Annotated in this window: 97 protein-coding genes and 1 tRNA gene (2 of these 98 only partly in view); 47 read left to right on the forward strand and 51 right to left on the reverse strand. The window is 71.6% G+C overall.

What is annotated here, in order from left to right; genetic code table 11:
• The 5 genes in view from EOT10_RS20535 to EOT10_RS20555 are tightly spaced (at most 56 nt apart) and all read right to left on the reverse strand, a layout consistent with a single transcriptional unit that may run on beyond the window.
• A protein-coding gene (locus EOT10_RS20535) for a response regulator transcription factor (RefSeq protein WP_127829713.1) crosses the window boundary here: on the reverse strand, positions 1-655 show its 5' portion. 71 nt of this gene lie to the left of the window's left edge; 655 of the gene's 726 nt are visible here — the first part of the coding sequence; it begins with the start codon at positions 653-655; its stop codon lies off the left edge, out of view.
• A gap of 56 nt (positions 656-711) precedes the next feature.
• A complete protein-coding gene (locus EOT10_RS20540) occupies positions 712-3,357 on the reverse strand; it encodes an ABC transporter permease (RefSeq protein WP_127829714.1) in 2,646 nt (881 codons plus the stop codon).
• Positions 3,354-4,016, reverse strand: coding sequence for an ABC transporter ATP-binding protein (locus EOT10_RS20545; RefSeq protein WP_127829715.1), 663 nt, complete (start codon positions 4,014-4,016; stop codon positions 3,354-3,356). Before EOT10_RS20545 ends, EOT10_RS20540 begins: the two co-directional genes overlap by 4 nt.
• Positions 4,003-4,719, reverse strand: a complete 717-nt coding sequence (locus tag EOT10_RS20550; protein ID WP_127829716.1) for an ABC transporter ATP-binding protein — start codon at positions 4,717-4,719, stop codon at positions 4,003-4,005. The genes EOT10_RS20545 and EOT10_RS20550 overlap by 14 nt, the downstream gene beginning before the upstream one ends.
• Positions 4,720-4,724: 5 nt before the next feature.
• Positions 4,725-5,378, reverse strand: coding sequence for a hypothetical protein (locus EOT10_RS20555; RefSeq protein ID WP_127829717.1), 654 nt, complete (start codon positions 5,376-5,378; stop codon positions 4,725-4,727).
• Positions 5,379-5,537: 159 nt separating this feature from the next.
• Between EOT10_RS20555 and EOT10_RS20560 the strand changes: the two genes are divergently transcribed.
• A complete protein-coding gene (locus EOT10_RS20560) occupies positions 5,538-6,869 on the forward strand; it encodes a sensor histidine kinase (protein WP_127829718.1) in 1,332 nt (443 codons plus the stop codon).
• A gap of 92 nt (positions 6,870-6,961) precedes the next feature.
• On the opposite strand, the gene EOT10_RS20565 is transcribed toward EOT10_RS20560, so the two are convergent.
• Together EOT10_RS20565 and EOT10_RS20570 are read right to left on the reverse strand one after the other, a co-directional pair.
• The gene (locus tag EOT10_RS20565; protein WP_127829719.1) at positions 6,962-8,566 is read right to left on the reverse strand and encodes an alpha/beta fold hydrolase; all 1,605 of its coding nucleotides are present in this window, start codon (positions 8,564-8,566) and stop codon (positions 6,962-6,964) included.
• A gap of 15 nt (positions 8,567-8,581) precedes the next feature.
• Positions 8,582-9,985: an alpha/beta fold hydrolase gene (locus EOT10_RS20570; RefSeq protein WP_189491850.1), complete on the reverse strand. Its 1,404-nt coding sequence runs from the start codon at positions 9,983-9,985 to the stop codon at positions 8,582-8,584.
• A 515-nt stretch (positions 9,986-10,500) separates the two neighbouring features.
• Here EOT10_RS20570 and EOT10_RS20575 point away from each other — a divergent pair.
• Entirely contained in the window at positions 10,501-10,797 is a 297-nt protein-coding gene (locus EOT10_RS20575) for a DUF1876 domain-containing protein (protein ID WP_127829720.1), read from the forward strand.
• Between the two features lie 154 nt (positions 10,798-10,951).
• On the opposite strand, the gene EOT10_RS20580 is transcribed toward EOT10_RS20575, so the two are convergent.
• The gene (locus EOT10_RS20580) at positions 10,952-11,815 is read right to left on the reverse strand and encodes an IclR family transcriptional regulator (RefSeq protein ID WP_127829721.1); all 864 of its coding nucleotides are present in this window, start codon (positions 11,813-11,815) and stop codon (positions 10,952-10,954) included.
• Positions 11,816-12,113: 298 nt separating this feature from the next.
• On the opposite strand from EOT10_RS20580, the gene EOT10_RS20585 reads away from it, so the two are divergent.
• From EOT10_RS20585 to argG, 6 genes are all read left to right on the forward strand, one after another.
• Positions 12,114-12,902: an ABC transporter substrate-binding protein gene (locus EOT10_RS20585; RefSeq protein WP_127829722.1), complete on the forward strand. Its 789-nt coding sequence runs from the start codon at positions 12,114-12,116 to the stop codon at positions 12,900-12,902.
• 48 nt (positions 12,903-12,950) lie between these two features.
• On the forward strand, positions 12,951-13,694 hold the full coding sequence (locus EOT10_RS20590; protein WP_127829723.1) for an amino acid ABC transporter permease: 744 nt from the start codon (positions 12,951-12,953) through the stop codon (positions 13,692-13,694).
• Positions 13,694-14,344, forward strand: a complete 651-nt coding sequence (locus tag EOT10_RS20595; RefSeq protein WP_127829724.1) for an amino acid ABC transporter permease — start codon at positions 13,694-13,696, stop codon at positions 14,342-14,344. The genes EOT10_RS20590 and EOT10_RS20595 overlap by 1 nt, the downstream gene beginning before the upstream one ends.
• Positions 14,344-15,114 carry an amino acid ABC transporter ATP-binding protein gene (locus EOT10_RS20600; RefSeq protein ID WP_127829826.1) on the forward strand — a complete coding sequence of 257 codons (771 nt, stop codon included), beginning with the start codon at positions 14,344-14,346 and terminating at the stop codon, positions 15,112-15,114. The genes EOT10_RS20595 and EOT10_RS20600 overlap by 1 nt, the downstream gene beginning before the upstream one ends.
• Before the next feature lie 253 nt (positions 15,115-15,367).
• On the forward strand, positions 15,368-16,162 hold the full coding sequence (locus EOT10_RS20605; RefSeq protein WP_127829725.1) for a COG4705 family protein: 795 nt from the start codon (positions 15,368-15,370) through the stop codon (positions 16,160-16,162).
• Between the two features lie 128 nt (positions 16,163-16,290).
• Entirely contained in the window at positions 16,291-17,739 is a 1,449-nt protein-coding gene (gene argG, locus EOT10_RS20610) for an argininosuccinate synthase (protein ID WP_127829726.1), read from the forward strand.
• Positions 17,740-17,810: 71 nt separating this feature from the next.
• On the opposite strand, the gene EOT10_RS20615 is transcribed toward argG, so the two are convergent.
• Complete coding sequence (locus EOT10_RS20615) at positions 17,811-19,697, reverse strand: ABC transporter ATP-binding protein (protein ID WP_127829727.1); 1,887 nt, start codon at positions 19,695-19,697, stop codon at positions 17,811-17,813.
• A 155-nt stretch (positions 19,698-19,852) separates the two neighbouring features.
• Between EOT10_RS20615 and EOT10_RS20620 the strand changes: the two genes are divergently transcribed.
• Positions 19,853-20,617: a crotonase/enoyl-CoA hydratase family protein gene (locus EOT10_RS20620; protein ID WP_127829728.1), complete on the forward strand. Its 765-nt coding sequence runs from the start codon at positions 19,853-19,855 to the stop codon at positions 20,615-20,617.
• Positions 20,618-20,647: 30 nt separating this feature from the next.
• Here the strand turns inward: EOT10_RS20620 and EOT10_RS20625 are convergent, their stop codons facing one another.
• Both EOT10_RS20625 and EOT10_RS20630 read right to left on the reverse strand, forming a co-directional pair.
• On the reverse strand, positions 20,648-21,706 hold the full coding sequence (locus EOT10_RS20625; RefSeq protein WP_127829729.1) for a metallophosphoesterase family protein: 1,059 nt from the start codon (positions 21,704-21,706) through the stop codon (positions 20,648-20,650).
• A 199-nt stretch (positions 21,707-21,905) separates the two neighbouring features.
• Positions 21,906-22,823 carry a GNAT family N-acetyltransferase gene (locus tag EOT10_RS20630; protein ID WP_189491853.1) on the reverse strand — a complete coding sequence of 306 codons (918 nt, stop codon included), beginning with the start codon at positions 22,821-22,823 and terminating at the stop codon, positions 21,906-21,908.
• A 165-nt stretch (positions 22,824-22,988) separates the two neighbouring features.
• Here EOT10_RS20630 and EOT10_RS20635 point away from each other — a divergent pair, with 165 nt between their 5' ends.
• Positions 22,989-23,999, forward strand: coding sequence for an SPFH domain-containing protein (locus EOT10_RS20635; RefSeq protein ID WP_127829730.1), 1,011 nt, complete (start codon positions 22,989-22,991; stop codon positions 23,997-23,999).
• Positions 23,996-24,895: an NAD(+)/NADH kinase gene (locus EOT10_RS20640; RefSeq protein ID WP_127829731.1), complete on the forward strand. Its 900-nt coding sequence runs from the start codon at positions 23,996-23,998 to the stop codon at positions 24,893-24,895. Before EOT10_RS20635 ends, EOT10_RS20640 begins: the two co-directional genes overlap by 4 nt.
• Before the next feature lie 20 nt (positions 24,896-24,915).
• Here the strand turns inward: EOT10_RS20640 and EOT10_RS20645 are convergent, their stop codons facing one another.
• The gene (locus tag EOT10_RS20645) at positions 24,916-25,827 is read right to left on the reverse strand and encodes a YceI family protein (protein ID WP_127829732.1); all 912 of its coding nucleotides are present in this window, start codon (positions 25,825-25,827) and stop codon (positions 24,916-24,918) included.
• A 359-nt stretch (positions 25,828-26,186) separates the two neighbouring features.
• Between EOT10_RS20645 and EOT10_RS20650 the strand changes: the two genes are divergently transcribed.
• A complete protein-coding gene (locus EOT10_RS20650) occupies positions 26,187-27,374 on the forward strand; it encodes a hypothetical protein (RefSeq protein WP_127829733.1) in 1,188 nt (395 codons plus the stop codon).
• Positions 27,371-28,699: a cupin domain-containing protein gene (locus EOT10_RS20655; RefSeq protein WP_127829734.1), complete on the forward strand. Its 1,329-nt coding sequence runs from the start codon at positions 27,371-27,373 to the stop codon at positions 28,697-28,699. The genes EOT10_RS20650 and EOT10_RS20655 overlap by 4 nt, the downstream gene beginning before the upstream one ends.
• Before the next feature lie 13 nt (positions 28,700-28,712).
• Here the strand turns inward: EOT10_RS20655 and EOT10_RS20660 are convergent, their stop codons facing one another.
• On the reverse strand, positions 28,713-30,188 hold the full coding sequence (locus tag EOT10_RS20660; protein WP_127829735.1) for an NAD-dependent succinate-semialdehyde dehydrogenase: 1,476 nt from the start codon (positions 30,186-30,188) through the stop codon (positions 28,713-28,715).
• Between the two features lie 21 nt (positions 30,189-30,209).
• On the reverse strand, positions 30,210-31,469 hold the full coding sequence (locus tag EOT10_RS20665; protein ID WP_127829736.1) for an aspartate aminotransferase family protein: 1,260 nt from the start codon (positions 31,467-31,469) through the stop codon (positions 30,210-30,212).
• 151 nt (positions 31,470-31,620) lie between these two features.
• On the opposite strand from EOT10_RS20665, the gene EOT10_RS20670 reads away from it, so the two are divergent.
• Together EOT10_RS20670 and EOT10_RS20675 are read left to right on the forward strand one after the other, a co-directional pair.
• On the forward strand, positions 31,621-32,133 hold the full coding sequence (locus tag EOT10_RS20670; RefSeq protein ID WP_127829737.1) for an NUDIX hydrolase: 513 nt from the start codon (positions 31,621-31,623) through the stop codon (positions 32,131-32,133).
• A 201-nt stretch (positions 32,134-32,334) separates the two neighbouring features.
• The gene (locus tag EOT10_RS20675) at positions 32,335-33,408 is read left to right on the forward strand and encodes a mechanosensitive ion channel family protein (protein WP_127829738.1); all 1,074 of its coding nucleotides are present in this window, start codon (positions 32,335-32,337) and stop codon (positions 33,406-33,408) included.
• Between the two features lie 69 nt (positions 33,409-33,477).
• Here EOT10_RS20675 and EOT10_RS20680 read toward each other — a convergent pair whose 3' ends face one another.
• Positions 33,478-35,601 carry a PQQ-dependent sugar dehydrogenase gene (locus EOT10_RS20680; protein ID WP_127829739.1) on the reverse strand — a complete coding sequence of 708 codons (2,124 nt, stop codon included), beginning with the start codon at positions 35,599-35,601 and terminating at the stop codon, positions 33,478-33,480.
• Between the two features lie 68 nt (positions 35,602-35,669).
• Positions 35,670-36,683, reverse strand: a complete 1,014-nt coding sequence (locus EOT10_RS20685) for a LamG-like jellyroll fold domain-containing protein (protein WP_127829740.1) — start codon at positions 36,681-36,683, stop codon at positions 35,670-35,672.
• Between the two features lie 239 nt (positions 36,684-36,922).
• Here EOT10_RS20685 and EOT10_RS20690 point away from each other — a divergent pair, with 239 nt between their 5' ends.
• The 3 genes from EOT10_RS20690 to EOT10_RS20700 all read left to right on the forward strand — a co-directional run bounded on the left by EOT10_RS20690 (position 36,923) and on the right by EOT10_RS20700 (position 41,297).
• Positions 36,923-38,020, forward strand: coding sequence for a baeRF2 domain-containing protein (locus tag EOT10_RS20690; protein ID WP_127829741.1), 1,098 nt, complete (start codon positions 36,923-36,925; stop codon positions 38,018-38,020).
• A 650-nt stretch (positions 38,021-38,670) separates the two neighbouring features.
• A complete protein-coding gene (locus tag EOT10_RS20695) occupies positions 38,671-40,020 on the forward strand; it encodes a cytochrome P450 (protein ID WP_223281113.1) in 1,350 nt (449 codons plus the stop codon).
• A gap of 134 nt (positions 40,021-40,154) precedes the next feature.
• Positions 40,155-41,297, forward strand: coding sequence for a site-2 protease family protein (locus tag EOT10_RS20700; protein WP_127829742.1), 1,143 nt, complete (start codon positions 40,155-40,157; stop codon positions 41,295-41,297).
• 189 nt (positions 41,298-41,486) lie between these two features.
• Here the strand turns inward: EOT10_RS20700 and EOT10_RS20705 are convergent.
• Positions 41,487-41,560: transfer RNA gene (locus tag EOT10_RS20705), tRNA-Pro, on the reverse strand.
• Positions 41,561-41,681: 121 nt separating this feature from the next.
• On the opposite strand from EOT10_RS20705, the gene EOT10_RS20710 reads away from it, so the two are divergent.
• Together EOT10_RS20710 and EOT10_RS20715 are read left to right on the forward strand one after the other, a co-directional pair.
• The gene (locus EOT10_RS20710) at positions 41,682-42,212 is read left to right on the forward strand and encodes a DUF309 domain-containing protein (protein ID WP_127829743.1); all 531 of its coding nucleotides are present in this window, start codon (positions 41,682-41,684) and stop codon (positions 42,210-42,212) included.
• Positions 42,213-42,348: 136 nt separating this feature from the next.
• Positions 42,349-44,418 carry an MDR family MFS transporter gene (locus EOT10_RS20715; RefSeq protein ID WP_431313307.1) on the forward strand — a complete coding sequence of 690 codons (2,070 nt, stop codon included), beginning with the start codon at positions 42,349-42,351 and terminating at the stop codon, positions 44,416-44,418.
• A gap of 40 nt (positions 44,419-44,458) precedes the next feature.
• On the opposite strand, the gene EOT10_RS20720 is transcribed toward EOT10_RS20715, so the two are convergent.
• The 10 genes from EOT10_RS20720 to EOT10_RS20765 form a co-directional block, all read right to left on the reverse strand.
• Positions 44,459-45,214 carry a sulfite exporter TauE/SafE family protein gene (locus tag EOT10_RS20720; protein WP_127829744.1) on the reverse strand — a complete coding sequence of 252 codons (756 nt, stop codon included), beginning with the start codon at positions 45,212-45,214 and terminating at the stop codon, positions 44,459-44,461.
• 92 nt (positions 45,215-45,306) lie between these two features.
• Positions 45,307-46,827 carry a glycoside hydrolase family 32 protein gene (locus tag EOT10_RS20725; RefSeq protein WP_127829745.1) on the reverse strand — a complete coding sequence of 507 codons (1,521 nt, stop codon included), beginning with the start codon at positions 46,825-46,827 and terminating at the stop codon, positions 45,307-45,309.
• Entirely contained in the window at positions 46,824-47,879 is a 1,056-nt protein-coding gene (locus tag EOT10_RS20730) for an ABC transporter ATP-binding protein (protein WP_127829746.1), read from the reverse strand. Before EOT10_RS20730 ends, EOT10_RS20725 begins: the two co-directional genes overlap by 4 nt.
• Entirely contained in the window at positions 47,876-48,826 is a 951-nt protein-coding gene (locus EOT10_RS20735; RefSeq protein ID WP_127829747.1) for an ABC transporter ATP-binding protein, read from the reverse strand. The genes EOT10_RS20730 and EOT10_RS20735 overlap by 4 nt, the downstream gene beginning before the upstream one ends.
• Positions 48,827-48,829: 3 nt before the next feature.
• Complete coding sequence (locus EOT10_RS20740; RefSeq protein WP_127829748.1) at positions 48,830-49,753, reverse strand: ABC transporter permease; 924 nt, start codon at positions 49,751-49,753, stop codon at positions 48,830-48,832.
• A gap of 11 nt (positions 49,754-49,764) precedes the next feature.
• Positions 49,765-50,742, reverse strand: a complete 978-nt coding sequence (locus EOT10_RS20745) for an ABC transporter permease (protein ID WP_127829749.1) — start codon at positions 50,740-50,742, stop codon at positions 49,765-49,767.
• Positions 50,743-50,884: 142 nt separating this feature from the next.
• Complete coding sequence (locus EOT10_RS20750; RefSeq protein ID WP_127829750.1) at positions 50,885-52,564, reverse strand: ABC transporter substrate-binding protein; 1,680 nt, start codon at positions 52,562-52,564, stop codon at positions 50,885-50,887.
• Between the two features lie 84 nt (positions 52,565-52,648).
• Positions 52,649-53,665, reverse strand: a complete 1,017-nt coding sequence (locus EOT10_RS20755; protein ID WP_223281114.1) for a LacI family DNA-binding transcriptional regulator — start codon at positions 53,663-53,665, stop codon at positions 52,649-52,651.
• Positions 53,666-53,831: 166 nt separating this feature from the next.
• A complete protein-coding gene (locus tag EOT10_RS20760) occupies positions 53,832-55,343 on the reverse strand; it encodes a long-chain-fatty-acid--CoA ligase (protein WP_127829751.1) in 1,512 nt (503 codons plus the stop codon).
• Positions 55,344-55,426: 83 nt separating this feature from the next.
• Positions 55,427-56,614, reverse strand: a complete 1,188-nt coding sequence (locus EOT10_RS20765) for a thiolase family protein (protein ID WP_127829752.1) — start codon at positions 56,612-56,614, stop codon at positions 55,427-55,429.
• 116 nt (positions 56,615-56,730) lie between these two features.
• Here EOT10_RS20765 and EOT10_RS20770 point away from each other — a divergent pair, with 116 nt between their 5' ends.
• The gene (locus EOT10_RS20770) at positions 56,731-57,372 is read left to right on the forward strand and encodes a precorrin-8X methylmutase (RefSeq protein WP_127829753.1); all 642 of its coding nucleotides are present in this window, start codon (positions 56,731-56,733) and stop codon (positions 57,370-57,372) included.
• A gap of 178 nt (positions 57,373-57,550) precedes the next feature.
• Here EOT10_RS20770 and EOT10_RS20775 read toward each other — a convergent pair whose 3' ends face one another.
• On the reverse strand, positions 57,551-58,294 hold the full coding sequence (locus EOT10_RS20775) for a cobalt-precorrin-6A reductase (protein WP_127829754.1): 744 nt from the start codon (positions 58,292-58,294) through the stop codon (positions 57,551-57,553).
• Between the two features lie 17 nt (positions 58,295-58,311).
• Between EOT10_RS20775 and EOT10_RS20780 the strand changes: the two genes are divergently transcribed.
• Complete coding sequence (locus EOT10_RS20780) at positions 58,312-59,454, forward strand: cobalt-precorrin-5B (C(1))-methyltransferase (RefSeq protein ID WP_127829755.1); 1,143 nt, start codon at positions 58,312-58,314, stop codon at positions 59,452-59,454.
• Between the two features lie 216 nt (positions 59,455-59,670).
• Here the strand turns inward: EOT10_RS20780 and EOT10_RS20785 are convergent, their stop codons facing one another.
• On the reverse strand, positions 59,671-60,309 hold the full coding sequence (locus EOT10_RS20785; RefSeq protein ID WP_127829831.1) for a LuxR C-terminal-related transcriptional regulator: 639 nt from the start codon (positions 60,307-60,309) through the stop codon (positions 59,671-59,673).
• Positions 60,306-62,060, reverse strand: coding sequence for a sensor histidine kinase (locus EOT10_RS20790; RefSeq protein ID WP_127829756.1), 1,755 nt, complete (start codon positions 62,058-62,060; stop codon positions 60,306-60,308). The genes EOT10_RS20785 and EOT10_RS20790 overlap by 4 nt, the downstream gene beginning before the upstream one ends.
• Before the next feature lie 169 nt (positions 62,061-62,229).
• Here EOT10_RS20790 and EOT10_RS20795 point away from each other — a divergent pair, with 169 nt between their 5' ends.
• Complete coding sequence (locus EOT10_RS20795) at positions 62,230-65,214, forward strand: NACHT domain-containing protein (RefSeq protein ID WP_127829757.1); 2,985 nt, start codon at positions 62,230-62,232, stop codon at positions 65,212-65,214.
• A 4-nt stretch (positions 65,215-65,218) separates the two neighbouring features.
• On the opposite strand, the gene EOT10_RS20800 is transcribed toward EOT10_RS20795, so the two are convergent.
• From EOT10_RS20800 to EOT10_RS20835, 8 genes are all read right to left on the reverse strand, one after another.
• On the reverse strand, positions 65,219-67,600 hold the full coding sequence (locus tag EOT10_RS20800) for a beta-N-acetylglucosaminidase domain-containing protein (RefSeq protein WP_127829758.1): 2,382 nt from the start codon (positions 67,598-67,600) through the stop codon (positions 65,219-65,221).
• A gap of 98 nt (positions 67,601-67,698) precedes the next feature.
• Positions 67,699-68,958, reverse strand: a complete 1,260-nt coding sequence (locus EOT10_RS20805; RefSeq protein WP_127829832.1) for an alpha-L-fucosidase — start codon at positions 68,956-68,958, stop codon at positions 67,699-67,701.
• Complete coding sequence (locus EOT10_RS20810) at positions 68,958-70,001, reverse strand: ABC transporter ATP-binding protein (RefSeq protein ID WP_127829759.1); 1,044 nt, start codon at positions 69,999-70,001, stop codon at positions 68,958-68,960. Before EOT10_RS20810 ends, EOT10_RS20805 begins: the two co-directional genes overlap by 1 nt.
• Positions 69,985-71,010: an ABC transporter ATP-binding protein gene (locus tag EOT10_RS20815; RefSeq protein WP_127829760.1), complete on the reverse strand. Its 1,026-nt coding sequence runs from the start codon at positions 71,008-71,010 to the stop codon at positions 69,985-69,987. The genes EOT10_RS20810 and EOT10_RS20815 overlap by 17 nt, the downstream gene beginning before the upstream one ends.
• Positions 71,007-71,951, reverse strand: coding sequence for an ABC transporter permease (locus EOT10_RS20820; protein WP_127829761.1), 945 nt, complete (start codon positions 71,949-71,951; stop codon positions 71,007-71,009). The genes EOT10_RS20815 and EOT10_RS20820 overlap by 4 nt, the downstream gene beginning before the upstream one ends.
• On the reverse strand, positions 71,948-73,030 hold the full coding sequence (locus EOT10_RS20825; protein WP_127829762.1) for an ABC transporter permease: 1,083 nt from the start codon (positions 73,028-73,030) through the stop codon (positions 71,948-71,950). The genes EOT10_RS20820 and EOT10_RS20825 overlap by 4 nt, the downstream gene beginning before the upstream one ends.
• Positions 73,031-73,035: 5 nt before the next feature.
• Complete coding sequence (locus tag EOT10_RS20830) at positions 73,036-74,688, reverse strand: ABC transporter substrate-binding protein (RefSeq protein ID WP_189491856.1); 1,653 nt, start codon at positions 74,686-74,688, stop codon at positions 73,036-73,038.
• Between the two features lie 87 nt (positions 74,689-74,775).
• Positions 74,776-75,822, reverse strand: a complete 1,047-nt coding sequence (locus EOT10_RS20835; protein WP_127829764.1) for a LacI family DNA-binding transcriptional regulator — start codon at positions 75,820-75,822, stop codon at positions 74,776-74,778.
• A 199-nt stretch (positions 75,823-76,021) separates the two neighbouring features.
• Between EOT10_RS20835 and EOT10_RS20840 the strand changes: the two genes are divergently transcribed.
• The 11 genes from EOT10_RS20840 (at position 76,022) to EOT10_RS20890 (ending at position 90,311) form a co-directional block, all read left to right on the forward strand.
• Complete coding sequence (locus EOT10_RS20840; protein ID WP_127829765.1) at positions 76,022-77,263, forward strand: glycoside hydrolase 5 family protein; 1,242 nt, start codon at positions 76,022-76,024, stop codon at positions 77,261-77,263.
• A gap of 51 nt (positions 77,264-77,314) precedes the next feature.
• Positions 77,315-79,279: an endo-beta-N-acetylglucosaminidase gene (locus EOT10_RS20845; RefSeq protein ID WP_127829766.1), complete on the forward strand. Its 1,965-nt coding sequence runs from the start codon at positions 77,315-77,317 to the stop codon at positions 79,277-79,279.
• Positions 79,280-79,397: 118 nt separating this feature from the next.
• Positions 79,398-80,261: a TetR/AcrR family transcriptional regulator gene (locus EOT10_RS20850; protein WP_127829767.1), complete on the forward strand. Its 864-nt coding sequence runs from the start codon at positions 79,398-79,400 to the stop codon at positions 80,259-80,261.
• A 66-nt stretch (positions 80,262-80,327) separates the two neighbouring features.
• A complete protein-coding gene (locus tag EOT10_RS20855; protein WP_127829768.1) occupies positions 80,328-81,239 on the forward strand; it encodes a beta-keto acid cleavage family enzyme in 912 nt (303 codons plus the stop codon).
• A gap of 2 nt (positions 81,240-81,241) precedes the next feature.
• Positions 81,242-82,240, forward strand: coding sequence for a 3-hydroxyacyl-CoA dehydrogenase NAD-binding domain-containing protein (locus tag EOT10_RS20860; protein WP_127829769.1), 999 nt, complete (start codon positions 81,242-81,244; stop codon positions 82,238-82,240).
• Complete coding sequence (locus EOT10_RS20865; protein ID WP_223281115.1) at positions 82,237-82,743, forward strand: thioesterase family protein; 507 nt, start codon at positions 82,237-82,239, stop codon at positions 82,741-82,743. The genes EOT10_RS20860 and EOT10_RS20865 overlap by 4 nt, the downstream gene beginning before the upstream one ends.
• 173 nt (positions 82,744-82,916) lie before the next feature.
• Positions 82,917-84,902 (forward strand): hypothetical protein, encoded by a 1,986-nt coding sequence (locus EOT10_RS20870; RefSeq protein ID WP_127829770.1) that lies wholly within the window; start codon positions 82,917-82,919, stop codon positions 84,900-84,902.
• The gene (locus tag EOT10_RS20875) at positions 84,899-86,398 is read left to right on the forward strand and encodes a type 1 periplasmic-binding domain-containing protein (RefSeq protein WP_127829771.1); all 1,500 of its coding nucleotides are present in this window, start codon (positions 84,899-84,901) and stop codon (positions 86,396-86,398) included. Before EOT10_RS20870 ends, EOT10_RS20875 begins: the two co-directional genes overlap by 4 nt.
• A 102-nt stretch (positions 86,399-86,500) precedes the next feature.
• Positions 86,501-87,601: a TIR domain-containing protein gene (locus EOT10_RS20880; protein WP_127829772.1), complete on the forward strand. Its 1,101-nt coding sequence runs from the start codon at positions 86,501-86,503 to the stop codon at positions 87,599-87,601.
• Positions 87,598-89,814 carry a toll/interleukin-1 receptor domain-containing protein gene (locus EOT10_RS20885; RefSeq protein ID WP_127829773.1) on the forward strand — a complete coding sequence of 739 codons (2,217 nt, stop codon included), beginning with the start codon at positions 87,598-87,600 and terminating at the stop codon, positions 89,812-89,814. Before EOT10_RS20880 ends, EOT10_RS20885 begins: the two co-directional genes overlap by 4 nt.
• Positions 89,796-90,311 carry an HIT family protein gene (locus EOT10_RS20890; RefSeq protein WP_127829774.1) on the forward strand — a complete coding sequence of 172 codons (516 nt, stop codon included), beginning with the start codon at positions 89,796-89,798 and terminating at the stop codon, positions 90,309-90,311. The genes EOT10_RS20885 and EOT10_RS20890 overlap by 19 nt, the downstream gene beginning before the upstream one ends.
• Here EOT10_RS20890 and EOT10_RS20895 read toward each other — a convergent pair.
• A complete protein-coding gene (locus EOT10_RS20895) occupies positions 90,240-90,668 on the reverse strand; it encodes a hypothetical protein (RefSeq protein ID WP_127829775.1) in 429 nt (142 codons plus the stop codon). The genes EOT10_RS20890 and EOT10_RS20895 overlap by 72 nt on opposite strands.
• A 190-nt stretch (positions 90,669-90,858) precedes the next feature.
• Between EOT10_RS20895 and EOT10_RS20900 the strand changes: the two genes are divergently transcribed.
• Positions 90,859-92,655: an acyl-CoA dehydrogenase gene (locus EOT10_RS20900; protein ID WP_127829776.1), complete on the forward strand. Its 1,797-nt coding sequence runs from the start codon at positions 90,859-90,861 to the stop codon at positions 92,653-92,655.
• A gap of 108 nt (positions 92,656-92,763) precedes the next feature.
• Here EOT10_RS20900 and EOT10_RS20905 read toward each other — a convergent pair whose 3' ends face one another.
• Positions 92,764-94,209, reverse strand: a complete 1,446-nt coding sequence (locus EOT10_RS20905) for a glyceraldehyde-3-phosphate dehydrogenase (RefSeq protein ID WP_127829777.1) — start codon at positions 94,207-94,209, stop codon at positions 92,764-92,766.
• Between the two features lie 271 nt (positions 94,210-94,480).
• Between EOT10_RS20905 and EOT10_RS20910 the strand changes: the two genes are divergently transcribed.
• Positions 94,481-95,140, forward strand: a complete 660-nt coding sequence (locus tag EOT10_RS20910) for a YceI family protein (RefSeq protein ID WP_127829778.1) — start codon at positions 94,481-94,483, stop codon at positions 95,138-95,140.
• On the opposite strand, the gene EOT10_RS20915 is transcribed toward EOT10_RS20910, so the two are convergent.
• Positions 95,137-97,296 (reverse strand): MMPL family transporter, encoded by a 2,160-nt coding sequence (locus EOT10_RS20915; RefSeq protein ID WP_127829779.1) that lies wholly within the window; start codon positions 97,294-97,296, stop codon positions 95,137-95,139. The two genes, EOT10_RS20910 and EOT10_RS20915, sit on opposite strands and share 4 nt — an antisense overlap.
• A gap of 178 nt (positions 97,297-97,474) precedes the next feature.
• Here EOT10_RS20915 and EOT10_RS20920 point away from each other — a divergent pair, with 178 nt between their 5' ends.
• Positions 97,475-98,143 (forward strand): histidine phosphatase family protein, encoded by a 669-nt coding sequence (locus EOT10_RS20920; protein WP_127829780.1) that lies wholly within the window; start codon positions 97,475-97,477, stop codon positions 98,141-98,143.
• 25 nt (positions 98,144-98,168) lie between these two features.
• Here the strand turns inward: EOT10_RS20920 and EOT10_RS20925 are convergent, their stop codons facing one another.
• From EOT10_RS20925 to EOT10_RS20935, 3 genes are all read right to left on the reverse strand, one after another.
• Positions 98,169-99,254 (reverse strand): MASE1 domain-containing protein, encoded by a 1,086-nt coding sequence (locus EOT10_RS20925; RefSeq protein ID WP_127829781.1) that lies wholly within the window; start codon positions 99,252-99,254, stop codon positions 98,169-98,171.
• 101 nt (positions 99,255-99,355) lie between these two features.
• A complete protein-coding gene (locus tag EOT10_RS20930) occupies positions 99,356-100,690 on the reverse strand; it encodes a PP2C family protein-serine/threonine phosphatase (RefSeq protein ID WP_127829782.1) in 1,335 nt (444 codons plus the stop codon).
• 207 nt (positions 100,691-100,897) lie between these two features.
• Positions 100,898-101,383, reverse strand: coding sequence for an SRPBCC family protein (locus EOT10_RS20935; protein WP_189491859.1), 486 nt, complete (start codon positions 101,381-101,383; stop codon positions 100,898-100,900).
• Between the two features lie 178 nt (positions 101,384-101,561).
• On the opposite strand from EOT10_RS20935, the gene EOT10_RS20940 reads away from it, so the two are divergent.
• Entirely contained in the window at positions 101,562-101,918 is a 357-nt protein-coding gene (locus EOT10_RS20940) for an ArsR/SmtB family transcription factor (protein ID WP_127829784.1), read from the forward strand.
• Positions 101,919-101,974: 56 nt separating this feature from the next.
• On the opposite strand, the gene arsB is transcribed toward EOT10_RS20940, so the two are convergent.
• The gene (arsB, locus tag EOT10_RS20945) at positions 101,975-103,096 is read right to left on the reverse strand and encodes an ACR3 family arsenite efflux transporter (RefSeq protein WP_223281116.1); all 1,122 of its coding nucleotides are present in this window, start codon (positions 103,094-103,096) and stop codon (positions 101,975-101,977) included.
• Entirely contained in the window at positions 103,096-103,401 is a 306-nt protein-coding gene (locus tag EOT10_RS20950) for an ArsR/SmtB family transcription factor (protein WP_127829785.1), read from the reverse strand. The genes arsB and EOT10_RS20950 overlap by 1 nt, the downstream gene beginning before the upstream one ends.
• Positions 103,402-103,512: 111 nt before the next feature.
• Between EOT10_RS20950 and EOT10_RS20955 the strand changes: the two genes are divergently transcribed.
• Entirely contained in the window at positions 103,513-103,941 is a 429-nt protein-coding gene (locus EOT10_RS20955) for an arsenate reductase ArsC (protein WP_127829786.1), read from the forward strand.
• Positions 103,942-104,162: 221 nt separating this feature from the next.
• Positions 104,163-105,809: a hydroxysqualene dehydroxylase gene (locus tag EOT10_RS20960; RefSeq protein WP_189491863.1), complete on the forward strand. Its 1,647-nt coding sequence runs from the start codon at positions 104,163-104,165 to the stop codon at positions 105,807-105,809.
• Positions 105,810-105,880: 71 nt separating this feature from the next.
• On the opposite strand, the gene EOT10_RS20965 is transcribed toward EOT10_RS20960, so the two are convergent.
• The 5 genes from EOT10_RS20965 to paaI all read right to left on the reverse strand — a co-directional run bounded on the left by EOT10_RS20965 (position 105,881) and on the right by paaI (position 109,386).
• Entirely contained in the window at positions 105,881-106,330 is a 450-nt protein-coding gene (locus EOT10_RS20965) for a hypothetical protein (RefSeq protein WP_127829788.1), read from the reverse strand.
• Between the two features lie 113 nt (positions 106,331-106,443).
• On the reverse strand, positions 106,444-106,653 hold the full coding sequence (locus tag EOT10_RS20970) for a hypothetical protein (RefSeq protein WP_127829789.1): 210 nt from the start codon (positions 106,651-106,653) through the stop codon (positions 106,444-106,446).
• Between the two features lie 474 nt (positions 106,654-107,127).
• On the reverse strand, positions 107,128-107,568 hold the full coding sequence (locus EOT10_RS20975) for a glutaredoxin domain-containing protein (protein WP_127829790.1): 441 nt from the start codon (positions 107,566-107,568) through the stop codon (positions 107,128-107,130).
• Between the two features lie 88 nt (positions 107,569-107,656).
• The gene (gene paaK, locus EOT10_RS20980; protein ID WP_127829791.1) at positions 107,657-109,006 is read right to left on the reverse strand and encodes a phenylacetate--CoA ligase PaaK; all 1,350 of its coding nucleotides are present in this window, start codon (positions 109,004-109,006) and stop codon (positions 107,657-107,659) included.
• 2 nt (positions 109,007-109,008) lie between these two features.
• On the reverse strand, positions 109,009-109,386 hold the full coding sequence (gene paaI / locus EOT10_RS20985; RefSeq protein ID WP_127829835.1) for a hydroxyphenylacetyl-CoA thioesterase PaaI: 378 nt from the start codon (positions 109,384-109,386) through the stop codon (positions 109,009-109,011).
• Between the two features lie 256 nt (positions 109,387-109,642).
• On the opposite strand from paaI, the gene EOT10_RS20990 reads away from it, so the two are divergent.
• The 7 genes in view from EOT10_RS20990 to paaE are tightly spaced (at most 17 nt apart) and all read left to right on the forward strand, a layout consistent with a single transcriptional unit that may run on beyond the window.
• On the forward strand, positions 109,643-110,368 hold the full coding sequence (locus EOT10_RS20990) for an enoyl-CoA hydratase/isomerase family protein (protein WP_223281122.1): 726 nt from the start codon (positions 109,643-109,645) through the stop codon (positions 110,366-110,368).
• Positions 110,365-110,520 carry a hypothetical protein gene (locus tag EOT10_RS41360; protein ID WP_189491866.1) on the forward strand — a complete coding sequence of 52 codons (156 nt, stop codon included), beginning with the start codon at positions 110,365-110,367 and terminating at the stop codon, positions 110,518-110,520. The genes EOT10_RS20990 and EOT10_RS41360 overlap by 4 nt, the downstream gene beginning before the upstream one ends.
• An 8-nt stretch (positions 110,521-110,528) precedes the next feature.
• Positions 110,529-111,515 carry a 1,2-phenylacetyl-CoA epoxidase subunit PaaA gene (paaA, locus tag EOT10_RS20995; protein WP_189491869.1) on the forward strand — a complete coding sequence of 329 codons (987 nt, stop codon included), beginning with the start codon at positions 110,529-110,531 and terminating at the stop codon, positions 111,513-111,515.
• Positions 111,512-111,805 carry a 1,2-phenylacetyl-CoA epoxidase subunit PaaB gene (gene paaB, locus EOT10_RS21000; RefSeq protein ID WP_127829793.1) on the forward strand — a complete coding sequence of 98 codons (294 nt, stop codon included), beginning with the start codon at positions 111,512-111,514 and terminating at the stop codon, positions 111,803-111,805. Before paaA ends, paaB begins: the two co-directional genes overlap by 4 nt.
• 17 nt (positions 111,806-111,822) lie before the next feature.
• Positions 111,823-112,716, forward strand: a complete 894-nt coding sequence (gene paaC / locus EOT10_RS21005; protein WP_127829794.1) for a 1,2-phenylacetyl-CoA epoxidase subunit PaaC — start codon at positions 111,823-111,825, stop codon at positions 112,714-112,716.
• 2 nt (positions 112,717-112,718) lie between these two features.
• Complete coding sequence (gene paaD / locus EOT10_RS21010) at positions 112,719-113,243, forward strand: 1,2-phenylacetyl-CoA epoxidase subunit PaaD (protein WP_127829795.1); 525 nt, start codon at positions 112,719-112,721, stop codon at positions 113,241-113,243.
• Positions 113,243-113,336, forward strand: the 5' portion of a protein-coding gene (gene paaE, locus EOT10_RS21015) for a 1,2-phenylacetyl-CoA epoxidase subunit PaaE (RefSeq protein WP_127829796.1). The gene runs 1,028 nt beyond the window's last position; 94 of the gene's 1,122 nt are visible here — the first part of the coding sequence; the start codon lies at positions 113,243-113,245; its stop codon lies beyond the right edge, outside the window. The genes paaD and paaE overlap by 1 nt, the downstream gene beginning before the upstream one ends.

The following is a 113,336-nucleotide window of genomic DNA, read 5'->3' on the forward strand; positions in this document are numbered from 1 at the left end:
CGGCTGCTGCCTCGGCGAGGCGGCGGCGCAGGGCCGCCATGGTGACGTCGAGGGTCTTGGTGGATCCGAACCAGTTCTCGTCCCAGACCTCGGACATCAGGGTTTCGCGCGCAACGGCCTCGCCGGTGCGCTGGGCGAGGACGGCGAGCAGGTCGAACTCCTTGGGGCGGAGACGGAGTTCCTCGTTGTTCAGGAGGCAGCGGCGGGCCGTGGTGTCGAGGACGAGGTCGCCGAGGTGGATGGGGTCCTGCGGCGGGGAGGTGACGGTCCGGCGGCGCAGGTGTGCGCGGAGGCGGGCGAGGAGAACGCTGAGGCTGAAGGGTTTGACGAGGTAGTCGTCGGCTCCGGCGTCGAGGCCGGCGATGACGTCGATGTCGTCGGTGCGGGCGGTGAGGATGATGATCAGCAGGTCGGGGTGGCGGGCTCGCAGGGTGCGGGCGATGTCCAGGCCGTCCATGTCGGGCAGGCCCAGATCGAGGAGCAGCACGTCGTAGCGGGACCGCGCGGCCTCGGTGAGAGCGCCCGCTCCGGTGCGGCTCCAGGTGGCGGCGTAGTCGTTGCTGAGCAGGCCGGTCCGGAGATGACGGCCGATGGTGTCGTCGTCCTCGACGACGAGGACCCGGTGGTGGCCGCGGTCGACGGTGGGTGCACGCATGCTCTCCAGCCTAGGAGCCGTCGGGGCGGGCGGCGCCGCGGCCGCGTCCGCGCTCGTCACAGGTCGCGGAGCTCTTCCACGGCCGGCCGGCCCGCGCCGCGGATGCCGTTGAGGGCGGCGGCCAGGATGGCGGCGACCGCGGCGACCGCGGTCAGGGCCAGGTAGGTGCCGGGCACCGCGAGGCTCGCGGGTGGTGGGTCGAAGACGCCGGTGAGGACCTTGACCAGCATCTCCGACAGCGCCCAGCCGATGAGCGCGCCGCCGGCGAGGCCGCCCGTGGCGAGCAGCAGGGCCTCGGTGAGGACCATGCCGCGCAGTTGGCGGCTCCTGGCACCCAGCACGGTGGCGATGGCGAAGGTGCGGCGGCGTTCCGCGAGTCCGAGGGCGAGGACGAGTCCACCGGCCCCGGCGGCGAGCAGCACGGCGAAGGCGAGTTCGATGCGGGTGAGTCCGGCCAGGTCGACGGAGGTGAGGCTGGTGCCGACGGTGCCGCGCGTCTGGGTGAGGTCGGTGACGGTGGCGCTGGTGCCGAGCCGGGTGCGCAGTTGTGTGGCGACCTGCTTCTGGTGGGTGCCGCCGGTGTCGAGGAGGAACGCTCCGACGGCGTCGCTGCCGGTCGCCTTCGCCACGTAGTCGGCGTTGGTGACGAAGAAGCTGTCCTTCGGCGCGGTCGGGAATTCCTTGACGATGCCGGCGTAGTGGAACGGCACCGTGCGCAGGGACTTCGTGCGGGCGTCCTGGACACGGAGGTTGACGGTGTCGCCGGGAGAGAGCTGGAAGTCCTTGACGGTCTCTTCGCTGACCAGCAGGTTGTCGGGGCGCTGGGTGAGCCGCCGCATGAGCTGTCCGGTGGTGCCGCCGGCGAAGTAGGCGTCCTGGAGGGAGGTGGCTCGTGCGATGGTGCCGGGCCGGACGCCGTAGAGGTCCTGCAGGTCGGAGCCGACGTAGGCGAAGCGGTGCTGCACGGGCTCGACGTGGCGCACTCCGGGGACCCGCAGCTGGCCTGCCGCGCCCGGAGGGACGTGGGCGCCGGGCGGCTCGGTGACCGTGACGTCGGCGCCGTTGGTGAGCCGGGCGTCCGCCTCGGCCTGCTGCCGGTAGGTGGAGTTGAAGACGGCGGTGGAGATGGCGAAGGACACCGCGAGGGCGAGCAGCACGACGGAGCGGGCCAGCGGGCGCCGCCGCCGGGACATCACGGCGGCCGTGGTCCCCGCGAGGGTCGCCGTGAGCGGGCGGGCGAGGCGGGCCAGCGCCGGGCGGCCGTGCGCCAGGGCCAGCAGGGTCACCCGCCACACCAGCAGTGCGGCGCCGATCCACAGCAGGGCCGGGCCGAGGAAGGCCCAGTACGACACGGAGAGGGCGGGTACGCCTTCGGGGGCGAGCACGAGGGCGTACTGGTTGCCGGAGGAGGCCCGGAAGACCAGCCAGGAGCCGATCAGCAGCGCGAAGTCGACGCCGTAGCGCATCCACCAGGGCGAACGGCGCCGCACACCGGCCTCCTTGCGCGTGTCGGCGACGGTGACGGAGTGCAGGTCGCGCAGGGCGGGGACGAGGACGGCGCCGGCGGCCACGGCAGCGCCGAGCACGAAGGCGAGGCCGTACCAGAGGGCCCAGCTCCCGGCGCTCGCGCCGAAGGACGCGGTGCCGAAGGCGAGCCGTCCGGTCAGCGCGGCGATGGCGAGACCGGCGAATCCGCCCACGCCGGCGACCACGGCGGCCTCGAGGCCGGCGAGACCGGTGATCTGACGGGGGCTCAGGCCGCGCAGCCGCAGCAGGCCCTGTTCCTGACGGCGCCGCTCTCCGCCGGCCGAGGCGACGGCTGCGGTCAGGGCCGCGGCCAGGAGGGCGCCGGGGACGCCGAGGAAGAGGAAGAGGATCTGGGCGTAGAGGGCGTCCTGGCGGGCGGAGTCGAGGGCGGCGCCGAGGTTGTCACCGACCAGGGCCCCGCCCGCCGACTTGGCCTCCAGGTTGTGCGCCGCGCCGGTCGTGCTGGTGAAGGCGGCGGCCGGGTCGGAGGGCAGGCCGGCGTCGCGGGCGGCGTGGATCTGGGTGGTGACGTCCGGGGCGCCGTGGGTGAGGGAGGCGAAGCGGCCGGCGGGCACCAGGACTACGTTGTCGGGAGGTGCGGTCGGCTGGGTCTGGGCGGGGGCGCCGACCTTCTGGAACAGGGAGTCCGCCTGGGGCAGGTCGACCACGCCGTCGACCCGGACCTGCCGCACCCCGACGTTCGGCAGATGGATACCGACGGTGTCACCGGGGGCCGCATGCAGGTTGGACGCGGTCTGCTGGGCCAGCAGGACGCCGGTGGGGGCCCCTGTGAGAGTGCGGATCTCGTCGGGGAACCGGGCGCGGTATCCGGCGGGCAGGCCCAGCACCATACCGGGGCCGGTGGTCTGTGTGCTGCCTTGCACGCGCGCGGTGAAGCCGGTGGTGCGGGCGAATCCGACCGGGAGGGCGGCCCGGGTGCCGGGCGCCTTCTGTACCAGGGACAGGACGGCGTTCGGGTCGGCGCCGGGCTGCACCTCGACCTGCCAGGCGACGGCGACCGAGCGCACGGCGCGCTGCGTCATCGTGGCCTTGGAGGCGGTGAGGAAGGACCCGAGCGCGGCGACGAGGGCGACGGCGAGCGCGATCCCGGCCACGGCGGCCGCGAGGCGTCCGGTGCGGTGACGGGCCAGGCCGCTCGTCCACGAGGTGATCATGGCGCTTCCTCCGGTGCGAGCAGCCGCCCGTCGCGCATGGTCCGCCGGATGGTGAGGCGGGCGGCGACGGCCGGATCGTGGGTGGTGACGACGAGAGCCGCTCCCGTGCGGTCGGCGGCGGCCAGCAGGACGTCGAGGACGTGGGCGCCGGTGGCGTGGTCCAGTTGCCCGGTGGGCTCGTCGGCGAGTATCAGTCGCGGTGCCTGCGCCAGGACGCGGGCCACCGCGACGCGCTGGGCCTGGCCGCCCGAGATCTCCTCGGGCAGCCGGTCGGCGAGGTCGGCCGCGTCGACCAGGCCGAGGGCCTCGATGACCGGCAGGCGGGTCTCCGCCTCCGTGCGGCCGGCGAGCACCAGCGGCAGTGCGGTGTTCTCGGCGACGTCGAGTGCCGGAATGAGGCTGTCGGCCTGGAAGACGAGGCCGATGGCGGACGGCCCGTCGAGGCCGGGCCGGCTGACGGAGCCGCTGGTGGGGCGTTCGAGCCCGGCCAGCAGGTGCAGCAGCGACGACTTTCCCGACCCGGACGGGCCGACGACGGCCAGCCGGTCCCCCGCGCGGACATCCACGTCGGCGCCGTGCACCGCGACCACGGCCGTCGCGCCCCGCCCGAAGGTCAGGGCAGCGTCCTGACAGGTGACGAGCACCTCACCGGAAGGCATGACCGGTCTCCCTCCCGCCCTTCTCCCGGGCCCGGCCGTCGTCCAGTGCGACCACCCGGTCGGCGATGCGGACGGCCTCCGCGCTGTGCGTCACGATCAGCACCGCGCTGCCGTCGGCGGCCCGGTCCCGCAGCATGCGCAGCACCAACTGCTCGGTGTCTCCGTCGAGTTCACCGGTCGGTTCGTCGGCCAGCAGGACGGCGGGCGAGTTGGCGAGCGCCACGGCGAGCCCGGCGCGCGCCAGTTCGCCGCCGGACAGTTGCCGGGGCAGCGCGCGTCCCCGCCGCTCGATCCCCACCTGTTCCAGGAGCGCCTCGGCGGTCATGGCGGGACGGCCGCGCACGGCGTGCTGGGCCATGCGGATGTTGTCGCGCACGCTCAGGTGGGGCAGCAGGTTGCGGGTCTGCAGGAGGACGCCGACGTGCCGGGCACGCAGCCGGGCCCGTTCGGTCTCCGGCCGGTGGCTGATCCGTACGCCGTCCACCCGGACCTCGCCGCCGGACGGCTCGTCCAGACCGGCCAGGCACGCCAGCAGCGTGGACTTGCCCGCCCCGGAGGGCCCGACGACGGCGACGGTCTCGCCCCGCCCCACGCGCAGCGACACGCCGCGCAGTGCGAGGGTCTCCTCCTCACCGGCCCGGTAGAAGCGGTACAGCTCACGAGCGGTGAGGACATCGTCGTCGGTCGACGGCACGGCGGTCATCGCGCTCACCGCCACGTGAAGGAGTCGCTGACGATGCGCCACGGGTCGACGTTGTCGGCGTTGACCGGACCGGACAGCGTCAGATCGACCTCGTGCCCCTGCCGGTAGAACGCGTAGCGCTCGAAGGCGTCCCGTACCACCTTGCCCGTGACCGGGTCCTTGGCGGAGTCGCCCTGGTAGGTGAGCCGGACGACACGACCGCTGTGCCGCTGCACCTCCGAGACCTTCGGCTGGGCGAACTTCGCCACCTGCGACCTGAGCTGCGGTACGACCGTGCTGGTGACCGAACCGGCCGTGGGCGCGGCCGTGGCGGTGGCCGTGGTGACGCGGACGGTGTTCAGTTTGTCCGTGAACACGGTCGCGGCCCCCTTGTCGGTGCGTGCCCAGCCCTCGGGCACCTTCACCGTGAAGCCGCTGAACCCGCCGGCCGGCCGGAACGCCACGTACACCTGGTTGTCGGGAATGTCGCCGGGCGGATTGGACTCCGTGGGCGCCGGGCTCGGCTGCGCACCGCCACCGCCGCCGCTGCTGCTGCCGGACGAGACGGGGGAGCCCTTAGAGGCCGCGCCGGCGTGCGACCCGCCGCCAGAACATCCGGCGACGGTCACCGCCGCGACCAGCGCCAGACCGGCCGCCGCCGCCGTGCGTGCATGTGCCATGGCCACTGCCCTCCTGGGAGGCCTGAGACCGACGGAGGCCGGTCATGGCACCGACGCTAGGAGGCGGCCGGTTAACGCCCCGCACACCGACGGTTAGACGACGGCAAAAGTGCGTGGCGCACCCGGCCCGCGCGGGCCGGGTGCACGCAGGATGAAGGCATGAGACAGCGCGTGGTGCGAGTCGCCCTCACCGCCGCCCTGGTCGCCGTGGTCCTCCTCGCCGTGCCCCTGGCCCTGGCCATCAGGTCCTCCCTGTACGCCGACCAGCGCGACTCCCTGGAACGGGCGGCACTGTCCGGTGCCGTCCGGATCAGCCCCGACTACGCGACCGGCGACCCGGTGGAGCTCCCGGCAGGCCCGGCCGGCGGACACCTCGGCCTGTACGACCCGCAGTTGCGGCTCCGGGCGGGCAACGGCCCCCGCACCGGTGACGCGGCCGTGCGAAGGGCGCTCAGGGCCGAGGTGGTGCGCGGCCACTCCGGCGACGACCTGATCGTCACGGTGCCCGTCTCCCACGCCGAGCGGGTGATCGGGGTCGTGCGCGCCTCCTCGCCGGCCGCCGCCGTTCGTGGCCGTGTCCTCGCCGTGTGGGCGGTCCTCGCGGGCGCGTGCGCCCTCGCGCTGACCGTGGCGGTCCTGATCGCCCGCCGCCAGGCGCGACGGCTGGCCGCCCCGCTGGAGGACCTCTCCCGCCACAGCCGGGCGGTCACTGCCGGCGACCTCGGAGCCCGGGCCGCCCCCAGCGACATCGCCGAGATCGACCAGGTCGCGCGCGCCCACAACGAGATGCTGCAGAGCCTGACCGAACTCCTGCGTCACGAGCGCGACTTCACCGCCAACGCCTCCCACCAGCTGCGCACCCCGCTGACCGGACTGCAGCTCACCCTCGAGGCGGGCCTTGAGCAGACGGACGAGGGCCACCTTCGGGACACCCTCCGGGCGGCGCTGGCCACCACTCGCCGTCTGCACAGCACCGTCGAGGAGGTGCTGCGGCTGTCCCGCTCCCGCGGCCTGCCCCGCTCCGCCGCCCCGCACACGCCCGTGCTGCGGCTCCTGCGCGAGACCGGGGAACGCTGGCACGGGACGCTCGCGCGCGACGGCCGACGCCTGGAGTGCGAATTCCATGACGTACCGGACGACGTCCTCGTCCCCGGCACCCCGGTCGCCGAGATCCTCGGCATCCTGCTGGACAACGCGCATGTCCACGGGCGCGGCACCATCCGCCTCGGAGTGCGGGACCTCGACAACGCGCTCGCCTTCGACGTCAGTGACGAAGGCACCGTGCACGACGAGGCGGCCAGGCTGTTCGACCGCGGCCACAGCGGCAACGGGGAGGGAACGGGGATCGGTCTCGCCCTCGCCGACGACCTGGCCGTCTCCCTCGGCGGCAGGCTCTCCCTGTCCCACCGTCACCCCACCACCTTCACCCTGCTCATCCCGGTCCGTCAGGACGGGACCACCCAGGACGGAATCACTGAGGGCGAGGGCTGAAGCTCCACGGAGGAGCGGTCAAAGGGGCCCGGCGTCCCGCGGCCGGGGCCCGAGAAAGGGCCCCGGCCCGGTGAAGCGAGCGGCCGGTCGGTTTACGGCGCGATCTCGAACGCGGGTGGCCGGAGACCCGCGAGGCATGAACGGTCGGGCGCGGTCGGGTGGTTGAAGAACGAGCGGGTGATCTTCTGTGCGCACTTCGAGTCGGCGAAGACCACATGGGCGACATAGGGGACCGTGACGGCGGTCGACCGGCTCAGGGTCCGGGCGGCGTACGCCCCGCTGCTCGGCGCGGTCTGGGAGTCGAACCCGCCGGACAGGGCGAGGGTCGGGATGTCGCTGCGCGTCACGCTCCGGATCGAGCGCGGTGCCGGGGGGACGTCCCAGGCGCGGCAGTCCGCGTGGAGCCAGCTGAGAAGCGGGGCGTTGACCAGCACCGAGCGCGGGAACGTCGGGAACAGGTGCCGCCCCGCCCGGAGCACGTCGGCCGCACTCTCGAACGGGGTCCACTCCCTGCAGAAGACGCCGAAGGAGAGCCCGTGGGAGACCCTTCCGACGGCCTGCGGGCTGAGCTTGCCGCCCGCCCACTGCTGGGCGATCCGCTGCGGGTTGCCGTGGGCCAGCTCGTCGATGGAGCGGGGCACTCCGGCCGCGAGATGGCTGGCGAAGGTCAGCCAGTTCACCAGGAGTCCGCCGTCCAGGACGACCTGCACCGGCTTCGGCCGGCCCGGGACAGTGACGGTGGTGGTGACCGGTTGGGCCTCGAGCGCGCTGACGAGGCGCTCGAAGGTGGTCTTGAGGTGCGGATAGCGGGTGTTGCACGCGGTCTGCCGCGCGCAGGCCTTGAAGATGCCGTCGAAGCCCTCGCGTGCGGCCTTCCAGGTCACGGCCCCGCCGGCCAGGGACGGCGGCAGGACGCCGTCGATGCCGACCGACCGGATGCCCTTGGGGTGCAGGCGCATGTACTGGAGCGCCAGGTCGGTGCCGTAGGAGATGCCGAACACGTTCCAGTGCTTGATGCCAAGGGCTCTGCGCAGGCCGTCGTAGTCGGCGGAGCTCTCGATGCCGTTGTACGCGCTGAGGTCGGCTCCGCGGCGTACGAGGCTGTCGCGGCACTTCCGCGTCGCCTGGACGTGCAGGCGTCCGGTGGACGGGGCGCCGAAGACGAGGCCGAGGGCGCGTGCGTTGAACTTGTCGACGTTCGGGCAGGTGAGCTGCGGGTCGGCCGAGTAGGTCCCCCGCTGGGACATGAAGATGACGTCGCGGTCGCGGTTCAGGCCGCCGGCGACCGCCATCGGGATCTCGGAGACCGAGTCGTCGCCGGGCCCGCCGGCGAGCCAGACGATCGGGTCGGACGCGTGTCTGTGCTTGACCGCGGGAATGACGGCGACACCGAGGGTGATCTTGCGGGTCTTGTGGTGGTGGTGCCGGGAGCGCTTCTCGGGCACGGTCAGCGTTCCGCAGTGGGCGCGCTTCAGATCGGGGATCGGGTCCGCCGTCCTCGGGCAGGGGCCGGGCTTGAAGTGGGCGTCGCCCGCCGTCCGGGCGGTCGTGCCGAGCGGCGCGCCCGCGCCGGACTCGGCCAGGGCGGGCATCGGGGCCAGGCCGACGACGAGGGCACCGGCCGTGGCTCCGGCCAGTGTGGCCGGGAACCGGCGCGAGGCGCGCCGATGTCGTGGTGGTCTGGGTCTCAGGGACATCGTGTTGCCTCCGGGTCAGGGAACGATCGTGAACGGTTTCGGCGCGAGTCCGGCCACGCACCGGGTGTCGGGTCCGGTCGGACGTGCGAGGAAGGAAGCCAGCACGCTTTGCGCGCAGGGCGACTGGGGCAGCACGAAGTGGCCGATCCCGGGAATGCGCACGGCGGTCGAGCGGGGCAGCGTGCGGCCCGCGTACGGTCCCCAGCTCGCCCCTGTCTTCGCGTCGAACGTTCCGTTGAGGATCAGCGTCGGCACGTCGCTGGAGGTGGTCACCCGCTGGATCGCGGTGCGGTCCGGGACGCGCCAGGCGCGGCACAGGTCGTTCTCGAAGGGAAGCTGCGGCGCCTGGGCCAGGACCGTGTCCGGCCATCCGGGGAAGGCACGGCGCCCCTCTTTCAGGAGGTCGGACCTGGAGTGGCCCGGCACCCACTCGCTGCACGCGATCGAGTGCGTCAGGCCGTGGGCGGACTCGCCGATGGCGGGCGTCGCGCCGGCGGCTTGTGCCTGCGCGAAGCGCCGCGGGTTTCCGTGGGCGAGTTCGTCGATCGCCGCGGGGACGTCGACGGACGGCAGGGCGCCGCCGTCGGCGACCAGCAGGTTCACGATCGCGCCGCCGTCGAGGACGACCTTCACGGGCTTCTCTCCCCCGGGCGGCACCACGTCGAGCGTCAGGGGTTGCGCCTCCAGCCGCCGCACCTGCTGCGTCAGGGTGCGCGCGAGGTGCGGGTAGCGCGCCTCGCAGCGGGGCTGGGCCTCGCACGCCGCGAAGATCGCGTCGATCCCTTGCCGGGCGCTGTCCCAGGTCCACGGCAGGCTCACGATCTGCGGCGGCGTGACGCCGTCGATCGTCACGGAGCGGATCCCCCGGGGGTGCCGCCGCAGGTAGGTGAGGGCCAGGTCGGTGCCGTAGGAAGCGCCGTAGACGTTCCATTTCTTGATGCCGAGGGCCGTGCGCAGGGCGGCGAAGTCCGTGGCGTTCTCAGTGGTGTTGTAGGCGCTCAGCCGGATTCCGTCGGCCGCCAGGCGGTCGCGGCACGCCTTCGCGGCGCGCACGAGGCCCCGGCCGGTCGAGGGCGCGTCGTAGACCAGTCCGACGGCACGCGCGTTGAAGCGGTCGATCTCCGGGCAGGCGAGGTTCGGCTGCGAGTAGCGCCCGCCGCGCTGCGTCATGACGATCAGGTCGCGGTGCCGGTTCACTCCGGAGGCGACCAGGTACTGGATGGCGTCGATCGCGTCGCCGCCGGGACCGCCCTCCATGTACACCACCGGGTCCTTGGCCGGTTTCTTCGAGGTGGCCGCGATGATGGCGACGGTGAGCCTGATGGTCCGTCCGTCGCGGTGGGCACGGCTCTCGGGCACCTCCAGGACCCCGCATCGCCCGTGGATCGGCTCGGGGGTCTTCGGGCAGGGTCCGGGCACGAACCGCGCCCCATCTCCCGGGTGGGGCCCGGTGGTTAAGGGTGAAACGGCACTGCTCGGTGTCGGACCGAGCGCGCCCACGAATGCCAGACCGGCCGCGACGAGTGCCACCCCGGTGGGGGGCCGCCAGGAGCTTCGCGGTGCGTGCCGGCGCTGCGCCCGCCTTCGTACGGACCTGGCGTTCGCGCGCGCGAACGGCAGGCGGCGTGTTCCGATGCCTTGTTCCGCCATGTGATCCCGTCCCTCTGACGGCCTCGGCCGGGTCGAGACTGACGACGATGCTGTGCGGCGCCGCCCGTCACATATGCCTCGGGTACCGGGCTCCGCGCAGACCACACGCTGGCCGGGACAGGCGCCCACCAGCGGCGGGATCCACTCGCCAGGCCCCGGTGATCACGGACGCCGCCCGCGCCCACGTCACGTTCCAGCGGGAGTTCGTCGGGTACCCGATCCACGGGCCGCACGTGCCCGGAGGCATGTGCGGGGCCCCGGCCCGCGCATACCGGAGGTGCGTCATGTCGCACGCCGCAGAGTGGAAGGTTCGTCTCTACCTCACCGAGGAGGACCGGACGACGAAGGCCCGCGTGGAGGTGGACACCGGCAAGAACAAGCTCACGGGCCACGGCAGCGCCCGCTGCGCACCGCAGGACAGAGACGTGCCGGCGATCGGGGACGAACTCGCGGCCGGACGGGCCATGGAGAATCTGGCGGAACAGCTGAAGCGGACTGCCTTCGGCGATATGCAGGCGATGGGCTCGTCGCCGTCGCACGAGGAATCCCTGAAGCCCTATGCCGGCTGGCTGGAACCCTGAGGACGACCGGCGGGACGGGGGCCCGAGCGCGGCGCCCCAGGAACGGCATCCGTGAGGGCCGTCGCTCCGGCGGGCCGGGCGGTCACCCGGGACCGGGCCCCAACCACAGAGCAGGCCGTCACCCGGGACCGGGCCCCAACCACAGAGCAGGCCGTCACCGCGGAGCGGGGGCGACTCCGCCCAGGCGGTCGGTGAGAGCCCGGGCCGTCTCGGTGACACGCTCCGCGATCTCGGCGAGGCGGTCGTGCGTCACGCGGGAGGCCGGGCCGGAGATGCTCACCGACGTGACGACGGCGCCGCTGTGGTCGAAGGCCGGCGCGGCCACGCAGCGGATGTCGAATTCGTTCTCGACGTCGTCGATGGCGTAACCGCGTTCACGGATGCGGGCGAGTTCGGCGCGGAGCTCCTCGGGGGACGTGATGGTGGCCGGTGTGCGTGCGGGCATGCCCGCGGCCATCACCTTGTCGAGGACCTCGTCCGTCGCGTGGGCGAGGAAGGCCCTGCCGGTGGCCGTGCAGTAGGCGGGCTGGCGGCCGCCGATCCGGGAGTGCATGCGTACGGCCTGGGGGCTCTCGACCTTGTCGATGTAGACGATCTCGGGTGGGTCGAAGCTGACCAGGTGCACCGCCTCGCGTACGTCCTGGGCGAGTTGGCGCAGCAGCGGCGACGCCGTGCGCCGGATGTCGAGCCGTTCCAGGTAGAGCTGCCCGAGCAGGGCGTTCTGCGGACCCAGCCGGTAGTGACCGCTCTCCGGGTCCTGATCGACCAGCCGCTCCTCCCGCAGCGGGGCGACGAGCCGCAGCACGGTGCTCTTGCTCATCTCGAGGCCGGTGGCGAGATCGGTGAGCGAGGTGCCGAGCGGATGGCCGTCGTGCTCCGCCAGGTACATGAGAATGCTCAGGGCGCGCCGCAGGGAGGACGATGCGTTGCGCCGCGCGGCGGGCGCGTCCGGGGTTCGATCCGTACCACTGCCCGTACTGCTGCCCGTACCGCTGTCCGCACTGCCGAGCGAAGCCATGCCGGTTCCTCCAAGGGATGCGACACGGGGTGGTGCCCCCGAACCGAACTCCACCGTACTGCATAGCAAAACGGAATGTCACATATTGAAGTCGGCCGTTGACGCCCCTGGGGCACCGGGCTAATTTCTCTCCAGCGATATGTGAAACATGATTTTGCATAGCACAACATCGCTGGCGATCGATGGTAATCACCCCCTTCCCCGGCCGCCCAGGCTCACCCTCACCCCCTCCCGGAAGGGAACTCTTGTGATGAAGTTTCGTCACGGCACGCGCACTTTGACGGCGATTTGTATAGGTATGGCTGCCGTCGGATCGCTCTCCGCCTGTACCTCCGCCGCCGGCGCCGGCGCGGCGAACCAGCAGTCCTCGACGCTCCAGGACATCACCAGGCGCGGCACCCTCAACGTCGCCAGCTGCCTGACGTTCCCACCGTTCGGCTCGATGGACAAGCACAACAAGCCGCAGGGCTTTGACGTGGACGTCGCCGGTGCGATGGCCAAGGCGCTCGGAGTCAAGGTCAACGTCGTCGACACGACGTCCGCCAACCGCATCCCCAACCTGCAGACCAAGAAGGTCGACGCGGTGGTCTGCAACTTCACGGCCACCGCCGAGCGGGCGAAGCAGGTCGCGTTCACCGACCCCTACATCGTCGCGGGCGAGGTGATGCTGGTGAAGAAGTCCAGCGGCATCAACGGCCTCAAGGACGTCAGCGGCAAGACCGTCGCCGTGACCAAGGGCTCCACCAACGGCGACGCGATCAAGGCCGGCAACCCGAAGGCGAAGGTCCAGGAGTACGACACCTCCGCCGCCGCCGTGCTCGCCGTCAAGCAGGGCCAGGCCGACGCCATGGTCGAGGACTCCAACTTCCTCAACTTCCAGGCCAAGTCGGACCCGTCGCTCAAGGTCACCAAGGACTCCGTCGTACCGCTGGAGTACAACTCCATCGGCGTCCCGGCGGGCGACCCCGCCTGGCTGCAGTGGGTCAACACCTGGCTGCGGGAGTTCAACACCTCCGGACAGGCCGAGGCCGTCTACAAGAAGTGGTTCGGCGTGCACCGCGTCTACCCGCTCAACCCGTCCTACTGAGCCCCGGCCGGGCGGCGGCCCCCCGCCGCCGCCCCAGGGAGGAGTCCCATGTTTGTCGACTGGAGCTACGCCCTCCGGGACTGGCCCACCTATCTGGACGCGGCCTGGCTGTCCCTGAAACTCTCGCTGGAGGCTTTCGCCCTCGCGTTCGTCCTCGGCCTGCTGGGCGCCCTGGCCCGTAAGTCCCGCCACCGGGCGCTGCGCGCGCCCGCCGCCGTCTACGTCGAGGTCGTCCGCAACACCCCGGTGCTGCTGCAGATGTTCGTCGCCTACTTCGCGCTGCCGTCGGCCGGCCTCCGGCTGAGCCCGGTGCAGGCGGGTGTGCTCGCCCTCGGCGTGAACGTCGGCGCGTATCTCACCGAGATCTTCCGCGCCGGTATCCAGGCCGTCCCTCGTGGCCAGCGCGAGGCCGCCCGGGTCCTCGCCCTGAGCCCGCTGCGCACCTTCGCGCACGTGGTGCTCCCGCAGGCGCTGCGCAACGTCTATCCCGCGGTGGTGAACCAGCTGGTCCAGATCATCCTGGGCTCGTCGCTGCTGTCCGCCATCTCCGTGCCCGAACTCACCGGCTCGGCGATGGTCATCAACTCCCGCACGCTGCTGACCGTCCAGGTCTTCGGGATCGCCGCGGTGATCTACCTGATCCTGACCAACGCGGTCGTCCTCGCGGCGGGCCTGATCGGGCGCGTCGCGTTCAAGCCTCCGCTGCGACCCGCCGCGCGCCCCCGTCCCCTGAGCGCCGTACGCCGTCTGCTGACGGCGCGTCCCGTGCGCCCCGTCCAGAAGGAGGCCTGATGGACTGGTCGGTCATCTGGTCCAACCATGACCTGTACCTCTCCGGACTGTGGTCCACCGTGCTGATGTCGCTCGCCGCGATCGCCACCGCGACCCTGCTCGGGCTCGTCGTCGCGGCGATCCGCACCAGCCGCATCCCGGTGCTCTCCCAGGTCGCGCGGGCCTATCTGGAGGTCTTCCGCGGCACCCCGCTGCTGATCCAGATGCTCTTCATCTACTTCGGCGCCGCCTATCTGAGCGGGTTCGGCATCACCGTCTTCGGTGCCGCCCTCCTCGCCCTCACCCTCTACCAGGGCGCGTACATCGCGGAGATCTTCCGGGCCGGCATCGAGGCGGTGCCGCGCGGCCAGTGGGAGGCGGCCCGTGTACTCGGCCTGCCCCGCACCCAGACGTTCGTGGGCGTCATCCTTCCCCAGACCCGGGCGATCGTCCTTCCCCCGCTCGTCGGCCAGTACCTCTCCCTGATCAAGGACACCTCCATCGCCGTGGTCATCGGCTACGTCGAACTGGTCCGCCAGGGGCAGGCCGTCATCGACCGGGTGGGCTCCCCCGCCACGTCGTACGTCGCCGTGGCCGTCCTGTACTTCGTCATCTGCTACCCGCTGTCGCTGCTCGTGCGGCACATGGAGCGAAAGGCTGTCACCGCATGATGATCACCGACCCCGCCGCCCAGCAGACGGCGGTGACCACCTCACGGATCTCGCTGTCCGGCGTGCACAAGCGCTTCGGCGACCTGGAGGTCCTCAAGGGCGTCGACGTCGACGTCGAGTCGGGCGAGGTCGTCGTCCTGATCGGCGCCAGCGGCTCCGGAAAGAGCACCCTGCTGCGGATCATGTGCGACCTGGAGCGCGCCGACAGCGGGGAGGTGTGGGTGGGCGGTGTCCCGCTGCACGACCGCAAGCGCGCCCCCGAGATCTTCGGGCACGTCGGGATGGTCTTCCAGCAGTTCAACCTCTTCCCGCACAAGACCGCCCTCGGCAACGTCATGCTCGCCCTCCTCAAGGTCAGGAAGCTCGGCCGCGCGGAGGCGGAGGAGCGGGGCCGGGCCGCCCTGAAGCGCGTCGGGCTCGACACCAAGGCCGATTCCTACCCGGCCCAGCTGTCCGGCGGCCAGCAGCAGCGCGTCGCCATCGCCCGCGCCCTGGCCATGGATCCCGCGATCATGTTCTTCGACGAGCCGACCTCGGCCCTCGACCCGGAGCTCGTCGGAGAGGTCACCGGCGTCATGCGTTCCCTCGCCGAGGAGGGCATGACGATGGTCGTCGTCACCCACGAGATGCGCTTCGCCAAGGACACCGCCGACCGCGTCATCTTCATGGACGGCGGCGTCGTCCTTGAACAGGGGCCGCCCGAGCGGGTATTCGGCAGCCCCGCCGAAGCGCGCACCCAGCAGTTCCTGCACCGCGTTCTCGACACCTGAGGGCGCCCGCGGGGGCGTCCGTACGGAAACGCCCTGGCATTCACCTCTCGCATTCACCTCTCGGATTCGCTTCCCGGATTCGGGTCCGATTCGTCAATATCAGTCACTCAATGCCCTTGACCAGGGGTTCCGTTCATACGTTCAGGTTGCATTCAGGTTCCGCGCCCGTTGTGGAAATTCCCTCCCCAGAAGCCCAAAAACAATGGCAAAGGGGCCTGATGCAAAGACAGTTCGCCATGTCAAGGTGCTCACCATGACTGCAGAGCACCTCCTCGATGAACGCCCCCTCACCTCACACCGCCGGATGGCGAACAAGGTGCCGGAAGTAACCGCCTACTTCTGGGTCATCAAGGTGCTCACCACAGGAATGGGAGAAACGGCGTCGGACTTCCTGGCCCACCTGCTCGGCCCGATCCCCGCGGTCGCGCTCGGCGGTCTCGCCTTCGTGGCCGCCCTCGCCCTCCAGTTCGCCGTACGGCGCTACGTGGCGTGGGTGTACTGGACGGCCGTCGTCATGGTCAGCGTCTTCGGCACGATGGCCGCCGACATCCTGCACGTGGGCCTCGGCGTGCCCTACACCCTGTCGACGCCCGCCTTCATGCTCGCCCTCGCCGCCGTCTTCGCTCTCTGGTACGCGAGCGAGAGGACGCTGTCGATCCACAGCGTCCGCACCCGCCGCCGCGAGACGTTCTACTGGGCCGCTGTCCTCGCGACGTTCGCGCTCGGCACCGCCGCCGGGGACCTCACGGCGACGATCGGCCTCGGGTACCTGGGGTCGGCCGTCCTTTTCGCCGCCGCCATCTGCGTACCCGCCGTGGCGCACCGGGCGGGCGCCCTCGGCGCGGTGACGGCCTTCTGGGCCGCGTACGTCATCACGCGCCCGCTGGGCGCCTCCCTCGCCGACTGGATGGCGCTCGGGCACGCGCGGGGCGGGCTCGGGTTCGGCCTCGGGCCGGTCACCCTCGCCTGGACGGTCGCGATCCTCGGCCTCGTGGCCTACATGGCGACGACGCAGCGCGAGGCCCGGGGCGCCGACGTGGCGGTCTGAGCCACCGGGGCACCAAAGCGTGCGCCATGCCCCCTCCGCCTTCACGATGGAGGGGGCGCCTTCGTGTCCAGACACATCACCCCACCCCCGCCTTTGCATAATCATTCTTCCGGATGCATACTCTTCCTATGTCTAAGGTTCTCACCTCCCTGCCCGCCGGCGAGCGCGTCGGCATCGCCTTCTCCGGCGGCCTCGACACCTCCGTCGCGGTCGCGTGGATGCGCGACAAGGGTGCCGTCCCCTGCACCTACACCGCCGACATCGGCCAGTACGACGAGCCCGACATCGCGTCGGTGCCCGGCCGGGCGAAGTCCTACGGTGCCGAGATCGCGCGCCTGGTCGACTGCCGTGCGGCGCTGGTGGAGGAAGGCCTGGCCGCGCTCGCCTGCGGCGCGTTCCACATCCGCTCGGGCGGCCGCGCGTACTTCAACACGACGCCGCTCGGCCGCGCCGTCACCGGCACGCTGCTGGTCCGGGCGATGCTCGAGGACGACGTCCAGATCTGGGGCGACGGCTCGACGTTCAAGGGCAACGACATCGAGCGGTTCTACCGCTACGGGCTGCTCGCCAACCCGCACCTGCGCATCTACAAGCCGTGGCTCGACGCCGACTTCGTGACCGAGCTCGGCGGCCGCAAGGAGATGTCGGAGTGGCTGGTCGCCCATGACCTGCCGTACCGCGACAGCACCGAGAAGGCGTACTCGACCGACGCCAACATCTGGGGCGCCACCCACGAGGCCAAGACGCTTGAGCACCTCGACACCGGCGTCGAGACCGTCGAGCCGATCATGGGCGTGCGGTTCTGGGACCCGTCGGTGGAGATCGCCACCGAGGACGTGACGATCGGCTTCGAGCAGGGCCGCCCGGTGACGATCAACGGTGAGGCGTTCGCGTCCGCCGTCGACCTGGTCATGGCGGCGAACGCGATCGGCGGCCGGCACGGCATGGGCATGTCGGACCAGATCGAGAACCGGATCATCGAGGCGAAGAGCCGCGGCATCTACGAGGCGCCCGGCATGGCGCTGCTGCACGCCGCGTACGAGCGCCTCGTGAACGCGATCCACAACGAGGACACCCTCGCCCAGTACCACAACGAGGGCCGGCGCCTGGGACGCCTCATGTACGAGGGCCGCTGGCTCGACCCGCAGGCGCTGATGGTCCGCGAGTCGATTCAGCGGTGGGTCGGCTCGGCCGTCACCGGCGAGGTGACGCTGCGGCTGCGGCGCGGTGAGGACTACTCGATCCTCAACACCACGGGCCCGGCGTTCAGCTACCACCCGGACAAGCTCTCCATGGAGCGCACCGAGGACTCCGCGTTCGGCCCGGTGGACCGGATCGGCCAGCTCACCATGCGCAACCTCGACATCGCCGACTCGCGCGCCCGCCTGGAGCAGTACGCGGGCCTCGGCATCGTCGGCACGACCCACCCCGAGCTGATCGGCGCCGCCCAGGCGGCGGCGACGGGCCTCATCGGCACCATGCCGGAGGGCGGCGCCGAGGCGATCGCCTCGCGCGGCGAGGTCTCGGGCGACGACGAGCTCCTGGACCGCGCGGCCATGGAGTTCGGCACGGACTGACGTTCGTCAGACGCACGAAGGGTGGAGGGGGTGGCCTGCGGGCCGCCCCCTCCACCCTTCGCTTTCCCGCGTCAGGCCGCTTCGACCACGTCGTCCGTCGGCGCGGCGAACTGCGTGCGGTACAGCTCCGCGTAGCGTCCCTCCTCGGCGAGGAGCGTGTCGTGCGTGCCGCGTTCCACGATGTGCCCGTCCTCGACCACGAGGATCTGGTCGGCGGACCTGATGGTGGACAGGCGGTGGGCGATCACGACGGCGGTGCGGCCTTCCAGGGCCTCCGCGAGCGCTTCCTGCACGGCCGCCTCGGACGTGTTGTCCAGGTGGGCGGTGGCCTCGTCGAGGATCACCACGCGCTGGCGCGCGAGCAGGAGGCGGGCGATCGTCATGCGCTGGCGTTCGCCGCCGGAGAGGCGGTAGCCGCGCTCGCCGACGACGGTTTCCAGGCCGTCGGGCAGGGAGTGCACCAGCTCTTCGAGACGGGAGCGCCGCAGGACGTCCCACAGCTCCTCCTCGCTCGCTCCGGGCCTGGCGAGGAGCAGGTTGGCGCGCACCGAGTCGTGGAAGAGGTGGCCGTCCTGGGTCACCATGCCGAGCGTCTCGCGCAGGGAGACGGCGGTCAGGTCGCGCACGTCGACCCCGCCGATGCGTACGGCGCCCTCGTCGGTGTCGTAGAGGCGGGGCATGAGCTGGGCGACGGTCGACTTGCCCGCGCCCGAGGAGCCGACGAGGGCGACGGTCTGGCCGGGTTCGGCGCGGAACGAGATGCCGTGCAGGACCTCGGCGCCGCACCGGGTGTCCAGGGACGCGACCTCTTCGAGGGAGGCGAGGGAGACCTTGTCGGCGGCCGGGTAGCCGAAGCGGACGTCGTCGAACTCCACGGCGACCGGGCCCTCGGGCACCTCGCGGGCGTCCGGCTTCTCGTCGATCAGCGGCTTCAGGTCGAGGACCTCGAAGACGCGCTCGAAGCTGACGAGTGCGCTCATGACCTCGACGCGGGCGCCTGCCAGGGAGGTCAGCGGGGCGTAGAGGCGGGTGAGGAGCAGGGCGAGGGTGACGACGGTGCCCGCTTCGAGGGTGCCCTCGATGGCGAAGTAGCCGCCGAGGCCGTAGACGAGCGCGAGAGCGAGGGCCGAGACGAGGGTGAGCGCGGTGATGAACGCGGACTGCGCCATGGCCGTCTTCACGCCGATGTCCCGTACGCGGCGTGCCCGGGCGGCGAACTCGGCGGACTCGTCGCCGGGGCGGCCGAACAGCTTGATCAGGGTGGCGCCGGGCGCCGAGAACCGCTCGGTCATCCGGGTGCCCATGGCGGCGTTGTGCGCGGCCGCCTCACGCTGGAGCCTGGCCATACGGGTGCCCATGCGCCGGGCGGGCACGACGAACACGGGCAGGAGCACGAGCGCCAGGAGCGTGATCTGCCAGGACAGCGTGAGCATGACGGCGAGGGTGAGGAGCAGCGTCACGATGTTGCCGACCACTCCGGAGAGCGTGTTGCTGAACGCCCGCTGCGCGCCGATCACGTCGTTGTTGAGCCGGCTGACGAGGGCGCCGGTGCGGGTCCGCGTGAAGAAGGCGACCGGCATGCGCTGCACATGGTCGAAGACGGCCGTGCGCAGGTCCAGGATCAGGCCCTCGCCCAGGTTGGCCGAGAGCCAGCGGGCCAGGATCCCGAGGCCGGCCTCGGCGAGCGCGATCACGGCGATGAGCAGGGCGAGCCGGACGACGGTGCCCTGGTGCCTGCCGGCCACGATGGCGTCGACGACGTGCCCCGCGAGGACGGGCGTCGCGACGGCGGTCAGGGCGGTCACCACGCTGAGGACGACGAACTGGACGATGCGGCGCCGGTGCGGGCGGGCGAAGGCCGCGATGCGGCGCAGGGTGGCGGGGGCGAAGGGTCTGGTGTCCTGCTGGGCGTTCATGACGCTGTGCAGCTGCGTCCACGCCGTGGTCTCCATGCTCATGACGTAGACGGTAAGACCTCAAGCAAGCTTGAGGTCAACGCGGTGGGGATACCGAAGGGAATTCGTTGCAGAGCGGGGGTGCCGGCGGGGGGTGCCGGAAGGGGGTCGGCGCCATACTGACCGTCTCCCCGCGACGATCCCCAGGAGGGTCAAGGATGCCGGTCCGCGTCGAGCGCCGAGGGCACGTCACCACGGTCGTACTGTCCCGCCCCGAGGTCCGCAACGCGGTCGACGGGCCGACGGCCGCCGAACTGGCCGCCGCCTTCAAGGAGTTCGACGCGGACGACTCCGCCCGGGTCGCGGTGCTGTGGGGCGAGGGCGGCACGTTCTGCGCGGGAGCCGACCTCAAGGCGATCGGGACGGAGCGCGGCAACCGGGTCGCCGAGGACGGGGACGGGCCGATGGGCCCGACCCGGCTGCGCCTTTCCAAGCCGGTGATCGCCGCGGTGTCGGGGCACGCGGTGGCGGGCGGCCTGGAGCTGGCGCTCTGGTGCGATCTGCGGGTCGCCGAGGAGGACGCCGTGTTCGGGGTGTTCTGCCGGCGCTGGGGCGTGCCCCTGATCGACGGCGGCACGGTGCGCCTGCCGCGCCTCATCGGCGAGAGCCGCGCTATGGACCTGATCCTCACGGGCCGCCCGGTGCCCGCCGGGGAGGCGTACGCGATGGGGCTCGCGAACCGGGTCGTGCCGCCGGGCCGGGCGCGCGCCGAGGCGGAGGAGCTGGCGGAGCGCATCGCCGCCTTCCCGCAGGCCTGCCTGCGTGGCGACCGGGCCTCCGTGCTCGACCAGGGCGGGCGGAGCGAGGCGGCGGCCATGGCGGGTGAACTCGCTTACGGGACAGCCGTGTTGGAGGAGAGCCTGAAGGGGGCGGCCCGCTTCGCGTCGGGGGCGGGGCGGCACGGGTCGTTCGGCGACCTGTGACCCGGGCGCGGCCCCGCCCCCGACGACCGGTCAGGCCTGGTTGTGCAGCGGGACCGTCAGCTGCTTGAGCCAGGTGTTGGTGGTGAAGTCGCGGGCCTTGATGACGACCTTCTGCGGGTCGACCTCCACCTGGAGGCCCTGGTTGAAGGCGCCGCCCAGCGAGACCTCGCCGCCCTTGCCGTCGTCCATCCAGCCGACCTGCACCGCGGCCGTGTTGACGACGGTGAACCCTTCGAGGTTGCCGGTGCCGGGGACGACGCGGCGGACCACCCAGTCGGACAGGTTGAGGTCCCAGTGCGTGTGCCCGGAGAACAGGAACACGTCCTTGTGGCGGCCGAGGATCGACAGGAGCCGGTCGGGCTGGAGGTAGTCGCTCATGTAGAGCTTGTTGTGCGTGCCCGACACGGTGTTGGGCAGCGGGTGGTGGGTCAGGACCATGACGGGCTTGCGGCGGCGCTCCCAGTACGCGAGCCGGTCCTCGAGCCAGGTGAACTGCTCGTCGCTGATCCACACCTCGTCCCACAGCTTGGCGTCGTGGTAGTGCGAGTAGCGCTCGGTGCCGAGGCTGAGGACCGGCACGCCGCCGAACGAGGTCTCCGAGTAGACCTTGCCGCGCTCCGCGAAGTTGTAGAAGCTCTTGAAGAGGGAGTCCTCGGTGGTGCCGTTCGGCCAGGTGGCCTGGGCGAGGGTGTTGGGGTCGCTGTACTTCGGTACGTAGAACTCGTGGTTGCCGATCGCCCAGGCGACGGCCTTGGGGTGCGGGTGCTTGTCGATGGTCTGGCGGACGGCCGCGTACTCGAAGTCGTAGCCGCGCGGGGTGATGTCGCCGGCTATGCCGAGGCCCACGCTGCCGGGGTTGATCGCGTGCAGGTCGTCGAGGGCCTTGCCGAAGTCGGTCAGGTCGCCCTGGATGTCGCTGATGATGTTGAACCGCACGGTCCCGTTGTCGTCGCCCTGCGACGCGGCGACGGGCTCGGTGGCGGGTGCGGCGCCGGCCGCGGGTGCGGACACCAGGGAGCCGGTCGCGGCGAGCACGCCGCCCGCGAGCGTCGCGCGCCCCGTCGTGGCCATGAACGATCTGCGATCCATCGGTGTTTCCTCCAAAGCGACTGCCCCCGTGTGCGGGTGGTGGGTCGGGCTCGATCGTGACCGGTCGCGATGTCCCGCCGGAGTACCGGAGGTGACCGCTCCCTTAAATGTGGTCTAGCCCAGTTACCTTCCCGAGACCTTCCTGTCGCCAACCTCCCCGGAGCGCCTATCGGCCACGTTCTCGCCGCCCCCGTTCTCGCTAGCCGAGTTCGAGCGTGGTGACCCCGAAGACGCGCTCCTCCGCGAACGGCCGCACGGGCCCTGTGTACATGCGGGCCGTGGCGAACCCGGCGGTGAGCCCGTACGACTCGGCCAGCGCGACGGCCGCCGGGTTCGACCCGGGTACGTCCACGGCGACCGCCACGCGGCCGACCGCGGCGAGCAGCGCGCCGAACAGGGCGTGGGCGTCCAGCGGGGTGTCCGCGAACAGCGGGCCGACGCGGAAGGTCTCACGGGCCGGGCGGATGACGCCGTATCCGGTGACGCGGCCGTCGACGACGCGGGCGAGCGCGCGGTGCCCGTCCCCGGAGAGCCAGGAGGCGAGGAAGCGGGGCCGATCGGCGGGGTAGCAGGCGCTGTCGTACCTCGCGACGGCCTTCAGGCCGCCCGCCTCGCCGACGGGGATGACGGAACCGCGCGCCGGGGCGGCGACGGGCGGCCGGGGCTGCGCGATGCCGCTGTGGCGGACGGTGGTGTGGGCGAGTTCGAAGCCGGACTTGCGGTAGTTGTCCTGCTGGTCGGGGACCCCGTCCAGGCCGACGGTCCTGGCGCCCGCGTGCGCGAGTCCCGCGTTCCAGGTGGCGATGCCGTAGCCGCGGCCACGCAGGTCGGGGCGTACGAGGTAGCAGCCGAGGAAGGCGTAGTCGTCGCCGTAGTTGACGACGGACACGGCGGAGACGGGTTCGCCGTCGATCCGGCCGAGGAAGAAGCCGTCGGGGTCCTGGGCGAAGAAGCTGCGGCCGTCGGAGAGGCCCGGGTTCCAGCCCTCGTCGGCCGCCCAGCCGCTGATGACGGGCCAGTCGTCGAGCGTGGCCCGGGTGATGTCGAGCCGCGCGGGCGGCTCGGGGGTACCGGAACTCCGGTGGACGCCGGAGGTGTGGGGGTCCGGTCGCGTCATCGTCGCCTCTCCTCAGTCCGTGACGGAGGACCCAAACTACGCGACGCGACAAGGGAGTTGGGTGCACGCAACACCGCACCCCCTCATTCCATTAATAGTCATCTTGACTATATTCTTGAGCCGCCATATCGTCGTCATGACGAAAACGACCGGGAGGTTCCCGTCATGGCCGACATCAAGCGACGGTTCGGGCTGCACCACTTGCGTTCGGCGCCCACCATCCACATCCGTCACCACCGGCGCGGGGCACTCGTCCACGACGGGACGGGCCTCAGCTTCTGGTTCCGGGCGCTGAGCGCCGCACTGTCCGAAGTCCCGGTGGACGACCGGGAGTTGGCGGTCACGTTCCACGCGCGGACGGCGGACTTCCAGGACGTCGCCGTGCAGGCCTCCGTGACGTACCGGATCAGCGACCCGGCGCTCGCCGCCGCCCGGCTCGACTTCTCGCTCGACCCGGACACCGGCGCCTGGCGCGGCACACCCCTGGAGCAGCTGTCCGCGCTCCTCACCGAGACGGCGCAGCAGCACGCGCTCGACGTCCTGGCGCGCACGCCCCTCGCGGAAGCGCTCGCCGACGGGGTGAGCGCGGTGCGCGAGCGCGTCGCGGCGGGCCTCACCGCGGAGCCCCGGCTGCCCGCGACCGGTGTGGAGGTCGTCACCGTGCGCGTCGTGGCACTGCGCCCCGAGCCCGAGGTGGAGCGGGCGCTGCGCACGCCGGCCCGGGAGCGGATCCAGCAGGAGGCGGACCGGGCGACATACGAGCGGCGCGCGGTGGCGGTCGAGCGGGAGCGCGCCATCGCCGAGAACGAGCTGGGCAGCCGGATCGAACTCGCCCGCCAGGAGGAGCAGTTGGTGGAGCAGCGCGGCACGAACGCGCGCCGCGAGGCCGAGGAGAACGCGGCGGCGGACGCCGTGCGCGCCGAGGCGGAGGCCGCGCGGGCGGTGCGGCTCGCGGGCGGCGAGGCGGAGGCGGCGCGCGCGGTCGGCGAGGCGCGGGCGCACGCGCAGGAGGCGTGGCTGCGGGTCCACGCCCAGGTGGACGCCGCCACCCTGCACGCCCTCGCCGCCACCCAGCTGGCCCAGAACGTGCCACGGATCGAGAACCTGACCCTGTCCCCCGACGTCCTGACGGGTCTGCTCGCGCGGCTCGGCCACGACGGGGGTGGGCGCTCGTGACCCTCGCGCCGCGCGCGGTACTGGTCCACCGCACCACGGAGTACGAGGAGTTGCTGGCCCGGCACGGCACGCACGGCCAGGCGGCCTTCTTCCTCTCCTCGCGCGGACGCTCTGTGGACGAGGTGGCCGAGCGCCATCACCGTACGAAACGGGCGCTCGCGGAGGTCGAGGCGGCCGTGCCGCTCGCGTGGCGCCGGACGCGTCTGGAGCGGGCGGACCTGGACCGGTTCCTGTTCGGCCCGGAGGACGTGGTCGTGGTCGTGGGGCAGGACGGCCTGGTGGCGAACGCGGCCAAGTACCTGTCGGGTCAGCCGGTGGTCGGCATCGACACGGATCCGGGGCGCAATCCGGGGGTCCTGGTGCGGCACCGGGCGCCGGACGCGGCGAAGCTCCTGCCGGCGGCCGCCTCGGGACGCGCGGCCGCCGACGAACTCACCATGGTGGAGGCGGTCGCCGACGACACGCAGCGGCTGCTCGCGCTCAACGAGATCTATCTGGGCCCACCGTCGCACCAGACGGCGCGCTACCGGATCGGGCCCGACGACGACGCGTGCCCGCCCGAGGCCCAGGCCTCCTCGGGTGTGCTGGTGGGCACGGGGACCGGAGCCACGGGCTGGCTGCGCTCGGTGTGGCGGCAGCACGCGAGCACGCTCCCGCTGCCGGGCCCGGCCGAGCCCCGGCTGCTCTGGTTCGTCCGGGAGGCCTGGCCATCCCCCGCCACCGGCACATCCCTGGTGGAGGGCTCCCTCGGCCCCGCCGACCGGCTGCGCGTCACGGTCGAGTCCGACCGCCTGGTCGTCTTCGGCGACGGAGTGGAGAGCGACGCCCTGGACCTGTCGTGGGGCCAGACGGTCCGGGTGGGGCGGGCTGGGGAGCGGTTGCGGCTCGTCACCTGACGGGTCTCAAGGCCCGGCTGCTACTCCGGCGGCGTGGGGGTGTCGTGGCTGCGGTACATCGCCTGGATGTCGAGCTCCAGCTTCACCGTGGGGCCGACCACCGCGATACCTCGGGCCAGCATGCTGCGCCAGTCCAACGTGTAGTCCTCGCGGTGGAGTTCGGCCGTGGCGAGGGCCGCGCAGCGCAGCTCCTCCGCGTAACCGCCGTTGACCATGCCGAGATAGCCGGTGTCCAGGTCCACGGTGCGGCTGACACCGTGCATCGTGAGGGCGCCCTGGAGCGTCCACTTGGTACCGCCGCGGTAGATGAAGCGGTCGGAGGAGAACTCGATGTACGGGTACCGCTCGACATCGAGGAAGTCCGCCGAACGCAGGTGGTTGTCCCGGGTGTTGTTGCCCGTCGTGATGCTCGACGCGTCGATCCGCACCTCGACGCGCGAGTCCGCCATGTCCTGCGCGACCTGGATGCCGCCCTCGAAGCGGGTGAACCGGCCGTGGACATGGGCCATGCCGACGTGCTTGGCGATGAACCGGATCGCGGTGTGCGGCGGGTCGAAGAGCCAGGTGCCGGGCTGCGGCAGCTCCGGGGGCCGCCCGACGTGCAGCTGCACGGAGGTCAGCGGAAGCGTCTCACCGGCGACGACGTCGACGGTCTGCTGGTGGGGCTGGAGGCCGTCGGCCGCGATCAGAACGCCGTACCGGCCGGGCGGGAGCGTGAGGAAGACGAGTCCGTACGGGTCACTCGTCAGCTTCGCGGCGACGCGGCCGCTGCCGCTCGCCGTCACGGTGACCTCGGCACCCGACATCGGCTGCCCCATCGGGTCGGCCACCTCGCAGTGAAAGGCGCCGGCACCGTGCGGAACGGGGTGCACCAGGCCCGCCCCACGCGGGTCACGTCCGGACCGCCTCCTCCTGAACAGCGCGAGGGGCATGCAGATCACCTTCCGATTCGGCCGCCGTACCTCCGCAGCGGGCTCGCACATACGATCCCATGCCTATGATCTGCACAGGTCAAGGACGTAAAGGGTTACCGCCGGAAACTACATGGCGAATACACGGGAATCCGGCATTCCCGCCACGCGAACACTCCAGGCTCCACACTCCCCTCACCTTTCGACCACCTGTCAGCCATGCGGATTTCCCGCGGATTTCCCCGAATTGCACTGCCGGACGAGCCGGGGCGGGCCAGGACGGGCCACGGGGGACACAACACCGCTTCCGCGCCATATGTCTGCCGATTACGGGTCAACCGTTGACTGCCTCGATCTCGCTCTGACAGATTCTCGACGCCATGGATGCGACTGAGCCCGACCTCTCCGCCCGGTGGAAGCGGTTCACCGAAGCACACTGGGGCAGGGAGCCGGCGGCGGTTCCGTTCCCCCCGGGCCTGCGGCCGGAGCAGGTGTACCGGGCCGTCGCCGCCGCGTGCGCGCCGCCCGGCGACACCACCCCCTCCGTCCGCTTCGCCACCCCACAGGGCCGATTACGCACCCCCGGCACTCTGCTTCCGGGCCCGGACGACCCGACACTCGACGCCTACCGGGGCCGCTTGAACCATCAACTCGACGGCCATAGCTGGCTGTTGAGTGTCCATCAGCCCCTGTGGCGCGACTTCGCACTCTGGGCGCGGGTACGTGACCTCGTCTCGGGACTGTGGCAGGCGGTGGGCCGGCCCGCCCTGCCGGTGACGGCCGAGCTCGCCGTCGGAGAACACTGCACCGGCCCCGACGCCCCCGCTCCACGCCCCGGCTCGTTCGTTCTCACCTGGGTCCTCGACGGCACGATGACGGTCAGACTCTGGCCCGAACACACGGGCACCGAGTTCCAACTGGCCGCCGGATCAGGCGATTTGCTGTACTGGCCCGCCGGCTGCCGCCACCTCGACCACTATGCCGACCGCTGCACCACCCTGCGGATCACCGTCCCCGCCCGCCGCCCCGCCGCCCTCACCCACGTACGGGAACTGATCGCGGACCGGATGCAGCAGGACCCCGCCTACGCGGGTACCCCCGGCACCCTGCCGTTCCCTCCCCCGGCCGGGCCGGACGGCCAAATCGGCGCGGCGGAACCGGTCGCCGACACCGCGCGCCTGTTCGCCCGCACGGCCGCCGGCCCTGAACTGGCCCGGGAACTACGCACAGCGTGGGTGGCCCGCCGGTCGGCCGCGGGGCTCGAACCCGTGCCGCCGCCCCGCCCGGCCGTACCGCCGGCCCCCGGCACGCGGCTCCGGGCCTCCGCCGAGATCTTCCGGCTTCCCGACGGCCGTGGCCGCGCGGTGTGGGCCGCGAACGGGCACACGCTCGGCGTCGATGGGCCGGCTGCCGAACGCGTCAGGGCCCGGCTGCGATCCGGCGCGCCCTTCACCGTGCGCGACCTGGGCCGCAGCACAGGCATGCGCGACGACGTGCTGCTCCCGCTCCTGTCCCACCTCCACCGCATACGCGCCGTAGAGCCGGTGAACGGAGACGGGGCCGAATGAGGGAGAACCCCCGCGCCCCCGAGCCCGAGCCCGAGACACCCGAGCCCGAGATACCGGCCCCCGCGCCGAGCGCACCCGAGGCCACCCCGCCGAACCCCCTCGACGAACTCGACCACTCCAACCGGCTCGACCGGCTCGACCAACTCCCCGGACTCGACTGGCAGGTCTTCGCCGACCGGTACTGGGACCGGCGGCCCGTGCTCTTCAAGGCGGTCGCGCCCGCCCCCTTCGACGCGCACGAGGTGTTCGAGACGGCCGTGGCCGCGGCCCACCGCGGCGGCCCGTTCGCCGTACCGTCCTACGCGGAGTTCGCCGTCGGCGGTGAACCCCAGGCCGAGCCCGCCGACTTCCTGCCGCAGCCGCGCGACGGCTCGTTCGCCGGCTACCACCAGCGGCTCGTACGGCAGCTGTCCGGTGAGCCGTACTCCCTGTCCCTGCGGGCCTTTCACGCGTTCCACCATCCCCTGTGGGCACGCGAACGCGACTTCTACGCCGCCCTGTGGGCACGGGTCGGGCAGCCCACGCCGAGCGCCTTCACCACGCTGGTCCACGGCACGTATGAGCAGCCGCTCACCGAGGCCCTGCCCGGGCAGCGCCTCGCGACGTTCCTGTTCACCCTGTCCGGGCGGCAGCGGATGCGGTTCGGCGCCGCCGGGCAGGACACGTCCTTCACGGTCGAGGCGGGACCCGGCGACCTGTTGTACTGGCCGTCGCACCACTCCCCCGTCGCCGAGCCCTACGCCGGATGGGCGTCGACGGGCGTGCGCGTGAGCGTCGTACGCGAGGGGCGGCGGGCGGACGCCGAGCTGTACGACCTGCTGCACGACGTGACGCCCGAGACGCTGCTCGCGCCGGACCCGGATCCCGCGGGGCCCTGCCCGCCGGGCGAGGAGAGCCTGCTCGTGCCCGATGCGGAGACCCGTGCCGTTCCGGGCGAGGCGCTGCCGCCTCCGCTGGCGCGGGCCCTCGCGCACTTCCGGACGGCCGGCGCGCACGGTCCCTTGGCGGAGCGCGTCGCCCGGCAGTCCCTGCGGCAGTGGACGGCCGGGGGGTTCCGGCCCGTGCCGCCGCCCGCGCCGCGTGGCCGGTTCGGTGACGACGACGTCGTGCGCGCCACGGAGCGCGTGCTGTGGACCGAGGCCGCCGGGCGCCGTCTGTTCTCGGCGTGCGGCCATGTCGCGGCCACGGAACTGCCGGCCGCTGACCTGGCCGCCGTGCTGCGGTTCCTGAACTCGGGGCGGCCGCTGGCCGTGCGTGAACTGGCGCCCCCGGCACGGGGGTTGCTGGCCGACCTCATGGCGTTCCGCGCGCTTGAACGCCTCTGAGGGCGGCCGCTCGTCACCGCCCGGGCGCCGGGATCGCCAGGTACTTGTACTCCAGGAACTCGTCGATGCCGACCCGGCCGCCCTCCCGTCCGATCCCGGACTGCTTGACGCCGCCGAAGGGGGCGGCCGGGTTGGACACGAGTCCGGTGTTGAGGCCGACCATGCCGGTCTCCAGGCGTTCCCCGACGCGCAGCGCCCGGTCGAGGTCGCGGGTGAAGAGGTAGCTGACGAGGCCCCATTCGGTGTCGTTGGCGGCGCGCACCACCTCGTCCTCCTCGTCGAAGGTGAAGAGCGCCGCGACGGGCCCGAAGATCTCCGTGCCGGTGAGGCCGGCGTCGCGCGGCACCCTGACGAGGACGGTCGGCGGGTAGAAGTAGCCTTCCCCGTCGGGGAGTTCGCCTCCGGTGAGGACCTTCGCGCCGCGTTCGACGGCGTCCCGCACGAGCCGGTCGACCTTGTCCCGTCCGGCCGCGTCGATGAGCGGGCCGACGTCCGTACCCGGCTCGGTGCCGGGGCCGACGGTGAGGGCGCTCATGCGGGCGGCGAGGCGGGTGGCGAACTCGTCGGCGACGGAACTGTGCACGAAGATGCGGTTGGCGGCCGTGCACGCCTCGCCCATGTTGCGCATCTTCGCCACCATGGCGCCCTCGACGGCCGTGTCGAGGTCCGCGTCCCCGAAGACGATGAGGGGCGCGTTCCCGCCGAGCTCCATCGAGGTGCGGACGACGGTGTCGGCGCACTGGGCGAGGAGGATCCGGCCGACCTGGGTGGAGCCGGTGAAGGACAGTTTGCGGATGAGCCCGCCGCGCAGCAGCGGTTCCACCAGAGCCGCCGCGTCCGTGGTGGTGACGACGTTCAGGACGCCGTCGGGCAGGCCCGCCTCGGTGAGGATCCCGGCCAGGGCCAACGTGCACAGGGGTGTCTGGGGCGCGGGTTTGAGGACCATGGTGCAGCCCGCGGCGACGGCGGGGCCGATCTTGCGGGTGCCCATGGCGAGCGGGAAGTTCCACGGCGTGATCAGCAGACAGGGTCCGACGGGCCTGCGCATGACCAGATGGCGGGCGCGCCCGTCGGGCGAGGGCGCGAACCCGCCCTCGATCCGCACGGCCTCCTCGGAGAACCAGCGGAAGAACTCGGCGGCGTACGCGACCTCGCCGCGCGCCTCCGCGAGGGGCTTGCCCATCTCCAGGGTCATGAGGAGGGCGAGTTCGTCGGTGCGGGCGATGATGATCTCGTAGGCGCGGCGCAGGATCTCGCTGCGGGCGCGGGGCGCGGTGGCGGCCCAGGACTCCTGTGCGGCGGCGGCCGCTTCGGCGGCGCTCCGGCCGTCGTCGGGTCCGGCGTCGGCGACCTGGCAGAGGCTCCGGCCGGTGGCCGGGTCGTCGACGGTGAAGGTGCGGCCCCCGGTCGCGTCCTGGCGGCGGCCGCCGATGAGGAGCTGCTTGGCCACGTCCTCGACGACTCGGGGGGTGGGGTGGGTCGTTGTCATGCGGGATCCGTCCGTCGGTGGTCAGCGGGTCGTGGTGGCGGTCTCCACGGCGGCGGCCCAGGCGCGCAGGCCGTCGTCGATCTGTCCCTCGTCGACGACGAGCGCGGGGATCATGCGGACGACGTTGCCCCAGGGTCCGCAGAGCAGGAGCAGCAGCCCCTCGTCGGCGGCGGCCTGCTGGGCGCGTAGGGCGGTGGCCGCGTCGGGTTCGCCTTCGGGGGTGGTGAACTCGCTGGCGAGCATCAGGCCGAGTCCCCGTACGTCGCCGATGGCCTCGGTCTTCGCGGCGACGTCGTCGAGGCCTGAACGCAGCCGGGCGCCCATGGCGGCCGCGTTGGCGACGAGCCCTTCCTCCTCGACGACCTCCAGGGTGGCGACGGCGGCGGCGCACGCGACGGCGTTGCCACCGTAGGTGCCGCCCTGCGAGCCGGGCCGCGCCTTGTGCATCAGCGCCTCCGGGGCGGCGATCCCGGAGAGCGGGAAGCCGCTCGCGAGACCCTTCGCGGTGATGAGGATGTCGGGGCGTACGCCGAAGTGGTCGTGGCCCCAGAAGCGGCCGGTGCGGCCGACGCCGGTCTGTACCTCGTCGAGGACGAGCAGGATGCCGTGACGGTCGGCGCGCTCCCTGAGGCCTTGCAGGAAGGCGGAGTTGGCGGGGACGTAGCCGCCTTCTCCGAGGACGGGTTCGACCAGGACGGCCGCGGTGTCGTCGGGGTCGGAGACGGTCTGGAGGAGGTGGTCGAACTCGCGCAGCGCGAACCTCGTCGCCGTCTCCTCGTCCCAGCCGTAGTGGTAGGCGTTCGGGAACGGGGTGATGGCGACGCCCGCCATCAGGGGGCCGAAACCGGTGCGGATCTTGGTGCCGGACGTGGTGAGGGAGGCGGCGGCGACGGTGCGGCCGTGGAAGCCGCCGTGCGCGACGACGATGTTGGGCCGGCCCGTGGCCTGCCGGGCGAGCCGCATGGCCGCTTCGACGGCCTCGCTGCCGCAGTTGGCGAAGAAGAGGCTGTCGAGCCCTTCGGGCAGCACCTGCCCCAGTTTCTCGACGAGGCGTTGGAGGGGGCGGTGCAGGACGGTCGTGTACTGGCCGTGGATGAGGGTCGCGACCTGCTCCTGGGCGGCGGCGACCACGCGGGGATGGCAGTGGCCGGTGCTGGTGACGCCGATCCCGGCGGTGAAGTCCAGATAGCGGCGGCCGTCGGTGCCGTAGAGATGGACGCCTTCCCCGCGTTCGGCGACGACGGGGGTGGCCTGGCGCAGATGCTCGGAGAGTCGAGTCATGCCTCCACCCTCACCGCTGGGCCGAAACGACGTCAATGGGCCATCTGTGGTGATCCGCCCCGAAGCGGCCGGCCGGTCGGTCACCGTGCCGCGGGCGCGGGATGACGCAACCCGTGCGACGGCGGCGGCCGGGTCTGCCATGGTGTCCCGCATGAGTGAACTGGTGGACCACGTGGACGAACAGGACCGCGTCCTCGGCACGGTGGACCGGAGCACGGCCGTTCGTGACGGCCGGCTGCACCGGGTGGCGACGGTGGTGTGCCGCGACCCGGCGGGGCGGATCCTGGTGCATCGCAGGCCGTCGCACGCTTCCCGGTTTCCCGGGCGGTACAACTGGCTGATCGGCGGGGCGGTGGGGGCGGGCGAGTCGTACGAGGCCGCGGCGGCCCGCGAGCTCGCGGAGGAGCTCGGCGTCAGAGCCCCGGTCCGCTTCGTCTTCAAGTACCTGTGCCAGGGCGAGATCGGCCCGTACTGGCTGGCGGTGCACGAGGCCACCGTGGACGGGCCGGTCGCGCCGCTGCCCTCCGAGGTCTCCTGGCACGACTGGCTCACCGAGACCGGCCTGACCAACGCGATGCGCCAGTACCCGTTCGTGACGGACAGCCTGGAGGCGTACGCGCGGTACGCCGCGCTGCGCCGCGAGGACGGGCCCGGCGTCAACTGAGTCGTTGTGGCGGCCGTGTGAGTGAGATGTGGCCATCCCCCTCGTTCGTGTGATGGGCACGTGCGGCAGGATGACCCGGCCGCGTCGGTACCGGCGCGGCGGCTCCACACACGGACAAGCAGGTTGGTAAGTGACGACTCATCACATATGGCCGCTCCCGGCGGTATCCGACGGCCTCGGTCGCTACGCGGGAGGGCGCCGGTGAACCGGGGTGTGACGCCGGACGATCTGGTCGTGGCCGGGATCGCGGTCGCCGCGGGGCTCGCGGCGGCGGTGCTCCTGCGCATGATGCTGCGCTGGCTCGCGGTGCGCGCCGACCGGACGCGCTGGGGCGGCGACGACGTCATCGTGGACGCGCTGCGCTCGCTGGTGCCGTGGGCGGCGGTCGCCGCCGGCGTGGCCGTGGCCGCTTCCGCGCTGCCGCTCACCACCCGGACCCGGCACAACGTCACCGTGTCGCTGACGGCGCTGCTGATCCTCGTGGCGTCCTTCACGGCGGCCCGGGTGGTGTCGGGGCTCGTCCGGTCGGTGGCGCAGTCCCGGTCCGCGGTCGCGGGCTCCGCCACCATCTTCGTGAACATCACGCGGGTCGTGGTCCTCGCGGTGGGCTTCCTCGTGGTCCTGCAGACCCTGGGCATCTCCATCGCCCCGCTCCTGACCGCCCTCGGCGTGGGCGGACTCGCGGTCGCGCTCGCCCTCCAGGACACCCTCGCGAACCTGTTCGCGGGCGTGCACATCCTGGCCTCCAAGACCGTGCAGCCCGGCGACTACATCCGGCTCAGCAGCGCGGAGGAGGGCTACGTCGTCGACATCAACTGGCGCAACACCGTGGTCCGTCAGCTCTCCAACAACCTCGTCATCATCCCGAACGCCAAGCTCGCCTCCACGAACATGACCAACTTCAGCCGCCCGGAGCAGCAGATGACGCTCCTCGTGCAGGTGGGTGTGGGGTATGACAGCGATCTGGAGCACGTCGAGCGGGTCACGGCCGAGGTCGTCGGGAGCGTCATGACCGACATCACCGGCGCCCTCCCCGACCATGAACCGGCCATCCGCTTCCACACGTTCGGCGACTCCCGGATCAGCTTCACGGTGATCCTCGGCGTCGGCGAGTTCAGCGACCAGTACCGGATCAAGCACGAGTTCATCAAGCGCCTGCACGCCAGGTACCGGGCGGAGGGCATCCGCATCCCGGCGCCGACGCGCACCGTCGCGCTCCAGCAGGGCGCGGTGACGATCCCGCACCAGCGCGAGGCCGCCCAGCCGATCGTGTGACCGCCGCGAGGTGGCCGGTCCGTGAGCGCCACGGACCGGCCACCTCGCGTGCTTCCTCCCTTTACCGGGTCAGTCCCCGGCCGGCGTCCCCGTCACCTTGAGGTTCCGGATGCGGCCGTTGTTGTCGAACGAGCCGAAGCCGACGCGGCCCGAGGAGAACACCGGGTCCGTGCCCGTGATGAGCGGCGTCTTGCTGCCGTCCATGTAGACGGCCGTCTCGCCGGTGTCCGCGCAGTGCGTGAGGCGGACCTGGTGCCAGGCGGTGTCCTTGATGGCCGGGGGCGCGCCGAACGTGCCGTTCCACTGGTGGTCGAAGCGGAGCCGGTCCGCGTCGTTGACCGTGAAAAGCCCGTTGTGCGGATAGATGGAGTTGTCGCTGGACAGGTGCGCGTACTGGAACCGCGTGTCGGAGTTGTAGTCCCAGACGACGATGACGTCCCGGTTGGTGATGTCGACCGGGGTGTCGATGCGCACCTCGGCCTCGACCGTGACGTCCGAGTAGCGCGGGCCCGCGGTCAGGACGGCGTACTCGAAGGGGCGGCGCGGGCCGGGGCGCGAGACGCCCGGCTCGGTGAGGACCGTCTCGCGTTCGGTGTATGCCCACTTGGTGGGGGTGACCGGGGCCCAGTTGTCCGCGCCGGTGGTGTGTGTGGTGGGGGTGTTGCCCACCTCGCAGTCGGCGAAGGTGCGGGTGCCGGTGACCTTCCAGACCTTGCCGTTCGCCTTGGAGACGATGTACAGGTCACCGGCGCGGTCGGTGCCGAAGCGCAGGTCGACGCGCTGGTCACCGGCGAGGTCGCGCATGGTGACCTTCTTGCCGGTGGAACCGTCGTACAGCATCAGGGACTTGAGCGGGGCGAGGCCCGCGCCACGGCGCATGTCCTGGGTGTCGGCGGCGAGGATCCGCCCGTCGACGAGGTCCCCGAAGATGTACGTGCCGCGCAGTTCGGGCGCGTCCTTGCCGCGGTAGACGAAGCCTCCGGCGATCGCGCGGCCCACGTCGGAGCGGCAGTCCCAGTTGGCGCCGGGATCGTGGTCGTAGGCGGCGACGGGGTAGGTGTAGCCGTATCGGTCGTCGTCGGCGGGCAGCGGCTTGATGCGGGCGCAGGGGTCGGTGGTCTTCTTGTCGAAGAGGAACGGGCCCTCGCGTTCGCTCCAGCCGAAGTTGTCGCCGGCCTTCACCTCGTAGACCGACTCGATCGCGTGCTCACCGATGTGGCCGAGGTACATGCGGTGGCTGCCGCCGGTGTCCCAGCTGAAGCGGTGCGGGTCGCGCATGCCGACGGCGTAGATCTCGCCGAGGGCGCCAGGCTCGGACACGAACGGGTTGTCGGCCGGGATGCCGTACTTGCCGTTGGCGCTGTCGCGGCCCGCCGGGTCGATGCGCAGGAGCTTGCCGTGCGGGAGCGCCATGTTCTGCGGTTCACCGTTTCCGACGCCCTGGCCTCCGTCGCCGACGGCGAGGTAGAGGAGGCCGTAGTCCTTGTCGTGCGGTTTGGCCGTCGGGTTGAAGTCGATCTGCTGGATGCCGTGCACCTGGCCGCTGAAGCCGATGCGCAGGACCTCGCGGTGGGTGCCGTGGAAGACGGCGGCCTTCGGGTCGTCGGCCGTCCACTCGGTGATCACGCCGTGATAAGTGGTGGTGCCGGCCTGCTTGAAGTCGGGGGCCTGGGGGACCTGCGAGGCGAGTTCGGTATGGATGGTGTAGAAACGGCCGTTGCTCGCGAACTCCGGGTGGAACGCGGCGTATCCGAAGCCCTGGCCGAGGCCGCGGCCCGAGAAGAAGTGCGGGAAGGCGGCCTTGACGTCGAGGTAGGGGTGCGGGGTGCCGCCGGTGGACCTGTCGGCGGTGCCCGGGTCGGTGAGATAGAGCGTGCCGTTGAGATCGGGCGTCGCCATCCGGCCCGATCCGTCGGGGAGTTCGTTGATGGTGTTGATCCTGGCGTGGCGCATCAGGCGCGGGTCCGTCGGCGCGGGGACGGGCTCCGACTTCGGGAACTGGGCGTACTCCGTGAGCACGAGCCCCGTCCTGGACTGGGCCGGCTTGTCGGGGATCGGGTCGGTGAGGCCCGCCGTCGCGGCGGCGGGCGCGGGCTCGTCGGCGTGCGAGGGCGCGGCGAGGGCGCCCATCGCCAGGGTGGCGGTGACGGCGAGGGCCGCCCAGAGTCTCGGATTCCTGCGTCGTGCTGCCATGCGGGTCCCTTCGGAGGGCAGGAACGGCTACGGGAAGTGGTGAGGGAGGGGAAGGTCAGGAAAGGGCGTCAGTCGCCCTCGGTCATGCGCTGGTACTCGGCCGCCACTTGACCTGCGGGCACGGCACGGTCGAGGAAGAGCAGGTCGTCCATGCGGCAGTCGCACGCGTTGTTCTCCCGCGTGTTCTGCGGGAAGCTGCCGCCGATCTTGATGCCTCGGGGGGCGGTCGGCGAGGCGCGGTGCGGCGCGGGGGTGGTGGCGAGTTCCCAGGGGTCGCCGGGGGTGACGTAGGAGCCGTCGAGGGGCTTGCCGTCGCGGTACAGGGCCATCGTGCCGTCGCGGAAGTCGAAGGTGGCGGCCAGGTGGACCCACTCGCCGCGCGGAAGGAGTTTCTGCCAGTCGGCGGAGGCGGCGAAGGTCTGCGAGGCTCCGCCGTCGAGGCGGCGGCCGAGCGCGACGAGCTTCAACTCGCCGTTGACCTGGATGAGTTCGAGCAGCGCGCGTACGGCGTGCCCGTCGCTGGTGCCGGACAGGACCCCGGCGAGCCCGATCGCTCCGTAGCGGTCGGTGGGGTTGGCGGTGTTGGAGTTGAGGGCCGGGTTGTCGCCCGTCATCTTGAACCAGCCCATGACGGTGGCGGCTCTCGCGCTGCTGAAGGCGCCGAGGGAGTCGACTCCGCCGGCGTCCCAGGTCCCCGCCTTCCAGTCGTCGTTGCCCGCCGTGGCGGGGTTCTGCTGACGCACCTGGAGCGCGGGTGAGCTGCCCGGATACGCCTCGTCGGCCACGCGCATGGCGGCGCCGCCGTTGATGAGGGTGAGCGGGGTCCCGGACCGCCCGATGTCCCGTTCGGTGGCCGGATCGGCGGGGTCGGGGTGCCCGAAGTCGTACGCGGCGACGGCGCCGGCCCGCAACGGGCTCCGCGTCGGCGTGACGTCGGACCCGCTCGCCTGCGCCGGGAGCGCGGCGGCGGCCAGGACGGCGACCGAGGCGAGGGCCAGGGCGGGGAGGCGGGTGCGGCGGGTGCGCGGGGTGCGCCCGGTGAACAGGGGATGGCTGGTACGTCTCGTGCGGGGCGGTCTCATGCGGCCTCCGGCGGCAACGAAGGGGCTGCCGCCCGGGATCCCCCGACCGACAGAAAGCGCTTTCGTCACGTGCGGGGACCATGTAACTCCCTTACCGGCAACGCTGACAATGGGCGTGAACGCGCCACTTTCCTCGGCCGCACGGCGCCGAACTGAGGCAATCCGAATAATTGTTCGAGAAAATGCCGAGCCGGAGCGCGCATCATCGAACGTAGGGGGACCGGCCAAGAGGAGTGGCGATGAGGCTGTCGTTCCTGGAGCCCCTGTACGCGGAGCCCGGCCCGTTCGCCTCCGTGTACCTGGACACCTCGCGTGACATCGAGCATCCGGAACGGGCGATCGCGCTGCGCTGGCGGCGGCTGCGCGACAACCTGACCCGTCAGGGCGCGGACCGGTCGCTGCTCGAGGCACTGGAGGAGGTGGTCGGCGCCGACACGGAGGTACCGGGGGCCCACGGGCAGGCCGTCTTCGCCGCGCACGGAGCGCTCGTGCTGGACGGGGAGCTGCCCAGGCCGCCCGCACACGACTCCGCGCGCTACGGCACGCTGCCGGATGCGATGCCCCTGGTCACCCAGCACGCCCCGGAGATCCCCTACCTGGCCGTGACCGTGCACTACGGCGGGCTGCCGACCGCCGAGACCCACGGCTGGGTGACGCTGGACGCGGAGACCGGGACCTGGCCGGCATCCAATGTCACCCCCGGTGAGCGGCTGCACCGCAGGATCGCGGTGGCGGCCTGGCACCACACCGCGGTCCGCCTCGGCCACCGGCTGCACGAGTGGGCGCGGCGCGCCCATGCCGACGCCGTCGTCATCGGCGGGAACGAATGGGCGACCAACGTGCTGGTCCGCCGTCTCCCGCACACCCTCCGGGACAGGGTCGTACGCGTCGGGGGTCCCACGCCGACACACACCCGGCGCGCCCTTCTGGAGCCACAGCTGAACAGTGTCCTCGGCGGCCGCATGGCCGCGCACGACCGGGAGCTCGTGGACATCTTCATCGGCCGGCGGGCACTGCACCTGGCCGCGACGGAGGGACTGTCCCCCACCGTCGCCGCCCTTCAGCGCGGTCAGGTCGCGGCGCTGCTCCTCAACCGCCCGCCCGCGCCCTCCCTGCGGCTCTGGGCGGGCCCGCAGCCCACCCAGCTCGCCCTGACCGAGGCGGAGCTGACCTGCTTCGGCGTGCGGGCACCCCACGAGGAGCGCGCCGAAGAGGCCCTGATGCGGACCCTCGTCGGCACCGGCGCCGAACTGGTCGTCGTACCGGAGAGCGAGCTGACGCTGCGGGAGGGCGTGGGCGCACTACTGCGGTACACCGACCCGGGGACGCCGTCCTGACCCGCACGCGCGCGTGCCGCCACCCACCGACCGGCCTCGCCCCGTGAGGGCAACCGCGAAGGGACCGGACGCAGGGCCGGACTGTCTCCGTGCGCACCGGAGCCCAGGAACGCCGTCCTGACCCGCACGCGCGCGTGCCGCCACCCACCGACCGGCCTCGCCCCGTGAGGACAGCCGCGGAGGGACCGGACGCAGGGCCGGGCTGTCTCCGTGCGCACCGGAGCCCAGGAACGCCGTCCTGACCCGCACGCGCGCGTGCCGCCACCCACCGGACGGCCTCGCCCCGTGAGGGCAGCCGCGAAGGGACCGGACGCAGGGCCGGGCTGTCTCCGTGCGCACCGGAGCCCAGGAACGCCGCCCTGACCCGCACGCGCGCGTGCCGCCACCCACCGACCGGCCTCGCCCCGTGAGGACAGCCGCGAAGGGACCGGACGCGGGGCGGGCTGTCTCCGTGCGCACCGGAGCCCAGGAACGCCGCCCTGACCCGCACGCGCGTGCCGCCACCCACCGACCGGCCTCGCCCCGTGAGGACAGCCGCGAAGGGACCGGACGCGGAGGCGGGCTGTCTCCGTGTGTACCCGAGCCCGTACAGTCCGTGCTGCCTGCGCTCCCTCGCGGGACGGATCCGGCAGACGGACGGGAGGAGACCCGTGGACCCCGACGCCATCGACGAACCGCTCGCCCCACAGCTGTCCGGAACGGGCCGACCGGTCCCCGAACTGGACTCCGCGTACGTGGACCGGTGGCGCACCGAGGGAGGCGAACTGGTCAGCCTGCTGACCCGGGCGCGAGAGCGGCTCGGCGGTGTCGCCGCGGTGCGCCTCGGCCCGCGCCCCACCGTCCTGGTCACCGACCCCGGGGCCGTCCAGCAGGTGCTCGCCCTGCGCCCGGACCGGTACGTCAAACGCTCCCACCGTGCCCGGCTGCTGATCGGCGACGGCGTCCTCGCCGCCACCGGCGAGGCATGGAAGCGCCAACGGCGCCTGTTGCAGTCCCAGTTCACCGGGACCGGTATGCGCCGCTACGAGCAGCGGATCACCGAGGCGGCCCGGACGACCGCCGAGCGCTGGGCCGGCTACGCACGTACGGGGCGGACCTTCGATGTCGGTGAGGAGATGCGCCGCTTCGCCCTGGACACCATCTGGCGCTCGCTCACCGGACACCCCCTCGACGCCGCCACCGCACACGAACTGACCGCCGTCGAGGCCGTGGTGGCCGCGCTGCCGACCTTGCCGGCCGACGCGTCCGACGCCCGGAACGCCGTCGCCGCCGACCTGGCCAGGATCGACGCGGTCGCCCGGCAGGCCGTGACGGCCGCCCGCAGCGGAGCCGTCGGCCCTGACGGGCCGGGGCTGCTGCAGGTTCTGGTAGACGCCTCCGCCGAGCACCCCGAGTACACCGACCGGCTGCTGCGCGACGAGCTGGTCACCCTGCTGGTCGCCGGCCACGAGACCACTGCCACCACCCTGACCTGGCTGTACCTGCTCCTCCACCGGCACCCCGCAGCCCGTGAGGAAGCGCTCGGCGCCGGCAGCGAAGGCTCGCCGCAGCGGCGGGCCGCCATCCAGGCACTGATCAGCGAGACGCTGCGGCTCTACCCGTCCGCCTGGATCCTTCCCCGGCACGCCACACAGGACGACGTCCTGGCCGGCTACGCCGTGGAAGCGGGGACGGACGTGCTGGTCTGCCCGTACTTGACACACCGCACACCCGAACTGTGGCCGAATCCCGAGCACTTCGACCCACGGCGTTTCACCGACCCGGACGGCCGCCGCACCCGTCCGGGTGCCTACCTGCCCTTCGGCATCGGCCCCCGTGCCTGCCTCGGCCTGCAGTTCGCCCTCCGCGAGTCGACCGTCCTGCTCGAACACCTGCTGCCCGCCCACGTCCCGGCCTTCCGCTCCACCCCCGCCGAAACCGCCTTCGGCCTCACCGTCCGCCCCGACGGCCCGACCCCCGCCACCCTCGCCCCCGGAGACCTAAGAAGCTCTGTTCGCTGATCCGGGGCACCGGCCGACCGCCGGGGATTCCGAGAGCGACAATGGTGAGTGAGTGCCGTGCCGGTCGGTTCACTGCGCGCAGGTCGCGGGGTCCTGCTCGGATGGACCGGCTGCCGAGCCGGCAGGAGACGACGATGAACAGCTCCGTCCGTGTCGGACGTGTTGTCGGGGTACCGCTGCGGATGCACTGGAGCGTTCCGCTGCTGGCGGTGCTGCTCGCCTACGGTCTCGGCCGCCAGGCCCTCCCCGCACTGGCTCCAGGACGCTCGGTTGCCGTGTACGCCGTCGCCAGTGTCATCGGGGCCGTGCTGCTCATGGGCAGCCTGCTGCTCCACGAGACGGCACACGCCGCGACGGCCCGCCGGAAGAAGATCCCGGTACAGGACGTCACCCTGTGGGCCCTGGGCGGGGTGACCAGGATGGGGCGCCCCCGAACCGCCACGGCGGCCTTGGCGGTGGCGGTCAGCGGGCCACTCACCAGCGTGGCCGTCGGTGGCCTGGCGTTCGGAGCCGGAATCGGGCTGTACAGGCTGACCGGCTGGACGGTGCCCGCGGCCGTCCTGGTGTGGCTCGGCTGGGCGAACCTGTTCCTGGGCGTGTTCAACCTGCTGCCCGCGACGCCGCTCGACGGCGGACGGGTCCTGCAGGCGCTGCTGTGGTGGCGCACCGGAGACCGCCAGCGTGCGGACCGGGTCTCGGCCCGCAGCGGTCAGGTCGTGGGAGTGCTCCTGGCGGCCGTCGGATGGATCTCCTTCCTGCGCGGGGCGCCGAGCGGGCTGTGGCTCGTCCTCGTCGGCTGCTTCATCACGGTCGTCGCCGGCGCGGAACGGCAGCGCGCCGTTCTCCACACGGCCGTCCAGGGGGTGCGGGTGGCCGATGCCATGTCCAGCCCGGTGACCGCCGGTCCCGACTGGCTGACCGTCCAGCGTTTCATCGACGAGGTGGCGGTGAACTCCCGGCATTCCATCCTGCCGCTGCTCGACTTCGAAGGCCGTCCCAGCGGAATCGTGCAGGTGCGCCGGCTGGCCGCGATCCCGGGCGCACACCGGGAAGGGCTGCGCGTACGCGAGGTGGCGACGCCGTCGGCGCAGTGTGCGGCCGCCGCTCCGAACGATCTTCTGAACGAGGTCCTCGACAGGCTCGGCCCAGGTACCGGCATGCCCATCCTCGTGGTGGACGCGGGCCGCCTGGCAGGGATCGTCACCGCGACGGACCTGTCCCGGCTGATGCGACGACACGCTCTCGGCGGCCAGGGGCCCGGCCTTGCCGCCGGGTGACGGTTCTTCAGGAAGCCGCCGTCGCCGTACCGCAGGACGCGCCGTTGCACCTGGCGCTCATCGACCACGAGTCAACTCACTAGGCACGGTGGGCGACTTGTCCCCGAGAACCGGTCAAGGGGCCGTAAACGATCAAGGGGCCGTTTCAGATTGCTCTGAAACGGCCCCTTGATCTGCGACTCTTTCGAGTCGGGACGACAGGATTTGAACCTGCGACCCCTTGACCCCCAGTCAAGTGCGCTACCAAGCTGCGCCACGTCCCGTTCGCGCCGTTCTCGCGGTGTCCCGCGTGGTGGCGCAGAAAGAACAATACCCCAAGCTCAGGGGTGGTCCGTAGCCGGTGCGGGGGCGGGGGCGGGGGCGGGGGCGCGCGACAATCGCGGCATGAGTGACGTGAGCAGGGGAAGTGGCACCGGCCGTGGCTTCGACCGCGACCGCGACGAGGAGGGACGGGCCAGGAGCGCCCGGCCGCGCGACGGCCTCGGCCGGCCGCTGCCCTACGGAGCGGAAGGCGTCGAGCGGCAGCCTGAGGGGGTGGTGCGGAGCCCCGGGGAGACGATCGTGGAGGCGCAGGCGCTGCTGGACGCGGGCCGCCCGTTCCACGCGCACGAGGTGTTCGAGGACGCGTGGAAGTCGGGCCCGGACGAGGAGAGCGGCCTGTGGCGGGCGCTGGCCCAGCTGGCGGTGGGCCTCACCCACGCGGCCCGCGGCAACGCGACGGGCGGCGCCCGCCTGCTGCGCCGGGGCGCGACCGGACTCACGGCATGGCGCGAGGCGTCCGGCCGCCACCGCCCGTACGGGCTCGCGGCGCAGGAACTGGAGACGTGGGCGGCGACGCTGGCGGCGGAGGTCGAACGATCCGGCAAGCCGGTGGACGCGGCAACCCGGGCACCACGCCTGACGGGGCCGGCCTAAGCGCCCCTCAAGGGGCGCGGGGAACTGCGCGCCCCGCCCCCACGACCGGTACCGCCTCACGAACCCCACGCGCCCCGGCCCACCCATCCATACCGCCCCGCATGCGCACCCCCGTTCGCGATGTGACGCTGTCCGAGTGACGACCACAACAGAACCCGTGCTGCCCGCGGCGCAGCCCCCCGTGCTCGACCGGCGCCGCCGCAACGTCGTCTTCGTGACGATCATGCTGGGCATGCTGCTGGCCGCCCTCGACCAGACCATCGTCGGCACGGCTCTGCCCACGATCGTCTCGGACCTCGGCGGCGCCGCGCACATGTCGTGGGTGGTGACGGCCTATCTCCTCGCGGAGACCGTCGCCACGGTGCTGGTCGGCAAGTTCGGTGACCTGTTCGGGCGCAAGGTGGTCTTCCAGGTCTCGGCGATCGTCTTCATCACGGGGTCGTTCCTGTGCGGACTCGCCACGAACATGTCGATGCTCATCGCCTGGCGCGCGGTGCAGGGGGTCGGCGCGGGCGGCCTGATGGTGACGGCGATGGCGCTGATCGCCGACGTCATCCCCCTGCGGGAGCGCGGCAAGTACCAGGGCGCCATCGGCGCGGTCTTCGGGGTCGCCACCGTCATCGGCCCGCTCCTCGGCGGCTTCTTCACGGACCACCTGACCTGGCGCTGGGCGTTCTACGTCAACGTACCGATCGCGATCGTCGTGGTGATCGCCGCGGCCCGCACGATCCCCGTGGTGAAGTCGGCGGTCCGGCCCGTCATCGACTATCTCGGCATCGCGCTCGTCGCGGTCGGGGCGAGCGCGCTCATCCTGGCGACGAGCTGGGGCGGCAACGAGTACGCGTGGGGTTCCGGCACCATCATCGGCCTGTTCGCGGGCGGCCTCGTCGCGCTCGCCGGGTTCTGCTGGGTGGAGACCCGGGCCGCGCAACCGATGCTGCCGATGCGCCTGTTCCGCAACCCCGTGTTCGCGGTGTGCTCCGTGCTCAGCTTCATCGTCGGCTTCGCGATGCTCGGCGCGTTGACGTTCCTGCCGACGTATCTCCAGTACGTGGACGGCGACTCGGCCACGATCTCCGGGGTCCGCACCCTGCCGATGGTGATCGGTCTGCTGATCGCGTCCGTGTTCAGCGGCAACGTCGTCAGCAAGACCGGTCAGTACCGGCTCTTCCCGATCGTGGGCGCCCTGATCATGGCGCTCGGCCTGTATCTGCTCTCCCTGATGGACAGCTCGACCAGCACCTGGCTCGCGTCGCTCTACATGTTCGTGCTCGGCGCCGGGATCGGCCTGTGCATGCAGGTCCTGACGATCGCCGTGCAGAACACCGTCGAGTACGCGGACCTGGGCACGGCCACCTCGGGCGTGACCTTCTTCCGTACGCTCGGCAGCTCCTTCGGCACCGCCGTGTTCGGGACGATCTACGCCAACACGCTCAAGACGAACCTCGCCGACGGGGTCGCCGCGGCGGCGCGGACCGGGGTGGCGCGGCCGGCCGTCATCGTGAAGGCCGCGCAGAGCCCGGAGGGGCTGCACCGGCTGCCCGCGCCCGCGCGTGAGCCGCTCGTGCAGGCGTACGCCGACACGCTGCACACGGTGTTCCTCTGGACGGTCCCGGTCGCGCTGCTCGGCTTCGTCGTGGCGCTCTTCCTGAAGCAGGTGGAGCTGCGCGACAGTGCGCGGATGGGATCCTCCGACATGGGCGAGGGGTTCGCGTCGCCGCAGGGCGGTGACACGGTGCTCCTTGAACGGGCCGTCGGCAACATCGTGAAGTCGACCGACATGGACACCGCCCGCCGCATCCTGGAGGAGTCGGACACGCGGCTCGACATCGCGGGCGCGTGGGCCGTGATGCAGGTCGACTTCTTCACGCGGATGGTCGGGCACGCGAGCCTCGGCCTGATCGCGGGGAGCCGCCGGATGCCCGCGGAGGTGCTGCTGCCGGTCTTCGACCGCATGGTCGAGGAGGGCTATCTGTCCCGTACCGGGTCCTACTTCTCGCACACGGCGGCGGGCCGCCGCGAGGCGGACGCGATCGGTCACGCCTGGGGCGTCTGGCTGAGCGGCCGGGTCGAGGCCGACCTCGGCAGGCCCGCGGGCGAGGACCTGCGGGCCGCGGTGGACGCGATCGCGAAGAAGCTGCTCGTCGAGGATCTGGAGCACGGCATGCCGGCCGGCCACCGGAACAAGGTCCTGGCCACGTCCTGACCACGTCGTGAGCGCATCCTGACCACGTCGTGAGCGCGCCTCAGCGCAGCAGGAGCTGTGCGCCGCCCACGACGGTCGCCGCGATCACGAGCCGCTCGAACAGCCGCTGGTCGATGCGGTGCACGCAGACCTTGCCGATGAACGCGCCGGGCACGACGAACAGGACGAGCGCGGCGTCGAGGAGCAGCGAGCGCCCGTTGATCAGGCCGAGGCCCGCGCTGAAGGGGACCTTGGCCGAGTTGACGATGAGGAAGAACCACGCGGACGTGCCCAGGAAGCCGAGTTTCCGGAAGCCCGCGGACAGCAGGTACATCGACATGACGGGGCCGCCGGCGTTGGCGACCATGGTGGTGAAGCCGCCGAGCACCCCGTAGGAGCGGGCCTTCACGCGACCGGCGCGGCTCGCCGTCTCCTCGACCTCCGGCGCGTCGAGCCGGCGTCTGCGCCACACCGTGACGGCGGCCATCAGGAGCAGGATCGCCCCGATCGACGTGCGGACGGCTGCGTCGTCGGCCCACATCATGAAGACGGTGCCGAGGACCACTCCCGCGGCGACGGCCGGGAACAGGCGCCACAGGGTGGGCCAGTGGGCGTGTCTGCGGTAGGTCAGCACGGCGAGGACGTCGCCCGCGATGAGGACCGGCAGCAGGACGCCGGTGGACTCCCGGGCCGGCAGGACGGCCGCGAAGATGGCGAGGCTGACCGTGTTGGCTCCGCTGACGGCCGTCTTCGAGAATCCGACGAGCACGGCGGCGGCGGCGAGGGCGGCGAATTCCCAGAGGGTTATGGAGTACATACGGGAACAGATGCTAGACCCACGTATCGGGCCGCGTCAGGGGCGCCGCCTGCCGGGACGGCGCCCCTCCTGCCCAGCGAGGTGATGTCTCCTCAGGGCCAGAGCGGGCGTGGGCCCTCGGAAATGGATTCCATGCGCCACGCGTCGAAGCGGTCGACCGTGACGGCTCCCGTCGCGCCGATGCCGACGCCGACCGCCTCCGTCGGGCGGGACGGGTACACGCGGGCCGTGAGCGCCCGGCCGTTCGCGAAGATCTCCAGCGCCGAGTGGTCGACGAGGACGCGCAGGGCGACGCCTCCGTCGGGCCCGAACGGCAGCTCGCCGTAACGGGGTTCGGTGTCGACGTCCGGGTCGAGGCTGCTGCGCTCGCGGCGCAGGCGCAGCGTGCCGCGTGCGGGGTCGGCCGCGTCCCGGGTCAGCTCGACGACCGTCCGCTCGGCGCCGTCCGGGGTTTCACGGACGACGAGGCGTGCGGTGGCGCCCGGGGCGAGCCGCAGGTCGGCCTCCAGGTCGAGCTGGTCGCCGCTGACCGCGTCGAGGCGGGCGTACGTGCCGTCGGTGAGGGTCGGCGAGCCGAGCGCGACGTGGTCGCGGCGCAGGCCGGCGAGCTCGGGCACGGGCGCCTGCGCGAGGGATCCGTCGGGCGCCTCGGTCAGGACGCGGGCCACGGACATCACGCCCGACCAGCCCGCCACCGCCGTGGCCTCGTCGTCCCTGCCTTCCTGGAGCCAGCCGAACATGACGCGCCGGCCGTGGGCGTCGAGCGTGGACTGGGGCACGTAGAAGTAGCGCCGGCCGTAGTCGAGCCGGTGCAGGGCCTCGGGTGTGAACGTGTCGCCCTCGTAGCGGCCGGTCCAGTAGAGGGGGTGGTGGGTGGTGCCCTCGTCCCAGGCGGAGAAGACGAGCACGTCGCTCGCGCCGACGCGGAACAGGTCGACGCACTCCCACATCGTGCCCGTCCAGTCGAGGTCGTCGGGGCCGCCGCCGGCCGCGTCGCCGGTGAGGAGCGGGCCGACGTAGCGCCAGGTGCGCAGGTCGGGGGACTCGTAGAGCAAGGCGGTGCCGCCGGTGCCGCGGATGCCCGAGCCGATCAGCTGGCGCCAGACCGCTCCCTCACGCCATACGCAGTGGTCGCGGAACGCGGTGATGTCGGCGCCGGCGGGCGGGGCGGCGATGACGGGGTTGGCGGGGTCCTTCGTCCAGTGGCGAAGGTCGGCGGATCCCGTTGCCACGCACGGGAGTTCGCGGTCGCCGTGGCGGCCGGAGTAGACGAGGGTGGGCACTCCCCCGTCGTCGACGAGGACGCCGGACCAGCAGCCGTCGCGGTCGGGCCCTTCGGTGCCGGGCACGAGGGCGACGGGCTCGTCGGTCCAGGTGACGAGGTCCTGGCTGGTGGCGTGGCCCCAGTGGATGCGGTGGTGGGCCGGGGCGAGCGGGTTGTACTGGTAGAAGAGGTGGTAGACGCCGTTCCAGTGGGTGAGGCCGTTCGGGTCGTTGAGCCAGCCGCCGGGCGAGGTGAAGTGGAAGCGGGGCCGGTGCGGGTCGCGGTGGGCGCGCTCGGCCAGGCCCTCGGCGGCGGTCGGCGTCGGGAGGGCGGTGAGGTCGTGGGTCATACGGGGGTGTTCTCGGCTTCCGGATCCGGCGTGTCCGCAGTCTTCAGGACACGGTGGGCGATGTCGGGGGCGGGCGCGTACAGGTGGCAGCGCACCCAGTGCGGCTGCCCGGCGTCCTCGCCGACGACGTGGCGTACGGGGGTTTCGGCGCTGCAACTGCCGTCGTCGTAGGGGCAGTCGGTGGGGTGGAGGACCGCTTCGCGCAGGCGTGCGCGTTCCACGGGGTCGTAGCCGCCCGCCCGCTCGGGGTCGGGGACGGCGGAGAGCAGCAGTCTGGTGTAGGGGTGGGCGGGTGCGTCCATGACGGCCAGCGAGTCGCCGCCCTCGACGAGTTCACCGGCGAACATCACGAGGGTGGTGTCGGCGAGGTAGCGCGCCGAGCCCAGATCGTGGGTGATGTACAGCATGGAGATGCCGCGTTCGTCGCGCAGCCTGCGCATCAGGTTGAGTATGCCGACGCGGACGGACACGTCGAGCATGGACGTGGGTTCGTCGGCGAGGATCAGCTCGGGTTCGACGGCGAGGGCGCGGGCGATGGCGACGCGCTGGCGCTGGCCGCCGGAGAGTTCGTGCGGGTAGGAGTCGAGCATGTCCTCGGTGAGGCCGACGGTCTCCATCAGCTCGCGCAGCGTCTCGCGGGTCGCGGGTCGGCCGTGCAGGACGAGGGCGCGGGTGAGGAAGTGCTCGATGCGGTGCACGGGGTTGAGCGAGCCGAAGGGGTCCTGGAAGACCATCTGGACCTTGCGGCGGTACGCGCGTGAGGCGCGGCGCCGCTCGGTGCGCAGGATGTCCTCGCCGTCGAGGAGGACGCTGCCCGCGGTGGGCTGTTCGAGACGGATCAGACAGCGGGCGATGGTGGACTTGCCGCTGCCGGACTCGCCGACGAGGGCGGTGATGCGCCCCTTGGGAAGGTCGAAGTCGACGGCGCCGACGGCACGTACGCGCCGCCGCGAGAAGACGCTGCCGACCTGGAACTCCTTGGTGAGGCCGCGCACTTGGAGGAGTGGCTTGTCGCCGTGAACCGACTCGTCGAGGTGAACTGGCTCGCTCATCGGGCGCCGCCTCCTGTCAGGGCTGCCCAGCGGCCGGGGGCCACCTCGCGCAGGTCGGGGATGTTCGCGGAGCAGTCGGCGCGGTCGGCGGGACAGCGCACATGGAAGCCGCAGCTGTCGGCGGTGCGGGGTGCGTCGAAGAGGCCGGTGAGTTCGGCGCGCGGTCCCGTCAGCGGCGGGAAGGCGTTCATCAGGGCCTCGGTGTAGGGGTGCAGGGGCTGGGCGAACAGCTCGCGCGCGGGGGCGAGTTCGACGAGCCGGCCGCCGTACATGACGCCCATGCGGTCGGACAGCTCGACCATGAGGGACATGTCGTGCGTGATGAACAGGACGGAGAAGCCCAGGTCGCGCTGGAGGTCGCGGATCTGCGCCATGATCTCCTGCTGGACGACGACGTCGAGGGCCGTGGTCGGCTCGTCCATGATGAGCATGCGCGGCTCGAGGGCGACGGCCATGGCGATGACGACGCGCTGGCGCATGCCGCCGGACAGCTGGTGCGGGTACGCCTTGAGGCGGCCGGGGTCGATCCCGACCAACTCCAGTAGCGCACCCGCGCGTTCGCGTGCCGCGCGTCTCTTCAGCTTCTCGTGCGTGGTGAAGATGTCGCCGAGCTGCTCACCGATGGTGAGGACCGGGTTGAGCGAGTTCATCGCGGACTGGAAGACCATGGCGATCTCGCGCCAGCGGAAGGAGCGCAGCTCCTTGGCGCCCATGGCGAGGACGTCACGGCCCTGGAAGCGGACGCTTCCGGCGGTGATCTCGGCCGGCGGCTTGAGTAGCCGCATCACGGCGTTGGCGATGGTCGACTTGCCGCAGCCCGACTCGCCCGCGAGCCCGAAGATCTCGCCGGGTCCGACGGAGAAGGACACGTCGTCGGCGCCGACGACGCTGCGGCCGTCACCGCGGTATTCGACGCGCAGATGACGTACATCCAGTACGGGTTCCATGGCTCACGCCTCCTTGTGCTTGCGTGAACGGCGGTCCCGCAGGCGCGGGTTGGTGATCTCGTCGACCGCGTAGTTGACCATCGCGAGGGCGAACGCGACGAGCGCGATGCACAGGCCGGACGGCACGAACGCCCACCAGGCGCCGGTCATCAGGGCGCCGTCGTTGCCCGCCCAGTACAGGTTGGTGCCCCAGCTGACGACGCTCGCGTCGCCGAGTCCGAGGAACTCCAGGCCCGCCTGGGCGCCGATCCCGAAGATCACGCAGCCGAGCAGCGTCGTCATCACGACGGACGCCATGTTGGGCAGGATCTCCCGGAACATGATGCGCAGCGGCCGCTCGCCGGTGACGACGGACGCGGCGACGAAGTCCTTGCCGCGGATCGACTTGGCCTGGGCGCGCAGGACGCGCGCGGAACCCGCCCAGCCGGTGATGACGAGGACGACGACGACCGTGGTCGTCCCCGGCGGCAGGAACGCGGCGAGGATGACGAGCAGGGGAAGTCCCGGGATCAGCAGGAAGATGTTGGTGACGAGGGACAGCACGTCGTCGACGATCCGGCCGAAGTACGCGGACGCGAGGCCGATGAGGAGGGCGACGGCGGTGGCCGCGAGGCCGACGGTGGCGCCGACGAGGAGTGAGCTGCGGGCGCCCCACAGGGTGAGGGCGAGGACGTCCTGGCCCTTGGCGGTGGTGCCGAGCCAGTGCGCGCCCGAAGGGGCCGCGCCGCCGGTGGAGTTGATGAGGGACGGGTCGCCGGGTTCGAGGACGGGCGCGAGGAGTGCGAGCGCCGCGAACACGGCCAGCAGGACGGCTCCGGACAGCGCCTTCTTGTTCCGCAGAAGCCGGCGTCCGAGCCCCGGCCTGCCGGAGCGCTTCTTCCCGGCGGGCGGGGCGAGCGGGCGTACGGCCGCGTCGGTGACGGTCATGACATGCCCCTTCAGCGGACGCGGACGCGCGGGTCGAGGCGGACGTGGACGAGGTCGACGATGAAGTTCGCCAGGAGGACGGCCGCGGTGATGGTGAGGAAGATGCCCTGCATCAGCGGGTAGTCGAGGCCCTGTACGGCGTTGAGGAGCTGGTAGCCGATGCCGGGGTAGGCGAACACGACCTCGGTGAGGAGGGCGCCGCCGACCATGAAGCCGAGTGCCATGCCGAAGTTGGTGACGGACGGGAGCATCGCGTTGCGGGCCGCGTACCGGAACATGATCCGCGAGGGGCTGAGGCCCTTCGCCTCGGCCATCGTGATGTAGTCCTCGGCGTTCGTGGCGATCATCGAGTTGCGCATGCCGAGCATCCAGCCGCCGACCGACACGAGGACGATCGTCAGCGCCGGCAGGAAGAGGTGCGAGACGACGTTCGACAGGAACTCGCCGTTGAGGCCGGGGGTGAGGCCGACGTCGTAGGCGTGCCGCAGCGGGAACCAGCCGAGGGTGACGCCGAACAGGTACAGGGCGCCCATCGCCAGCCAGAAGTAGGGGAAGGAGCCGACGAAGACGAGCAGGGGCGGGAACGCGGAGTCGAGGAACCCGCCGCGGCGCCAGGCGGCGACGATGCCGAGCAGGTTGCCGAGGACGGCCGCGGTGATCAGCGCGGTGATCCCGAGGAGCAGCGTCCAGCCGATCTGGGAGCCGATGACGTCCGAGACGGGTGTCGGGAAACGGGAGATGGAGATGCCGAGGTCGCCGGTGAAGACGCTTTTGACGTAGCCGAGGTACTGCTCCCAGAGGGGGCGGTGGTCGAGGCCGAAGAGTTTCTGCAGCTGGGCTATCTGGTCGGGCCTCATCGAACCCTGGGCCTGCGCGAACATCCGGGAGACCGGGTCGCCCGGCATGAAGCGGGGCAGCAGGAAGTTCAGGGTGAGGGAGGCCCAGAAGGCGAGCAGATAGAAGCCCAGGTTTCGCAGGACGAGGCGCATGGTGGCGCTCCCTGTGAGGTGGGTTTATGGAGGAGGGGGGTGGGGGCGCAGGTGGTTGTCTGCGGGTCCGTTGTGGCTGGTCGCGCCCACGCGGCGGAGCCGCAGATCGATACAGTCCCGCGCCCCTGGAGGGGCGCTTACCTCAGCCCCGTACCGGCTTCAGCGTCGTCAGGATCAGGACCGTGCTCACCGAGCGGTTCGACAGGGTCGCGTACGGGTTCTGGGCCGTCGGCCAGCCCGTGAAGCGGGTGTCGGTGTACGCGCCCCACTCGGGGCCGGTGAACAGCGGCACGACCGGCGCGTCCTCGGCGAACAGCTTCTGCAGGCCGTCGGCCTTCGCGTGCTGCGTCTTCTCGTCCGTCGCCGCCGCGAACGCGTCGATGAGCTGGTCGGCCTTCTTGTCGCCGAAGCGGTGGTAGTTCTCGGTGGCCTTCTTGTTCACCGGCTGGACCACCTTGGTGGACATGACGCCCCGGTAGAACTCGTACGGCGTCGCGCCGTTGCCGCTCCACACGATGCCGGAGTCGAAGGTGCCCATGTCGTACGTGGTCTGCACCGCTGCCCAGTCGGGGGACTTGACGTTCGCGGTGATGCCGACCTCGGCGAGGTTCTGCTTGATGATGTTCGCGACCGAGATCCAGTCGGAGGACGCCGAGCCGACGGAGATGTCGAGGGTGAACGGCTTGCCGTTCTTCAGCGTGCGCTTGCCGCCCTTCTCCTTGTAGCCGGCCGCGTCGAGGGCCTTGGCGGCGGCCTTGACGTCGTGCTTCGTCCAGTCGCAGGACGGGGAGTTGACGACGGAGGCGTCGCGCCAGCTGTCGTAGGTGCCGGCGAGTCCGGTGCAGTCGGCCGGGTTCGCGTAGCCGTTCATCGCGACCTTGGTGATCTTGTCGCGGTCGACGGCCATGCTGAGCGCCTTGCGGACGGCCGGGTCGTCGAAGGGCGCCTTCGTCGTGTTCAGCTGCCAGTTGATCATCGCCCCGGTGGCCGGGAACCAGTAGTGGTTGTGCTTCTTGTCCTTGGCGACGAAGGACTTCTCGATGTCCGGGACGAACGACTGCGTCCAGTCGACCTCACCGTTGGTGAAGGCGAGGTTGGCGCTGTCGTTGCCGGAGAAGGCGAGCAGCCGGAGCCCTGCGATGTGCTGCTTCTCGGGCTGCCAGTACGAGGGGTTCTTGCGCAGCTCGAACGACTGGCTCTCGAACTTCTCGACCTTCGTGTACGGGCCCGTGCCGACGGGGTCCGGGTTGGTGAACTTCGCCGGGTCCTTGATCTTCGCCCAGATGTGCTCGGGCAGGATGAAGTGTCCCGCTATCTCGTAGACGGACGGCGAGAACGGCTTGTTGAAGGCGAACGTGACCGTGTGCGCGTCGGGAGCGGTGACCTTGTCCAGGTAGTCGAAGCCGCCGAGCAGCTTCTTCTGGAGGCCGAAGGTGTACACGACGTCGGCGGCGGTGAGCGGCTTGCCGTCGGACCACTTGACGCCGTCGCGCAGCGTGAAGGTGATCGAGCGGCCGTCCTTCGCCTGCTCCCACTTGGTGGCGAGCCAGGGCGTGTCCTTGCCGTCGGCCGGGCTGTGGACCATCAGCGGCTCGTAGATCGCCTCCTTGGTCATCGGGCCGACCTTCGGCGAGAACGGGTTGAAGTTCCGCGTGAAGGTGCCCATGTCCTCGCGCGGAACGGTCAGGAGCTGGTCGCGGGAGGTGTCGCCTGCGGCTCCGGCCGCGCCGTTGCCGCTGCAGCCGGTCAGCAGCAGGGCCGCCGCGGCCGCCACCGCCACCGCGGCGGTCAGCGACCGCCGCGCGGATCGGGACGATGTCATAATGGGGACTCTTTCTCTCTTCGACACACCTGATGAGACGGGTCTGGTGGAGATGGACGGAGATCCGTCGGAGCTGATTCGCGGTCAGACCGACGAGCGTTCGAGCAGCGGGCAGTCGACCGTCACCTGAGTGGTGTCGAGCGGCTGTCCCGCTGCGAGAGCGGCGAGCATGTCGACGCCCTTGGCCCCCATCGCCTCGAAGGGAAGCGCGAGGGTGGTGAGCTTGGGCCGCAGGTACGCGGCGATGAGCTCCTGGTTGTCGTAGCCGACCACGGCCACGTCCTGCGGGATGCGCAGGCCCCTTTCCTTGATCGCGTCGTAGGCGCCCATGGCCATGCGGTCGTTGCCGCAGAACAGGGCCGTGGGGCGGTCGGCGCGGTCGAGGAGTTCACATGCGGCGGTGTAGCCGCCGTCGGCGGTCGCGTGGCCGGACACCACGAGGCCTTCGTCGAAGGTGATCCCGGCCTCGCGCAGCGCGCGCTCGTAGCCTTCGCGGCGGCCCACGGCGGCCGGGATCCCGGGGTCGAGGTTGATGAAGCCGATGCGTTCGTGTCCGGCCGCCACGAGGTGGGCGGCGGCGCGGTGGCCGCCGGTCACCTCGTCCGGCACGACGGAGGGCAGTTCCCCGTCCGCGTCGTAGCAGTTGACGAGCACGGTGGGCACCTCGCGGGCGGCCTTGGGGAGCGTGACGGCCCGGTGCCAGGTGGTGGCGTACAGCAGGCCCTCGACGCGCTGTTCGAGGAGCTTGTCGAGGGCGGCCGCCTCCTGGGCCGCCTCGCCCTCGCTGGCGGCGATGAGCAGGAACTTGCGGTCGAGCCAGGCGCGGTCCTGGGCGCCCTTGATGACGTCGACGGCGAAGGGCGCGGTGACGATCTCGGTGATCAGGCCGTACCACTCGCTGCGCTTGGCGGCGAGGGCGCGGGCGCCCGCGTTCGGGCGGTAGCCGAGCTCCTCGATGGACGCCAGGATCCGGTGACGGGTCTCGTCGGGGATGGCGGCGCCGGGGCGGTCGTTCAGCACGAAGGAGACGGTGGTGCGCGATACGCCCGCGTGGCGTGCCACGTCGCTCATGGTCACGCGGCGGGGGGCGTTGGCGGCCACTTCGACTCCTTGGTTACGCGCTTTAATAACGCGCGTTAGTGCGATGTTGCACGCAAGTTACGGCGGGCTTGCCGGGCATGTCAATGGGCCCGGCGCCGACTCCTCGAGAAAGGGGCCGGCGCCGGGCCGTACGGCGGCGTGCGGAGGTGTGGAGGGATCAGTCCGTTTACTGGTACTGGGTGCGCAGCTCGCGCTTGAGGACCTTCATGCTGGGGCCGAGCGGCAGTTCGTCGGCGAACTCGACGCGGCGCGGGTACTTGTGGCGGCCCAGGTGCTCCTTGGACCACTCGGTGACCGCTTCGGCGTCGGCCGTCGCGCCCGGCCCGCGGATGATCACGGCGCAGACCTCCTCGCCGTGCACGGGGTCGGGCAGGCCGATCACGGCGACCTGGGCGACATCGGGGTGGCGCATCAGGACCTCCTCGACCTCGCGCGGGTACACGTTGTAGCCGCCGCGGATGATGATGTCCTTCTTGCGGTCGACGATCCGCAGATAGCCGTCCTCGTCCTTGGTGCCGAGGTCACCGGTGCGGAACCAGCCGTCGACGAGGGCCTCGGCCGTGGCCTCCGGGCGCCCCAGATACCCGCTGAAGACGCAGTGGCCGCGCACGACGAGCTCGCCGAGCTCGCCCTCGGGCAGCAGCTCCACGCGGTCCTCGACCTCGGCTCGGGCGATCTCCACGTCGACGCCCCACATCGGGTGCCCGACGGTGCCGGGCCGCGCCCCGAAGACCGGCTGGTTGGTGGCGGCGGCTGGGGACGTCTCGGAGAGCCCGTAGCCCTCGAAGACCGTCGCGCCGAACGCGTCCTGGAACCGCTCCAGGACGGCCACGGGCAGGGAGGCGCCTCCCGAGACGCAGACCTTGAGGGTGGGCAGCTTCCCGGCCGCCGCGGCGGCGGCCACCAGGTTCACGTACATCGTGGGCACGCCGTGGAAGGTGTTCACGCCCTCGGCGACCATCAGGTCGATGGCCTTCGCCGCGTCGAAGCGCGGGAGCAGGACGAGCGTGGCGCCCGCGCGCCAGGTCGCGTTCATGGAGACCGTCTGCCCGAAGGCGTGGAACAGCGGCAGCGCGCCGAGCGCGATGTCGTCGGAGCGTACGTCGTGGCCGTCGAAGGCGCTGACCGTCGCGTTCATCACCAGGTTGAAGTGGCTGAGCACGGCGCCCTTGGGGACGCCCGTGGTGCCGCTGGTGTAGAAGACGACGGCCGGGTCGTCCGCGTCGCGGGTCAGATACGTGGGCAGCGGCTCGGCCTCGTGTGTGAGCCGCTCCAGGTCGCCGCCCTCCCCGAGGGTCAGCATGCGTACGCCGGTGGCCTCGGCCGCGGCGGCGCCGGTCTTCGCCTGGCCGGGGTGGCACAGGAGCAGGGTCGCGCCGCTGTCGCGCAGGACGTGCTCGACCTCCCCGGCGGACAGGAGGAGGTGGACGGGGACGACGACGGCGCCAGCGGCGAGCGCCGCGTAGTACGCGCGCGGGAACTCGGCCGTGTTGGGCGCCATCAGCGCCACCTTGTCCCCCGGCCGCACGCCGAGTCCGACGAGTGCGGCGGCCTGCTTGCGGGCCTGGAGCCACAACTCCTTGAAGGTGATGCGCAGTTCGCCTTCGACGAGCCCGGTCTTGTCCGGGCGGCGGCGGGCGGACTCGGCGAGGATCGCGGCGAGGGACAGCGTTGCCATGAGGGTGGTGCTCCGTTCGTACTGACTTCTGGTGCGGCTCCGGACCAGGTACGGCTCAGGGATTCCTTGACCGGTACGGGAGTTCAGGCGCGCTCGACGAGGACGGCGGAGCCCTGGCCGACGCCGACGCACATGGTGGCGAGGCCGCGGGAGCCGCCGGTGCGGCGCATGCGGTGGAGCAGGGTGGTGAGGATGCGGGCGCCGGAGCAGCCGAGGGGGTGGCCGAGCGCGATGGCGCCGCCGGTCGGGTTGACCAGCTCCGGGTCGATGCCGAGCGCGTCGACGCAGGCGAGGGCCTGGGCGGCGAACGCCTCGTTGAACTCGGCCTCTTGAAGGTCTTCGACGGTCCAGCCGACGCGGGTGAGCGCCTTCTGCGTGGCGGGCACCGGGCCGATGCCCATGACGTCGGGGTGTACGCCGGCGGAGGCGCCCGCGACGTACCGGCCGAGGGATTCGAGGCCGAGGTCGTGCAGGGCCTCCTCGCTGACCAGGAGCAGGCCCGCGGCGCCGTCGTTCATGGGCGAGGCGTTGCCCGCGGTGACGGTGCCGCCCTTGCGGAATACCGGCTTGAGCGTGCCCAGCTTCTCCAGGGAGGTGTCGGGGCGGATGCACTCGTCCTGGTCGACGACGACGCCGTCGGGGCGTGTGACGGGGAGGATCTCCGCCTCGAACATGCCGTTCTTGCGGGCCTCGGCGGCGCTTCGGTGGCTGCGCAGCGCGAAGGCGTCCTGGCGTTCGCGCGAGACGCCGTAGCGGTCGGCGACCTCCTCGGCCGTCTCCCCCATCGCGAGGACGCCGTGCAGCTCCTTCATCTTCGGGTTGACCAGGCGCCAGCCGAGGCGCGTGTCGTACGTGTCCATCCTGTGCGGGAGCGCCTCGTCGGGGCGCTGGAGCACGAAGGGGGCGCGGCTCATGGACTCGGAGCCGCCCGCGAGGACGACGTCGGCCTCGCCGGAGGCGATGGTGCGGGCGGCGGTGGTGACGGCTTCGAGCCCGGAGGCGCACAGCCGGTTAACGGTCGCGCCGGGCACGGACTCGGGCAGGCCCGCGAGCAGGGCGGCCATGCGGGCGATGTTGCGGTTGTCCTCGCCGGCCTGGTTCGCGGCGCCCCAGTAGACGTCGTCGATCCGGGCCGGGTCGAGCGCCGGGACGCCGTCGAGCAGCCCGCGGATGACGGCGGCCGCGAGGTCGTCCGGGCGTACGGAGGACAGGGATCCGCGCAGTTTTCCGATCGGGGTGCGGCGGGCGGCGGCGAAGTGGACGGGACGCACGTGCGGCTCCTGGGGCTGAGGTCATGAGCTCTACGTTAATTAGCACTGCTAGTTTTGGACTATAGACCCGGGCCCCGCACCCTGTGAAGTGGGCGCCGCTGGATAGGCTCCCCGCCGTGAGCACTGCGTTCGAGTACGAGAAGTCCGGGGCGGAGATCTACCGCCGGTCCTTCGCCACGATCCGCGCCGAGGCCGATCTCGGCGGGCTGCCGCCGGAGGTGGCACAGGTCGCGGTCCGCATGATCCACGCGTGCGGGATGGTCGACCTGGCCGGTGACCTCGCGTACTCGCCGGACGTCGCGGTCCGCGCCCGCGAGGCGCTGCGCGGTGGCGCGCCCGTTCTGTGCGACGTGTCCATGGTGGCCAGCGGCATCACCAGGAAGCGGCTGCCCGCGGACAACGAGGTCGTGTGCACGCTGTCCGACCCGTCGGTGGGGGAGCTGGCGCGGCAGCTCGGCACGACGCGCTCCGCTGCGGCGCTGGAACTGTGGCGGGAGCGGATGGGTGGGGCGGTCGTCGCTGTGGGCAATGCGCCCACTGCGTTGTTCCGGCTTCTGGAGCTGGTGCGGGAGGGCGCGCCGCGGCCCGCCGCCGTGATCGGGGTTCCGGTGGGGTTCGTGGGGGCGGTCGAGTCGAAGGATGCGCTCGCCGAGCATGCGGGGGAGTTGGGGCTGGAGTTTTTGGTGGTGCGGGGGCGTCGGGGGGGTAGTGCGATGGCTGCGGCGGCGGTCAATGCCGTGGCTTGTGAGGTGGAGTAGTTCCCCCACCCCGCCCCTTCCCGAAACTGGGGCTCCGCCCCAGACCCCGGTCCTCAAACGCCGGACGGGCTGATTTCAGCCCGTCCGGCGTTTGAGGACGAGCCCGAAGGGCGATCGCGGGGGTCTGGGGGCGCAGCCCCCAGGACTTTCGGGAAGGGGCGGGTTCGGGGACGAAAAGTCACCCCCCAACCCCCCGCACCCACTCCACCACCTCCCCCACCGACCCCACCCCGGCCACCCCCTCCGGCGCCGCAGGCCGTCGTACGACCAGGATCGGGATTCCCGCCTCCCGCGCAGCGACCAGTTTCGCCGCCGTCGCCTCTCCCCCGGCGTCCTTCGTCACCAGCACGTCGATCCGGTGCTCCCGCAGCAGCGCCCGTTCGCCCTCCACCGTGAACGGGCCGCGGGCGAGCAGGATTTCCGAGCGGGGCGGCAGTGGCGGGTCCGGGGCGTCGACGGAGCGGACGAGGAAGAACACGTCGTCGACGCCCGCGAAGGCCGGCAGGCCGAGACGGCCGACCGTCAGGAACGCGCGGCGGCCCAGCGCCGGCAGCCGCTCCGCCGCCGCCTCCAGCGAAGCGACCCCGTGCCAGTCGTCGCCCGGAGCGGGGACCCAGCCGGGGCGGCGCAGGGCCAGCAGGGGAACATGGGCCGTGGCGGCGGCCCGCGCCGCGTGGAAACTGATCGTCCCGGCGAAAGGATGGGTGGCGTCGATGAGCGCGTCCACCTGGAGCTCGCGCAGCGCGCGGGCCAGGCCGTCGGCTCCCCCGAATCCGCCGGTGCGCACCTCGCCCGCGGGCAGCAGCGGGCGGGCGACCCGGCCGGCCAGCGAGGTCGTCACGCGCCACTCGGGGTGTGCGTCGCGAAGGGCCTGCGCGAGGCGGCGGGCCTCGGTCGTGCCGCCGAGTATCAGTACGTGCACGGAGGTCGGATCCCTTCATGGGTGACGTGAGCGGGAGTGATGTGAGCGGGAGTGACGTGAGCGGGGCCAAGGGTGGGCGCGGCGCCCAACTCAAGCACACCGGTCTGCGCCCCGGCTGGACGACCGGCGCCTGCGCGACGGGCGCGGCCACGGCCGCGTACACCGCGCTTCTGACCGGCGACTTCCCCGACCCGGTGACGATCACGCTGCCGAAGGGACAGACGCCCGCGTTCGCGCTGGCCGCCGAGGAGTTGACCGGTGCCCACGCCATGGCGGGGATCGTGAAGGACGCCGGCGACGATCCGGATGTCACGCACGGCGCGCTGGTGCGGGCCACGGTGCGGCTGCTGCCCGCCGGGGCCGGCGTCGTGTTCAGGGCGGGCCCGGGCGTCGGCACGGTGACCCGGCCGGGGCTTCCCCTCGCCGTCGGGGAACCCGCGGTCAACCCCGTGCCGCGGCAGATGATGCGGGACCATGTCGCGGCCGTCGCCCGGCGGCACGGCGGGACCGGTGACGTCGAGATCACGCTCTCCGTCGACCACGGCGAGGAGATCGCCCGCTCGACCTGGAATCCGCGGCTCGGGATCCTCGGCGGGCTGTCCATCCTGGGGACGACGGGCATCGTGGTGCCGTACTCGTGCTCGGCGTGGATCGACTCGATCCGGCGCGGGGTGGACGTGGCGCGGGCCGCCGGGCGTACGCATGTGGCGGGCTGCACGGGGTCGACGTCCGAGAAGACGGTCGTCTCCGAGTACGGGCTTCCCGAGGACGCGCTCCTCGACATGGGGGACTTCGCGGGCGCCGTCCTCAAGTACGTGCGCCGCCATCCCGTCGAACGGCTCACGATATGCGGCGGGTTCGCCAAGCTGTCGAAGCTCGCGGCCGGGCATCTGGACCTGCACTCGGCGCGCTCCCAGGTCGACAAGGCGTTCCTGGCCGGGCTCGCCGGGCAGGGGGGCGCGGGCGCGGAGATCTCGGCCGCGGTGGCGGACGCCAACACGGGCCTCGCGGCGCTCCAGTTGTGGCCCGCGCTCGGTGATCTGGTGGCCGCCACCGCCCGTGACGAGGCGCTCCGCGTGCTGCGCGGCGCACCCGTCCAGGTCGATGTGCTGTGTATCGACCGGGCGGGGGCGGTCGTGGGGCGCTGCGCTCCCCGCTGAAGGCGCCGCCGCCCGGAGGCCGTTCCGGTAGCAACTACTCCGGATCTCAGGGCTGGCCCTGATGTACCGGGAGCGCGCGGTCCCTAATGTTGAGGGCACCGGCACCGCTCCGCAGTCGACGTACGGGGGAGCCACGGGGGCAATCGGGGGAACGACGTCGCCTTCGGAGCGGTCAGCCGGGACCTTTTCCCCGCCCCAAGAGGCGGACATGCGGCGTCAGGCGTGCAGATACGTGAGCACGGCGCGCACGCGGCGGTGGCCGAGCAGATCCTGCTCCAGGCGCAGCTTGCCGAAGATGTTCCGGACGTGTGTCTCCACCGTCTTGCCGCCGATCACGAGCCGCTGGGCTATCGCCTCGTTGGAGTGGCCCTCGGCCATCAGGGCCAGCACGTCGCGTTCGCGGCCCGTGAGGTCGTCGAGGGGGCCCGGGGCGCGCGGGGTGTCGATGAGCCTGGCCACGACGAGCGGGTCGAGGACCGTCTCGCCGGACGCGACGCGCTTGAGGGCCCCGCAGAGTTCGTCGACATCGGCGACGCGCTCCTTGAGCAGATAGCCGAACCCCTCGGGATGCTCCGCGAGCGCCCGCACGGTGTCGGTCGTCTCGACGTACTGGGACAGCAGCAGCACGCCCGTGCCGGGGTGGGCCGCGCGGATCCGGGCGGCGGCGACGAGCCCCTCGTCGGTGTGCGTGGGCGGCATGCGGATGTCGAGGAGCACCGCGTCGGGCCGGTGCGCGGCGACGAGCGCCGGCAGCGGTCCCGTGTCGGAGCACTCCGCCAGCACTTCGAAGCCCTCGTCGGACAGCAGTCGTACGATCCCCTGCCGCAGCAGTGCCGAGTCCTCGGCCACGATCACCCGCACGGAAGCTCCGCCCTGATTCTGGTCCCGCCACCCGCGGGACTGTGTACGTGCAACACTCCGTCGACGGCGGCGACCCGGTCGGCGAGGCCGCGCAGACCGCTGCCGCGCCTGCTGTCCGCTCCCCCGACGCCGTCGTCCACGGTCTCCACGACGAGGCGTCCGTCCTGGTGCGTGGCCGAGACGCTGACGGCGCGGGCCCCGGCGTGCTTGGCCGCGTTGGACAGGGCCTCGCAGACCGTGAAGTAGGCGGTGGACTCGACGACCGCGTCGTAGCGCCGGGGTTCGGCCGCGACGACGACGGGCAGGGTCGCCTCCCTGGCCAGCGCGGTCAGGGCGGGGCCGAGGCCTTCGCGGGTGAGGACCGCCGGGTGCAGGCCGTGAGCGAGACCGCGCAGCTCCTCGATGGCAAGCCGGAGGCTGGACTCCGCCTCGGTCACGGACGCGCGCAGGGCGGCGTCGGGGTGGTCGGCGAGACCGCGCTCGACGCGCCGCACGGCCATGAGCGCGAAGACGAGGCGGGCCTGGGCGCCGTCGTGCAGATCGCGTTCCAGGCGTTTGCGCTCGGAGTCGGCGGCCTGCACGATGCGCGAGCTCACGTCGCGGGCGCGCGAGCGCAGCCACACGTTCTCCAGGGCGAGGCGCAGGGCGGCGGCGACGGACGCGAGGAGTTCCGGGTCGTCCATGAGCGCGGGATCGTGGTGGAGCAGGGCGAGCGGGCGGCCGTCCGCCGCACCGACGGGGGTACGGCCGGAGCCGTCGGCCGTCACCTCGCGCCCGGACCCGTCGACGTAGGCGCCGCGTTCCTCGCGCCACAGGCCGAGGCGCAGCGTCGGGTCGCCGAGGACGCGGGCCAGGGCCTCCCGGAGGCGGGCCGGGTCCGGGTCCGTGCCGACCTCGATGACGAGGCCGCTGACCTCGGCGCGCTGGAGGTGCATGCGAAGGAGGCCGGCGAGGAACGCGAACGGCACGGCGACCTGCGCGAGGTCGGACAGCAGGTAGACGGCCTGCTCGCCGGTGTCGCCGACCTCGCCGAAGTCCGGCACGACGTAGAAGAGCATGTCCCACATCAGGAACACGAGGGCCACGCCGATGCCGATCCAGGCCGGGAGGAGGGCCTGCCGGCGTGCGGCGGAGGCGTGCCGCCAGCGCTGCACGATCGCCACGGCGGCGACGGCGGAGACGATCCAGCCGAGCGCGTGGTAGACGGTGTCGACGGCGCCGAAGAGGTCGTGGGTGCCGGGGATGTACAGGGCGTTGGGCCCGCAGCCCGAGCAGTCGAGGTAGGTCGCGCCGGTGGCCTTCGCCGGGTCGAACACGAGCGTGCGCAGCAGCCCGCCGGCCGCGACGAGCCCGTACGCGAACTGCACGAGGCGGCGGGTGAGGACCGTCGTGAGGCGGCCCTCGGGGAACGACAGGATGAGGTGCAGGAGGATCGCCATGTTCAGCGCCTCCCACCAGGCGCCGAACGCGAAGAGTGCGGGGACGGAGGTGCCCTGGAGGTTCCCGAAGAACCAGGTGACGCCCTCGGCGATCATCAGCGGGCCGGTGCGGTTGGCGGGTCTGCGCCGCCAGGCCACGATGCCGGCGGCCGCGTACGCCCAGCCCACGGCGAGGTCGCGCACGACGTCACCGGCCGAGCCGCCGGCCCGCAGATACGCCCACGAGCCCGCCGCACCCGACAGTGCGGCCAGCACGGCAGCCCCGGTCAGGCGCAGCCGAACCGCACGCTTGCCCTGACTGTCCACGGCCACACGTTAAGCCATCCGGGCGAGCGGCGCGCACGGGGTGTCGGCCGGCTCACGCACCGTGGTCGTCACCGTGGTCGATGGACCGTTCCCGCAGGCCCTGGCAGAGTGACCGCGTCCGTACACGTTCCGCGGGGGGGTTCGGGTGGGTTCGCGCAGACTGTTGTCGTTGTCCGACGCGCTGGTGCTGCTGGGCGCGGATCCGCCGCGTCTGGCGGCGCTCGACCGGGCCCTCGGCGGCGCGCTCGCGGTGGCGACGGGCGGTGTGAGCGACGGGGTGCTGCGGATCGCGGACGCGCGCGGGCGGATCCTGGGGCTCGGCCGTGACGCGGTGCGCGGGGTCGGGCGGCGGCTCGGGGCCGCGGGCGGGCGGGCCGAACGGGGCGAGCTGCTGCGGGCGGCGCACACGGTCGTCGTCGTGCTCGGCTGGTTCGAGGCGCTCGCGGAGCTGGATCTTCCGTTCTCCCTGGACGAGGTGCGGCTCACCCGCGACGACCAGCTGGCCCTGGTCGGGGCGGGAGGGGCAGGAGCGGTGGGAGGAACGGGAGAGCGGGACGCCGGGTTCGCGCAGGCGCTCGCCGCCGTGGACGCGCCGCTCCCCGCGCCGCACCTCCCGCCGGAGGCGGTGGCCGGGCAGCTCCTCGACTGGTACGCGGCGCTGTCCCGGCGCTTCGAGCGGTTCGTGGCGGGACTCGCGGTCCGGGACCGGCTCACCCCGGCCGAGTGGGACGCCGTACAGCGGACGCTGACGCATGGCCTGCCGGCGGCAGCGGCCGCCCACTACGACACCCTTTACGCCCAACTCGCCCAGCAGGCACCGGAGTTCGGCTTCTGGGTGGCGCAGAACGAGCACCGTGCGACACGGGACGGGGTGCAGCGCGCCCTCGCGGGCATCGAGGCCCTGCTGGCCGCTTCGGCCGCCACCGCGCGGCCACCGGTCGACGTGGCGGCGGCCCTCGCCCTCTCCCACCGGGCCGCGCTCTCGCGCCCGGTCCTCGACGCGGAGTCGGCGCCCGAGGGCATCCGCGTGCCCGCCCTGGAGGAGATGTATCTGGACCCGGACTTCCGGGTGCGGGCCGTCGCCGGGCAGCACGGGCCCGCCGACGAGTCGTGGTGGGAGCGCACTCCGGTGCGCGAGGACCTGACGCGCTATCTCGCCGGTGCCCTGACGTCGTCCGCGCAGACACGGACGCCGCTCCTCGTGCTCGGGCAGCCGGGCGCGGGCAAGTCCGTCCTCACCCGGGTGCTCGCCGCGCGGCTGCCGGCGGCCGGGTTCCTGCCGGTGCGGGTGCCGCTGCGCGACGTGCGCGCCGAGGACGATCTCCAGGAGCAGATCGAGAACGCGGTGCGGGCCGCGACCGGTGAGCGCGTCACCTGGCCCGAGCTGGTCCGCGCGGCGGGCGGCGCGGTCCCCGTGCTGCTGCTCGACGGATTCGACGAACTCCTCCAGACGACCGGGGTGCACCACAACGACTTCCTGGTCAGGGTGGCCCGGTTCCAGGAGCGCGAGGCGGAGCAGGGCCGTCCGCTGCTCGCCCTCGTGACCAGCCGCACGTCCGTCGCCGACCGCGCGCGCTACCCGCAGGGCATGGTCGCGCTGCGCCTCGAACCGTTCAGGGCCGCGCAGATCCAGCGCTGGCTCGCGGTGTGGAACGACGCCAACGCGGCCGGTTTCGCGGCCCAGGGCCTACGGCCGCTGTCGTGGGAGGTGGTGTCCCGGCACGCGGCGCTCGCCGCGCAGCCACTGCTCCTGACGATGCTGGCGCTGTACGACGTGGCGGGCAACGGCCTGCAGCGCGACGGCGGCGAACCCCTCGACGAGGCCGACCTGTACGAGGAGCTGCTGTTCTCGTTCGCGCGCCGCGAGGTCGGCAAGACGAGCCGGGACACCGTGCCCGACGACGAGATGCGCGAACGGGCCGAACTGGAGATGCAGCGCCTCTCCCTCGTCGCGTTCGCGCTGCTCAACCGCCGTCGCCAGTGGGTGTCCGCGGCCGAACTCGACGAGGACCTCACGGCGCTCCTCGGCCGCGGCCCCGCCGGGGCGTCCGGCTTCCGCACCCCGCTGGGGGCGGCGGAGGTGGCGCTCGGCCGGTTCTTCTTCGTGCAGCGCGCCCAGTCCGTGCGGGACGGCCAGGTCCTCGCGACGTACGAGTTCCTGCACGCCACGTTCGGCGAGTACCTGGCGGTGCGGCTCGCCCTTCACGTGCTGACCGACCTGCTCCGGGACCGCCCCACGCTCGCGCTCGGCGACGCCCGCGTGGACGACGACCTGGCGTACGCGCTGCTGTCGTACGCGCCGCTGTCGGGCCGTCAGATGCTGCGGTTCGCGAAGTCGATGACGGCGCGGATGCCCGAGGCCGAGCGGGCCCGGCTCGGGCGGCTGCTCGTGCGCGTCCTCGACCAGCACGAGACCCGCACGGGCGACCAGCACCCGGCGTACCGGCCGACGGTCCTGCGGGTCGCCTCGCGGCACGGTCTCTACGGCGCCAACCTCGTCCTGGTCATCCTGTTGCTGACGGGCGGCGTCTCGGCCGGCGAGCTGTTCCCGGGGTCGGCGAACCCGGTCAGCGCCTGGCACCGGCACGCCCTGCTGTGGCGCTCGGCGCTGAACGAGGAGCAGTGGACGGACTTCGCCCTGTCGCTCTCCCTGCGCCGCTCCTGGGGACCGGACGGCCGGGGCACGCTCGGCATCGCCCTGCGCGAGGGCGAGCTCAGGCCCCCGGACCCGGTCGACGCGAACTGGCTCTACCGCTACCCGCAGGGGCACGGCGGGCCGGGCTGGTCGCGGCCCTACTGGGACGAGATCTGGCACAAGATGGAGGTGTCCGGCGGGACGAACGACTCGCTCGTGCGCCATGTGATGGACCCGGTGTTCGCATGGCTGGGCCCCTCCGTGACCACATTCGTGGCCTCGGAGGGGCAGCCAGCCACGTCGCTGGCGCACGACCTGCTGCATCTGCTGCTCAGTGACGGCACCGAACTCGACCCCATGGAACTGGAGTTGGCGTACCGGCGCGTGCTGCTCGGCATCGGGAACCTGCCGAGCAGCCACGTCCACCATGTGATCCGGCTTCTGCGCACCGCCGTGCGCAGGGACGAGTCCCACCTGCCGGCGGAGCTGCTGCGCGAGATCTACGAGTGGACGCGGTAGCGGGTCAGGCCCGCGCCCTGCCGTACACCTCCACCTCCGCCATGTTCAGCTCGACCGGCTTGTCGTTCGCGAGCCACACCCGCACATAGCGGCCGTGCGCCTGCGCCGGGATCACCGTCGGGCCGCCGGCCTGCGCGGTCTCGTGGTGGGCCCAGACGCCGGGCTTGGAAAGCTGGTCGGCGAGGGAGCCGGTGAAAGGCTCGTCGGAGACCAGGACGTAGTAGTCCTTCGTGCGGTCGGCGCAGCAGTCGGTGCGGTTGTAGACGTCGATGTGCTCCAGGTCGGCGACCGAACCGAGGTCGACCTGCCACCAGGGCTGGGCCTCCTTGCCGCTGGTGGTCGAGAAGTTGAAGCGGTCGCCGTCGGCGGACTTGGACGCGTTGAACGGGTAGCCGCCGTTCCAGTTGTAGTCCGAGCTCTGCGTCGCGGTCTTGTTCAGGGCGAGCTGGCGCAGCGGCTTGAGGCCCATCGAGGCGTCATGCAGGTCCTGGACCTTGCTGACGAAGTTGCCGAGGAACGGGTCGGCGATCTTCACGGGTCCCGGCTGGTGGTGCTCGGCCGGGTCGATGGTGATGTGCGAGGCGGCGTAGGCCGCCTTGTCCATCGCGGCGCGCTCGGTGGCCGCCGTGTCCGTGTCGTGGGCGTCGATCGCCTTCAGCGCGGCGAGCCCGTGGCCAAGTGCCTTGCCCCACAGGTCGGTTGAGTCGAGCCAGGGCCCGGCGTCGTGCAGGAACAGCTGGTCCGGCACGCCGGCCCGGAGCACGGCGGGGACGCGCCCGATCCGGGTGGCGGTCGGCGTGAACGTACGGATAGCGGCCTTCGGGTCGCTGTCGTACGCCTTCCAGAACTTGTCGAGTTCGGCACTGAGGATCGGCGACTGCGGCTGCCACGGCGTGGAGCCGAAGGTGGGCGCCATGTGGTTGAGGTCGACGAAGGTCTGTACGGCGTCGGCGACGCGCGGGTCACCGCCGGCCAGGTGCAGCGCGGACTGGCGGGCGGAGCGGTCACGGTCGTAGCCGCGGTCGTTCCACGAGAAGTCGGACATGGTGAAGACGGCGAGCTTGCTGGCCGCCTCCTGGTTCATCGGGTTGGAGACGATGCCGCTGAGGTGCCCCGACAGGCCGGGCTCGCGCTTGTCGTACGGGGCGAGGAGGAGGCGTCCCGAGGTGCGCCCGAAGTCGTTGACCGGGTAGTTGTCCCAGACGAACACCTTGCGGCCGAACAGCTCGGAGGCCTTCTGCGCCTGGTCGTTGGTGATCTCCGGCGGGACGACGTCCGTGCCGGTCCACATGACCTCTACGTTCTTGTCGAGGTTCCCGCGGATCTCCTGCTTGTACGCGGTGTCGGTGAGGTCGCCGTACTCGGTGGGCACCATCTGGAGCGGGTTGGCGCCGTCGTGGGTGGCGATGAAGTCGTGCTGGATGGTGTTGAGCAGGCCGACCTGCGCCTTGGCGGCGGGGCCGCGGCCCGGGGCGCCGAACTTCGTCTGGTCGCCGGCGCAGTTCCACTTGGTGTAGCTGATGTCGTCGAGCGGGACGGAGAAGGAGCGCACGCCCAGGTCGTACATCGCCTGGAGCTTCGCGGTGAGGGCCTTCACGTCGGCCGGGTCCGAGTAGCAGACCGAGCCGCCGGGCGAGACCGCGAAGGTGAAGCGGACGTGGTTGGCGCGGGCCCGGTCGACGAGCTCGCCGAGCTGGGCGAGCTTGTCCGCCGGGTAGGGCTCGCGCCACTTGTCGCGGTGGTACGGGTCGTCCTTCGGCGCGTACACATAGGTGTTGGACTTGACCTGGCCGAGGAAGTCCATCTGGTCCAGGCGTTCCGCCGCGGTCCAGGGCGGGCCGTAGAAGCCCTCGATGGAGCCGCGCAGGCGCATGGAGGGGAAGTCGGAGACGGACGCCCCGGCGATCGTCCCCTTCCTGACGAGCTGCTTGAGGGTCTGGGCCGCGTAGAACTGGCCGGTCGCGTCGGTGCCGCCCAGCGCCACGGTGTGTTCGCCCACGCGCACGGCGTAGCCCTCGTCCTGGGTGGGGACGTCGGTGCCGTGCAGGGCGTCGGCGATGTCGGCGCGGGTGGCCGGGCCGAGGAGCACGGTCAGGGGCGCGTGCCCGGAGGCGCTGGCGCGTACGTCGATGTCGCGGACGCCGTGGGCGCGCAGGGTGGCGGTGACGAGGTCGCGGGCCGGCTTGTCGGTGGCGTCGCCGACCACGAGTTCGGCGTGCTCGGGAAGCGGGGCGTCGTCGCCGGCGCGCGTCATGTGCTGCGGGGTGGGCGAGACGACGGGCAGGGCGGGGGCGTCGTCCGCCGAGACGGGCGGTGTCGCCGCGGCCGACGCGGCGACCAGCAGGGTGGCGACGGCACAGGCGTGCGCGGCTCTTCGGGCTGTCATAGGGCGTTGCCTCCGTGATATCGGGCCGAGGTCGGGGGGTGGCGTCAGGAGGTGGTGTCTGGGGGTGGCGGCAAGGGGGTGGTGTCAGGGGGGTGGTGTCAGTCGCGGGTGTGTTCGCGGTACAGGTCGAGTTCGCCGTCGAGTTCGAGGGCGATGACCGTGCACAGCGGGTCGAGCTGGTCGTCGGTGACGTACAGGTACTCCCAGCCGGGCACCTCGCCGAGTCCGCCGACCCGCTCGTGGCGGACGTCCGCGCCGGTGCCGAGGATCCGCGCCGAGAGGACCGCGTTGCGGACGCCACGCAGGACGACGTACTCGTTGGGCCGGTCGAAGAGGAAGAGGTACAGGGTGCGGCGGTCGGCGGAGAGGGTGGAGGGGCCGTAGAAGTGGCCGTGGGGCAGGCCGCGTACGGCGCCGTGCACCGCGGGCCGGTGTCCGGCGATCCATCCGCCGAGCGCTTCGAGGCGCTCGGCCTGCTCGGCCGGTATCGTGCCGTCGGCCTGCGGGCCCACGGCGAGCAGGAGGTTGCCGCCACCGCCGACGGTCTCGGCGAAGACGCGGACCAGCTGGCGGGGCGACTTGTGGTGGTCGTCCTGCGGCTGCCAGCCCCACGAGTCGTTGACGGTGAGGCAGAGCTCCCAGGGCCCCTTCGGCGGTTCGACGGGCACACCCTGCTCGGGTGTCGCGTAGTCGCCGTGCCCGGAGAGGCGGCCGTTGACGACGGTGTGCGGGCTCAACTCCTTGATGAGGTCGGCGAGTTCGGCCATGCGCCACTGCTCGGGGCTGCGTTCCCACTCGCCGTCGAACCAGAGCAGGTCGGGCTGGAACCGCCCGAGGAGCTCGCGGATCTGGGCGCGGTGGAAGGCGAGGAAGGCGTCCCAGCGCTCCGGTGACTCGTCGCCGGCGGCGGGCATCGAGTACGGGTTGCCCCGGTCGCCGGGGTCCTGCCCGTCGGGCCGGACGGTGGCGTAGTCGGGGTGGGACCAGTCGAGGTGCGAGTAGTAGAGGCCGACCTTGATGCCGCGGCGGCGCAGCGCGTCCGCGTAGGGGGTGACGAGGTCGCGGGCGGCCGGGGTGCGCTTGACGACGGACAGGTCGTTCGCCTGGGTGTCCCACAGGGCGACGCCGTCGTGGTGCTTCGCGGTGAGGACCGCGTAGGCGGCGCCCGCATGGACGAACAGGTCGGCCCAGGCGTCGGGGTCCCACTTCCCGGCGCCGAACCCGTCGAGCTGCGCCATGTAGGTCTCGTACGGGACCTGCCCGTTGAAGAAGGACCAGGACTCGGCGACGCCGTCGACGCTGTAGATCCCCCAGTGCAGGAAGATGCCGAGTTTTCCGTCCGTGAACCAGGGCTGTATCACCGGTAGTTCTCCTCGTCGTAGCTCCAGCAGTGCACCCACTGGCCGTCGTCGAACTGTGTGCGGGGCGGGAACGCGGTGGCGCACACGGGTTTCGCGAGCGGGCAGCGCGGGTGGAAGCGGCAGCCCGCCGGCGGGTCGACGAGGCTCGGGGGTTCGCCCAGGGTCTCCTCGTCGTCGACGACCTCGGGCGCGTCCAGGAGCGCGCCCTCCCGGTCCGGGTCGGGCGCGGACTCCAGAAGGAGCCGGGTGTACGGGTGCCGGGGCTGTTCCACGACGGCGTCGGCGGGTCCCGACTCCACGAGCTGGCCCGCGTAAAGGACCTTGATCTCGTCGGCGAAGTAGCGGGCGCCCGCGATGTCGTGGGTGATGTAGAGGATCGCGAGGCCCTCGTCGTCGCGGAGCGTGCCGAGCAGGTTGAGGATGTCGAGGCGGATCGACACGTCGAGCATGGAGACGGGTTCGTCGCCGAGGAGGACCTTGGGGCGGGCCGCGAGGGCGCGGGCGATGGCGACGCGCTGGCGCTGGCCGCCGGACAGCTCGTGCGGGAACTTGTCGATGAACTGGTCGGCGGGCGTGAGGTTGACGCGGTTGAGCAGGTCGAGGATCTGCCGTTCGAGCTCCGCGCGGCCCGAGGCGTGGCCGTGCAGCTGGAGCGGCCGGCTGAGGATGTAGCGCAGCCGGTGCACGGGGCTGAGCGAGGAGAACGGGTCCTGGAAGACCATCTGGACCTGGCGGTAGTACGCGCGTTTGCCGCGTGCGGTGCGGGCCTGCTTGACGGGGGCGCCGTCGAGGCGGATCTCGCCCTCCGTGGGCGGGTAGGCGAGGGCCAGCATGCGGGCGAGCGTCGACTTGCCGCTGCCGCTCTCGCCGACGAGGGCGGTGATGCGGCCGGCGTGCAGGGCGAGGCTGGTCGGCTCGACGGCGTGCACCTCCTTGCCGTGCTGGCCCGGGCCGTGCAGCGGGAACCGCTTGACGACGTCGCGGGCTTCGAGGACGGGCTCGCCGTGCGCTTCGAGGACGGGTTCAGCTGACGCGGGCATGGTGGTCCTCCTCGCCGCGGACGGTCTGGTGCAGATGGCAGGCGGCCTCACCGGCGCCGAGGGCGAGGAGCGGCGGCGTCGTCCGGTCGCAGGGCTCGAAGCGGTGGGCGCAGCGCGGGTGGAAGGCGCAGCCCTGGGGCAGGACGCGCAGGCCCGGAGGGGAGCCCGGGATGCCGGTGATCTCGCGGCGCGGCCCGTGCAGGGGCGGGAAGGCGCCGCGCAGCGCCTCGGTGTACGGGTGCTTCGGGTCGGTGTAGAGCTGCCGGGCGGGTCCCGTCTCGACGACCTTGCCCGCGTACATCACGGCGATCCGGTCGGCGATCTCGATGAGGAGGGACAGGTCGTGCGTGATGAAGATGACGGAGAAGCCCAGCTCGCGCTTCAGCCGGGACACTTGACGCAGGATCTGGCGCTGCATCACGACGTCCACGGCCGTGGTCGGCTCGTCCATGACGACGAGGTCGGGTTCGCAGGCGAGGGCGAGGGCGATCGTGGCGCGCTGGCGCATGCCGCCGGACAGCTCGTGCGCGTAGGAGCGAAGCCGGTCGGCGGGGATGCCGACCATGCCGAGGAGTTCACCGGCGCGGGTCAGCGCCTCCTTCTTCGACAGGCCACGGTGCCTGCGCAGGACGTCGCTGAACTGGGCGCCGAGCCTGAGCACCGGGTTGAGGGCGTTCATGGCGCTCTGGAAGACGACGGCGATCTTCTCCCAGCGCAGCGCGCCGAGTTGACGGTCGGTCAGGGTGAGCAGGTCGACCGGAGGCGCGCCGTCCTTGCCGTGGAAGAGGACGGATCCGGCGGTGGTGACGGCCGGCGGGCGCTCCAGGCGGGTGACGGCGGTGACGAGGGTCGACTTGCCGCAGCCGCTCTCGCCGACGATGCCGAGGGTCTCGCCGCGCAGCAGGGTGAGGTCGACGCCGCTCACGGCGTGCACGGGGTCGGCGCGGTCGAAGTAGTCGACGTGCAGGCCGCGGACGGTGAGCAGCGGCTCTTGATGCCGGGTCGTCATGAGGTCGCCTCCTGGGCCTTGGGCGCGGTGGCGGGTTCGGCGCGTTCCTCCGTGCGGCGGCGCAGCTTCGCGGCCTCGGCCCGGTCGCGTACCTTCTTGGGCGGCTTGCGCAGACGGGGGTTGGAGATCTCGTCGATGCCGAAGTTGATGAGTCCGGCCGCCACGCCGATGACGGCGATGCAGGCGCCGGGCGGCACGAACCACCACCAGGCGCCGCGGGTGAGCGCGGAGCCGTTCTGCGCCCAGTAGAGCATCGAGCCCCAGCTGGTGATGTTGATGTTGCCGAGGCCGATGAAGGACAGGCCCGCGTCGGCGAACATCGAGCCGACGACGGCTCCGAGGAAGCTCACGGAGATGATCGGCGCGAGGCTCGGGATGAGTTCGCGGGTGATGACGCCCCAGCGGCTCTCGCCGGTCATCTCGGCGGCGGTGACGAAGTCGCGGTGCCGCAGGGAGAGCGTCTGGGCGCGCTTCTGGCGTGCGCCCCACGGCCAGGCGGTGAGCCCGATGATGAGGGCGACGGTCAGCCAGCCGCCCCTGCCCTGCACATAGCTGGCGATGATGATGAGCAGCGGCATGCCGGGGATGACGAGGCAGATGTTGGTGAGGACGGTCAGGACGGAGTCGGCGCGCCCGCCGAGGTAGCCGCCGGCGACGCCCACGAGGACCGACAGGGCGGTCGTGACGAGTCCGGCGACGAGCCCGACGAGCAGCGAGACGCGGCTGCCGACGACGAGTTGGGCGAGGACGTCCTCGCCGGTCGCGGTCGTCCCGAGGGGGTGCGCGCCGGACGGTCCCTGCATGGCGTCGGCGGTGTGCACGTCGCTGGGTGACAGGCCCATGAGGTTCTGCACGACGTACGGGCCGACGAGGGCCACGAGGGCGAAGAACGCGAAGACGCAGATGCCGATGCGCACCTTGGGGTTGCCCGGGAGCTTCATGAGCGGGTCTCCCTCGCGCGCGGGTCGATGAGGCCGTACACGGAGTCGGCGAGGAAGTTCGCCGCGAGCACGGACAGGGACACGTTGAGGAACAGGGCCTGCATCAGCGGGTAGTCGACGCTGCTGACGGCCTGGTAGAGGAGGTAGCCGACGCCGGGGTAGGCGAAGACGATCTCGACGAGGAGCTGGCCGCTGACAACGGTGCCGATGGTGAGGGCGAAGCCGGCGACGCTCGGCAGGACGGCGTTGCGGGCGGCGTACTGGAACATGACGCGGCCCTTGGACAGGCCCTTGGCGCGGGCGAGCAGCACGTAGTCCTCGGAGACGGTGGTCACCATCATGTTCCGCATCCCGACGAGCCACCCGCCGAGCGAGGAGACGACCATGGTCAGGGCGGGCAGGATGCCGTGACTCACGACGCTGGCGAGGAAGGGCCCGCTGAAGGAGGGGACGAGGTCACCGTCGTAGCCACCACCGATGGGGAGCCAGCCGAGCTGGACGCCGAAGGCCATGACGAGGAGCAGCGCCACCCAGAAGTAGGGCAGCGAGCCCAGGAACATCGACGCGGGGGTCACCACGGAGTCGAAGCGGGAGCCGACGCGGCTGCCGGAGACCACTCCGGCGGCCGTGCCGATCAGGAACGACAGGATCGCGGTGAGCCCGACCAGGCCGATCGTCCAGGGCAGCCCGGTGCGGATGACCTCCCACACAGGCGTCGGGTAGTACGCCACCGAGATGCCGAAGTCGAAGTGCGCGACCTGGCCGAGGTAGGTGACGTACTGGTTCCACAGGGGCTCGCCGGGAGTGCCGAACAGCCGGTAGATGCTGGCCACCTGGTCGCCGGACAGGGCCTGCTTCTGCTGCATCTGGGCGATGAGGGCGGAGGCGGGGTCGCCCGGCATCAGGCGCGGGATGAGGAAGTTGAGCGTGACCGCGATCCACGCCGCACAGGCGTAGAAGCCGAGGCGCCTCACGATGTAGCGGACGGAGCGGAGCCGCGCCGCCCGGCCGGCCCTGCGGCCGTCGGGCGCGGGCGCGGCGTCGGCCGCTCCGGCGGGGTTGATCACAGGGACGGCCATGTCGCTCAGCCCTTCGCGGGCCGCAGCGAGAGCAGCGTGCTGAGGGTGTCGACGGGCCCGGACCACGGCGCGGGCATGGCGTACGGGTTCTGCGCGTCCGGCCAGCCGGTCCAGTTCTTGCTGTTGTACTCGGCGGAGACGCCGATGGTGATGAGCGGTGCGGCCGGGACGTCGTCGACCATCAGGCCTTCGAGTTCACCGGAGATCCGCTTGAGGGAGGCGTCGTCGCCGGAGTTCTCCATCTCCTTCAGGAGCGCGTCGGCCTTCTTGCTCTTGTAGTGGCCGTAGTTGGTCCAGATGCCGGCGTTGCCGCTCCAGAGCATGTCGCGGAAGAAGTTGTACGGGGTGTTGTAGTAGACGGCTCCGCCGACCACGACGTCGAACTGGCCGCTCTTGCGCTTCTGGTCGATCTGAGCGCTGGCGACGGGCTTGACGTCGACCGCGATGCCCGCCTTCTTCAGCTCCTCGGCGATCACCTTGTCGCGCTGGATCGAGTCGCCGAAGTCCGACACCTCGAGGATGCTGAAGGAGAACTGCTTGCCGTCCTTGCCGACGAGCTTGCCGCCCTTCATGGTGTAGCCGGCCTTGGCGAACTCGGCGGCGGCCTTGGCGGTTTCCGCCTTGGGCTGTTCGGCGTCGGCGTACTTCGGGTTGATCCACTTGCCCTGCGTCTTGGAGTCGAGGCCGGTCAGGTTGAGCGTGTTGAACATGCCGGGGTTGCCGAGCTGCGCGAGCTCGCTGCGGTCGACGGCCAGCGAGAGCCCCTTGCGGACATGGACGTTGTCGAACGGTGCCTTGGTGTGGTTGAAGAACATGTACAGGCCGCCATACGTCGGATACCAGGCGTGGTGGTTCTTCGGATCCTTGGAGACGTACTGCTTCTTCACGTCGGCGACCGCGCCACCGCTCCACTCGACGTCGCCGCTGAGCAGCTTGCCCATCTCGGACGCGCCGGTGACGACGGGCGCCTTCACCGTCTTGACGGGGATGTTCTTCTGCTTCCAGTAGTTGTCACGCGCCTGGAAGGTGAGCTGCTGGGCGCCGTACTGCTTGAGCCTGTACGGGCCGCTGCCCACCGGGTTCGGGTTGGTGTACGTCTTGCCGTCCCTGGACTGCCACTCCTTGCGGGGCACGGGCGTGATGCCGCCGATGCTGCTGATCTTCGCGTAGGCGGGCTTGTCGAAGGTGATCTCGACGGTGTGCGCGTCCGGCGCGGTCACCGACTTGCTGTCGAAGGCCCAGCTCACCGGCAGCTTCTGCTTCTTGACGTAGTCGAGCGTGAAGAGGACGTCCTCGGCGGTGAGCTTGGAGCCGTCGCTCCAGTTGGCGCGCGGATCGAGGTGCAGCGTGATCTTCTTGCCGCCGTCGGCCCAGTCGTACTTGGTCACGAGCCAGGGCGTGAAGGCGCCGCCCTTGAGGATGTTGAACGAGAACAGCGACTCGTACTGGAAGCCGAAGGTGCCCTGAGTGGCCTGCAGCGAGAACGGGTTGAAGTTCCGCGTGATCGTCGTGCCGGAGTAGCCGAGGTTCACCGTCAGTGAGTTGGCGCCGCCCGCGGCGGAGGCCGTCGGCGAGGCGGAGCAGCCCGTCGCGGCGAGCGCCAGCGCCACCGCTCCGAGGGCGCCGATTCTGATCTGGTGTGTGAGGGAGCCGTTCATGGGACCTGAGACCTCCGGGGACGAGGGGTTCGACATCGTTGTCCGAGCTACGTGCTGGTGGGGGGCGGCGCGAACAGTGGGTGCGGCTCAGGGCGCGGCGGCGCCGGTGCTGCCGCGCGGTTCGAGGCGAGGGAGTTCGTCCTCCACGCGCAGCGCGACGCCCCCGTCGAGCAGGGCGAGCAGTTCCTCCGCGGCCCGCCGCCCGTAGGCGGTCGTGTCACGGACGAGCGCGGTCAGGGCGGGGTGCGTGGTGCGGCACAGGACGGAGTCGTCCCAGGCCACGATGGAGAGCCGGTCCGGCACGGGGATGCCGCGCGCGGCGGCGACCGCGAGCCCGGCGACGGCCAGGACGTCACTGTCGTAGACGATCGCCGTCGGCGGGGTGCCGGAGTCGAGGACGCGCCGGGTGACCTCGGCGCCCTCGGTCTCCGAGTAGTCCGTGGGGAACGACGTGACGTCGAGGCCGTGCCGCTCCGCCTCGGCGCGCAGCGACTGGACGCGGCGCCTGGTGTGGGTGAGGTCGGGGAGTCCCGCGACGTGCGCGATCCTGCGGTGTCCGAGGCCGTGCAGGTGGCCGGCGATCGATGCCATGGCGCGGGCGTCGTCGGCCCACAGGTTGGTGATGCCGGGGTGGCCGGTCCCGTCGTCGCCGGGTGGCAGCGAGCCGATGACGACGGCGGGGAGGCCGAGTTCGTCGAGGAGCGGCGGCCGGGGGTCGTCGGCGCGGGGGTCGACGACGAGTACGCCGTCGACGCGGCGCTCCGCCCACCAGCGCCGGTACGCGTCGCACTCGGCGGACAGGTCCTCGACGACCTGGAAGAGCAGGCCGAGGCGGCGCGTGGCCAGGACCTCCTGGACGCCCGAGACGAGCTGGAGGAAGAACGACTCGACGCCGAGCGTGCTGGCGGGCCGGGCGAGCACGAGGCCGACGGTGGCGGAGCCCTCGCCGGACAGGGCGCGGGCCGCGGCGCTGGGCCGCCAGCCGAGCTGGTCGGCGACGCGGCGGACCCGGTCCCGGGTGGTCTCCGAGACCCCGGCCTTGCCGTTGAGCGCGAAGGAGACGGCGCTCTCGGACACGCCCGAGCGCAGCGCGATGTCCTTGATGGTGGGGCGTCTGGCGGGGGTACGCCGCATGACCTGTCTCCTGGATCCGCTTCGCCGGGGTGTTTCGCTCGGCTGGCTAAAGCGCTTGAGTGCCGTGGAGACTAAAGCGCTTAAGCCGCTGCGGCAAGAGGCCTCGCAAGAATCTCGGGGAATTCAACAAAGAGTGGATGTGGGTGACGAGTTGGGGGCAGACTGCCCGGGATTCGATTCCGACAGCCGGGAGTCCGTGATGCGTTTCGGCGCCAACTACACGCCCAGCCAGGGGTGGTTCCACCACTGGCTCGACTTCGACCTCGACGCGGTGCGCACCGACCTGGACGCGATCGCCGCGCTGGGTCTCGACCATGTGCGCGTGTTCCCGCTGTGGCCCGTCTTCCAGCCCAACCGTGCCCTGATCAGACCGCGTGCCGTGGAGCAGCTGGTGGCGCTCGTGGACGCGGCCGGCGAGCGCGGCCTCGACGTCAACGTGGACGGCCTGCAGGGGCATCTGTCGAGCTTCGACTTCCTGCCCACGTGGACGCAGACGTGGCACCGCCGCAACATCTTCACCGACCCCGACGTCGTCTCGGCGCAGGAGGACTATCTCCGGACGCTCGCCGCCGCGCTCGCGGACCGGCCGAACTTCCTGGGCATGACGATCGGCAACGAGATCGCGCAGTTCGCGGCCGGTCCCCCGCACCCGGACCCGGACCGCATCACCCCGGAGCAGGCCGGGAGCTGGCTGGAGCGTGTGCTCGCCGCGTGCGAGGAGGGGGCGCCGGGCCTTCCGCATCTGCACGCCGAGTACGACACCTCCTGGTACCAGGACGACCAGCCGTTCACCCCGGCGCACGCGGCGCGGCTCGGCGCGATGACGGCGGTGCACTCCTGGGTGTTCAACGGCACGGCTCAGCGCCACGGCCGGGGCGGCCCGGCGACCACGGGGCATGCCGCGTATCTGGTCGAGCTGTCGAAGGCGTGGGCGCTCGACGCGCGGCGGCCGGTGTGGCTCCAGGAGGTGGGGGCGCCGCAGCCGCTGATCCCGGCCGGGCACGCGGCCGCGTTCACGGAGGCGACGGTGGAGGCCGTGCTGGACTGCCCGGACCTGTGGGGCGTCACCTGGTGGTGCTCGCACGATGTCAGCCGTGACCTCGTGGACTTCCCCGAACTCGAGTACTCCCTGGGCCTGTTGACGAACGAGGGCGAGGTGAAGCCGGCCGGAAAGTCCGTGGCCGCGTTCGCCGAGCGGTGGCGGGGGCGTGAGCACGCGCCGGCTCCGCGTACGACGGCCCTGGTGGTGGACGCGGGCGACGACGGACTGGCGCCGCACCGCTCGGTGTGCGCACCCGGCGGCCCGGTCTTCGACGCGTTCGCGCGCCTGGCGGCGGACGGGGCCCGCCCGACGACGGTCCTGGCGAGCCTCGCCGACGACGCGGACCACCTCGCGGCGCGCGGGATCACCGAGGTCGTGACCGTTGACAACGTTGCCTGACAGCCGTCCGTGCCGTCCCTGAACCCACCCCCGCCCGACCGGAGTTACCCCATGGATGACGACCGCTCCGCCGTGCGCCCCTTCATGCACGGCTACGACGCCGCCGCGATCAAGAGCTGGAGCCCCGGGACGGACCGGTGGGCGCGCCACTTCCGCTCGCGTGTCCCACTGGCGCCGCGCATCGCCCCGTTCCCCGCCACCCAGGCGCACCCGGACCTGGCGACGGGCCCGCAGCTCATGAACCTGACCTACGACTACGACGACGCCTTCTTCACGGCCCGCAAGTACGGCGCCGGCTTCGCGCGCCGCCTGCTGCGCTTCTGGCAGTACTCGGACTTCTACGGCTCCTGGCACGGGCTGCCCGTCGACGGCCCGCCCGCGGACGACCCCGCGCACGGCCTGGTCAACCTGCCCAACCCCGCCTACACGGACGCCGCCCACCGCAACGGCGTACGCAGCCTGGGCTGCTGGTTCTGGCCGCGCTCCGGGAACTTCGAGGAGTACCTGGAGCAGCGCGCCGACGGCTCGTTCCCCGTGGCGGACAAGCTGATCGAGATGGCGGCGTACTTCGGCTTCGACGGCTACTTCATCAACCACGAGGCCGAGACTCCGCCCGGCCAAGCGGCGCGCTTGTACGACCTGCTCCGCTCGCTGCGGGAGCGCGCCCCGGAGGGCTTCCACCTCCAGTGGTACGACACGATCACGCCCGACGGGCACCTCGACTACGTCAACCACCTGAACGCCGCCAACGCACCCTGGCTGGACGCCGCCGACAGCTTCTTCGCGAACTACTGGATGACGCCCGAAGGCGTCGAGACGTCGGTGGCGACCGCCCTGAAGCTGGGCCGCGACCCGTACGCGACGGTCTTCCACGGCACGGAGAACGAGCAGTTCGGCTTCGACCCCGACTACGACCCCCGGCTGCTGTTCCCGCCGGGGGAACCGGCGCGCACGAGCTGGGCGCTGTTCGGTTCGCACTTCGTGAAGGAGCTGGCCCCGCACCACGACGACCCGGACGCGCAGGGCGAGGTGTTCCGGCGTGAGCGCCGCTACTGGTCGGGGCCGCACGAGGATCCCACCCGCAGCGGGCGCCTCCTCCCCCACGACCGGGAGACACCGCGCGACCGGGACGACCACCGGGCGTGGGACGGCGTGGCGCACCACATCACCGAGCGGTCGGTCATCGGCTCGTTCCCGTTCGTCACCCGCTTCAACACCGGGCACGGGCGCTCCTTCTTCCTCGGTGGGCGGCGCGTGGCGGACGGCGACTGGCACAACGCCTCCGTCCAGGACGTGCTGCCGACCTGGCAGTTCTGGACGCGGGCGGAGGGTGCGGGCGCCGCGTTGTCCGTCGGCTTCGACCACGAGCTCGCGTACGACGGCGGGTCCTCGCTGCTCCTGTCGGGCGAGCCGGGACCGGGTGACGCGACGACGGTACGTCTCTACAAGACGGCGCTCGACGTGACCGGACCCGAGCGTCTGGCCCTGACCGCCCACGGCACGGACGGCGTCCGCCTGGAGGTGGGGCTGCTGTTCCAGGACGCCCCCTCGGACTTCACGTGGCTCGCGGCCGGTTCGGGGTCGTCTTCGGAGGCCGGCTGGCACACGACGACGCACGGCCTCGCCCCGTTCCGCGGGAGGACGATCGCGGCCGTCGGTCTGCGGGTGTCCGCCGCGCACCCCACCCGGTGCGAGGTGCGCGTCGGCGAACTCGCCCTGCTCGACGGCGAGTTGGAATCACCCGCCCCACCCCAGGACTTCACCGTCGACGAGGTGCGCACGGAACGCGAGACGACCCACGTCTTCCTGTCGTGGCGCCTGGCCGAGCACGGCGTCCACCACTACGACGTACTGCGTGACGACGACGGGAGCTGGCTCGGGCGGATCTACGACGACGTGTACGTGGTGAGCCTGCCGCCGGGGGCCGCGCCCGGCCCCGGCACGCGGCTGCGGCTCGTGGCGGTCGCCCCGGACGGTACGCGGAGCGCGCCGGCGACGACGGAGATCCCACATTGAGAGCACGCGTTGCGATGCTGACTAATTCACCGGTCAGCACCGCAATACACACATTGATCTGTACTGATGCTCACCCGGGTGTTGAGATCTGCTCAACACTGGGTTAGCGTCGTCGACCGTGGAGCACGGACACCGAGACGAGAACCGCGACGAGATCGCCGCCCGGGTACGGGAGGTGATCACCGCCGCCGGGGTGAGCCAGCGCGAGTTCGCCCGGCGGATCGTCATGGACCCCTCGAAGCTGTCCCGGTCCCTGAGCGGCACGCGCCGTTTCACGGCGGCCGAGCTGGCCCGGATCGCCGACGAGGGTCAGGTGGACGCGGGCCGGCTGCTCGGCTCCAGGCACCGGCCTCCGACCCGCCCGACGGGCACCCCCGTCGCGGTCGAGGGGGGCCGCCCCTCGCAGATCGTGCGCGAGACGGTCCGCCTCATCGCCGAGCGCGGCTTCCACGCCGTACGGGTCTCCGACATCGCCGAGGCCTGTGCGACCAGCACGGCCGCCATCCACTACCACTTCCCCGGCCGCGCGGAACTCCTCGAAGCGGCCGTGCGCTGGTGCATGGACGAGGACACCGCGCACCGGGCGGCCCGTACCGCCGAGGCGGCCGACCCGGCCGACGAGCTGCGCCAGCTCATCGCCCTGCAGACGCCGCGCACCGCGCAGCAGCGCAGGCAGTGGGCGGTGTGGCTCGACCTGTGGGCCGAGGCGGCCCGCTCCACGGCGGTCGGCCACCTGCACACCGAGTACTACCGGCAGTGGCGCGAGACCGTCGCCGACGTGGTGCGGCGCGGTGTCGCGCAAGGGTCGTTCAGACCCGTCGACCCGCAGGCCGCGGCGCTCGCGCTCACCGCCCTGATCGACGGCCTGGCCACCCAGGTCCTCGCCACGGCGCCCGGCGCCCCCGGCACCGACGCCGAGGCGATGCACGCGGCGCTGCTCGCGTACGTCGAGACCACCCTCACCGCACCACCCGTCCCCTGATGAGCTGACCTCCCCCCCATCCCCCAGCCCCCCAACGGCCTTCCGGCCCCAAGGAGCGATGTCCCCATGCCCATGAACCAGGACGTCATCATCACCGCCGCCCTCACCGGCGCCGGAGACACTGTCCGCAAGAGCCCCCACGTACCGGTCACGCCCGAGCAGATCGCCCGCTCCGCGGTCGAGGCGGCGGACGCGGGCGCGGCCGAGGTCCACATCCACGTACGCGACCCGGAGACCGGCGCGCCCTCGCGCGACCCGCGGCTGTACCGCGAGGTCGTCGAGCGGATCAAGGAGACCGGCACCGACGTCGTCATCAACCTTACCGCCGGGATGGGCGGTGACCTGGTCGTCGACCCGGACGAGCCGCTGAAGCAGCTGCCGGGCACCGATCTCGTCGGCGGGCTCCAGAGGCTCCCGCACGTCGAGGAACTCCTCCCCGACATCTGCACCCTGGACTGCGGTTCCCTGAACTTCGGCGACGGCAGCAATCTCTACGTCTCCACCCCGGACATGCTGCGCGCGGGCGCCAAGCGCATCCAGGAGCTGGGCGTACGCCCCGAGTTGGAGATCTTCGACACGGGTCATCTGTGGTTCGCCAAGCAGATGCTGGCCGAAGGGCTGCTCGACGACCCGACCGTCTTCCAGCTCTGCATGGGCATCCCGTGGGGCGCGCCCGCCGACCCGGGCGTTCTGCAGTCGATGGTCAACATGCTGCCGGAGGGCGCCCAGTGGGCGAGCTTCGCGCTCGGGCGGATGCAGATGCCGTGGGTCGCGCAGTCCGTCCTGCTCGGCGGGCACGTCCGCGTCGGCCTGGAGGACAACCTGTATCTCGGTAAGGGCTTCAAGGCCACCAACGCGCAGCTCGTGGAGCGCGCCGTGACGATCGTCGAGGCGATGGGCGCCCGGGTCGCCACCCCGGACGAGGCCCGCCAGAAGCTCGGCCTCAAGCCCCGCACCACCCAGGAAGGGAAGGCCTGACCATGGCGACGCACGCACCCGAAAGCGTGGCACCCGAAGGCGTGGCACCCGAGGACGTACGCCGTGTCGCCTGTGTCGGCGCCGGTGTGATCGGCGGCGGCTGGGTCGCCCACTTCCTGGCCCGCGGCTACGACGTCACGGCCTGGGACCCGGCGCCCGACGCGGAGCTGCGGCTTCGCCGTCTCGTCGACGCCGCATGGCCCGCGCTCACCCAGCTGGGCCTCGCGGACGGCGCGTCCAGGGACCGGCTCACCGTGACGGCCACGCTCGAAGAGGCCGTGGCGGACGCCGAGTTCGTCCAGGAGAGCGCGCCCGAGAAGCTGGACCTCAAGCGCGACCTGCTGGCCCGCCTCGACGCCGCGACACCGCCCGGGGTCGTCATCGCGTCGTCCACGTCCGGCTACCCGATGACGGACATGCAGACGGACGCCGGGGGCGCGGGCCGGCTCGTCGTCGGGCACCCGTTCAACCCGCCGTACCTGATCCCGCTGGTCGAGGTGGTCGGCGGCGTGAGGACCACGGCGGAGGCGGTGGCCTGGGCCGGCCGTTTCTACGAGGTGGCGGGCAAGTCCGTCATCACCATGGACCGCGAGGTGCCCGGCTTCATCGCCAACCGCCTCCAGGAAGCCCTGTGGCGCGAGGCCCTGCACATGGTCGCCAACGGCGAGGCCACGGTGAAGGAGATCGACGACTCGATCACCGAGGGGCCGGGCCTGCGCTGGGCGTTCATGGGCCCGATGCTGACGTTCGCGCTGGCCGGCGGCGAGGGCGGCATGGCGCACATGCTGGACCACTTCGGCCCGTCCCTGAAGTCGCCGTGGACCCGCCTCGAAGCCCCCGAGCTCGACAAGACGCTGTACGACGCCGTGGTGAGCGGCTGCGACGAGGCGGCGGCGGGACGGACGATCGCCGATCTCGTGGCCGAGCGCGACCAGGGCGTCATCGACGTACTGCGCGCGACGGGCCGGCTGCCCGGCGGGCGGAAGGAGGGCGGCAAGTGACGCCCCATACCCAGACCCACACCCAGCCCCTGGTCCTGCCGCTGCTGCACAGCACCGTGCGCGCCGAGTGGATCGACTACAACGGCCATATGAGCGAGGCGTTCTACGTCCTCGTCTTCGGGCACGCCACCGACGCGCTGATGATCGAGACGGGGCTGCACTCGGGGTACCGCGAGTCCACGGGCTGCTCCCTGTACACGGTCGAGTCCCACCTGCGTTATCTCAGCGACGTCCCGGAGGGCGCCGAGCTCGCCGTCCGGTCCCGCGTCCTGGGCACGGCCGCCAAGAAGGCCCGCTTCACGCACGAGATGTACGTCGTGGAGGCGCCCGGCGCGGAGCCCGCGGCGGACGCGCAGCCGGTGGCCACGACGGAGCTGCTGGCCGTGCACGTCGACCAGAAGGAGGGGCGCGCGACGCCGTTCCCCGCCGAGGTCCGCGACCGCCTCACCGAGCTGACCGAGCCCGCCCCGGACTGGGCGGGACGGCGCATCGCGGAGGTGTAGGCGCACAGCACACGCCGGAGGTGTCCCGTGGCCCGGGACACCTCCGGCCGCTCTCGTCAAAGATCAGCCAACTCCGCGGGAAACCTGAATACTTGAGGTCACGGAGTGCCACCTGTGGCATTCTCGCTGCACTGATGCCCTGCAGATCACCGAGAGACGAGGGAGCAGGGGCCGTGACGGAGCACTCGGCAGTCACCGGCGTGCGAGGACGCGGCGGCATCGTCTCGCTCGTGGAGTCGACGCTCGCGCTCGACCGCGCCGCGGAGCGTCCGCTCACCCTGCTGCTCGGTCCCCGCGGCAGCGGCACGAGCGAGCTGCTGTGCGTCCTGATGGAGCAGTTCGGGGACCGGTACCCCTTCGGATACGTCAAGTTCACGCCGGGCCAGGAGCTGCTGCCGCGCTACGCCCTCGGGCTGCTGGCCCGGCAGCTGGCGCGCAACCTGCCGAGCTACCGGCACTCGGGGTTCCCGCGCCTCGCCCTCGGGCTGCTCGCCTCCGACCAGGACCTTCCGCACCAGGCCCTCACCGGCGGGCAGCGCGGCATCAAGGGCGCCCTGACGGACCTCGAAAAACGGGCCCGGCACCAGCACGGCGACTACCTCGCCGCGTATCTGACGGTCGCTCAGGCGTCGATCGACGCTCCGGAGGGGGCGGGCCCTGAAGCGCGGGCGCTGCTCGCGACGGCGACCGGCGCGTCCGCGAGGGCGTGGGCGGGCCGCTGGGACAACTCGACGGCCGCCTGGTTCGGTCAGCACCGCCTCACCCACAGCACGGACCCGTGGGAGGCGCTGCTCGAACTCAACCGCTGGCGCCACCAGGGCGACGAACGGGACAAGCGCCGGCTCGACCAACTGCTGTGCTCCGCCTTCCTGGAGGACCTGCGCGCCAACGTGAGGGGACCCTTCCGGCCGCGTTCATATCTGCTGCTGCTCGACGAGACGCACACCGACCACGGCCGCGAGTTCCTCGACCTGCTGATCCAGGCGCGGCACGACGACACGGTGCTCGGCCGCCGCCCCTGCGACCCTTTGACCGTCGTGGCGGGGTGCAACCGCTGGCTGCCCCGCTGGGGACCCGCGACCGGCGAGGAATGGCCCTGGGAGCCGCGCGAGCCCGACCGGGCCTCGCTCGCCGACTGGCACGCCCACCGTCCGTCCGGGGACAGCCAGGACACCTGGTGGTATCCGCTGCGCATGCGCGACCTCGACCGTGACGAGGTACGCATCCATGTCGAGCAGCAGCTCAGTGCGCATCCCGAGCTAACGCCCTTCACCACGCTCGCGCCGTTCGTGCACCGGCTCACCGGCGGGCTGCCCAAGGCCGTCCAGCAGGTCTTCGAGGTGCTCGGCGGACCGAACGTGCCGCAGGTGCCGGGGCCGCAGCAGAACCTCTGGCTGCGCGACCTGCCGCTCCGCACGGTGTCCGCCGGCGGCCGCAAGCCGCTCCTCGTGGACGCCGCGCTCGACGACCTGCTCGCCGACTTCGACCACGCGGACCGCGACCGTCTCGCCCAATGTGCCGCGGCCGACGACCTGTTCGTGGGCGCGCAGCTCCTCGGCCGCGGGGCCGAGCTGTTCACCGACATCCGCAGCCGCTGGCTGCTGAGCGCTCCTGGCACGCTCTCCCTCCATCCCTGGCTGCGGCGGATGCTGCTGTGGCACCTGGCCGGACGGGCCGGCGCCTGGGACACCGCGCACGAGGTCCTCGCGGAGCATTACGCGAACGGGGAGCAGCGCGTTCAGGAGCTCTACCACCTCCTTGCCCTGGAACAGGTCGACGAGGTCGCCGACTACCTCGTGACGCTGCGCAGCACGGCGCAGACGGAGGAATGGCTGAGCGCGTTCCACACCATCACCGCGGCCCCCAACCGGCTCGCCGACCCCGGCGGTCCGCTGGAGCTGCGGGCCCGGCTCGCACCGTCCGACCCCGACGACCAGGTCACGGTTCCGGCGGTGATCCGCGACCTGGTGGTGGCGCGCTGGCTGTGGAGCGACCCGCTCACGGACCCGGGCATGCAGCTCAGCCCGGTGCTCGCCGACGGGTTCGTGCACCTGTCCCGACTGTGGAGGAACTACAACGTGGCTCTGGTCAACGAGGCGGAGCGCTACCGGCTCACCACACCCGCCCGTACGTCGCCGATACTCGGGAGCGGGGCATGAGCCCGCTGACCTGGCCCCGGTGGCGCGAGTGGTCCTGGCGGACGGTGAAGCTGGTGGCGGCCGGCGTGGCGCTCGCCGTGCTGGCCTCCGTCGCCGCCGTCGTGATCACCGGCAAGGTCTCCGAGGCGCGGGCCCGCTGCGCCGACGGGGTGTCGCACGAGGGCGCGGACCGGGAGTGCGTCGGTGTCACGGACGGCTCGTACGCGTTCGCCGGGCACCTCAAGCGGGTCGAGAAGAAGATCGAGGACGAGAACGAGCGGGTCTACGCCCACCGCACCGAGGACCCGTACGTCACCGTCGCCTATCTCACCTCGTTCACCGTCACCGACGACGACAGCAACTCCGAGGACTCCGTACGGCACGAGCTCGAAGGCGCCTACCTCGCGCAGATCCGGCACAACAGGGGCGACCTCGCCGCCTCCCCGAAGATCCGGCTGCTCGTCGCCAACACAGGGAGCGGCGCGCGCCACTGGGAGCACACCGTCGACGAGCTGATCGCCCGTAAGGCCGCCCCCGACCGCCTTGTCGCCGTGGCCGGTCTCGGCCCGAGCACCGACCGGGACGTCCTGGCCCTGCGCAAGCTGTCGAAGAACGGCATCGCCACGGTCTCCAGCATCATGACGGCCACCGATATCACCGGAATACAGGGTTTCGTGCGGGTCGCGCCGACCAACGCGGACGAGGCGCGGGCGGGCGCCGCGTACCTGAAGCGGCAGAAGAAGAAGTACCGCACGGCCGTCGTCATCCAGGACGCCGCCAAGAGCAATCTCTACGCGAGGACGCTCGGGGAGGCGTTCACCGAGGAGTATCCGGACAAGGACCACCGTCTCGTCGCGGACCGGATCACGTACGACTCCTCGGTGCCGTCGGCGTGGCCCAACGAACTCCATTACACGGCCGAGCAGTTGTGCGGGGAGCGGCCCGAGGTGGTGTATTTCGCGGGGCGCGGGCGGCATCTGTCGCACTTCCTGAACGCGCTCGCGAACCGGACGTGCCAGGCGCAGCAGTTCACCGTGCTCACCGGTGACGACACGACGAACCTGACGCCCAAGGAGCTCGCGGCGGCCGCCCGCACCGGCGTGACCGTCCTCTACACGGGGCTTGCCCACGCGGACATGTGGCGCGACGACCCGGGCTCCGTGTCGGGGCCTTCGGCCGGCAGTTTCCAGCCGGGCGGCACCATGGACAAGTGGTTTCCCGACGACGCCCGTTACGACGGCCAGGACATCATGGGCCACGACGCCGTGCTGACCGCGGCGCAGGGCATCCGGATGGCGTCCAACTGGCAGGGCAAGGTGACGGGGCGCTCGGTCGGCCGGATGTTCCTCCAGCTCGACGGGGACCGCAAGGTGCCGGGCGCGAGCGGCTTCCTCTCCTTCAAGGACAACGGGGACCCGCGGGACAAGGCGGTCCCGGTGCTTCGCCTCACGCCCAAGGGGGAGTCCGAGCTGGTCGACGTGTCGGCGCCCGGCGGGCGGCCCGCCACGCGCGGGTAGCCACCCACCAGGCGCTTTCGCGCGGTACCCAGGAGCGTCAACCCGGCCTATTCTCGACCTTGTTGAACCGACCGGCCTCGGCCCGCAGTCTGTGAGGGGCGCGTGGATCCATCCGCTTTCTTCTACACGAGCTGCACCCGCGGCGACGGCTGGCCCGCGCTCACCCGCTTCCACGCCGACCTGGAGTACCGGCTGCGGGCGCAGGAGGGGTACGGCGTCAGTGGCGCGCTCGGCGCGGCGGCGAACCCCGGCACGGCGCCGGGCGGCGCCATCACCCGCGCCGGGGTGATGATCGCGCTCTACTCCCCCGGCTACTTCCAGGACCGTGGCTGCGGCCTCGAATGGGCCGTCGTCCAGTCCCGGATGCGCCACCACGCGCGTGCCGGGGGCGGGCAGGTGCCCGGCTGTCTCATACCGGTCTGCTGGAAGCCCGTCGCCGACGGCATGATCCCGGACGCGGTACGGCGCTCCGAGTCGTTCCCCGGTCCCGGCGCCTTCGACTGGCTCAGGGAGCAGGGCCTGGAGTCCCTGGTGTCCTCGCAGGCCCCGGGCGCCGACGAGCGGTACTACGGGTTCGTCGAGCAACTGGCCAAGAGCATCCTGGCGGCCGGGCGCGCGGGCCTCGAACCCCTCGACGCGGACGAGGCCGACGGCACGGTCCCCGCGTTCGGCTCCCCATACGGTGCACCCGGCCCGGTCCCGCCGGTACCGGGCCGGCCCGTGCGCGGCACACCGGACCAGCCGTCGCCCCGGCACGAGAACGCCACCGGGGAACCCCGTTCGGTCGCGATCAGTTACGTCGGCGCCGACCAGGCGTGGGCCGACTGGATGGGCGAGGTGCTGAGCGACGGGGGCCACAGTGTCCGGCAGTGGCGGTGGCGGGTCGGGCGCGAGACGCTTTCGCAGGCGGTGGCGCGGGCCCGGGACGCCGCCGACCGGGTCGTGGTCGTCTTCTCCCGCAACTACTTCGACGCCGGGGACACCGCCCCGACCGACTGGGAGGCGGCCTTCACTCCGCCCGCGTCCGACCCGTCCTGGCTCGTCGCCGTACAGATCGACGCGGCGCCCCGGCCCGTTCTCGTCCGGGGTGTCGAGGTCCTGGCGCTGCCGGGCGCGGGCCCGGACCAGGCCGAGCGGCTGCGGGACGAGGTCAGGGCCACGGCGGACGCGAGGCGGCGTGATCCCGCGGGAGGAGCCAGGTGACCGGGTCGGGACGCTCCGCCACCGATCCGCCGCCGATCTCCAACCTGCCGGTCCAGGCAACCCCGTTCGTCGGCCGTGACGAGGAGATCGCGGCCATCCAGGACCTGTTCGAGGAGCATCGCGCGGTCCTCCTCCACGACCCGGCGGGCCGCCCGCACGGGTACGGCAAGTCGGAGGCCGCCATCACCTACGGCCACCGCTACCGCATGCGGTACCGCGTCGCCTGGTGGTTCGACTGCTCCCACGAGAGCGACCCGGTCCTGCTGCGGCAGCTGATCGACCGCGCGACCCAGGAGCTGCACACCCGCTACCGCGAGGTCCTGCGGACGGGGGTCCCCGAGAGCCCCGACGACAAGTGGCTGCTCCTGTACGACAACGTGGCCGACCCCGACCGGATCCAGGAGCACTTCCCGTCCGGCGAGGCCCGGATCCTCGTCACCGCCCGCCCGCCGGGCACGGCGTGGGACAGCAAGGCGGCACGGCTGCCCGTCGGGGACCTCGGCGCGTCCGAAGTCGCCAGCCTGTTCCGCCAGTTGGCCGAGATCCGGCAGCCCGTCGCCGAGGAGCTCGCCCGTACGTTCGCGGGGCATCCGCGGCAGATCATCGCGGTGGCCGAGCAGATCCGGCGGGGCACACCGCCCGCCGCGTGTGTCGCGCTCGCCGACGCCGTACGCCTGGCACCCGCGCCCGCGAGGCCGGCGCCGCAGCCGGCGGGCCATGTGCGGATGAGCGGGCAGGACCGGGAGACGCTCATCGACACCCTGCTGTCCTCGCCGGTGTGCCGGGACCTGCGCAGCTACCGGGAGTGGATCGAGGCCATCGACCGCAGGACGACGGTCTCGTCCGTCCTGCCGCCCGAGACGGAGACCATCCGCACGCGCGTCGTCGGCCTGGTGTCCATCGCTCTCAGCCGGGACCGCCCCGACGTCCTCCAGGCGCTCGCCGCGGCACTGGCGGAGAAGGCCGACGGGCACGAGGCGCGGCTCGTGCAGGCCCTCATCGGCCCGGCGGCGGCCAACTGGGACGAGCACGGCACCCCGCGGCGAGCTGTCCTGAGCCCGTCCCCCGCCGACGCCCCGTTCTTCTTCACCAGTTACGCGAACCGGGAGGACGACCAGGACCACGTCGCCGAGTTCCACCAGCGGCTCGAACAGGAGCTGCGCATCAAGCGCGGCCGCAACCTGACCAGTACGGGCTTCCTGGACCGCCGCAGTCTGCGCCTCGGCCTCACCTGGCGGGAACCGATGGTCGACGCGATCCGCACCACGCGGCTCCTCGTCGCCCTGATCACCGCGGACTACTTCGAGAGCGAGTGGTGCCGGCGGGAGTGGGCCGTGATGATGGAACGCGCGCGGCGGGCCGGACGTTCTCCGGGTCAGGAGCCGGTGGCCGTCCTGCCGTTGTTCTGGGTGAAGCCGCGCGGTCCGCTCCCCCGGGATCTCGCCGCCATCCAGTACAGCTCGGCCGAGCTGTTCGGCGGCAACAAGGCCCCCGACAACCTCATCGACCTGCTCCGCGAGGACGATCAGGAAGCCGCCGCCTTCATCCGCAGGCTCGCCGCGGTCATGATCGAGGCGGCGGACCGCGACCTTCCGGCCCTGGACGCGGAGGCCGTACGGAGCATTCCGCTCGCGTTCAGCGAGTGGGACACGGGCGACACGTCGCTGGCGGGGGCGGGGGCCGACGCCGGCCAGGGCGGCCCCCGACCCCATCCTCCGGAGCGCCAGAGACCGAGGCCAGCAAAATCTGAGCCCTCAACACCCGTTCCAGAACAGCCCGTTCAGGAACCACCCGTTCAGGAACCACTCGTCCAGAAGCAACCCGTCCAAAACCCGCCCGTTCAGAACCCACCCGCCCAGAACCCGCCCGTTCATGACCCGCCGTCCAACAACAAGGCCCTGCTCATCGAGGCCCTCGCCGCGAGCCCGGTGCTGCGCGACCCCACGCAGTACACGCGCTGGGTGGAGGCCGTGCTCAGCGAGGTCGACAGGGAGCGCCACCCCGCCGTCACGCACCTCGTCGACCCCCTCAAGTTCCGGGTCCGCCTGCTGGTGAACTTCGCCAACGAGCACAGCACCCCGGACCTGTTCCTCGCCATGGCCGAGGCGCTGACGCTGGTCGACCCCGGCGGTGCGGACGCGCCCGACGGGACCGTCGCCGAGGTCCACGCGCTGGTGGACCGTATTGTCGCGGCATGGCCCCACCACCCGTGACCCAGCCCGGCGCGCCGCCGCTCGACTGCCCTTTCTGCCGCATCGTCGCGGGCACGGCGCCGGCCCGGCTTGTCGGCGCCGGCCCCGAGGTCGTCGCCTTCCTGCCGCTGCGTCCGGTCCACCCCGGCCACGTCCTCGTCGTGCCGCGCCGCCACCTGGAGGACATCTGGGACCTCGACGAGGCGACGGCAACCGCCGTGAGCAGGACGGTACTTGAGGTCGCGCACGCGGTGCGCGCGGTGTTCCGGCCCGACGGGCTCAACGTCATCCAGTCGTCGGGCAGCGCCGCGACGCAGACGGTGCCGCATCTGCACGTCCATGTGGTGCCGCGGTTCGCGAACGACCGGATGGGGGCCATCTGGCCCGCGCCCGCCGACGGGGCGCCCGAGGAGCTGGACGACTCGGCGCGCCGGCTCTCCGAGGCGCTACAGCACGGCCACGATGACGATCGCCTGGGCGAGCGCGAGACCGCCGTAGAAGAGCGCGACCGTCAGTGAGCCCGCGGCCCGCAGTGTTCCGCCACGCTGCGCGCCCCCGCTCGCGTCCATGCTGAACGGCTCTATGTCGCCGCCCGCCCGCCGCACCCGGTCGTAGAGCCGTCTGAACAGCCGCTCCTTGTACAGGAAGTACGCGTCGAGCAGCCAGAACGCCACGATGGGGACGAATCCGGTGGTCGCCGCCGTCCGGCTGCCGTTCCCGGCGGCGAAGGCGAGCAGCGCGCCCATCAGTGTCAGCGCCCATCCCTTGATCAGAAACGAGTTGTTCCCCATCCGCGAGATGACCGCCTGGATCAGTTCGAGATGCCGGATCTGCCCGTCGTCGAGAGCAGTGCGGCGCGTCGGTTCCCCTGTCACGGCATTCCCCCTTCGGCCGGAAGACTACCCAGGGGCGCCTCCTCAACCATGGCGCTTCTCACCAACCATGGCGCTTCTCACCGGCCCGCCCACTGGCCGACGTAAGCGACCGCTTAGTACGCTGTGCGGCGAGGCTCGACCGCCCCGGGCCGGAACCGCCCGTCACCACCAGTGCGCCTGGAGAAAACGCATGGCATCCCTGCTGCTGTCCCGCCGCGATCTCGAGTTCCTGCTGTACGAGTGGCTCGACGTCTGCGCGCTCACGACCCGGGAGCGGTACGCGGACCACTCCCGCGAGACCTTCGACGCGGCGATCGAACTCAGCGAGCAGATCGCGACGCGCCACTTCGCCCCGCACAACAAGAAGAACGACGCGCACGAGCCCACCTTCGACGGCGAGCGGGTGCACATCATCCCGGAGGTGAAGGAGGCGCTCCGGGTGTTCGGCGAGTCGGGGCTCATCGCGAGCACCATGGACTACGACGTGGGCGGCGGGCAGCTGCCGTCGGTGGTCGCCGACGCGTGCTTCGCGTGGTTCCAGGCCGCGAACATCGGCACGGCCGCGTACCCGTTCCTCACCATGGGCAATGCCAACCTGCTTCTCGCGCACGGTTCGAAGGAGCAGGTCGACACGTATGTGCGGCCGATGCTGGAGGGCCGCTTCACGGGCACGATGTGTCTGTCGGAGCCGCAGGCGGGGTCGTCGCTCGCCGATGTGCGGACGCGGGCCGAGCGGCGGGGCGACGGGACGTACCGCCTCTTCGGGAACAAGATGTGGATCTCCGGCGGCGAGCACGAGCTGTCGGAGAACATCGTGCACCTCGTGCTCGCCAGGACGCCCGACGGGCCGCCCGGCGTGAAGGGTCTGTCCCTTTTCGTCGCGCCCAAGGTGCTGGTCGGCGAGGACGGTTCGCTCGGCGCGCGCAACGACGTGGTTCTCGCGGGCCTCAACCACAAGATGGGCTACCGGGGCACGACGAACACCCTCCTCAACTTCGGTGAGGGCGCGCATCTGCCGGGCGGCGCGCCGGGCGCCGTCGGATATCTCGTCGGCGAGGAGAACCGCGGACTCGCTTACATGTTCCACATGATGAACGAGGCCCGCATCGGAGTCGGCCTGGGCGCCACCGCCCTCGGCTACACCGGCTACCTGCACGCCCTCGACTACGCCCGCACCCGCCCGCAGGGCCGTCCCGTAACCGCCAAGGACCCCGCGGCACCCCAGGTCCCGATCCTCGCGCACGCCGACGTCCGCCGGATGCTGCTGGCCCAGAAGGCCTACGTCGAGGGCGCGTTGGCGCTCACCCTGTACTGCGGCCGGCTGCTCGACGAGCAGCACACGGGCGGCTCCCCCGAGGCCCGCGACGCCGCGCGGCTGCTGCTCGACGTCCTCACCCCGATCGCCAAGAGCTGGCCGTCACAGTGGTGCCTGGAGGCCAACAGCCTCGCCATCCAGGTGCACGGAGGCTACGGCTACACGCGCGAGTACGACGTCGAGCAGTTCTACCGCGACAACCGCCTCAACCCCATCCACGAGGGCACGCACGGCATCCACGGGCTCGACCTCCTCGGCCGCAAGGTCGTCATGGACGGCGGGGCCGGGCTGCGGCTGCTCGTCGAGCGGATCACGGCGACGACTGCGCGAGCGGCCGAACTCGGGGGCGAGGCAGCCGAGTTCGGCGCCCTGCTCGACGCCTCCGTGCGGCGCGCGGTGGCCGTGACCCAGCGCCTGTGGTCGACCGGCGACCCGGAGACCGCCCTGGCCAACGCGAGCGTCTACCTCGAAGCCGTCGGGCACGTCGTCGTCGCCTGGATGTGGCTGGAGCAGTTCCTCGCGGCGGCGCCCGGAACCGAGCCGTTCCACGAGGGCAAGCGCGGCGCCTGCCGCTACTTCCTCCGCCATGAACTGCCGAAGAGCGGGACCCAGTTCACGCTTCTGGAGAGCCTGGACAGGACGGCGGTGGACCTTCCGGAGGACGCGTTCTGACGAGGGACGCGTCCTGACGACGACGCGTTCTGACGCAAGACCGAGGGGGTCCGGCCGTGTCGACGGCCGGACCCCCTCGGGTCGTTCAGGGCTGTTCCGCCCGGACGGTCAGACCGTCGGGACCGGGTAGGTCGGGTACTCCACCCCGGAGACGTGCTGGACGACGCGGATGACCTGGCACGAGTAGCCGAACTCGTTGTCGTACCACAGGTAGAGGATCGCGTTGTCGCCGTCGACCTTGGTGGCACCGGCGTCGACGATGGACGCGTGGCGCGAGCCGACGAAGTCCATGGAGACGGCGTCGGGCGCGGTGGTGAAGTCGATCTGGCGCTTCAGCGGCGAGTGCAGCGAGACGTCACGGAGGTAGTCGAGGACCTCGTCACGGCTGGTCTCGCGGCCCAGGCGCAGGCTCAGGATGGCGATCGAGACGTCCGGGACGGGGACGCGGATCGAGCTGCCGGTGATCGGGGCCTTGAGGTCGGGCAGCGCCTTCGCGACGGCGGAGGCGGCACCGGTCTCGGTGATGACCATGTTCAGCGGCGCGGAGCGGCCACGGCGGTCGGCCTTGTGGTAGTTGTCCAGCAGGTTCTGGTCGTTGGTGAACGAGTGGACGGTCTCCACGTGGCCGCGCAGCACGCCGTACTCGTCGTCCATGGCCTTCAGCGGCGGGACGATCGCGTTGGTGGTGCAGGAGGCGCAGGACAGGATCTGCTCGTCGGGCTTGATCATGTCGTGGTTGACGCCGTGCACGATGTTCGGGACGTCGCCCTTGCCCGGAGCGGTCAGGACGACCTTGTCGATGCCGGGACGCAGGTGCTTCGACAGGCCCTCGCGGTCACGCCACTTGCCCGTGTTGTCGATCAGGATGGCGTCGTTGATGCCGTACGCCGTGTAGTCGACCTCGGAGGGGTCGTTGGCGTAGATGACCTTGATCTCGTTGCCGTTGGCGACGATGGTGCTGTTCGCCTCGTCGACCGTGATCGTGCCCTGGAACTGGCCGTGGATCGAGTCGCGGCGCAGCAGCGAGGCGCGCTTCACGAGGTCCTGGTCCCCACCCCCGCGGACGACGATCGCGCGCAGGCGCAGACCGTTGCCCGAACCGGCCTTCTCGATGAGGAGACGGGCGACGAGGCGGCCGATGCGGCCGAAGCCGTACAGGACGACGTCGCGTCCGTCGCGGCGCTCGATCTTGTTCTCACCCGTGGCGCCGGCGACGGCCTCGGCGGTGAAGGCCTCGACGGAGAGGCCGCGGCTGTCGGCCCGGTAGTCCTCGGCGAGGATGCCGATGTCGATCTGCGAGGGACCGAGGTCGAGCGTGGTGAGTGCCTGCAGGAACGGCATCGTCTCGGTGACCGACAGCTCCTCGCCGACGATCTGGCGGGCGAACCGGTGGGTCTTGAGGATGCTCACCACCGACTTGTTCACCAAGGAGCGGCTGTGGATCAGGACGGTGACGTCCCTCTCCCGGTGCATCTTCCCGATGATCGGAATCATCGACTCCGCGATCTCCTCGCGGTTCTTCCAGTTGGTGAACGAGTCGTCTTTGACAGTCACAGGAATATCTTTCGAGCTAGGCGGCGCTCATATGCTAACCCGTCGCAACTTTGATCGTTCAAACGGTCCCCCCTGACGGAGAGAACCCTCCGGACCATGTGACCCTGTGTGACGTCCGGCCACCCGACAGTGCCTCCACATCCGTGCTTATTCTGTGCATCTTTGCAGGCAGGCGCAGATAACTCGGGCGAGACCTCCCATCTCGCTGCGGAGCCTTTACCAGCCCCGTGATAACACATGGTGATCAACCCGAAGGAGACGACGACACATCATGGGAATCTTCAGCCGTCGCCAGTCCGCGACCCTCGAGCCGACCTCGGCTGCCGGCCCGCGCACGCCCTTCCCCGGGAGCGCGGCCCCGGGCGGCGCACTCGATCCGGCGCTGCGCGCCCTGACGGGGCAGTGGACCATCGACCGCCCGCACAGCCGCATCGGCTTCTCCGTACGGCACGCGATGGTCACGACGGTCCGCGGCGCCTTCGGTGACTACGACAGCACGCTGTACTTCGACGGGGCCCGGCCCTCCGAGTCCCGCGCCGAGATCGTCATCCGGATCGCCAGCGTCGACACGGGCGTGGAGCAGCGGGACGCGCACCTCGTCGGGCGCGACTTCTTCGACGCGCGCCGCTACCCGGAGATGGTGTTCCGCAGCACGTCCACCGTCCACGAGGGCGGGGGGACGTTCCGCATGACGGGCGACCTGACCATCCGCGACGTGACCCGGCCCGTCGAGATGCAGCTCGACTACCTGGGCTCGGTCCTCGACCCGTTCGGCTACGAGCGGGCCGGCTTCGACGGCACCACCACGATCGACCGCACGGACTGGGGCCTGGTCTACAACCAGCGTCTGGAGGCCGGCGGCTCCATGGTGAGCGAGAAGGTCCGCCTCCAGTTCGACATCTCCGCGATCCGGCACACGGCTCCGGACTAGGCCCGGGCCGGTTCCCGCCCCTGGCTACCGGATCGCCCGTCCCGCTCCGGGTGCGGGTAGGACGGCTTGACGCGCAGGGGGCGGGCCACCCAGCGGGGCAGGTACCAGTTCCACGGGCCGAAGAGGGACACGAGGGACGGGACGAGCAGCATCCGCACGACCGTCGCGTCCAGGAGGATGCCGAAACCGAGTCCGGTGGCGAGGGTCTTGAGGTCGGTGCCGGGGCCGGAGGCGAGCGCGGCAAAGGCGAGGAAGAGGATGAGTGCGGCGCTGGTGACGAGCCGGCCGGTGCGTCCGATGCCCTCGATGACGGCGTCGTTCGTCGAGTGCCCGGCGTCGTACTCCTCGCGGATGCGGGACAGGATGAACACCTCGTAGTCCATCGAGAGTCCGAACAGGAACGCGAAGACCATGAGGGGGATCCAGAAGGTGATGGCCCCCGTGGCGGCGATGCCGAAGACCGCCTCCGAGCCGTGGCCGTGCTGCCAGAAGATCACCATCAGTCCGAGCGTCGCCGCCAGCGAGATCAGGTTGAGCAGCACCGCCTTGAGCGGTAGCAGGAGGGACCGGAAGGCGCGGGCGAGCAGCACGTAGGTGAGCAGCGCGATGATCGTGAGCATCAGCGGGAAGTTGCCGTACACGGCGTGCAGGAAATCGATCTGCGCTGCGCCGATGCCGGCCACGCCGACGACTCCGGGCAGGCCGTCCGAGACGCTCTTGACCCGCTTGACGACGCCGACGCTCTTGGAGTTGACGGTCTCGCCGTCCGGGATGACCACGACGATGCTCTGTCCGCCCCGGTTGCCGGCCGGTCCGGAGGCATGGACCACTCCGCTGACGCCGTCGACCCGGGCCAGGCGGGCGGCGACCGGTCCGGCCCGGTCGGCGCGGACCAGGACCTCCATCGGGGTCAGCGCGCCGGTGGGTACGCCGCCGCGCTCCAGCGTCTCCAGGGCCGTGTACGCCGGTCCGCTCCTGGCCAGCGACGCGGAGGAGGCGAGGCCGATCTTGACGCCGAGGAAGACCGCGATCAGAGCGGCGAGCCCGGCCAGCGCGCCGACCGCCGCGATCCAGCGGTGCCGCACCACGGCGGCGGTCCACCGGCGCCAGAAGCGGCTCGCCCGGTTCTCGTGGCGGAGCTTGGGCCAGTCGACCCGTGGTCCGATGCCGCCCAGGATCGCGGGCGTCAGGGTGAGCGTCGTCATGACGCTGGCCAGCGGGATGAGCGCTCCGCCGTACCCCATGCTGCGCATGAACGGGACCGGCAGGACGACCAGGGCGAGCAGGCCGATGGCGACCGTCACACCGCTGAACACCACCGCGTGGCCGGCCCGTTCCATCGCGACGACGACGGCCTCGTGATTGTCCCGGCCGCGGTCGCGCTCCTCGCGCCAGCGGGTGACGAACAGCAGCGAGTAGTCGATCGCGACGCCGAGGCCGATGAGGGCGACGAGGAACTGCACGATGAACGACACATCGGTCGCATACGTGAGGGGCAGCAGCATCACGAACGTGGCGAGGATGGACACCGCGGCCACCACGAGCGGCAGCAGCGCGAGGAAGGACGCGAACACGAAGGCGAGTACGGCGAGCGCGCCGACGGCTCCGAGCAGGGTCTCCCCGAGCACGCCCGGCCCGCCGCTGTCGTCGCCTCCGGAGGCCAGCACGTCCTGGCCCGTCACGCCGACGGTCGCGCCGGCCGGCATGGCGTGCTGCGCCGCCGCGTGGACGGGCTCGGTGAGCAGCCGCTGTCTCGGTGACGGGTTGAACCGGTAGAAGACGAGTGCGTAGGCGGTGCGGTCGTCCTTCGTCCGGAAGGCCTTGTCGCCGGTGTTCGCCTCGTCGATCACGCGCAGGCCCGGGACGGCTCCCCCGACCGCCGTGAACACCCGGCCGACGTCGGCCTCATGGCCGGTGACCGTCTGCCCGGCCGGCATCGTGACCGTCACCAGATACGGACTGGTGTCACCGCCGCTGCCGAAGGTGCGCTCGATCTTGTGCGCCGTCACCGTGCCCGGCTGCCCGGGCAACGAGAAGTCGGTCGTCAGCCGGCCCGCCGTCCGCCCCGCGAGCAGCACACCGGCCACCAGGACGAGCCCCCAGAAGGCCACCACCGCCTTGCGATGCCGCACAACGAACTCGGCCCACCGCCGCATTCCGGCCTCCCACCAGCTGTCGGGGTGCGCGAGTCTAGCGTTTTCACCCCTTTCGCCCTGACTAAATCCGGCCCACCCGCCTTACACCACCCTGGTGGCGGCACAGGTGGGCACTCCCCCAAGATGGAAGAACATGCCCCACCCACGAAAGCCCGGCAACCGGAAAGTAGCCCCCTGCATGCGCCTGCTGCTCATACGTCACGGCCAGACCCCGTCCAACCTCAAGCACCTCCTGGACACCGCCGTGCCTGGTCCGGGGCTGACGCCGCTCGGGCAGGAGCAGGCGGTCGCACTGCCGCAGGCGCTGGCCACCGAGAAGATCGAAGCCCTGTACGCGTCGACGCTGCTGCGCACTCAGCTCACCGCCGCACCGCTCGCCGCCGCGACGGGCCTCGAGGTCCAGGTGCGGGACGGCATCCGCGAACTGGCCGCCGGTGACCTGGAGATGCGCGGGGACGAGGAAGCAGCCGCCGCGTATCTGGCCACCGCCTTCGCCTGGTCGGCGGGCGACGTCGAGCGCCGGATGCCCGGCGGTGAGAACGGCGTGGAGGCGCTCGGCCGCTTCGACTCCGTCGTCGCCGAGGCGGCCGCGTCGGGCGCGCGGACGGTGGCGATGGTCAGCCACGGCGCCGCGGTCCGGATGTGGGTGGCCGCCCGCGCGGACAACGTGGACGTGGACCATGCGTCGAGCCACCCGTTGCGCAACACGGGCGTCGTCGTCCTCTCCGGTTCGCCCGAGCTCGGCTGGGAGGCCCAGGTGTGGGAGGACCGCCCGCTGGGCCCGGCGGAAGCGTCCCCCGAGGACAGCGGTCCGGCGGGCGCCGGGGTGACGGTGCCGACGACCTGAGGTACGGGTCCCAGCACCCCGCCAGTCACACGGCTCTTCCGGTGCGTCCGCCGCGCTCCCCCCGCTTGTTCTCCTCTTTGGCCCTGACCTTCTTCTTCTCTCCGTCGGTATCCGTCTCATCGACGGCATCGACGGAACCGACGGAGAGGGGGAGCGTCGCCTGGTAGCCACCCGCGGCGATCTTGTCCACCATCTCGGCGAGGTACCCGCAGGCGCGCGAGATCTCCTGATGGGCCTGGTTGCGCTCGCTGACGGCCGCCGCGACGAGCAGGGCGGTCAGCGCGGAGGAACCGTTGAACGCCTGCAGGGTGATCATGTTGGTGAGCAGATCGTGACCGGCGAACGGGCCGGACCCCCGGGCCGCGGCGACGATCGCGAAGGTGGACACGGCCAGGGCGCAGGGTGCGGCGCCGGCCAGCTGGAAGCGGAAGGCCGCCCAGATCAGCAGGGGGAAGCCCAGGAACAGGAGCGGCGCGCTGGCGCTCGCGACGACTCCGACGCAGGCGGTGGCCGCGACGAGCAGGAACCCCTCCACCCAACGGGCCGGCGGAGCTTCCTTCGGCAGGCGGGCCGAGCGGAGAACGAGCAGCACCGGCGTCACCACGAGGACACCCATCGCGTCGCCGGTCCACCAGACCGACCACGTCGGCCAGAACCCGTGGGCGCCCACCACACCGGCGAGGGCCAGGGTCCCGCTGCCGATCGTGGAGCTGACCAGCATGCCTGTGAACGCGCCGAGAAAGATCAGGGCGAGCACGTCCCGCAAGCGGGCCAGTTCGACGCGGAATCCCACGCGCCGGAGCAGCGCGTACGAGCAGACGGGCGCGAGGGTGTTTCCGACGACGATGGCGAGCACGGCCGGCGGCGACGGCCCGAGGGTGACGTTGGCGAGGAGTGCGCCGAGCGCGATCCCGGGCCAGACGCGCGGGCCGCGCAGGAGCAGGCTCGCCAGGGCGATACCTGTCGGCGGCCACAGCGGGGTGACCTGGCCGCGCACCAGTTGCTGGAGCAGTCCGAGCTTGGCCGAGCCGTAGTAGGCCGCGGCCACGACACAGATGTCCAGGGCGGCCGATGCGCCGCGCCGGAGCCGTTCACGCCGGGCGACCGTCATGGGGCGACCTCCGCTTCGACATCGCTCCGTGATCCATCATCCGCCGCTTCCCGCGGATCCTCCATGGCACGGTCGGCGGGGTGATCGGGACGGACCGGAGGTCAGGCCGGCGGGGTGCGCAGGGCGAGGACGGCCATGTCGTCGTGACCGTCGCTGGGGTGGTGATCGGCCAGCGCCTGGACGAGTTCCGGCAGGGGCAGGGCGGCGTACTCGGTGGCGAGGCCGGCGAGCTCGTCGAGGCTCTCGTCGATCGACCGGGCGGGGTGTTCGATCAGCCCGTCCGTGAAGAAGACGACGGTGGAGCCGGGGGGCAGATAGCGGAAGTGGTCGGGGCGGGGTTGGTCCGCGTCGACCCCGAGCGGCAGCCCCGGCTCGGCGAAGAGGGATTCCGCCCCGTGCCCGGGGACGATCAGCAGGGGCGGGACGTGGCCCGCGGTGCTCCAGTGGAGGCGCCAGCCCGGACCGGACGGTTCGATACGGGCCAGTGTCGTGGTGGTGACGGGGTTGCTCGTGATGGCCTGGAGTGTGCGGTCGAGCTGGGCGAGGACGGCACCGGGTGCGCTGACCCGTTCGAACAGCAGGGCGCGCAGCATGTTGCGGGTGGAGGCCATGGACGCCGCGGCCCGCAGATCGTGACCGACGACGTCACCGATGACGACCGCCACGACGTTTCCGGGCAGCGGGATCGCGTCGTACCAGTCACCGCCGAGCTGGCTGGGCTCGGTCGCGGGCCGGTAGATGGCGGCCGCGGTGAAAGGCCGCAGGTCGGGAAGCGTGGGCAGCAGAAGCCGCTGGAACTGCTCGGCCCCTTCGCGTACGCGCTCGAAGAGGCGGACGTTCTCGATCGCGATCCCGGCGGCACCGGCCAGGGCGACGACGACGTTCTCGTCGCGGGCGTCGAAAGGCTGTCCGTCGCGGCGCTCGGAGAGGTAGAGGTCTCCGTAGATCTCACCGCGGACACTGATCGCGACGCCGAGCAGGGTACGCATGCGAGGGTGGCCCGGCGGGAACCCGGTGGACGCCGGATGGGACAGGATGCTCTCCACGCGCAGGGGCTCGGGGTGGTGGATCAGGTGCCCGAGAACCCCCAGACCGCGCGGGTATCCGGTCTCGCCCAGAGCGGCGCGCTCCTGTTCGGACAGGCCGGCGGCGATGAACTGCTCCAGGTGACCCCCGGACTCGTCGAGCACGCCGAGTGCCCCATAGCGGGCGCCCACCAGTTCCATGGCAGTGGTCACGATGCGGTTCAGCACCGCGGGCAGCTCGACCTCCCGGCTGATGGACACCACCGCGTCGAGCAGGCCCTGGAGCCGGTCCATGACATCGAGCAGGGACCGCAGTTGCTCGTCGATCCGGCCGAGCTCGGCACGCAGACGTTCGTGCAGGTCGGGACGGTGCGGCTGCCGCGGGCGAGCGCCTCGGTCGATGCCCGCCATCACGAGCACCCGGCCCCGGGACAGCTGGTCTCGATCACTTTCCGGGCGCGGCGGCCGTGGCTCCGCATCGGGGCCGGGGTCGGGGCCGCCCGTAGGGTCAGCGACGGGGCCGAGGTCTCGGTCGGGGCCGCCCGCAGGATCGAGGCGTGCATCTGAGCCTCCTCTCGCCAAGGCGCCGGCCCGGCCCGGGTGGCGCGACAGGACCAATCACTCGCCGGAGGCGAGCATGCGCGCGAGCGCGGCGAGCGAGTCCGGCACCTCCGTTGTCACCAGCATGCGCCCGCGCAGCGGGGCCGCCAGGAACTTCCGGCCCGCCGTCATGGGATGCAGCTCCCAGCTGACGGTGAGGCGGGACCCCTCCGGTTCCTCGTCGACCTGCCAGAGCCACTCGGCGTGGGACGGATTCTTGTCGTCGGCCTTGGAACGGTGCCGGAAGACGCGGCGCTGCGGATCGAGTTCCTCCAGCCACGACCGGCTCCGCCACGACGGCAGCCCGGCCGGCCTTACCTTGACGACCCACTCGGCGCCGGGTGCGAGCGCCGCGGGCCGGTCCAGCACCTTCGTCACGGCGCGGTTCCACTCCGGAAGCCGGTCGAGGTCGGTCACGAGCGCGAACACGTCGTCGGGCGGCGCGCGGAAGGACGCACTCAGGGCCCCCGTCAGCCACTTCCCGCTGTTCCTCGGAGCAGCCACGACGCCCTCGCTTCCTGCGGAACGGCGCAGAACCCACCTTCCCGCAGCCCGGAACACAGCTCACCTATCAGTCATTTAACTCCTCGGGCCCACAGATCGCCCGGGCGTCACGACCGCGCCGACGACGCCCAGGATCTCGGCCCGCCGCCTTTGATTCGACGCATGTCAACATAGACGTATGTCGAACGTGGAGACGCTGCCCCTGCAGCAGCCTGACGTCACGCCCTGCTGCCCGCCGCTGACCGAGCGGCCCCTCAGCGCCGAGGAGGCGGTCCGCACGGCCGCGATGTTCAAGGCGCTCGGGGACCCGGTCCGGCTGCGGCTGTTCTCGCTGGTCGCCTCGCACGAAGGCGGCGAGGCCTGCGTGTGCGACATCTCCGACGTCGGCGTCTCACAGCCGACCGTCTCCCACCACCTGAAGAAGCTCAAGGACGCCGGGCTGCTCACGTCGGAGCGCCGCGGCACCTGGGTCTACTACCGCGTGGAGCCGTCGATGGTTGCCGCGATGGGGCAGATGCTCGGCACCCGGGGCTGAACCGCCGGCCCCGCACCGGCCGCCACCGGGGCGGGACCCCACCCACGCCGCGCAGGTCAGGAGCCCGTCGTCACCGCGCCGCGGGCGTCGAACTTCTTGCGCCAGGCCAGCGCGACGTGGACCAGACCGATCAGCACCGGCACCTCGATGAGCGGGCCGACGACGCCGGACAGGGCCTGGCCCGACGTGACACCGAAGGTGGCGACGGCGACCGCGATGGCCAGCTCGAAGTTGTTCCCGGCCGCCGTGAAGGCGAGCGTCGCGGTGCGGTCGTAGGCGAGGCCGAGGCCCTTGCCCAGGAGGAACGTGCCGAAGAACATCACGGCGAAGTAGACCAGCAGCGGCAGCGCGATCCGGACCACGTCCACCGGCTGCGAGGTGATCGTCCTCCCCTGGAGGGCGAAGAGGATGACGATCGTGAAGAGCAGGCCGTACAGGGCCCAGGGGCCGATCTTCGGAAGGAAGCCGGACTCGTACGTCTCACGGCCGAGCCTCTTCTCGCCGACGCGGCGCGTGAGGAAACCCGCGACCAGCGGGACGCCGAGGAAGATGACCACGTTCAGCGCGATCTTCCCCATCGAGATGTCCAGGCTCCGACCGTCGCCCAGGCCCAGCCACTTCGGCAGCAGGTCGAGATAGAACCAGCCCAGCAGGCCGAACGCGACGACCTGGAAGACCGAGTTCAGGGCGACCAGGACGGCCGCCGCCTCGCGGTCCCCGCACGCGAGGTCGTTCCAGATGATGACCATGGCGATGCAGCGGGCGAGGCCGACGATGATCAGGCCGGTGCGGTACTCGGGCAGGTCCGGCAGGAAGATCCAGGCCAGGGCGAACATCACGGCCGGGCCGACGAGCCAGTTGATGACCAGCGACGACACCATCAGCTTCTTGTCGCCGGTGACGGTGTCCAGACGGTCGTAACGGACCTTCGCGAGGACCGGGTACATCATCACGAGCAGGCCGAGTGCGATCGGCACGGAGACGCCACCGATCCCGACCTTCGCCAGGGCGTCGTTCAGGCCCGGGATCAGGCGCCCGAGACCCAGGCCGACGCCCATGGCGATGAGGATCCACACGGCGAGGTAGCGGTCGAGGGTGGAGAGCTTGGCGACGACGCCGGCGCCGGACACCGCCGCGCCCTGGTCGGTCCGCGGGGTGGAGGTGTCGGTGCGGCTCATCAGCAGGGCCTCTTGTTTCCGGCGGCGGCACGGGCCGACGCGGCGAGCTCGGCGAACTGTTCGGACAGGCCGGCCAGGACCTCGGGGCACAGCTTGTAGTAGGTGAAGCGGCCGCACGGCTCCGTCTCGACAAGGCCCGCCTCGCGCAGCACCTTGAGGTGGTTGGAGAGGTTGGTCTGCCTGGCTCCGGTCTCCGCCACGAGGTGCGTCGTGCAGAGCGTCTCCCGGGCGAGCAGGGTGACGATTTTCAGGCGGAGCGGGTCACCCAGGACCCGGATCACATCAGCGTCGACTGAAGTCAGCATGGGCTGATACTTTCACATCGCCCGGCCTGGTCGGAGCCCGGCCCGGTCGGCCCCTGCACCACCCCCACCGCTCGCTCTCACCGCTCGCTTCACGCCACGAAGGAAGATCCGATGCCCTCCTCCCCGATCGCCTCCGTGCTCTTCGTCTGCGTCCACAACGCCGGCCGCTCGCAGATGGCCGCCGGATTCCTCGGCCACCTCGCGGGCGACCGGATCGAGGTCCGTTCCGCCGGGTCGCTCCCGGGTGACCAGGTGAACCCGGCGGCGGTCGAGGCCATGGCGGAGGCCGGCGTCGACATCTCCGGCCAGAACCCGAAGATCCTCACGACGGAGGCCGTCCAGGCGTCGGACTACGTCATCACCATGGGCTGCGGCGACGCCTGCCCGGTCTTCCCCGGCAAGAAGTACCTCGACTGGGCGCTCGAGGACCCGGCGGGCAAGGGCGTGGCCTCCGTGCGCCCGATCCGCGACGAGATCAGGACCCGTATCGAGACCCTGATCACCGAGATCGACGCGCGGTACGGCGCCGAAGCGAAGTAGCCGGGACGTGTGAACCCTGCGAACATCCCCGGCCGCTCGTTCCGCTCTCGCGCCGGCCCCCCATACCGTCTCGGCGGGCACCATTGTCCGGCGCAGCAAACGGGGAGGGCGCGATGCCGGGACGCAGGCAAGTGCTGGGCCTTGGCGGGTCGTTGGCGGCGGCGGGAGCGCTCGGGTTGCGGCCGGCCCGGGCGACTGCGGCACAACGGACCCGTACGAGCGTGGCCGTGCTCGGTGGCGGCGTCGGCGGGCTGACCGCCGCGCACGAACTGGCGGAGCGCGGCTTCGACGTCACCGTGTACGACCGGCGCGCCGAATGGGGTGGCAAGGCGCGCAGCTTCCCCGTGCCGGGCACCGCCACCGGCGGCCGCCGTGACCTGCAGGGCGAGCACGGGCACCGGGGGTTCTTCGGCTTCTACACCAACCTCCCCGACACGATGCGCCGCGTCCCGTTCGGAGACCGGGCCCATGGCGTCTGGGACAACCTGACCACCGTCCCCTACCTCGCGTTCAACAGGAACGACGGCAAGGGCAGCCTGTTCCTGCCCACGCTGCCGCCGAGCCCCCGCACCCTCGACCCCGGCACACTGCCCGCCGTCCTGGAGGGACTGCTGCGGATCATGCCCCAACTCCTGCCGCAGGAGGTCGTGTTGCTGGCCCGCAAGCTGGCGATCCTCATGACGAGCTGCGACGAGCGGCAGTTCGGGCAGTGGGAGCACACGCAGTGGCTGGAGTTCATCGAGGCGGCGGGCAAGTCGGAGTTCTACCGCGTGATGTGGGGCGGCTCGGCGAAGGTCATCCAGGCACTGCGCCCCGAGACCGCCAGCGCACGGACCTGTGGGCAGGGCATCTCGAAGATCCTCTACGCACTGCTCGGGATGGGACCCGACGGGCCCTTCGACCGGATCCTCGACGGCCCCACCAGCGAACGCTTCATCGACCCGTGGGTGCGCCACCTGAAGTCGCTCGGGGTCCGCTTCGTCACCGGGCATCACGTCGAGTCCCTCGAACTCGGCCCGGACGGACGCATCGCCGCGGCCCACGCGCGTACGGCGGCCGGGCCCGCCCGCATCGACGCCGACTGGTTCGTGGCGGCCCTCCCCCTGGACCGCGTACGGCAGTTGTGGTCCGCGGAGATCCGGGCGGCCGATCCGCGCCTCGCCGCGATGGACCGGCTGCGCACGACGTGGTGCCAGGGCATCGTCTTCTACCTGAAGGAGACGTTCCGCGGGCCGCTCGCCCATCTCAGCCTCATGGACTCGCCGTGGGCACTGTGCCCGGTCGGGCAGTCCCGCTTCTGGTCGGACCCTTTCACCGGGACCTGGGGCGACGGGGTGGCGGCCGACTCCCTGTCCGTCGTCATCTCCGACTGGGAGACACCGGGCATGCTGTACGGGCGGCCCGCCCGTCGGTGCACCCCGAAGGAGATCGCCGAGGAGGTGTGGGCGCAGTTGAAGGCGGGTCTGGAGGGCGACGGGGACGTCGTCCTGCCCGACGGCAGTGTGCACTCGTGGTTCCTCGACCCGGCCGTCACCCGCGCCGCGGACGGCCAACTCGCCAACGACGACACGTACTTCCTCAATGACGTCTCGTCCTGGGAACTGCGCGCCGAGGCCGTGACGGCCGTCCCCAACCTCTTCCTCGCCGGCGACCACGTCCGCACGTACAGCAACGTGGACTTCACGTGCATGGAGACCGCGAACGAGGCGGGCCGCCGCGCCGCGAACGGCGTCCTGGCCGCGGCGGGCGCCGACGGAGCCGACGAGGTCCGCCTCTTCGCCGGGGCCGAGCCCCCGGGGTTCGCGGCACTCAAGGCCGTCGACCGGACGCGCTACCAGCTTGGACTGCCGCACACATTGGACTTCTGAGCCGAGCTGCCGTCACAGCCGCTCCCTCGACGCCCTCGACGTCCTCGCGCGGGACGCTTCAGCTGCCGGGCCTACCCCGTAAGTTCGCCGGTCGGCACGATGAACGCGATGACCTGGATCGCCGTTTCCTTGTCCATCTGGGACACGGCCAGGCCGAGCGCGCGGTCACCGCGGTCCCAGAAGATCCCTCTGGTTGTCCCCTGTTCCAGCAGCAGCTCGGTGAACGGTGACTCCTCACCCCGCGCGAGCCGGGGCGTGATGTCCACCGCATGCGGGGTGCCCCAGGCGGCAGCCGCTGCGGCCTCGTAATCGCGGCACACGGAAGCAAGTCGCTCCCGCGCCGCCCCGGCCGCCGAACCGTCGTCGTCGTCCCAGAATTCGCCGGACGCCGCGAGTACGACCGCATGCCCGGCCGCGTTGCCGACGACGGGCAGGCCACCGTGCACCCACTCGGTCCACGCCCCGGGAAGCGCCTTCGCCTCGAACTCGGCATACAGCGCTTGAAGATCCACATCCGGCATGCCCAGAGGGTACAGAGCAAAGCTCCCGGCAGGCACGGGTCACCTTGTTCAAGGACCCCGTGCCCGCCAGGAGCTTCACCGTGTCATACAGCCTGCGCCGGTCAGGCCGATGCTCAGAAGGAGACGGCGACGCCCGCCTGGTGGAACTGGCTGAGGGCGCCGATGGCCTCGTTCTGGACCATGCCGGCCTGCGCCAGCACATCCGCGTCGCTCAGCGACAGGGGGCCGGCGGTGAGGCCGGCGTGCGGGCTCAGGCCACCGGAGACGTTGTCGAGCTCGGCGTCGGACAGCTCGGCGGTGTGAACCTGGGGAGCGGAGTTCATGAGGAAAAACTTCCCTTCGCATGGGTGTTTCACAAGGGAGGACCACCGCCGGGGGACAGGCGGAGGCCCGCAGCCACCCGGGGTGCGACGTTCCCTTTCGGAAACCTTGGCGCGAACCCTGGCGGCGCAATGGATCAAACCACGGAGCGTGCGGGGCATCCAAGCAATCCGAGCTCGCCCCACGGCAGTTGAATGCCCGGGTTACTTACCTGTGCGGGTCCGGTCACGAATTGGAGGCACCTTCTCCACATGTGACGACGCGGAGGGAGGTGCTTCATATTGCGCCCTCATTTTCGAACGGGACACTCCACACCAACAGGGCGCTATCCGACAGCCTCGCGTACACAACCACCACACACCGTGCCGCAGTTGCGCATTCGATGTGCAGATTCACCGACTTCGGGCTACCGGCCGGTGCAGGTGAACTGTCGGTCGTCAACCGATAACGGTGTGCAACCCCGGCACCGCTCCCGGTCACGCGGACGGAGGGAGTTGCTCGCGCACCCATCCACGATCGGGGTTGGTGTGCGGGCGGCCCGCCACGACGACGGTCGGTACGGTCTCGTTGCCATCGTTGGCTGCCCTGACGGCTGCGGCTCCGGCCGGGTCCCGCCAGATGTCGACCCAGTACAACTGGCCGGCGCGGCGGCCCAGCCGGATGCGCAGTCGTATGCAGAACTTGCAGCCCGGCCGCCAGAAGACGATCGGCCGGCCGTCGGCCGCGCTGCGGCGCTGTGCCTCCAGCGCGCCGATCGACCTGGGGAAGATCAGCGGCGAGTTCACGCCTGCGAGCAGCACGAACACCAGCAGGAATGCGGCAGCCGCGCCGGGGCTCCCCTCAAGGGTCAGCCCCGTCACAGCGATTGAGCCGCAGAGCACCAGCAGCACGGGCAGGATCCAGGCGCGCGTCGTCATGCTGACGCAGGCTAGCGATGCCGCGGGCTACCGATACGGGAGGCTGTCGGTGCCGCGAGACATTACGGCGCCCCGGATCCCATCCGACTCAGTCCCGGTCCCGGTTGTCGACGATGCGCTTGATCTTGCCGATCGAGCGCATCAGGGTCTCCGGGTCCACGATGTCGACCGAGACGCTGACGCCGACGCCGTCCTTGACGCCCTTGGCGATCTCCGCGGCGGCTGCCGGACGCCGGTCGGCGCCGACGCCGGGGCGCGCCTCGACCCGTACGGTCAGGTGGTCCATCCGACCGCGCCGGCTCAGCTCCAGCTGGAAGTGCGGGGCGACGCCGGGGGTGCGGAGCACGATCTCCTCGATCTGGCTGGGGAAGACGTTCACCCCCCGCAGGATGATCATGTCGTCGCAGCGTCCGGTGACCTTCTGCATCCGGCGGAAGGGCGCCCGGGCCGTGCCGGGCAGCAGCCGGGTCAGGTCCCGGGTGCGGTAGCGGATGACCGGCAGCGCTTCCTTGGTGAGGGAGGTGAACGTCAGCTCGCCCTCCTCCCCGTCGGGCAGCGCCTCGCCGGTGATCGGGTCGACGACCTCGGGGAAGAAGTGGTCCTCCCAGATGTGCAGCCCGTCCTTGGTCTCCACGCACTCCTGGGCGACGCCGGGGCCGATGACCTCGGAGAGCCCGTAGATGTCGACGGCGTGGATGTCCATGCGTTCCTCGATCTCCCGGCGCATGGCCTCGGTCCACGGCTCGGCGCCGAAGATGCCGACCTGCAGCGAGGTGCTGCGCGGGTCGATGCCCTGCCGTTCGAACTCGTCGAGGAGCGTGAGCATGTAGGACGGGGTGACGAGGATGACCTCGGGCTGGAAGTCCTGGATGATCTGCACCTGCCGGGCGGTCATGCCGCCGGAGGCGGGGATGACGGTGCAGCCGGCCCGCTCGGCTCCGTAGTGGGCGCCGAGACCGCCGGTGAACAGGCCGTATCCGTAGGAGTTGTGCACCTTGTGGCCGGGGCGGACGCCCGCGGCACGGAGCGAGCGGGCGAAGACGTCGGCCCACATCGACAGGTCGTTGTCGGTGTAGCCGACGACGGTGGGGCGGCCGGTGGTGCCGCTGGAGGCGTGGACGCGGCGGACGTCCGCCATGGGGACGGCGAACATCCCGAAGGGGTACGTGTCGCGCAGGTCCGCCTTGGTGGTGAACGGGAAGCGTGCGAGGTCCTCCAGGGTGCGGCAGTCCTCGGGCCGTACCCCGGCCGCGTCGAACTTCCTCCGGTACAGCTCGACGTTGTCGTAGGCGTGCCGGAGCGTGGCCCGGAGGCGGGTGAGCTGCTGCTCCCTGAGCTCTTCCCGGCTCAACCGCTCACCGGTGTCCCGGAGTTCGCCGGGGAGCGGGGGGCCGAGCCGCTGTCCCGCGGCGGCCGTGGCCATCAGGTTGCTGCCCATCGTCATTCCTCCACACTTCGGATCACGCGGCTTCGCCCTCGGAACTCCGCGATGACTTCCTCGCCCCGCCGGACGCTGACGTCGTAGATTCCGCTCCGCCCGTAGGTGGTGCGTTCCTCGGCCCGCGCCCGCAGGACGTCGCCTTCCGCGGCGGGCGCCACGAAGGTGATGTCCGCGCCCGCGGCCACGGTGACCGGGCCGAGGCTGTTGCAGGCGCAGGCGAAGGCCGTGTCGGCGAGCAGGAAGACGTAGCCGCCGTGGGCGATGCCGTGTCCGTTGACCATGTTCTCGCGGACGGTCATCCGCACCTCCGCCGCTCCCTCACGAGCTTCCAGCAGCTCGATGCCGAGCCGCCGGGACGCCTCGTCGGCGGCGAACATCTGCTGTGCGGATGCGGAGTTGTCCACAGGTCATCGACCACCCTTGCTGCCCGACCGAACATTCGGTTAGCGTTACGACGCGATTAAACAATCAGCATCTGAAGTGCCTGTCAAGAGGTGGAATGTCTTGTCCGAGACCCCCAGTCAGCGCCCCGACTTCTTCGCCCGCCACCAGGTTCTGACCGAGCAGGCACTCGCGGTCACCCGCCGCCTCGACACCGGGACGTACGAGAACAGTGGCGCGGGCTACGAGACGCTGCTCGTCGAGGAGCGCGACGACCGGGTCGTGGTGACCCTGCACCGCCCGGAGGCCCGCAACGCGATCAGCGGGCGGATGATCGACGAACTGCACTCCGTCTGCGACGCGCTGGAGCGCCACCCCAGACTGCTGCTGCTCACCGGGCACGGCGGGGTCTTCGCGGGCGGCGCCGACATCGCCGAGCTGCTGGCCCGCGGCCGCGACGACGCCCTGCGGGGCATCAACAGCCGGCTGTTCGAGCGGGTGCGGCGGCTGCCGATGCCGACCGTCGCCGCGGTGGACGGCTGGGCACTGGGCGGCGGCGCCGAGCTGTCGTACGCGTGTGACATCCGGATCGCCGGACCCGACGCGGTCTTCGGCAATCCGGAGCCGGGCCTCGGCATCCTCGCCGCGGCCGGCGCCTCCTGGCGGCTGCCGGAGCTGGTCGGCGAGTCCGTGGCCAAGCAGGTGCTGCTGGCCGGGCGCACCCTCGACGCGGCGGCGGCGCTGGCCGCCGGGCTTGTCATGGAGGTCGTGCCGGCGGACGAGCTGGTCGAGCGGGCGCATGCGGTGATCGACAGGATGGCGCGCTCCTCGGCGACCGCGCTGCGGCTGACCAAGCTCGTGGTCGACGCGCCCGGAGCGCATCCGGTCGCCGACGACCTGGCGCAGGCCGTGCTGTTCGAAGGCCAGGACAAGAGGGACCGGATGACACGGTTCCTGGAGAAGAAGGCGAGCCGATGACGAGTCCCACGGAGCGCGACGACGACCCGGGCACCACTCCTGTGCCCGCCCCACAAGCCACCGCCCCCGACTCCGTCGCCGTCGCCGTCGTCGGTCTTGCCACGGAGGCCGAAGTGTCCGAGACTAGGACCGACCGAACGTTCGGTTTCTAAGGATGGTCATGCCAAGCTCTACTTCCTCCTCACCGGACGGCGCCGACGAGCGCCTCCAGGAGCAGTTCGACCGCACCATCGCCCGGGACCAGCGGGTCGAGCCACGCGACTGGATGCCGGACGGTTACCGCAAGACGCTGATCCGGCAGATCGCGCAGCACGCCCACTCCGAGATCATCGGGATGCAGCCGGAGGGTGACTGGATCACGCGTGCGCCGTCCCTGCGCCGCAAGGCGATCCTGTTCGCGAAGGTGCAGGACGAGGCGGGGCACGGGCTGTATCTGTACTCGGCGGCCGAGACGCTCGGCGCGGACCGGGAGGATCTGGTCGAGCGGCTGATCTCCGGCCGCCAGAAGTACTCCTCGATCTTCAACTACCCGACGCCGACGTTCGCCGACGTCGGTGTCATCGGCTGGTTCGTCGACGGCGCGGCGATCTGCAACCAGGTGCCGCTGTGCCGCAGTTCGTACGGTCCGTACGCGCGGGCCATGGTGCGGGTGTGCAAGGAGGAGTCCTTCCACCAGCGCCAGGGCTACGAGCTGCTCATGACGATGATGCGCGGCACCGAGGAGCAGCGGGCGATGGTGCAGGACGCGGTCGACCGCTGGTGGTGGCCCTCGCTGATGATGTTCGGCCCGCCGGACGACGACTCGCCCAACTCGGCCCGGTCGATGGCCTGGCGCATCAAGCGGCACTCCAACGACGAGTTGCGGCAGAGGTTCGTCGACATGACCGTTCCACAGGCCGGGAAGCTGGGCGTCACCCTCCCCGATCCCGAACTGCGGTGGAACGAGGAGCGCGGCCGTCACGACTTCGGTACGCCGGACTTCACCGAGCTGATGCGCGTCATCAAGGGCGACGGTCCGTGCAACGCCGAGCGGATCGGCCGGCGGCGCGCGGCGCACGAAGAAGGCGCCTGGGTGCGCGAAGCAGCGGCGGCGCACGCGGCCAAGCAGGCCCGCCGGGAAGAGCAAGAGAAGGAGCACGCCGCATGAGCGGGACGAACGGCCAGTGGCCGCTGTACGAGATCTTCGTGCGCAGCAAGCGCGGACTGAACCATGTGCACGTCGGCTCGTTGCGCGCCGCCGACGACCGGATGGCGCTCACCCACGCCCGCGACCTCTACACCCGCCGCAACGAGGGCGTCAGCATCTGGGCGATGCGCAGCGACGGCATCGCCGCCTCCACCCCCGACGAGAAGGACCCCTTCTTCGAGCCCAGCGGCGACAAGATCTACCGCCACCCGACGTTCTACGACATCCCCGCGGATGTCCCGCACATCTAGCCGGAACAGGAGCGGACATGAGTGACGATCACGTGTACCTGTCCCTGGCCGGGATCGGGGACGGGTCCGGGCACGGTTCCGGGACCGAGGGTGTGGACGGTGATGCGCGCTGGGCGTTCGGCACGGGCTTCACCGACCCGCTGCACGGGGTGGCGACCACGCTGTCCGAGGGCGTCGACGGCCGGGCGCTGGCCGCCTGCTGCACGGCGCTGGGCGATGACGCGCTGGTCAGCGCGCAGCGGCTGGCGCAGTGGTGCACCCGCGCGCCGGAGCTGGAGGAGGAGGTCGCCCTTGCCAACATCGGCCTCGACCTGCTCGGGCAGGCCCGCCTGCTGTACTCCCGCGCCGGTCAGGCCGACGGCAGCGGCCGGGGCGAGGACGCGTACGCCTACTTCCGTGACGCGGACGAGTTCCGCAGTGTGCGCCTGGCCGAACTGCCGGGCGGGGACTTCGCGTTCTGCGTCGGCCGGCTCCTGGTGCAGTCCGCCTGGCGGCTCGCCCAGTTCGAGCAGCTGACCGGCTGCGCGGACCCGGTGCTTGCCGCCGTGGCCGCCAAGGGCGTCAAGGAACTGGCGTACCACCGTCAGTACGCGGCCGAGTGGGTCGTCCGGCTCGGCGACGGCACCGAGGAGTCGCACCGGCGCATGCAGGGCGCCTGGGACGAACTGGCGCCCTGGCTCGGGGAGTTGTACGAGGACGGGGTCGCGGAGAGCTTCGGCGTCTCGCCCCGTTCGGTGGCCGAGGCGACGCGTGCGGTGCTCGCGCAGGTGGCCGTGGCCGCCGGGCTCACGGACTCGCCGGCGGCCCCGGTTCCCGGTTCCGGCCGTGCCGGCGACCGTACGGAGCACCTGGAGCCGCTGCTGGCCGAGCTCCAGGTCGTGGCCCGTGCCCACCCGGAAGGCACGTGGTGACGATGACCGGGACCGGGACGATGGCCGGGACCGTGAGCGCGGAGCGGGTCGCCGCGGAGGTGGTCGACCCGGAGCTGCCCATGCTCACGCTGGCGGAGCTGGGTGTGCTGCGCGCGGTGGAGACCGGCACGGACGGTTCGGTGACGGCCACCCTCACCCCGACGTACTCCGGGTGTCCCGCGATGGCGGAGATGCGGGCCGACCTGGCGGCGCGCCTGGAATCGGCCGGGTTCGCCGACGTCCGCATAGTGACGGTCCTCGACCCGCCGTGGACGACGGACTGGATCTCGGACGAGGGCCGCCGCAAGCTCACGGAACACGGCATCGCGCCGCCCGGTCCCGCCCCGCGGCACGCAGGCGGCGGCCCGCTGCCGCTGGTGCTTTCGCCGACCCGGCGCGTCGTGCCCTGCCCGTACTGCGGCTCGGCCGACACCGAGGAGACGTCCCGCTTCGGGGCCACCTCCTGCCGGGCCCTGCGCCGCTGCCGCAGTTGTCTGGAACCGTACGAGCAGGTCAAGGAGATCTGATGACCGCCTCCACCACCGCCCCCGCTGTCTCCGCCGCACCGGTGGCGGGCCCGGCCCGCCGTCGCCCGGCGTTCCACACGCTGCGGATCGCCG

Origin of the sequence: Streptomyces antnestii, assembly GCF_004005495.1 — a bacterium.
GTDB classification, from domain to species: domain Bacteria; phylum Actinomycetota; class Actinomycetes; order Streptomycetales; family Streptomycetaceae; genus Streptomyces; species Streptomyces antnestii.

What these genes read in the sequence shown, in the direction of transcription:
- EOT10_RS20540 (WP_127829714.1), bottom strand. Translation starts at nt 3,357, where the DNA reads ATGATCACCTCGTGGACGAGCGGCCTGGCCCGTCACCGCACCGGACGC.
- EOT10_RS20545 (WP_127829715.1), bottom strand. Translation starts at nt 4,016, where the DNA reads ATGCCTTCCGGTGAGGTGCTCGTCACCTGTCAGGACGCTGCCCTGACC.
- EOT10_RS20550 (WP_127829716.1), bottom strand. Translation starts at nt 4,719, where the DNA reads ATGACCGCCGTGCCGTCGACCGACGACGATGTCCTCACCGCTCGTGAG.
- EOT10_RS20555 (WP_127829717.1), bottom strand. Translation starts at nt 5,378, where the DNA reads ATGGCACATGCACGCACGGCGGCGGCGGCCGGTCTGGCGCTGGTCGCG.
- EOT10_RS20560 (WP_127829718.1), top strand. Translation starts at nt 5,538, where the DNA reads ATGAGACAGCGCGTGGTGCGAGTCGCCCTCACCGCCGCCCTGGTCGCC.
- EOT10_RS20565 (WP_127829719.1), bottom strand. Translation starts at nt 8,566, where the DNA reads ATGTCCCTGAGACCCAGACCACCACGACATCGGCGCGCCTCGCGCCGG.
- EOT10_RS20575 (WP_127829720.1), top strand. Translation starts at nt 10,501, where the DNA reads ATGTCGCACGCCGCAGAGTGGAAGGTTCGTCTCTACCTCACCGAGGAG.
- EOT10_RS20580 (WP_127829721.1), bottom strand. Translation starts at nt 11,815, where the DNA reads ATGGCTTCGCTCGGCAGTGCGGACAGCGGTACGGGCAGCAGTACGGGC.
- EOT10_RS20585 (WP_127829722.1), top strand. Translation starts at nt 12,114, where the DNA reads ATGGCTGCCGTCGGATCGCTCTCCGCCTGTACCTCCGCCGCCGGCGCC.
- EOT10_RS20590 (WP_127829723.1), top strand. Translation starts at nt 12,951, where the DNA reads ATGTTTGTCGACTGGAGCTACGCCCTCCGGGACTGGCCCACCTATCTG.
- EOT10_RS20595 (WP_127829724.1), top strand. Translation starts at nt 13,694, where the DNA reads ATGGACTGGTCGGTCATCTGGTCCAACCATGACCTGTACCTCTCCGGA.
- EOT10_RS20600 (WP_127829826.1), top strand. Translation starts at nt 14,344, where the DNA reads ATGATCACCGACCCCGCCGCCCAGCAGACGGCGGTGACCACCTCACGG.
- EOT10_RS20605 (WP_127829725.1), top strand. Translation starts at nt 15,368, where the DNA reads ATGACTGCAGAGCACCTCCTCGATGAACGCCCCCTCACCTCACACCGC.
- argG (WP_127829726.1), top strand. Translation starts at nt 16,291, where the DNA reads ATGTCTAAGGTTCTCACCTCCCTGCCCGCCGGCGAGCGCGTCGGCATC.
- EOT10_RS20615 (WP_127829727.1), bottom strand. Translation starts at nt 19,697, where the DNA reads ATGAGCATGGAGACCACGGCGTGGACGCAGCTGCACAGCGTCATGAAC.
- EOT10_RS20620 (WP_127829728.1), top strand. Translation starts at nt 19,853, where the DNA reads ATGCCGGTCCGCGTCGAGCGCCGAGGGCACGTCACCACGGTCGTACTG.
- EOT10_RS20625 (WP_127829729.1), bottom strand. Translation starts at nt 21,706, where the DNA reads ATGGATCGCAGATCGTTCATGGCCACGACGGGGCGCGCGACGCTCGCG.
- EOT10_RS20630 (WP_189491853.1), bottom strand. Translation starts at nt 22,823, where the DNA reads ATGACGCGACCGGACCCCCACACCTCCGGCGTCCACCGGAGTTCCGGT.
- EOT10_RS20635 (WP_127829730.1), top strand. Translation starts at nt 22,989, where the DNA reads ATGGCCGACATCAAGCGACGGTTCGGGCTGCACCACTTGCGTTCGGCG.
- EOT10_RS20645 (WP_127829732.1), bottom strand. Translation starts at nt 25,827, where the DNA reads ATGCCCCTCGCGCTGTTCAGGAGGAGGCGGTCCGGACGTGACCCGCGT.
- EOT10_RS20650 (WP_127829733.1), top strand. Translation starts at nt 26,187, where the DNA reads ATGGATGCGACTGAGCCCGACCTCTCCGCCCGGTGGAAGCGGTTCACC.
- EOT10_RS20655 (WP_127829734.1), top strand. Translation starts at nt 27,371, where the DNA reads ATGAGGGAGAACCCCCGCGCCCCCGAGCCCGAGCCCGAGACACCCGAG.
- EOT10_RS20660 (WP_127829735.1), bottom strand. Translation starts at nt 30,188, where the DNA reads ATGACAACGACCCACCCCACCCCCCGAGTCGTCGAGGACGTGGCCAAG.
- EOT10_RS20665 (WP_127829736.1), bottom strand. Translation starts at nt 31,469, where the DNA reads ATGACTCGACTCTCCGAGCATCTGCGCCAGGCCACCCCCGTCGTCGCC.
- EOT10_RS20670 (WP_127829737.1), top strand. Translation starts at nt 31,621, where the DNA reads ATGAGTGAACTGGTGGACCACGTGGACGAACAGGACCGCGTCCTCGGC.
- EOT10_RS20680 (WP_127829739.1), bottom strand. Translation starts at nt 35,601, where the DNA reads ATGGCAGCACGACGCAGGAATCCGAGACTCTGGGCGGCCCTCGCCGTC.
- EOT10_RS20685 (WP_127829740.1), bottom strand. Translation starts at nt 36,683, where the DNA reads ATGAGACCGCCCCGCACGAGACGTACCAGCCATCCCCTGTTCACCGGG.
- EOT10_RS20690 (WP_127829741.1), top strand. Translation starts at nt 36,923, where the DNA reads ATGAGGCTGTCGTTCCTGGAGCCCCTGTACGCGGAGCCCGGCCCGTTC.
- EOT10_RS20700 (WP_127829742.1), top strand. Translation starts at nt 40,155, where the DNA reads ATGAACAGCTCCGTCCGTGTCGGACGTGTTGTCGGGGTACCGCTGCGG.
- EOT10_RS20710 (WP_127829743.1), top strand. Translation starts at nt 41,682, where the DNA reads ATGAGTGACGTGAGCAGGGGAAGTGGCACCGGCCGTGGCTTCGACCGC.
- EOT10_RS20720 (WP_127829744.1), bottom strand. Translation starts at nt 45,214, where the DNA reads ATGTACTCCATAACCCTCTGGGAATTCGCCGCCCTCGCCGCCGCCGCC.
- EOT10_RS20725 (WP_127829745.1), bottom strand. Translation starts at nt 46,827, where the DNA reads ATGACCCACGACCTCACCGCCCTCCCGACGCCGACCGCCGCCGAGGGC.
- EOT10_RS20730 (WP_127829746.1), bottom strand. Translation starts at nt 47,879, where the DNA reads ATGAGCGAGCCAGTTCACCTCGACGAGTCGGTTCACGGCGACAAGCCA.
- EOT10_RS20735 (WP_127829747.1), bottom strand. Translation starts at nt 48,826, where the DNA reads ATGGAACCCGTACTGGATGTACGTCATCTGCGCGTCGAATACCGCGGT.
- EOT10_RS20740 (WP_127829748.1), bottom strand. Translation starts at nt 49,753, where the DNA reads ATGACCGTCACCGACGCGGCCGTACGCCCGCTCGCCCCGCCCGCCGGG.
- EOT10_RS20745 (WP_127829749.1), bottom strand. Translation starts at nt 50,742, where the DNA reads ATGCGCCTCGTCCTGCGAAACCTGGGCTTCTATCTGCTCGCCTTCTGG.
- EOT10_RS20750 (WP_127829750.1), bottom strand. Translation starts at nt 52,564, where the DNA reads ATGACATCGTCCCGATCCGCGCGGCGGTCGCTGACCGCCGCGGTGGCG.
- EOT10_RS20760 (WP_127829751.1), bottom strand. Translation starts at nt 55,343, where the DNA reads ATGGCAACGCTGTCCCTCGCCGCGATCCTCGCCGAGTCCGCCCGCCGC.
- EOT10_RS20780 (WP_127829755.1), top strand. Translation starts at nt 58,312, where the DNA reads ATGGGTGACGTGAGCGGGAGTGATGTGAGCGGGAGTGACGTGAGCGGG.
- EOT10_RS20800 (WP_127829758.1), bottom strand. Translation starts at nt 67,600, where the DNA reads ATGACAGCCCGAAGAGCCGCGCACGCCTGTGCCGTCGCCACCCTGCTG.
- EOT10_RS20810 (WP_127829759.1), bottom strand. Translation starts at nt 70,001, where the DNA reads ATGCCCGCGTCAGCTGAACCCGTCCTCGAAGCGCACGGCGAGCCCGTC.
- EOT10_RS20815 (WP_127829760.1), bottom strand. Translation starts at nt 71,010, where the DNA reads ATGACGACCCGGCATCAAGAGCCGCTGCTCACCGTCCGCGGCCTGCAC.
- EOT10_RS20820 (WP_127829761.1), bottom strand. Translation starts at nt 71,951, where the DNA reads ATGAAGCTCCCGGGCAACCCCAAGGTGCGCATCGGCATCTGCGTCTTC.
- EOT10_RS20825 (WP_127829762.1), bottom strand. Translation starts at nt 73,030, where the DNA reads ATGGCCGTCCCTGTGATCAACCCCGCCGGAGCGGCCGACGCCGCGCCC.
- EOT10_RS20830 (WP_189491856.1), bottom strand. Translation starts at nt 74,688, where the DNA reads ATGAACGGCTCCCTCACACACCAGATCAGAATCGGCGCCCTCGGAGCG.
- EOT10_RS20835 (WP_127829764.1), bottom strand. Translation starts at nt 75,822, where the DNA reads ATGCGGCGTACCCCCGCCAGACGCCCCACCATCAAGGACATCGCGCTG.
- EOT10_RS20840 (WP_127829765.1), top strand. Translation starts at nt 76,022, where the DNA reads ATGCGTTTCGGCGCCAACTACACGCCCAGCCAGGGGTGGTTCCACCAC.
- EOT10_RS20845 (WP_127829766.1), top strand. Translation starts at nt 77,315, where the DNA reads ATGGATGACGACCGCTCCGCCGTGCGCCCCTTCATGCACGGCTACGAC.
- EOT10_RS20855 (WP_127829768.1), top strand. Translation starts at nt 80,328, where the DNA reads ATGCCCATGAACCAGGACGTCATCATCACCGCCGCCCTCACCGGCGCC.
- EOT10_RS20860 (WP_127829769.1), top strand. Translation starts at nt 81,242, where the DNA reads ATGGCGACGCACGCACCCGAAAGCGTGGCACCCGAAGGCGTGGCACCC.
- EOT10_RS20875 (WP_127829771.1), top strand. Translation starts at nt 84,899, where the DNA reads ATGAGCCCGCTGACCTGGCCCCGGTGGCGCGAGTGGTCCTGGCGGACG.
- EOT10_RS20890 (WP_127829774.1), top strand. Translation starts at nt 89,796, where the DNA reads ATGGCCCCACCACCCGTGACCCAGCCCGGCGCGCCGCCGCTCGACTGC.
- EOT10_RS20900 (WP_127829776.1), top strand. Translation starts at nt 90,859, where the DNA reads ATGGCATCCCTGCTGCTGTCCCGCCGCGATCTCGAGTTCCTGCTGTAC.
- EOT10_RS20910 (WP_127829778.1), top strand. Translation starts at nt 94,481, where the DNA reads ATGGGAATCTTCAGCCGTCGCCAGTCCGCGACCCTCGAGCCGACCTCG.
- EOT10_RS20915 (WP_127829779.1), bottom strand. Translation starts at nt 97,296, where the DNA reads ATGCGGCGGTGGGCCGAGTTCGTTGTGCGGCATCGCAAGGCGGTGGTG.
- EOT10_RS20920 (WP_127829780.1), top strand. Translation starts at nt 97,475, where the DNA reads ATGCGCCTGCTGCTCATACGTCACGGCCAGACCCCGTCCAACCTCAAG.
- EOT10_RS20925 (WP_127829781.1), bottom strand. Translation starts at nt 99,254, where the DNA reads ATGACGGTCGCCCGGCGTGAACGGCTCCGGCGCGGCGCATCGGCCGCC.
- EOT10_RS20930 (WP_127829782.1), bottom strand. Translation starts at nt 100,690, where the DNA reads ATGGCGGGCATCGACCGAGGCGCTCGCCCGCGGCAGCCGCACCGTCCC.
- EOT10_RS20940 (WP_127829784.1), top strand. Translation starts at nt 101,562, where the DNA reads ATGTCGAACGTGGAGACGCTGCCCCTGCAGCAGCCTGACGTCACGCCC.
- arsB (WP_223281116.1), bottom strand. Translation starts at nt 103,096, where the DNA reads ATGAGCCGCACCGACACCTCCACCCCGCGGACCGACCAGGGCGCGGCG.
- EOT10_RS20950 (WP_127829785.1), bottom strand. Translation starts at nt 103,401, where the DNA reads ATGCTGACTTCAGTCGACGCTGATGTGATCCGGGTCCTGGGTGACCCG.
- EOT10_RS20955 (WP_127829786.1), top strand. Translation starts at nt 103,513, where the DNA reads ATGCCCTCCTCCCCGATCGCCTCCGTGCTCTTCGTCTGCGTCCACAAC.
- EOT10_RS20965 (WP_127829788.1), bottom strand. Translation starts at nt 106,330, where the DNA reads ATGCCGGATGTGGATCTTCAAGCGCTGTATGCCGAGTTCGAGGCGAAG.
- EOT10_RS20970 (WP_127829789.1), bottom strand. Translation starts at nt 106,653, where the DNA reads ATGAACTCCGCTCCCCAGGTTCACACCGCCGAGCTGTCCGACGCCGAG.
- EOT10_RS20975 (WP_127829790.1), bottom strand. Translation starts at nt 107,568, where the DNA reads ATGACGACGCGCGCCTGGATCCTGCCCGTGCTGCTGGTGCTCTGCGGC.
- paaK (WP_127829791.1), bottom strand. Translation starts at nt 109,006, where the DNA reads ATGGGCAGCAACCTGATGGCCACGGCCGCCGCGGGACAGCGGCTCGGC.
- paaI (WP_127829835.1), bottom strand. Translation starts at nt 109,386, where the DNA reads ATGTTCGCCGCCGACGAGGCGTCCCGGCGGCTCGGCATCGAGCTGCTG.
- EOT10_RS41360 (WP_189491866.1), top strand. Translation starts at nt 110,365, where the DNA reads ATGACGAGTCCCACGGAGCGCGACGACGACCCGGGCACCACTCCTGTG.
- paaA (WP_189491869.1), top strand. Translation starts at nt 110,529, where the DNA reads ATGCCAAGCTCTACTTCCTCCTCACCGGACGGCGCCGACGAGCGCCTC.
- paaB (WP_127829793.1), top strand. Translation starts at nt 111,512, where the DNA reads ATGAGCGGGACGAACGGCCAGTGGCCGCTGTACGAGATCTTCGTGCGC.
- paaC (WP_127829794.1), top strand. Translation starts at nt 111,823, where the DNA reads ATGAGTGACGATCACGTGTACCTGTCCCTGGCCGGGATCGGGGACGGG.
- paaD (WP_127829795.1), top strand. Translation starts at nt 112,719, where the DNA reads ATGACCGGGACCGGGACGATGGCCGGGACCGTGAGCGCGGAGCGGGTC.